The organism is Candidatus Zymogenaceae bacterium (genome assembly GCA_016931225.1).
In the GTDB taxonomy this organism is placed as follows: domain Bacteria; phylum Desulfobacterota; class Zymogenia; order Zymogenales; family Zymogenaceae; genus JAFGFE01.
Map to the genome: position 1 here is coordinate 1 of JAFGFE010000019.1, position 115343 is coordinate 115343.

Genomic DNA, 115343 nt, shown 5'->3' on the forward strand with positions numbered 1-115343 from the left:
CTGCTGACCGCCGCTCATCTCGTTCGGGCGGGCGTCGATGTAGTCCTTCAGCCCCACATCGGTAAGTATGGTCTCCGCCCGCTCGACCCGCTCCCGCTCGTCGACACCCTGGAGCAGCATCACGTATTCCACGTTCTCCCGGGCGGTCAACACCGGAATGAGGTTGTAGGCCTGAAAAATGAAGCCGATCCTGTTGAGCCGAAGCTTCGAAAGCTCCGACTTGCTGAATCCGGACAGGTCTTCACCGGCCACCCGGACGGTGCCGCCGGTGGGATAATCCAGGGCGCCGATGATGTTCAGAAGCGTCGTCTTCCCCGATCCCGAGGGCCCGGAAAGGGCCATGAACTCGCCCTCGTGCACCTCCAGGTCCACCCCCCTCAGCGCGCGCACCGCCACCTTCGAATCTTCGTATGTTTTTTCCAAATTCTTGGTTTCAATGATAGCCTTGGTATCCATAGATATCACCTTTTTTGATTCTCATATATCGCTCAGACGGAACGAAACGCCTCCACCGGGTTGAGACGCATGATCTTCACCGCGGGATAGACCGCGGAAAAGAGCGCCGCACAAAACACCGACGCCGAAGAGCCGATAATATTGTTCCAGTGAAGCACCGGATAGATGATGGGGCTGATGCCCCCCATGTACTTGAGGCTGTCGGCCCAAATGGAGATGTTGATGCCGGTCTTGGAAACGACGGCGAACACCAGCAGCGTGAATACCCATCCGGCGATCAGCCCGGTCAGCCCCAGGAAGAATCCCTCCCACATCACCATGGAAAAGACCCTCCCCGGCCTGGTCCCGATGGCCATCAGGATCCCGATCTCCCGGGTGCGCTCCAGGACGCTCATCAGAATCGTATTCACGATGCCGAAGGCCATGGCCATGATCACCAGGATATACACAATATAATTGAAGGCGTCCCACAGCTCCAACATCTGGTGCATCAGCGGAATGACCATCATCCAGGGGAGCACCTCGAGGCCGCTGACCTCCAGATCCCGCTTCAGAGACGCCGTGACCTCATCAACATGATCGAGGCTCTCGGTCATGACGACGATCTCCGATACCCGTCCGGGCATCGAGAGGAGGTCCTGGGCGTCTGTGAGATTAATATAGATGTTATATTTATCAAACTCCTTGGAGGTGGACTCGAAGATGCCGCTGACGCGAAACGCCGCGGCGCCGATCTCCGTGGCCAGCCCCTGACCCATCAGGACGATCTTGTCTCCCTTCTTCACCTTCAGCTTGTCCGCCAGGGAGCGGCCGATGTAGATCTCGCCCTTCTTTCCGGTCAGAAAATCCCCCTCCACCAGATAATTCTTCACCGCGCTCACACCCGGCTCCGTCTCGTGATCGACCCCCCATATCTCCACGCCGGAGGAGCTCTCCGGCGAGGACACCAGACCCCGCGCCTTGATGCGCTCGGCGTAGGCCGTTACCGAGGGAGTCTCTTCAACGAAGTTGCCGACGTATTTCGGGTCGCGGATGTTGAGCGACACGTTCATGTTGTCGTTGAAGCCCTTTTCGTGTATCTGTATGTGCCCCACGCCGTTTTCGATGGAGGTCTTGAGCATGTCCACGCTCATCCCCTTCATGATGGCGATCATGAACACCATGCCGAAAAGCCCCACCACGATGGCCGTGAGTATCACCGCAGAGCGCCGCCTGTTTCGCCAGATATTTCGCCAGGCAAGCTTGAGGGTCATTATCATCGCACAGTCTCCTCTCCTATATGTATCGCAGCGCCTGTACCGGCCTGAGGCGCGACGCCTTGACGGCGGGATAGACCGCGGCCAGCAGCGTCGATCCCAGAATGATCATGTCGGTGACGTAAAACACCCACGGGTACATCCGGGCGTATATCTTTGGATCGATGCCGAAGCTCCACATCACATCCGAGTACTGGGAAAAATCCCACGGGTGGATGGTGAAGTAGTACGCGACCCCGAATCCCACCATGTCGCCGATGATAATGCCGAGAAAGGCGATGAGGGCCGATTCCATCATGATCAGCCGGATGATCTCGTTTGGCCGGGTGCCCAGGGCCATCATCACACCGAACTCCCGATAGCGCTCCATCACCGCCATCAGGATGGTATTGAGAATGCCGAAGATAACCACCAGCAGGATGACAACGAAAAAGAGATAGCCGAAGGCGTTGTCGAACTCGATGAATTGCACCAGGTCCGGCATCAGCTCCTGCCAGGTCATCACCTCCACCCGCTCGAGATCCACGGCATCTTTCAGATCCCGGGTCGTCTTTTTCACCTTCCGGGAGTCGGACAGCAGGATGGACACCTCGGAGACCTGCTCGTCTATGGAGAGGAGATAGCGCATGGCGTCGAGCGTAATGAAGGCCATGCCCCGGTCCATCTCAGTGGTGTTGGACTTGAATATCCCCACCACCGTATATTCCCCGGCGGAGAGCGCCCCGTAGATGTCCTGGGTCATGATGATGACCGAGTCATTCACCTCAACTTCCAGGTTTTTGGCAAGGATCTCGCCGATGAAAATACCCGACGCATCGCCGTCGGTCAGGTACTCGCCCCGATACACCTTGTCAGGTAACGAGGTGAACGAGCGTTCCCTTTCCGGCTCCACGCCGATGAGCATGATGCCGCCGCTGTTTCCCCCCTGGTCCACGGCGGTGGAGATGAGGGCGTCCACGTTCAGGCGCCTCACCCAGGCCTCCACCCGCTCGTCGGCGTCCACGAACGTGAGAAGCTCATCGGACGGGGTGAAGCCGTTGAAGATGGTCCGGTCGTCCCAGTAGCCGCTCTTGTGAACCTGGATATGTCCGGTGTGTATCTTCAGGGTGTCCCGAATCATCTGTTCGTGCTCACCCAGGGCGAAACACCATGAAAAAATCGCCAGAAACACCGCGAATACCACCGCCGCCGTGGTGATGAGGGTGCGGCGGGTGTTGCGCCAGATGTTTCGCCACGCCAGGGTGAATACGCGGTACTGTCTTCGTGCCATGATCGGTTACTCCGATTTGTCGTTTCCGGTTATCTCTCGCCTATTCGGGAACGATGCCCCGCTTCAGGTCGGAAAGATTGAAGATGTTGTCATCGACGGGAACGTCGAAATTGATCTCGTGCACCGTGATGATGGTCTTCTTCCCCTCCTCCTTGACCGGCTCCATGGTCCAAATCGTCGGATAGGAGCGCCCGGCGATCTTCTTGATCTCCGACATGTACATCACCCGGATCATCTCCCCCTCCTCGTCGTAGTATTCGTACCGGAGGGGGGCGAAGTCCTCCGTGCGGATGTATATATTGATTTTACCCCAGACAACCGGAGCCTCGGGCCTGGCGATCAGCTCAAGGACGTAAGCCTCTCCCTGATCCAGGGTCTCCGTCCCCAAAAGCGCCGGATCGTAGTCGTCCACAATGCTCGATTCCCGCACCAGGTCGTCGTTGGTGAAGTCCGAACCCATCCAAGACTGCATCATCATGGACGGCGGTATCTTGATGACCTTCTCCACCGAGGGGAGATAGTTCCACATGTTGTTGTCCACCTTCAGGGATACCGTACCCGCCTCCTTGGCCGGCGCGGTTATCTTGACCAGGGACCGCTCCTTCCCCTTCTCCCAGTACTTCATGTCGAGGGTCCGCTCCCAGTTCGGGTTGACGATGTGCATGCTCATCACCCCCACGTTGGAGCTGCCCCGCATGATGTCCTCGGCCTTCCTGACGATCTCGTCGGCCGTCATCTCCTGGGAAAAGACCGGAAACGCGATCCCCGCAATCAATGCAAGCAGCGATACCATTATCATGATTCTTCTCATGCTTTTTCCTCCCGTACGCTCGCTTCACACGATATCTGCGCACTCTGAGTCTTGTGTCATCTCATATATTTTAGTATATCTCTTGATCTTCCATATCGGGTGGATTTTTTCTGTTGCTCAATAATAACGTATCGTGTTCAATCCCACCGCAGACCGTGTACACGTCAATCTTCACGAACATCCTCCCCGCGTTTCTTGGAAACGCTCTTCAGAAACTTCTCCAGGGAGCCGACATACGCTTCGAAGGCCCTCCTCCCCTCCCCGGTCACCCGATAGACGGTACGGGGTCTGTTTTTCACAAACTCCTTGACGACCGAGATATAGCCGTTTTTCTCCAGCACCTTCAGGTGGGCGTTCAGGTTGCCGTCGGACAGATTCAATGACTTTTTCAGGGCGGTAAACTCCGCTTCGTCCTCGGCGGAGAGAATCGTCATGATGCCCAGGCGCGCCCGCTCGTGTATTACCCTGTCCAGGGTATCCGTTATTGATATGGCCTTTTCCATGGCATTTGTTTCGCCCTTGTGTGGAATATCAGGATGCGCTCTCGCTCTCCAATGCGATCCGACAGATTATGTCATCAGCATGACGGTCAACACCGCCTGAAGTATGGAAAGAAACAGCGTCCCGAATAAAATGACGCGCGATACCAACGGCGTGAACTCCTCCCGACCCTTTTTAATGAAGTAGGTGTGGATCGAAAAGGCGAATAAGCCCGCCCCCGCTACCACCAGGCTGATAATGAGCCCCGCCCGGGTGAGCTCCTTGACCTGTACGATTCCCCACAGGGCCGGCAGCAGCAGGGGAAAATGAATCAGCAGGAACCCTCCCAAACCGCCGGGGAGTCGAAACAGCTCCCATTCCTTCCAGTAGGCCGAGTCCATCTCGTGAACGATGAGAAACAGCAGGTTCACGGTATATATCCAGAACAACGCCTGTTCCATGATCACCTCCTCATATGATCGATCGATACTCGCATGTACCGTTCACCATCGGCGACGGTTATTTCGTGTCGTCGTCTTCCCCGGTCTTCCAGGCTTGAGCGAACCCGGGATAGTTCCTGAAGAAGAGACGACGGACGTCCTCCGGCACCCGGTTGACCGGGCACGACAGGTTGAAGCATCTGGTGCATTGGGTACGCTGCACCGTCCAGGCCCAGGTGATCGTCGCCCACACGAGGATTGTCAGAAGCAGCCACTGGGCGCCGACGATAAAAAACGGAATCGGATAGAGAAAAAGCACCCCCACGTAGCTGAGCCATAGGATCTTCTCCACACGATTCATGGGGCGGCGATCGATCTTCGGTAGCTTGGGAAGCCCCCAGTTGGCGTGACAGCGAAGCGTAAAGCCCGCTTCCCCATAGTGGGGGCAGTGGCGGCAGAGAATCAGCGCCTCGACGTATCCGAAGAAGACCGCCGCCAATCCCGCCCAGACGACCAGGCCCACCCAGTACCCGCCGATAATCATGCCCGCAAGCATTGGAATCAGCCAGCCGACGAAGAGGACTGCGAAATCCATAAGATCCGCCCCGGTATGCACGCACAGGAGATCCTTTTTTATCTCGCAGCCGTCGCAGTCGGTCCGAATGCATTCGGCCGCGGTGGTCTTTTCTTTTTTCCCTTTATCGTCTTCCGACATGACGGACCCTCACTTTTTATGAACAATCAGGTACCACACTCCCAAGAGAAAGCTGACAGCACCGTAGAAAACCAGGCACCAGATTCCAACATCGGGCAAAAGCATCGCCACCAGGGCGAAGACGAAGGTAATCGCTCCGTAAAGGCTGATCCAGAACGTGATAAAGGTGCCGACGCTGATAATGATGCCTCCAATGGTCAGCATGAATGCTCCCGGGATGTATTCGGGCCTGCCAATCTCGATGAATACCAGGGTCAATACGATGCCCTGCAGCACCATAATGGTATCTGCCGTGAGAATCTTCAAAAGGTATGGGGAAAAAACCTCTTTTCCCGCCTGTAGTGTGAGTTTGTATATAAAATAGGATTCCACTACCGTCGCGGCGGAACCCATGACGATCCAGAGGGCCCACAGGGTTTCAGAGAGACCCCATTGGGGGGGATGAGCGAGGAACCAGTGCGTTAGTATACCCCCGATGACCAATGACAGCCCCCAGGCAATGGCCGACCAGCCTGAGATAAAGAAGTCCCGGTTGTTGTCCACCAGCTCGCGAATGTATCTGATATCGTCCAGGGCCTCGTGAAGTTCCCGGGCTGATTTCTCGTCGAATCGGATGGGTTCGTTCTGTTCCGGCGATGAAGTGATCCCGCCGTCCTCGGATTTCGGTGTACTCATCCCCAGTGATCCTCTCCTTTTTCGTTTTTTCGCCGGTCCCTCACAAGACACGGCGGTATTTTATAGAACATCCTGCGGCTTCATTGCCTGTACCGGACCGCAACAATCACATCGGCATCCGGTTTCAATTTAGCTAACAGAGTACTTTGTATTACAAAGTACTCTGTATCTTAAATACCACTCCCCTCCTCCGGTGTCAAGAAAAATCAAACACACAATGGCATTTTTTTAATCTTATTTCTTTTAGAATAACAGCGAGAAAAAATGTTCGGACCGTCTTTTGTGGAATCGGTTTCAGGAAGGTGTGGATGAAATGGTAGTGCAGTCGGGGATTCGCCCGCCTACTAAAAGTCTATGAGGCGGGAGAGCAGCAGATACCACCCGACGCACATCGCCAGGACGGCCAGGACGATCGACACCCAGCGGAGCAGCGGATGCACGGACTTTTTCGGCGGCGGTTTTCCCGTGGTGTCTCGTCGTGCCAGAATCGTTAAAACCGCCTCGGCACAGTAGAAGAAGAACTTGAGGGTGACGAACGCCAACAATATCGAGGCGATCAGGCGAACACTGACATCCGGATTTCGCCCGATGACGGGCGCCGCGAGGACGGCCACCATGGCGACCCCCGCAACCGCCCCCAGGGTGGCCAACACGATCAACAGTAATCGAATGTCTTCCGGCAGTTTCATGGATAGGGACCCATCCTGACCGACCCCCTGCCTCCCCCCTCCCTTCTTTCCCTTCACCACGATCCCCCATGGGGCGCCGCCTCCCTCCTTGACCGGATCGGGAGAGGGGTCTATACTACATGGATATGAAAACCATCGTACAGACCTACAGCGGCCACAAGGCGGACGAGAGGCCGGTGAGTTTTACCCTCGATAACAGAGTCTACCGGGTCGTGAAGATCGTCGACCGTTACTATAACCCGGACGAAGATATCTTCAAGGTCACCGCCGACGACGGCAACGTCTATATCCTGGGCCACTTCCGGGAGGACGATCACTGGGAGCTGAAAGCCTTTTACCGCCCCTGAGCGATTCACGGTCACCGCCGCCGACGGCGCCTCCGTCCCGGGCCGCATTCGGGAGGACGGTCGATGGGGGCTCTTGCCCCCCCCACAGCCCCCCAAAATAGCATACTCCCGCCCCCCCGTTTCTTCAACGCGGGCGGACAACAGACACCGCCATCCCCGACGTCCCCTCTCCTTTTTACTTCTCCTTCTCCTCGTAGGTCCGCTCGAAATATTCGATCTTGTACTGGGACCGGGGGAGCGTCTGGGGCTCAATCATCGTGATAATCGGACTGAATACGAGCTTCTGCTTGATGGTCTGCTTGATCTCGGATGCCAGCGCCTCCAGGTCCGATTCCTTCACGCCTTCGGCGTACTCCACCTTTATCTCCAGGTTCGTTCCGACGGCCGGCCCGGGTTCGTTGAGAACGATGCGCATCTCTCCGGTGGTACGGGGAATGAACGACGATATCACATCCTTCACCGCGGCGGGGAAGACGTTCACTCCTTTCACCTTGAGCATATCATCCGACCTACCAATGATGTGAAACCGCATGGAGGTACGGCCGCAGCGACATTTCTCGACATAGGCTCGGACCATATCCCGGCAGCGATACCTGATGACCGGAGTCGCCTCACGACGGATGGTGGTATAGACGATCTCACCTTCCACGCCGTCTTCGAGCTCTTTTCGCTCCAGGGTCACCGGATCGATGATTTCCGCCGTGACGGCGCCTGCCCCACACAGGTGCAGGCCCGAAAGCGCGTCGCACTCGCTGGCCAGATCCGCCGCCACGTCCGCCAGCCCGTAGTAATTCCTGGCCGTAATCCCCCAGGTCTCTTCTATCGTGGCCCTGTCCTCTTCGGTCAGGGCCTCACCCGCCATGAATCCCTTGGTGAATCCCATGTCCCGGGGATTCATCTTGAGGGTGTCCTTCACGTACTCGGCGAGAAACACCGTGGCCGACGGTGTGGCGAAGAGCACCGTGGGACGAAACTCAATAATCAAATCAAACAGCTTTTCCAGCCCCGAGCTCCCCAGGGGGGCGGGGATCACACAGAATCCCATCGCCTCGGCGGAGACGCTCTCGGACAGTCCCCCCACAAACAGGGTGAAATTGGCTGGATTGATGAAGGAGTCCCCGGGACGGATGCCGCCGGTGTAGGCGTGCCGGGCGAAGAGCTCGCACCAGAGATCCGCATCGGCTCTGGTCAATCCGATATAGAGGGGCCGTCCCGTGGTGCCGCTGGTGCCCTGGATGCGCACCAGGTCCTCTTTCGCGCAGCATCGGTGCCCCCCCAGGCCTCCCAGCGCCTCCTGGGTTTTTCTCAGGTCGTCCTTTGTGGTGAAGGGAAACTTCCCCAAATCCTCCATTGAAGAAAAGTCTTTCGGACCCACCCCCGCCTCACCCCATTTCTCCCGATAAAAGGGAGAGTGCTCATGGATGTAAAGAAGCTCCTCCTTCAACAGCCCCTCCTCCAGCTTTTGAAGCTTTTTGGGGGGCATTGTCTCCATTTCCTTGTTCCAGTATGTAGAGTCGGCCATGTGCACCTCGAAAGAACCTGTGATAATCGTGTTTCACTATTGGATGTAACGGTTATGTGTTGTTCGATATTCCCCCGGACTTCTTCCTGGCAACGAAGATATAATAGAGAAGTCCCGCCATCGCCAATCCGAAGAAGAGTACCGTTCCCAGCACCTCCTTGTCTTCGATGAGCATGTACACGGCAAACAGCTCCGCCAGGACCGCTCCAAAGATGGCAAGCCCCCCCAGAAGCCGCGCCGCGGGCATCCGATAGGGCCGCTCCATGTCCGGCTCTTTCTTGCGGAGGACGAACAGCGAAATGCACACCAGAATATACGCCACCAAGATCGCCGCCGAGGCGACTTGGAACAATGTTAAGAGGAAGTCAAAGAAGCAGCCAAAAAGGCCCAGTATCGTCAGAACAATGATACCCACCGCCGGTGTGCCGTATTTCGGGTGGATCTTACCGAGGGCCGCGGGCAGCACCCCTTCCCGGGCCATTCCGAGCATCAGCCGGGAGGAGCCGATCATGAAGGCGTTGAGGGTGGTAATCAATCCCATTAACCCCGCAACGATGACGATCGTTGCGCCGACGGTGCCGATGGTTTTCTGCGCGATGGGCAGGATCGGCACTTCTTCGGTGGACGCGGCGATCGTCTCGTAGGGAACGACGCCCGCGGAGACGAAGAAAACGCCCGCGTAAAAAATCAGCACGAATATGACGGACAGGGGAATGAGGAAAACCACCTTCCTGATGGGGGATCGTATCTCCTCGGCGGCCTGGGGCACCACGTCAAATCCCATAAAGGCGAGCATTGCGATGGGCACCATCATGAACATGCCGGCGACGCCCTTTTCAAAAAAATTGCCGCCGTAGTTCGCCATATCCACGTGGGGGATCCCCCCGATGACATAGGCGGCGATGCCGCCGAACAGGACAAGTGTAAAAATAAGCTGGGCGATGGCCGAAATGCGTATGCCGATGTAATTAACGAGACCGAAAAAGACGGCGACCACCACACCGACGATGATCATCGCCAGCGGTGGGAAGGTATAGCTCCCCACGGTGAGTATCCCGGCCTCAAGCCATGCCTCGGGCATCAGAGATCCGGCCACCTTGGAAAAGATGATAACTTCTGCGGGCATCATGGATGAATACGCGATAATAAGAAACCACCCGGTAATGAAGCTGGCGAATTTCCCCAGAGCCCGGCGGGTGTAATGATACTCGCCGCCGGCGAAGGGCATGGCGGCGCAGAGCTCGGCATAACACAGACCGATCAAAACCGAAAAGAGCGCGGCCAATAGCGCCGAAAGCAGAATGGCCGGTCCGGCGTACGCAAACAGGGCGTTGATGATGGTCGCCCACGCCATCCCCACCATGGCGCCGGTAATGAGGGTAAATACGGTTACCAAGGTCAAGCCCCGGACCAGCGTACCTTTCTCCTGGTTCATGTTCTCCTCCTGTCGTGTATAAACATGGTATGAATAATAACGATCTCTCCTATGCGAAACCGAACCCGGCAAGCCATCGTCACGTACCGGCCGCTTTCACGTCTCAATTCGTCACATGCGCATCAATATGATTTTAATATCAAAATTAAACGAAGACGACACACGACTTCACCGTGATACAGGAGACGGGAGATATCGACTCAGTCGATCCCTTTCACATCAACCTTTAGAAGCTTCGCCGTGTTTTTCCAGAACCATTTTTCCTGCACCTCCGGCTTGAGGTTCAGGTTTTTCACGTCACCCACGGCGTCGTGAAACATCACCAGAGGCCAGGCCGTGGAAAAGAGTATCTTGTCCTGAAGCAGCGTGTTTCCGTAGTGAACCAGTGGCGCCCAGCCTGTCTCGACCATCCCCATATATTTCGGACGGATGCCGGAGATATCGGCATAGACGTTGGCATGGCGCCACAAGACCGCCACCATTTCCGTTACCCAGGGCCACCCTGCGTGCCCTGCAACAATCTTCAGGTCCGGAAACATCACCGCAACACGATCGAGGATCAGGGGTCTTCCGAACTCCATGGGGATGACGTGGGAGAAATTGAGGGAGGTATGAACCCAGATGGGGATATCCAGATCGATGCACGCCTCATAGATCGGGTAATATTTTTTGTCGTCCGTAAAGAGGTTATGCTCCCAGGGGGCGATCATCACACCCCTGAGGCCCGCCCGGGCCATCCGGTATATCTCGCGAACGGCCCGCTTCTTCTTGTGGGGATCGGCGCCGATAAATCCGATGAAGCGGTCGGGGTGTTTCTGAACAAGCTCCAGGACGATCTCGTTGGGTATCTTCCGGCCGTAGGTGGATTCCATGTCCTCTCCGTGGATGACGGCCGTGGTTATTCCGGCCATGTCCATCAGACCGAAGAAGTCTTCGATGGAGAGGCTCTTCAGAAACTCCATTTCCTTACTATCACCGCTGTAGAGCCGCTTGTATCCCGCGAGGTGGGGGGGAATGTCTGTGAAGCCGGAAAGGATATCCGGGTGTGGCGGTGTAACACAGAAGTCAATAATCATGGTCATCATTCCTCGAGAGTGAACAGATCCGCACGTTACTGCTACATCGCACTGAGGTTTTTATCCTAATAAAACGACGCCCCGATGTCAAGCAAGGGATGGAGAAAAGAGGGGTTCCGCACGCTTTTTCTTGAAAAACGTCGGTCCGGTCGGATATACGTGTGAGACGGCTCATCGATTGAAAAAGTGAGCATCGGAGCACAAAAACACACACTGCGGCGGGAGCTGATGCCGCCGGTCTGCTACGATGTCTCTTCGTCTTTCGGGGGGTCTTCCGTGCGGCGGTCCCCGCCGCAGGCGTTTGGATTCATTCAGGTGGGCACGCCCATCTTCGGCAGCACGACCGCCTGAAGCACAATCCACACGACGATGAATATGATAAAAATCAAAGCTTCCATGGTGTCGATTTAGATGCGCCGAGCATCAATTCGTTTCACTGTTTCATGCAACAATTTCAACAATCATCTCATCAAAGTACTTGACGTTTCCAATATATATATTTTAAAATGCTCGGTTACGAAACGTATCGGGAGGAATAAAAAGCACATCTCATGAAAATACCATTCAAAAGAGTTAGAAACGGTATGTCACAGCTTATTGTCAGGCCGGTTTTCTTCATCGTCCCCAGGATGCCGCTCACTGCCGTCAGGCTTCTCAGCGACGCAATTTTTTACGCAATCTTCCCGCTGTTTCTCATCCTTCCCGGCATGAAAACGCAGATGTTCGAAAATATCAATATCGCATACGGCGACAGTATGACGAAAAAAGAGAAGCGGCGTATCGTCCGCCTCGCCCTCAGGAACACCTTCCGCCTTCCCGGTGAGTGCATTTACTACGGTTTAAACGAAGATCCCACAAAGCTCATCCGTGATGTCCAGATCGTAGGGATGGAACATTTCACACAAGCGCTGGAGAAGGGGAAGGGGGCGGTGGCCATCGGCTCCCATACCGGGAATTTCGTCAACATGGTCACCCGGATGGCCCGGGAGGACGTCTCGTATGTTATCCTGACGAAAAAAATAAAAAACGACGCCATAAACGACGCATACAACGAGGGCAAAGAGCGCTGCGGTGTTCAGTACATCGACGTGAAAAAACGGAGCGACAACATGAGCGCCATCCGCCGGGCACTCGGTGAAAACCGCATCGTCCACTTCATCGTGGATGAGCGAAAAAAACGGGGCGAAATCATGGTGCCGTTTTTCGGGAAACCGGCCCCGACGGCCGCGGGTCCCGCGATCCTTTCTTTGGATACCGGCGCGCCCCTCATACCGATATTCATCACCCACAGAAACGGTTTCAAGCAGGTGATCGAGATCCTCCCACCCCTCGACGTAGAGCTCACCGGCAACAGAGAGACCGATATTTACAACCTCACCGCCGCAGGAAATCGGGTCATCGAGGATTACATCCGCACCTACCCGGAACAATGGTCCTGGGTGAATCCCCGCTGGAAGACATGACACGCACACACACCCCCCGCATACCGTGCGAGCGTTTTTCCATATTCCCCTCCCCGTTTTCCCTTGACCTCGCCGACGGGCAATGGTATGAATGAGGGTGGACATTGTGTCACACGAGCTAAACGCTGTTCAGCGCCGAACGTTATATTGAGGAAGCATTATGTTTGATTCCGTCGAGCATGTCATCGATGCCTTTCGAGAACACCTCTACATCGTCGATCGGGACGTGGCCACCGTGGTGTTTCTATCCGTTAAAATGCAAAAGCCGATTTTGGTGGAGGGTCCCGCAGGCGTGGGGAAAACCGAGCTTGCCAAGGTCATGGCGGCGTCCCAAGGGCTTGAGCTGATCCGGCTGCAATGTTACGAAGGTCTGGATGAGGCAAAGGCCCTCTATGAATGGGAATACGCCAAGCAGCTTCTCTATACCCAGATTCTCAAGGACAAGATCGGCGAAGTCCTGGCGGGATCCAACTCCCTGGCGGATGCGGTGGACCGCATCGGCACCGCCGAGGACGCCTTCTTCTCCACGAAGTTCATTCTTCCCCGGCCGCTTCTGAAATCCATCACGAGTGAAGACCCCTCGATGCTTCTCATCGACGAGATCGACAAGTCCGACCCGGAGTTCGAGGCGTTCCTTTTGGAAATACTCTCGGACTTCCAGGTGAGCATCCCGGAGCTGGGGACCCTCACCGCCCGGCACATCCCCCAGGTGGTCCTGACCAGCAACGACACCCGGGACATGTCCGACGCCCTCAAGCGCCGTTGCCTCCACCTCTATATGAACTTCCCCGTCAAAGAGAAGGAGGAAGAGATCATACGCCTCAAGGTGCCCGGCGTCTCCGATATCCTTGCCGACCAGGTGGTCAGGACCGTCCGGGCCGTGCGGGAGCTGGATATCAAGAAGCTCCCCTCCATCTCCGAGACCCTGGACTGGGCCAAGGCGCTCATCCTCCTCAACGTAACGAAGCTGGACGCGGACACGGTGCAGAACACCCTCAATTTCATCCTGAAGTACGAGTCGGACATCGCCGCGGCGAAGAAGAACATGAAAAAAATCCTCGAGGCGCCGGGGATCTTGAACTGATACCAATCCGCCTGGATACACAGTGTTTCCGGTAATCCCGCGGCGCCGACACCAGACACGTCATCGGATTATTGTATTCCATCACGGATGATTTGATGCAGACTACAATCTTAGAATTCATCGACGGCCTCAAGTTTCGGGGGGTCAGGGTTTCGCTGAGCGAGACCATGGACGCCCTTTCCGGCGTATCCATGATGGGTCTGGACAATCGGGAGACCTTTAAAACCACCCTCAAGAGCACCCTCATCAAGGACATTCGGGACCTGGACGCCTTCGACGAGCTGTTCGACGCCTACTTCACCCGCCCCCTCCTGATCGATCAGGTGGTTCACACCACCGCCGATGATGTCTCCCGCCTGCTGGAGGAGCTTTCGGGCGAGGTGTCCGATGAGCTTTCGGGCCTTCTTACCAGCGATCCCAAGACGATGATGGAACTCCTCATGGAGGCGGCAAGGCAGGCGAATATCTCGGACATCCGACACGCCATCCAGGTGGGCTATTTCTTCACCCGCATGAGCGGGAGTCTCTCCCAGATGGGCCTCGACCTGCAGATGAACCAGATGATAGACCTCCTTCGTCAGCGGGGCCGACTCGGTGACGGGGAGGAGGGGATCGATGAAGAGGGGCTGCGCCGGATATTCGATGAGCGCACCGATCAGCTCCGGGAGCTCGCCCGGGACATGATCAAGCGGGAGCAGAAGAAACACAAGGGAGACAAGAAGGAACAGGAGGCTCCCTCCGACTTCGAGGGACGCAGCTTCTCCCAGCTTACCGCCCAGGAGATCGAGGAGATGCGGGACGTCATCAGCGCCCTGGTCAAGAAAATCAAGGACTCCCTGTCGCTCCGGGAGCGCCGGGTCCGCCGGGGCCGGTTCGACATCAAAAAGACCCTTCGCATCTCCCAGCAGTACGGCGGCGTGCCCATACAGGTCTTCTTCAAGAAGAGAAAAAAGAACAAGGCCCAGATCGTCACCCTCTGCGATGTCTCCCGTTCGGTCTGGAACGCCTCCCGCTTCATGCTCAACCTTCTCTATTCCCTCCAGGACCAGTTCGACCGGGTCCGCTCCTTCGTGTTCGTCTCGGACATCGGAGAGGTGACCGACGTCTTCAAACGCTACGAGGTGAACGACGCCCTGGGGAGGCTCATGTTCGAGGCGGGCATCAATTTTTACAGCTACACCGACTACGGTGATGTGCTCCTCAAGTTTTACCGGGAATACCTGGACATCATCAACCGCCGAACCACCGTCATCATCATCGGCGACGCCCGGAACAACTACATGGCCCACAACAGCTGGGTCATGGACAAAATCAAGGGCAAGGCCCGAAAGGTCTACTGGCTCAATCCCGAGCCGGAATCCTGGTGGGGCACCGGCGACTCGGAGATGGATGAATACGTCCCCTTCACATCCGAGGCCCGGGAGTGCCGAAACTTCAAGCAGCTTTTGGCCTTTATCCATGACCTGATCGTTTGAATCATACCACCCGCCGGCGCATCGCCGGAGTTTCTTCCCCTTCTCCTTCCATCGCTGAGAAAAATCACTCTTTCTTTGACAAGCGGTGCACATCGTGCTACACATGTATGGTAAGTTTTTTCTACGCACTCCATCAATAACATATTAACACACACAAGCAGCGGCGCAAGACGGCGTCGAGGCACAGGAAAACGGAGGTTGTCATGGCGAAAAAGATCACACTTGCGAAAGAGACCGTCAAATCGAACTTTTCCGGAAAAGACCGGTACGACATGGTCATCATCGGAGCGGGCATCACGGGACTGTCCACGGGACTTTTGTGGCTGAAAAATGTGGATGACTCGAAAACCCTCATCCTGGAAAAGAATCCGTATCCCGGCGGTTTCGTGACGGCCTATGAGCGTTCCGGCTACGTCTTTGAGACCACCCAGCTGACACCGGACATTGTGGCCATCCTGGAATACCTGGATATCGAATTGAAGCTGAAGCAGTACAAGGGAACCTTCATGCGGCGGCTCGTGGTCCACGGTGATGATGTGGACGAATACCGCATTCCCACCGGTCCCGAAAACTTCACCGATTACCTCATCAGCATCTTCCCCGACGACGCCCAGAAGATCAGGAAGCTGATGGACTACTCGGTGGATCTGTTCGCCCAGGTCAGAAAGCTCAAGAGCATCATGACGTTTTCGGACAAGGTGAAGATCCCCTTCGCCGCCCCCAAGGTGGTGGCCAACCTCAACCGCACACACAGCAAATTGCTGGACAAATTCGGCATCACCAACCCGAAGCTCAGGGAAGTGCTGGAAAGCTTCGCGGCCTTCTCCGGCGTGCCGTCGGATTACGCCTCGGCCATTATGACCACCGGCGCCATGCTTTCGTCCATGGTCCGCTGTTTCAGGCCCTACGGCTACTACGACGAACTCCCGGCCACCATGAGCCATCTCTTCCAAAAGCGTGGGGGAGAGCTCCGGCTGGGGGCGGAGGTGGAGAAAATCGTGGTGGAAAACGGCGTGGTGAAGGGGGTACGGATCACCGGGGACGACGGGATGATCGAGGCCGACCGCGTCATCACCACCATCGATCCGACGGTGGCCATGAAGGGCCTCGTGGGGACGGAACACCTCACCGCCTCCTACGCCAAGCAGCTTGACGGCACCCTCATGTCCGTATCGTCCCTCAACGTGGGCCTGGGGCTGGACAATAAGATCGACCTGGAAGGCATGGACCTCGACTATCCCTACAATGTCCTCTCCACCGAGCTGGGCACTACGGAACGGCTCTTCGAGGCGGTCCTGGAGGGGAAAAACGCCTTCTCCGAAACCTGCTATCATACCGCACTGATCTGCCCCTCCCTGACCACCGGCGGCAAGCCCACCGTCACCATTCGCGGCGTGCCCTTTGGCCTGGGAGAATGGAAAAAGTGGCGGGAGACGGACAAAAAACGATACAAGGAAGAGAAGGAGCGCTGGGCGGACTTTTTCATCGACAAGATCGAGCGATATTTCATCCCGAATCTGAAAAAGCATATCGTATACACCGATATCGCCACCCCGGCCACCTACGCGCGTTATTCGGGATCCCCCACCGGCAGCATCTACGACATGGCGACCACCGTCGACCAGTTCGGGCCGAAGCGGCTCCCCATAAAGACCCCCGTCAAGAACCTCTACCAGCCCAAGTTCGCCCACGGCATTTACGGAGGGATGATGAACGGCGTGCAGGTGGTGGACCTGATTTTGGATCGGGCCTTCAACGACGGTAACTCTCTGTTCAACCCCCGGGTGTGAGGATTCCTCCCCCGGGATGGGCATCGAAAAAATAGTCTGACTCCTTCGAGAGAGGAAGATGGGTGCTCGACCGACGCTGAAAAAGGAAGAGATTCGCTCTAATTACACGGGCTCCGACGACTTTGATGTGATCATCGTCGGGGCCGGTGTTTCGGGTCTGTTCTCGGGCCTCTTTTACCTGAAACACGATCCGACCGCCCGGGTGCTTATCGTGGAGAAGAATCCCTATCCGGGCGGCTACGTCACCGCGTACACCCGGGGGGACTACGTCTTCGAGACCAGTCAGCTCTTCCCGGACATCATCGATATTCTCCATTTTTTGGATATCGACGTCCCCCTCAGGCGGTTTTCCGGCACCTACATGCGAAGTCTGGTGGTCCATGGGGACGAGGTTGACGAATACCGCATTCCCGCGGGACCCGATACCTTCGTCGCCTATCTCTCCGACCTCTTTCCCGAAAAGAAACTAAACATCCAGGCCTTCATGAATGAATCCCTCAAAATCATGGAGCAGCTCACCCACCTCAAGGCGACGCCGTCGATCCTGGATATGATTAAAACCCCCTTTGTCGCCCCCACGGTGACCAAAAACCTCAATCGCACATTCGATGTGATGATGGATCGCTTCGGCCTGGACGATCCGAAACTCCGGGAGGCGCTGGAGACCTTCAATGCGTTCTCCGGCATCCCCTCTGATAAGGCCTCGGCGATCATCGCCGTGGGAGGGATGCTGGCCTCGATGACCGCCTCCTTTCGTCTCTATGGTTTCTTCGACTCGTTCCCGGCGAAGCTCTCTGTCTCCTTTCAGGAGCGGGAAGGCGAAATGCTCCTGAAAGGTGAGGTGGAACGAATCGTAGTGGAGGGAGGCGTCGCTGTGGGCGTCATGCTCTCCGGGGAAAATCGGATCATTCGGGCAAAGCACGTCATCACCACCGCGGACACCATGTACTCGATGCTCACCCTGGTGGGGGCGGAGCACCTGCCCGATCGATATCACAGGCGTCTTGTGAAGACGGTCATGTCGCCCTCGGCCTTCAACGTGGCCCTTGGCCTGGACGACCGAATCGACCTTTCTGCTCTGGATCTGGACTATCCGTTCAATGTCATATCCACCGGCGTCGGCACAACCGAACGACTCTTCGAAGGGTTTTTACAGAACGAAAATCTCTACAGTGATGATTGCTTCCATGCCGCGGTCATCTGCCCGTCTCTCACCACCGGAGGGAAGAACACGATCACCATCAACGTGGTGCCCTTCGCCCCCGGGATGTGGCAGCAGTGGCGAGAGGGGGACAAAAAGAAATATCGGGAAGAAAAACAAAGATGGGCGGATTTCTTCATCGACATCGCCGAGAGATATTTCGTCCCGAACCTAAAGGACCATATCGTCGAGACGGACATATCCACCCCGGCCACGTATCGCCGTTATTCCGGCTCTCCATCCTCCAGCATCTTCGACATGGCGACCACCGTCAACCAGTTCGGCCCAAAGCGGCTCCCGATGAAGACCCCGATTAAAAATCTCTACCTCCCGAAGTTCGCCCACGGCATCTACGGCGGGGCCGTCAACGGGATGCAGGTAGTGGACATCATCACGGACGGCGCCGTCAACCGGGGCAAAAGCCTCTTCGCACTCCGAACCGACTAATCCAAAAAAACAGACATACAAAAAGCCGGATGGGGATACCATCCGGCTTTTTATCCGCGGTATGTCTGTATACTCAGGTCAGTCCATACGCCACAGGTTGTGCCTCCTGACGATCTCAAAGAGTTCCTCCGACCGGTTCTCGATGCGTTCAAAGCTCCACTCTCCGCCGTTTTCCACAAGCTTCTTGGTGATGTCAAACTCGCAGTCCCGGTAATGGTGCTCCGTAATCTTCTCGTTGAACATCTTGTTCGAATATTTCAGATACCATTCCCCCTTGATGAGCGTCAGGTTGCCGATGCGGTTGTGGTATTCCCGGTGCAGCATGGCGATCTCGTCGTCGCTCCGACCGGTTCTTTTCAGGTAGTCCCTCCACTGGTTGGTCAGCCGCTTCGGCATGATATGCTCGGTATGGACCGAACGGTAATCAACGCCGTTGGACACCGGTACCGTCGGCGTCGTCAGCCGATGGAGGATGTATTTCGTTTTCGGTTCGTTCGGGTTGAAATGACGGGAGATAAAATCGTTTTCGAATATCTCGTCGGTTACCCGGTTTTCTTCCAGGAGCCTTGTGAGAAATTCCCGGATGAACGCACGGAATCGATCGGGCGCCTCACTCCCCAGGACCACACACAGGTCGTTATACATCTTGTCGAGGTTGCCGGCGAAGCGGTTGCACACCGCCCACCTGATATGAAAGGTCTCGATGTCGCCCAGGATACAGGACACGTCCTCCTCCGAAAGCGCATCCGTTTCCTCAAAGGCCTCCAAAACCAAAAGCAGCAGAGAATGGGCGGCGAACGCCTTGATGAAGTTTAAATTCCTGAGCCTGCGATTGACGTCGGCCGATTTCGTGGTGCCGTCGAGGATTTTTTCGTACAGCAGCGCCTTCTCGGAAAGATCCACGGCGAAATCACGCACATCCTCCACCGACAGGCTCTCGATAATATGCCGGATGCGCTCATAGACCCTCGCCTCGGATACCTTTCCCCGAAAGCGTGAGAGGATGTACCGGCGGAAGAACGTCACCGGATCACGATCCCTCAGCCGGTCGTACATGTCGTTGAGCCGGGAGATCACCAGGTCGAAGGTCTCCCGGTCTTCCGCCACCTTCATCAAAATGAAGTTCTTTATCAGGTCCGCCGACGACAGCTCCAGCCCCCGGTCGTTGAGGGTTTCGAACAGGCGAAAGGCGTTCAGGTGGCTGAACACATTGATGTGCACCACCGAAACGCGATTTAAGAGCTTCGTGTAGAGGTCCTCCAGATCGCCGTAGCGGAGGCTCTCGTCCCTGAAGTAGTGGTAGCATCTGACCAGAAGATTGGTGGGATCGTCCGGGATTTTGCCCCGAAGGATGGAGCTGAACACCTCGTCATCGTAAGTGGAGAGGATCAGTTTCGGCTGGGTGGTGCGCTCGCCGCCCCGCACCTGGTCGATGGAAAAATAATCGGAGATGAAATCGGCCACCTTGTCCTCGCCCCGGCGCTGGAAGATGTCCTTCAAAGCCGCCAGCCAGATCAAAATGGTGGCGAGCCTCTGCTGGCCGTCCACCACCTGGAAGGTATCGATGTTCGTGTCGGTCACATCATCCGGCACCACCACGAACGAGCCGAGGAAGTGAACGTCGGAATCCGTGAGGTTGGTCAGATCATCAAGCAGCTCCTGCCACTGCTCGTCATTCCACACATAGGGACGCTGATACAGAGGCACCCGGTACGCCTTGCTTTGATCCGAAAGGAGCTGAAGGATGGATATTTCATTCGCATCTAAAAATTTCATACATGGACCTCTTTACTACCGTCTCATATGTGATGTGCGCTATAGTATAGCATAATTTATATCATAATTATAATCAAGTCAAGTATATTTATATCTAAATAGCTCAATGGAGTAAAATTGTTTGCGAATATATTGAATATTTTCGCAAAAACTGATATAAGAAAGCAGCCTGACCGCATTACTTAGTACATTATCATGAAAAATATCCTGGAAGACAGCCTGCTGGCCGGCTCGACGGCGCAAGTGACGATACTTGGTCTGCCTTCGGACAAATACTCGTCGTTCCTCCGGGGAGCCGCCGACGGCCCACCAGCCATCCGGGAGGTCCTCTTTTCCCCCGGCGGAAACCTCTGGACGGAGGGAGGGGTCGACCTGGAGGCGGACGGGAACCTATCGGACCTGGGAGACGTAGAGTTCACCGACAATATGGACCATTTCGAGCGCATCGAGGCGTCCGTCAAGCTCCTGACCACCCTGGGCAAACGGCCGATCTTCCTGGGGGGGGATCACTACATCACCTGGCCCATCATCAAGACCTTTTCCCGGAGCCACCCGAACCTGACGATACTCCAATTCGACGCCCACCCGGACCTGTACGACGAGTTTGACGGAAAAAAAGACTCCCACGCCACCCCGTTCGCCCGCATCATGGAAAAACGCCACGTCCGGCGCCTGATACAGGTGGGGCTGCGGGGCATCACCGGCCACCTGCGGGAGCAGGCCCGACGTTTCGGCGTGGACACCTTCGAGATGAGATACCTGTCGGAGAAACCGGACCTGCGCCTTTCCGGCGACGTCTATATCTCCTTCGACCTGGATGTGCTGGACCCCGCCCACGCGCCGGGGGTATCCCACCACGAAGCGGGGGGTATGACCGTGCGTCACGCCCTCTCCATCATCCAGTCCATCGATTCGAAGCGGTCGCCCGTCGTGGGGGCGGACGTGGTGGAACTGAATCCCTCCCGGGACATATCCGGGATCACCGCCGCCGCAGCGGCGAAGATCGTCAAGGAAATCGCGGGAAAGATGCTGGAATCGATAAAAAAATAGACCTGCGGGATTCCCCTTCCGGGACGACCCTCAACCATATCTAATCCGTCCGATTTACCGATACCGTCATGTGCTGAAAAAGTCCTTCTTTTTCCTCATTCCCGCACGCACCCGCACCCCGCGGCGCTGTTTCTTCCATATCATTTCTTTGCCGGACCGTCCTCGATACTCATCCTCATCAACCCCCGTCCAACCCGCATTATCATCGGGTTCGTCAGACCCCAAAAGCCCTCCCAACACCCACGTACGTCCCAATCCCGTTCCGGGCGCGGCCTTCCACCAACCCGCCCATCGAGGCTGCGCTTGACACTCATGATATCGATCGGCTGATGGGAAAACACAATATGGTGACTGCGGAGGAAAGAAACGTATGCGGCGGCACATCTAAAGGAGAGTGTCAGTCGAGCAATTCATTCGTATACACGAGCAGTTTTGATGAGGTGAAGGGCTTTTCCAGGTATTTACATCCCGAAATTTTGAAAAAGTTCTGGGTTTCCCGCCCGAGCACATCGCCCGTAATAAACAACATTTTTTCAACAAGGTCGGGATAATATTTCTGGACATATGTATAGAGATTCTGACCGCCAATGCCCGACATCTTCATATCCGAGATTATCAGGTCAAAATCCCCCTTCTTGATCATTTCAATGGCCTCTTCCCCGCTTTCACAATCCTCTACATTATATCCCTCAGAAATCAGAACGGTAGAGATGAATTTTCTCAAGAGACTCTCATCCTCGACAACAAGGATGGATACCGCGCCCTCCGGACTTTTATATTCGGCGGTATCCGTCTTGAGAGAATCGGCTTCTTTTGTAATGATGGGTATCCTGATGGTGAATTTTGTCCCGTTCCCCTCCTCGCTCTCCACCGATATCTCTCCATCGTGCTCGCTGACAATGCCGTATACGACGCTCAATCCGAGTCCCGTTCCCCTCCCCACTTCCTTGGTGGTGAAAAAGGGATCGAAAATCTTGCTTATGTGTTCATTCAATATACCGGGGCCGTTGTCTTCGCATACGATGCAGATAGCATTCCCCTCCCGACAGGTTGTGATTTTCAGTCTCCCACAGTTTTTTTCCAGCAGGGCGTGATGTGCGTTGTTTATGAGATTAATGAACACCTGCTGAAGCTGATATGGATCCGCACAGGTTTCAGGAAGATCCTCTGAGAGCTCAAATTCGGTATTCACATTGTCGACTCTGAGTTCATACTCTCTGAGTTTATACGCCTCCCTGATGACATCATTGATTTTGATCATCTTTTTTTCGGGGGTGTGCTTGCGAGCGAACGTCAACAGGGATTTGATTATCTTGGAGCTTCTGATCGCTTCCTCGTAAATTATCTTCAGATCTTCTTTCACACCTTCCGGCACATCTTTTTTCATCACCAGCTCGGAAAACCCCACAATGGTGGTAAGGGGATTATTCAACTCGTGGGCGACCCCGGAAATAATTTCGCCCAGGCTTGAAAGTTTTTCGGTCTGTTGAAACTGCTCCTGCATTTTCTTCTTTTCCGTGATATCCCTCAGGACACCGGTGAGACCGACCGGACTTCCATCCAGATACACGAGTCGACTCGATGATTCAATAAAAACAGGTGTTCCATCCTTATCGATCACTCGATACTGGTAGGGCTTAATATCACCCTCAAGGACTCCTTCCAGGCTTACCAGCACATTCTGCAGGTCATCGGGATGAATATATTCCATGAAGTTGCTTCCCACCATCGTATCGACGTCGTAAGAAAAAATCCTTTCAAAGACCGGGCTGATATAGGTGATAGTGCCCGATAAATCAAGGCTGAAAATTACATCGTTGATATCCTCCACCAGGGAGCGGAATCTTTCCTGGTTGTCGATTAATTCATCCTCGATTCTCTTCTGTTCCGTTATATCTGACGCAACGTGTATTATTCTTTCTATCTCACCATCTTTTAGAATCGGGGTGCACGATACAAGAAACGTCCCATTCAGCGTCTCGATTTTCATAACCTTTCTCTGAAAATCCCCCGATTTCAGGATCTCTTTCATCGGGCACCCCTCCGCCGGGGATTCCAGACCATGACAAAACCGGAAACAGTACTGTCCCGTTATTTCTTCGATCCGGGTACCGAACGCTTCCACGGCCGCCCTGTTTGCATCGATGATTTTATGGTCCGTATCAAGAATGAAGGTCGGATCTCCAACCGCCTGAAAGATATTTTCCCAGTCGTCACGGGATCTCTGCAATGCTTCTTCAATTATTCTTCGCTCCGTGACATCCTCTCCCGAGCTCAGGGCGCCGATAAGCTCTCCATCACCATCCTTGAGCACCGTATTGTGCCACCTGATGATGCGCTCTTCCCCGGACTTCGTTAGAATAGGATTTTCATAGAAGCCGAACATCTCCAACTTACCCGTCACAATCTCATGAAAAATGTTTTCAACCTCTTCCCGATTCCTTTCCGGGATGAAGTTGTCAATCCATCTGCTCCCGATTAATTGAGATGTTTCAAACCCAAGGATCTGTGCACCCTTTCGATTGATGTAAGAGATACGTGCGTCACGATCAAGGAGAAGAATCATGACCTCCGCAATATGAAGATACTGTTCAAACATGTCAGGGCTGATGCTCAACTCGTTCTTCCTCTCACGACTCATAGCATTACCCCTGAATATTAATGGACAAAAAACCTTCTATTTTCATTTAATTCTATCAAATAATTTTCGGTATGTATACAAATCTTTACAATATTCCTTCTGTAGGCTATTTTGGGATGTAACGGGAAAAACGGCGACTAATCACGCAGAGGGGTTGGGATGGGGAGCCGATTGTGTTTCGGGAGAATCCTCGGTGGCTTATCTATGAGTATCTTTCAGGGTCTGGAAAGGCGCACTGTTAGACGAGCGGTGAGGTGGTTGTATGTGGTGAGTAAATCCGCAGTGATTATCACGAGGCGTTTTGATGGCGGATGCGACATGTGGTTGGATATTATTTTCGGATGAAAACGTACTGTCATGAAGCGGTATGGCATCGAATAAAAAGTCATTCAAGACCTACGATGTTTTCCATAGCCTGATCACTCCTTTCTCTCCGAAATTCCCGGGCGAATCTGTTACATCCTTTCTTTATATCGGTCCGCTGTGCGCTATCCGTTTTTTCCGCTTCCACACTCACGCCTCATAGATATCGCACCCCGGAAACGTGGCGGCGAACCCGTACCACCGGGCGTAAAGCTGCATGGGCCGGGGCGCGAACAGCGGGGCGCCCTCGGCGTCGAACAGGTCCCCCCCAATAAACTCCGCCCCGGAATCCAGGACGATCTCCGTGCCCTCTCGCCGGGCGATTGTCGCCTCCCGGGCGCCGGGGGCCGTAAGCATGATCGCCCCGGGAACGCTGTTCCGGGAATCCAAACAGATCAACAGCTTCCTCCCGGAGAGCACGTCGATCAGCCCCCTCCCCGATCTTTCCAGTCGCCTGATGGTTTTGATTGGGTAGTACCGGGCCGAAACAGAACCGTCGGCCTCCTCCATCCACACCCCCAGCCCCAGCTCCCAGGAGGGCCGTCTTGTGTCAATGGTCGTGAGGGTCTTTTTGAGAAAGGGAAGGGTGAACCGCCCCACGTACACGCGGTTGAGCTCTATGAAAAACGACATCAGCCTTTGAAATAGGGTTTGTCGGGAATACGCAAGGTGCGCCGCCGGATACCGCTTAAGTGCGCCGGTGACGGTCGTGTGGAGCAGCGGAACCAGCGTCATCCGTTCCCCGGTCAACTCCCCCTTTATGCACACGCCGGTGATGTGGTTCCAGAAGGATCTGGTCTCCCGGTCCCGTATAACGATAAGCCCGTCAGAGAGACCGCCCGTGTAAAACGTCAGTCTCCGTCCGTTCACCTCCGGGATCATGCCCACCCCGGTATTGCACTCCGCTCAGAAGGTCACCGCAAACGGTACCCCCGCCAGTTCCCCCTGGGCGATGTGGTGATAGGTGATCTGGGAGGTCACAAAGGCAAGCGGCGGCCGACCCTCCCCCGGCTCCAGCACCAGTACCTGCTCGTCTTTTCGGACGACACGGGTCTCGAGGGCGTCGGGCAGGGGAAAGGTCCGGGTGACGTCAAAGGGGACGAAGAGCGAGGTGCTCATCCGATCGATTTTCGACGCACCACGTGTCCCGGCCGGCTTTTTGTGTGTCATATGCTTCTCCGCCTCTCTCATGTTCGGGCCATGAACTCCCGGATACGTTCCGCTATCTCCTCTCCCTTCTCCTCCTGGAGGAAGTGGCCCGCGTCCGCAATGGTGACGGCGGGCTGATCTTTCGCCGTCGGGATGAGTTTTCTGAAAAATTCGTCCGCCCCGACGGAGATCGGGTCCTTATCGGAAAACATCACGAGGGCCGGCTTTTTCCACGTCTTGAGCCGTTCTCTCGTGTCCCGGTTGTGCTCCGCTGCCGGCTGATCCTCTTCTACCGGCACCATGAGGGGCCAGGCCCGGGCGCCGGCCTTGGAGGCGGCGTCGAAAAACGGCGCCAGGTAGGCGGCCATGACCTCATCGGTCAAAAGGCTCTTGTCATGCACCCCCATTTGCATCACCAGGTCTATGGGGAGGTCCGGCGTGTTCCTGACAAAGTTCTGCCACTCCAAAAACGCCTTCCCCGGTTTCTTACCGGTGGGGAGGCCGGTGTTCAGTATCACCAGCCGACGGACCACCTCCTCGTGGAGCACCGCAAACCGAAGGCCGATCATCCCTCCCCAGTCATGGACCACCAGGGTCACATCGGAAAGGCCCAGATCTCCGATGAATCCCTCCAATGTGTTCAGGTGCAATAAAAAGGTGTAGTCCGCCTCTCGGGAGAGCTTGTCGGACCTGCCGAACCCGATAAAGTCCGGCGCAATAATCCGATAGGTGTCCGAGAGTCCGGCGATGATCTTCCGATACAGGTAGGACCACGTCGGCTCCCCGTGGAGACACATGATCGTCTCCCCCGCCCCTTCGTCGACATAATGAACGCGAAGCCCTCCGACGTCAATGTAGTTCGGTGTGTAAGGAAAGTCCGAGATATTCTCGAACCGCTCATCAGGCGTCCTGATCACATCCATATCCCCCTCCCGAAAAATATCGACGCGAAACGGCTTTACGGGCCGACCGGTGAAACAAGTATACGTATTTTCGTATGGGAAAGTCAAAGGTTTTACACCGCCCCGTCATCGTCATCGCGGTGCGGTATTGTCCGCGGGATAGCGTCGGTTTCCGATACGACGAGATTTTCCCTTGACTAAACGGACAAAGCGGGCTATTTTACATTTTTACATATTCCATTTATACAAAACTATGGATTTTGATTTTACAGGTAAGGTGGCCCTGGTCACCGGCGGCTCCCGAGGCATCGGGAGGGCGGTCAGCATGGCCCTGGCCGAGCGGGGAGCCTCTGTCATCGTCAACTACGCCGGAAACCGGGAGGCGGCCGAAAAAACCGTCGCCGACATACAGACGGCAGGTGGGGACGCCCGGGCCATCCAGGCGGACGTCGCCGATACCGCCCACGTCGAGAACATGTTCGGCGAAATCAGAAAAAACCCGGGACGCCTCGATATCCTGGTGAACAACGCCGGAGTCCTCAGGGACAAGCTCTTGATGTTCATGAGCGAGGACGACTGGGACCGGGTGATGGACGTCAACATCAAGGGCCTCTATACCTGCTGCAAGTCCGCGGCCCGGCTGATGATCGGCCAGAAATACGGGAAGATCATCAACACCACATCCCCCAGCGCCGTCATCGGACGGGCGGGGCAGACCAATTACGCAGCCTCGAAGGCGGGGGTCATCGGCTTCACCAGGTCCCTGGCCCGGGAGCTGGCGCGGTTTCACGTCTACGTGAACGCCGTCTGCCCGGGAATGATACAGACCGAGATGCTCCATCAACTCCCGGAAAACGCGGCTGAAGAAATGCTGGAGGGCATCGCCATGAAACGATTCGGAACGCCCGAAGAGGTGGCGGGAGCGGTGCTGTTTCTGGCCTCGGAAAAATCGGATTACATCACAGGACAGGTGATCACCGTGGACGGGGGCTTGATCTGACGGGGATATCCCCCGATCATGCCGTCACGGGCGATCATACCACAGGTAATAGAGCTTCGGAACACCAACCAGGAGGTATTCTTGGAAGATAAGAACACACTGATTTCGGAATTAAAGACACTGATCATAGAAAGCCTGCAGCTTGAGGACGTGGCGCCGGAGGACATCGGCGCCGACGACCCGCTGTTCGGCAACGGCCTGGGACTGGATTCCATCGACGCCCTGGAACTGGTCGTGGCCCTGGAGAAAGCCTACGGCATCGTCATCCCGGATGAGGATGTGGGCAAGGAAGCCTTCGCCTCGCTTTCCGCCCTTGCGGATTTCGTCGCCAGGGAGCGAAAAGACGAAGGCGCCGAATAGTTGACCGATGCGTTACGACCCGTCACATATCACCCGGGTCATCCCCCATCGCCCCCCGTTCTTGCTGATCGACGCCGTGTTATCGGCGGAGTTCGGCAGGCGGGGGGTCGGCGTTTTTACCGTCGATCAATCGAGCGAGCTTCTCCGGGAGTATGACACCGGAGAAAAAATATTGCCCCGGAGTCTGTTGATCGAAGCCATGGCCCAGACCGCGGCCTTCATCGCAGCCGGGGGAAGCGTATTCGGGACGGGAGCGCAAAAAGCACCCGCCGCACCGCCCGGGGTCGGGTATCTGGTGAGGATCTCCGATGTCGTTTTTTCCGGAGACGCACAGGCGGGGGATACCGTCTCCTGCACAGTGGAGATGACCCGAAGCTTCGGGGATCTCTATAAATTCAAGGGGAGGGCCGAAGTCGACGGTGTCGAAATAGCCCGGGGCGAGCTGACGTTCTCGGTCCCTCAAAAGACATCAGGTTAATTGAAACCCGCACCGCACGACCCGCCCCATCGCCGTTGGAATCGAAAGAATCATCCGGAAAAACCCGGCGAGGCCGAATGGAAAACGCCCCCCACGAAATGTGAGAGGCGTTTTTCAATACAGGGACATTCTCCCGCGAATGTGACCTTTCGCCGTCCGTCGGGACGACTAATCATACTGATGAAAGGTCTCCATATCGTCCGGTGTGAGCATATGGAGCTCCGGCGGCAGGATTTGACCGTTGAGGTACAGGCTCGTCACGCCGTATTGTTTTTCGACGATAAAGGTGCTGGTGGTGCCGTCGTTCCAGGTCGCATTGATGGTATAGCCGTCGAAGGTATAACTCCCCCAGATCGGCGGGTAACTCACCACCCGTGTCCCATCGGCCACGAAGGTGTTCTCGACGTACTTGGCGGTCATGTCCGGATAAAAGCTGAAGGTGATATTCGGGGCGTCGAAATGCATCGGCCAGTCGCCCAGGATGTCTTCGATGTTCGCCTTGGTTGTGCCTGTGGGAGCCGCCGGTGTGCCGGTCACCTCGTTCTCCCCCGGTATATACACGCCGACATCGGTGCTGATGTATTTCCCGAAGACGTATCCGATTTTTCCCTTGTAGAGGATCTTGTACCAGTAACCGGTAAAGCCGTCGATGCTATCGGTGGACTCGGTGTGGGCCAGGACCTCCACGCGGGTCCCCTTGTTCATGTTGTCAATCACCTTCGCGTCCGTCGTGGGGTACTCCCGAAGCCTCAAACCGTCTCCGGTGATGGTGGCGTTTTCGGCGGCCATCACCGTAATACCGGCGCACGCCACAAGCAACAGAACGATCAGAACAGCAACACGCTTCATCTGTATGTCTCCTATAAACGATCGATACGAAAAATTCCTCACATTCCGCATCTATTATAACGCATCGGCCTCGTTTTGGAAGCATTCTTTTGCTTCGCATCCTCCCGGCGATACAGAGAGCCGTCGCGCGGCCCCCGCCCCTACCCGTTTTCGGGGGCGGCCCTGACAAGATCCAGTAATCGCTCGAAGTTCTCGAGCGACACCTCCGGCGGCACATTATGATCCAGCGACGGGATGTATCCACCCCACCGGAGCATCCAGGGCACCCTCTCCTCGACCTCCGCCCGGATATCCGTCTCATCCCCGAAGAGGGCCATTTTATCAAGCCCCCCCAGGATGACGAGATCGGGATAGGCCTCCCGCACCTTTCTGACATCCATGCCGGCGCTGACCTCGAACGGGAGCATCATGTTGATGCCCGCCTCGATGAAAAGCGGGATAAGCTGCGAGACGTCGCCGTCGGAATCGGCGCAGAACACGGTGATGTCGGTATCGGCCCTGAGGCTTCGCATGAGCCGGGAGTAATAGGGCGTCATGAATCCCTCGAACGCCCTGGGGGAAATCATCGGGCCGTTGCGGTAGGACATATCCTCGAAGAAGAAAACCCAGTCGATGACCGCCTTCTCCCGCACTTTCTTGATGGCGACCTCGTTGAGGTGCACCCAGTGCTCGGCGATGGCGTGCAGTAGCTGCGGGTCTCTTCTCATGGCGATCGACGTCCCCACCAGCCCCATCAGGAGCCGCCAGGTGGCGAACAGGCCGCACTGGTGAGCGCAGGTGTAGGTGTCGTCCCCGTAGGACGCCGCCAGGGCGCACATCGGGTCCAAAAATTCCGTGTATCGTTCGGGGGTTTCCGGGTCCAGACGCCATTTCAGCGCCTCGAAATCCTTCAGGGTCTTGACCGGATGATCCAGGTACTGGGGGATGGTGGAGCGTCCGTCGGCCATGACCTTGACGGTATTGCCCCCCACGTCGGTCTTGATGATATATTTGTCGGTCACTTCAATGACCGTCTCCTCAAAAATGGGCCATAATCCGGGCTCATAATCGGTATTCGGCATGATGGGAAGCCAACTCAGCGTGTCAAAACCGAAGTGATCCGGGGCGGTGAAGGCCGCGTCAATCACCGTTTCCGGCAGCCCTTCATTGTGCCAGCGGTCGATCGTCTCGTCCCAGAATCCCAGCGCCTCGTAGCGGATGGGCCTGTCCGGTCGCTCGAACCTGCACGTCGCGTGAAATCGCTCTCGTGTGTTCATGTCCCGACCTTCAAAATACACATATTGGAAATGTCGTTTTCAGCGTATGTCCGATCGGATCGTGAGGGAATTGTGAAATAGAAACGGCATCGACGCCGATTCGTATTGGGATGTAGCGCGTCACCATCAACTCATGTCAGATGATCTCCACCTGGATGAGATTGGTCGTCTTGGGCACCCCCCCCAGGGGACCGGCGGTCACCACGATGATATCCCCCTCCTTCCCGACGCCCGTCGTCAACACCTCCTGCCGGGCGGTCTTGATATTGTCTTCCAGGCTGTCCTCGAACTTCACCTTCCGGGGCATCACCCCGGAGGATATGGTCAGGCGCCTGAGGGTGTCCTCCCAGGGGGACAGGGCGATGATCGATTGCTTCGGGCGATACCTGGCCACCATGCGGGCGGTGGTGCCGGAGCTGGTCGGGGTGACGATGGCCGCAGCGTTTAGGTCTCTGGCGGTGTGATAGGCGGCGTGACACACGGCATGGGTGATGCTCTCCTCCGTGTATCCCTCCACCTTCCACTCCCGCTCCGGGGTAAAGAGGCCCTGTTCTGCGCTGGCCGCAATGCGGACCATTGTGGCCACTGTTTGGATCGGGAATTGTCCTATCGCCGTTTCCTCGGAAAGCATCACCGCGTCTGTGCCGTCGATCACGGCATTCGCCACGTCGGTCACCTCGGCCCTGGTGGGACGGCGGTTTCTCACCATGCTCTCCAACATCTGCGTGGCGACGATGACCGGCTTCCCCATGCGATTGGCGAGATCGATGAGGCGCTTTTGCACCAGGGGCACTTCCTCCAGGGGCGTCTCCACGCCCAGGTCCCCCCGGGCGATAATCAGGCCGTCCGATTCCTCCAGGATCGCGTCGATGTCCCGGAGTGCCTCCGCCTTTTCGATCTTCGCCAGCACCGGCGTATTCTTCTTCCTGTCGGAGATAATCTGTTTCACCTCGGCCACGTCCCGGGCGTTTCGCACGAACGAGACGGCCACCCAGTCCACATCGATATCGAGGCCGAACAGGAGATCGCTTCTATCCTTATCCGTCATGGAGGGAACCGTCAGGCGGGTATCCGGCAGGTTTACGCCCTTCCTGGGGGTGATCAGTCCGCCGCTGACCACCTGGGCGGACAGTCGCTTGTTGTCCTTATCCACAACGAGAAGCTCCACGTTGCCGTCGTTGATAAACACCCGCTCCCCTGTCCGCACCTCATCGGCAAGGTTCGGATAGTCGACAACGACGGTCACATCGTTTCCTGCGGTCGCCGAGAGGGTGATGGTCTCCCCCCGGGTGATCTCGATCTCGCCGCCTGGGATATCGCCGACCCTGATCTTCGGCCCGGCGAGGTCCATGATAACGCCGATGGGACGTTTCAACTCCCGCTCGACTTTTCTTATCCGCTTGAGCACTTCATGATGCTCTTCCGGACTGCTGTGAGAGAAGTTGAGCCGGGCCGCGTCCATCCCGGACAGGGCAAGCTGATGTATCATGTCCTCCGATTCCGAGGCGGGACCGATGGTGCAAACGACCTTCGAGTGTCTCACGATTTTTTCCCCTTCACGACCGACGGGGCGCTCTCCCCCCGCCGTACACACAGTATCACGATCATGATCGCCCCCGCAAGGATCATCGGGACGGTCAAGAGCTGCCCCAGGGTGAACGGCCCCAGGATCAAACCCAGGTGCGGGTCCGGCTGCCTAAAAAATTCCACGAAGAAGCGAAAGACCCCGTAGAGCAGAATAAAGGTCCACATGGCAACGCCCCGGGTCGCCCCGCGGATGTTCAGGAGAAAGACGATCACAAAGAGTACCAGTCCCTCAAGAAGCGCCTCGTACAGCTGGGACGGATGGCGACACAGCCCTTCCGGGTCCGTGGGAAAGACCATGCACCACGCCGCATCACCGGCCCTGCCGTAGAGCTCGCCGTTGATGAAGTTGCCGATGCGGCCCAGAAACAATCCCACGGGCGTCGCGGCGGCCACGATATCGCCCACGTCATAAAAATGGACCTTCTTTTTCCAACAGTAATAGGCGGTGGCCAGCACGACCCCCAAAAAACCGCCGTGAAACGACATTCCCCCCTCCCAGAGGGCGAAGATCTTCAGCGGGGCGTGGAAGTAATAGACCGGCGCGTAGAAGAGACAGTACCCGAGCCTCCCGCCGATGAGAACCCCCAACATCAGATAAAACAGGTAGTCCCACAGGTCATCACCGGACAATCGCACCTTCTTCTTGACGGCAAGATACCTGATGATGAAAAACGCGGCGATAAAACCGAGCACGTACATCATGCCGTACCAGCGTATCTCGAACCTGCCCAGCTTCACGATAACCGGATCAATATGCGGATAGGGAATCACGAAACAGTCTCCTTATAGGTATGTATCAATGAGGTTTTTCTTTTCGATCCCGCCCTTACCTCTCGGTCGCCAGGAATTCAGCATATCGAACCAGGGCGGATGCGGCGAAAACCGCCCGACCCGGTCCGGGGAAGACCGGTATGCCCTGCCGTTCAAACTCCTCCCGCCACCGGGAATACTGGGACAGCTCCCCGCCCATGAAGCACGCCAGAATCGGCGTGTCCGGGTGTTTTGCTCTGATGGCGGCGAATATATCGGCCGCGTCGAAATCGGACTCCGGGATGAGGGTGAATATGGCGAGAACCATATCCACATCCTTTTCCTTAACCAGGGCGTTTGTGATGACCTCGTAGGCCCGCCGGGGACCCACGTTCTCTATGGCGAACCACATATCCACAGGATTGGCCACCCGGGCCCACTCCGGGAAAACCTCCCGCATCCGGGCGGCCCCATCACTGCTCAGGGGCGGTATCTCAAGCCCGTAGAGATCCGTATAGTCCGCCGTCAGCACGCATCCCACCCCGGTGATGGAGACCACCCCCAGCCGCCTTCCCCGGGGGAGCGGCACGAAGGAAAAGGCCTTGAGACAATCGTAGAAGTGGTCGAAGTCGTCCACCCGAACGGCCCCCGTCGCCCGAAACACCCCGTCATACACCCCGTCCTCCCCGGCCAGGGTACCGGTATGGGATGAGACCGCCCGGGCGCCCTTTTCGGTCCTCCCGGATTTCAGCACCACGACGGGCTTTCTGCAGGAGACCTCCCGGATCGTGTCGAGGAAGTGTCTTCCCCGGGAGACGCCCTCAAAATAGACCCCCACCACCGAGGTTTCCGGGTCATCCCCCAGATAGGCGAGAACGTCCGTCTCATCGATATCGGTCTTGTTGCCCAGACAGGCCACCTTGGAGACGGCGAAATGCTGGGACGAGGTGATCCACCGAAAGAAGCCGCTGGCGAACATGCCGGTTTGCCCGAAAAACGAGACCGCGCCGGCGTGCTTCGGGGGCACGAGCGACGTGATGGAGGTGACGAATCCGTCGGTGGCGTTGATGGTGCCGATGCTGTTTGGCCCCATGATGCGCATGCCGTATCCTGCGGCGATCTCCCGTGTCTCTTGTTCCAGCTTTCGTCCCGCCTCCTCGCCGGAATCGGAAAAACCGGCGGTGGAGATGATTACCCCCTTGACCCCCTTCTCACCGCACTCTCGCACGGCACCGGGAACCCTATCCCGGGGAATGACGATCATGGCCAGCTCAATGTTTCCCGGGACGTCCCCCAGGGAGGGATAGGCCGGAAGATCCGCGATGATCCCCCCCTTCGGATTTATCGGATATATCTTTCCCCGATACCCGAACTCCTGAAGATTCCTGATAACGATATTGCCGCCCTTTTTCGGATTCTCCGACGCCCCGATGACGGCGAAGCTTTCCGGGTTGAAGAAAAAGTCGACATCACTCATTTCCGCTCCTCATCTATTCCACCCGAATCGATGCCCGTTTCCCGATCCGGCATCACAAAACCCGTCACGGCGAGACCTCGCCCAATACCCGGTCGATCTCCTCGACCAGATCCCGGGCGCTGCCGCCGTCCGGGAGGGTCGCGCCGCCGTAGGAAGACGCCAGCATATCCCGGGCGGACACGGCCTCCTTCGTCATCCCCGCACCGGCGTATCCCAGGGCCTGGTAGTAGAGGGCGAGCCCCCGGTACCCATTGATCAAATCGGCATGAACAGCCAATATGGAATCGTCGCCGCACGCCTCGAGATCATCGAGAAACCGCCCCGCCAGCACCGCCAGCTCGGGAAAAAGCCCTTCATCTTTCACCCGGGAGAGGTTGTCCGTCTCCAGAACGCACCATTCCTCCAACTCCCGGACGGTGAATATCCGAGGAAGCGGGCTCTTCCCGGAGCTGAGCGTCAAAAACTGGCCGTACACCCACCCGGTCCCGCTGCGATATGACACATGATACCAGTAGTCACGGTATTCGCCCCGGGTCTCCGTCGTGTCCGAGCGGCCCAGCACCACAACCTCCATCCCCTCGTTGACGTATCCCGCAACCGCCGCATCTCCGTCCGGCACGGTATGCACCGCCACCCGGGAGCCGATGATGACCGCTGTGCGCTCTACGGCCGCGGCCGTCATCGCCCAGACCGGTGCGGCGCACAGCAGGGCACAGAATACGGTCCGACGTATCATTCTCCGCCTCATGATTCCTCCTGTCGATGATTCCCCACCCCCCGGCGCCTGTATCGCGTCGCCCTCTGCCCGGGGGGACGTTTTTTTGTAAATCGATGCCGCCCCTCCCATGTGCATGAGGCGGCGTCGACACCGTGCCCCCTGTGCGGAAGACGACAATACCTTGTCACACATTTGCGCCCCCCTCCCCTCAAGTCGTCCCCCCGCTCAGACGATACACACCAGCCTGATATCCATGACGTTGGTTCTGGTGGGCCCGGTTATAAACAGATCGCCCAGCGCCTGAAAGAATGTATAGGAATCAGAATTTATGATATATGCTTTGGCATCGAGGTTTTTTTGCCGCGCCCGGGAAATCGTATCCCCGGACACGAAGGCCCCGGCGGCGTCCGTGGGGCCGTCGGTGCCGTCGCTTCCGGCAAAGAGCCCCGCCACCCCCTCAACCCCGTCAATTCCTTTCGCAAACTCCAAGGCGAAGTGGGTGTTTCTCCCCCCCCTACCGCTCCCGGTTACGTGCACCGTGGTCTCCCCGCCGGAAATGAGACAGACGGGAGGCGCCGCCGGGCGATTATACCGCTTCACCTCCCGGGCCACCGCGGCGTGAAATCGGGCCAGCTCCCCGGTATCCCCCTCAAACATCGACGACAGCACCAGGGGCGAATAACCAAGATTTGCAGCACATTGTTGGGCGGCACTCAATGCCGTGGACGCGCCGCCCACGATAACGTGAGTCACCCGCCGAAAGACCGGGTCGTCGACCGTGGGGGTCTCCTCCCGCTCGCCTCGGCGTCCCGCTTCCAGGTGATCAAGGACCGACCGGGGCACCTTTTCCTTCAGCCGGTATGTCTCCAGTATTGTGAGCGCATCGGCGAAGGTGGTGGGGTCCGGCGCCGTGGGCCCCGAGGCGATGGTGGAGAGATCGTCCCCCACCACATCGGAGAGCACCAGGGTGAGGACCCTCGCGGGGAAAGCGGCCTTCGCGAGCCTACCCCCCTTGATGCGGGAAAGATGTTTTCTGACCGTGTTGATTTGGTATATATCGGCGCCGGATTCCACCAGAAGCTCGTTGACCCGCCTAATGTCATCCAGTGTTATCCCGTCCACGGGAGCCGTCACCAGCGCCGATCCGCCCCCGGAGACAAGCACCAGCACGAGGTCGCCCTCTCCCGCCGCCCGGCAGAGATCCAGGATTTCCCGGGCGCCCAGGACGCTTTTTTCATTCGGGATGGGGTGGCCCGCCTCTATGATGGAAATCCCCTCGACGTCTCTTCCGTGCCCCCCCTTGGTGACGGCCACCGCCCTCCGAATCCGATCCCCCAACCTCTCCCGCGCGGCCTCCACCATCGGGAGGGCCGCCTTGCCCAGGGCCGCGATATATACCCCGTCCGTCCCGCCGGGAAACAGTGTCGGGTCTTCTAGCACCCGGAGCACCGCCGCCTTCGGTTCAACCGCACTCACCGCAGCCGAGAACATCTCCCGCACGTGATCAAACAAAACAGTATGTGACAAATTTCCGTCTTCCGTCATTGTTTTTTTAAAAAGTCATGCTCGCGCGGGCTTCGGACAAAGCGGCTTGATTTTTTGCAGGTATCTCTTTATAATCAAAGGCAATTCTTGCATAATACTCAATCGAAATCAATACCATAATTATACTTAGGTCATTGATCCCATGAAAGTCACCTGTCCGCACTGCGGCATCTCGGGTAGTGTCGATGAAGAGAGGCTCAGGGCGTCATCCGGCAGGCTGCGCTGCCCCGGCTGCAGGGAGAACTTCACGGTTCCTCTCTCTCAAACGGGCGCAGGTCCGGCGGCCGGCGTTTACGCGGAAGAGGACGTCATTGTCACAGATGATATCCACGCCGCCCACGCCGACGCCATAGAAGCGGCCATGAATCAATCCATCTATGACGTCATGTTGGATGACAGCCCGGACGAGATAGACGAGCTTCTGGCCGATCCGGACGTGAAGGACTTTCTTGATTTACCCACCGACCTCGGACACATCGATGAGGCCCTCGATGAATTCGGCGTTCCCGAACGACCCCGGGATGAGGAGTCCGCCGCGGGCACCTCGGATGAATTCGACGAAACAACACACGGCGGAGAACCGGTCCTCGACGGTGCGCCCGACGACATGGAGACGGCCCCCGACGCCCTCGACGAGGATGAGCCGCTCATCCTGGAGGAAGTGGTTGAATACGACGGGGGGGAGACGGACGCACACGTCATCAAACCGAGGCGAAAGCTCTTCCCCATATCGTCGCTGTCCGCCGCCGTCCGGAATCTCCCGCGGCTCTCTCCCCCCAGGGCCGTGTTGTCTTCGGTTCTGCTTGTACTCATCCTGGCGACGGCAGGCATCCTCGTCGTCACCCGTTTTTACCTCCCCTTCAAGGCGGAAAAGGCGTTTATCGAGGATTCCTTCGCAATGTTCGAGGAATACCGGCGACTGCAGATCTTCCTGGACGTGGGGGTGTCCGATTCGTATTACATCGCCTCCGTCGCCGAAGGCGCCTATCTTTTGACCCTGTACCGGGAGGAGTACGGCACAGAAAGGACTCACCATCCCCTGTACGCCGCCGTAACCGCCACCGGCGATCTCTTCCTGGCTACGGTATCGTTTATCGACCGAATGCTACAGCCCGATATCTATGCGGGAAGCGAGTGGGGGACGGACCTTCCCTACGCCTCCCGGGAGACATATACGACATCATTGTTGGAGGAGATGTCCCGCTGCTTCTTTCAAATCGATGAGAATATGGCATTCCTCCACAAGTATCGCGATACCCTCGACCGGGTGACGTTTGTATCGTTTTTCCTCGATCAACGAACACTCCTTGATCATTCCACCGAGGCGGCGCGACTTGCATCCATCCACGAGGATTTCATCTCGACGCCCTCCGTGTTTCCCTTTTTTACAGAAATCATTGACACCATCGAAAAAGACCTCGCGGGCCTCCGGTAATTTCTACGGATAAAGGAACACCACTATGAGAAAACTATCCCTTGTTATTCTATCGTTTTGTATCATAGCATTCTGCGCCGTACCGATCTTCGCTCAGGACGTATCGGACATGGTATTCATCCCCGGCGGCGCCTTCGTCATGGGAAACATGGCCGGAAGCACCGACGAGCGACCGCCACATGAGGTGAGCGTCGATGGCTTTTTCATCGACAGGTTCGAAGTCACAAACAGCGATTTCGCCGCCTTCCTGAATGAAAAGGGCAATCGGGAAACCGAGGGCATTCCGTGGATACTCACCGAAAGCGAATCATGCCGTATAAAAGAAGTAGGCGGCGGTTTTGAGGTGGAGCCGGGGTATGAAGATCACCCGGTCGTCATGGTCAATTTCTCCGGGGCCGAAGCCTTCGCCCGCTGGGCGGGAAAGAGACTCCCCACCGAGGCCGAGTGGGAGCGGGCGGCCAGGGGCGGCCTTACGGACAGCCCGCACCCCTGGGGAGACGACCTGGACACGACCCGGGCGAACTACGACAGAAAGCGAAACGGCACGACGCCGGTGGGTATCTATCCCCCAAATGGGTATGGTCTTTTCGATATGGCCGGCAACGTGTCGGAGCTGGTCGGCGACTGGTACGATGCATCCTACTACCGAAACGCCCCGTCGAAGAATCCCTCGGGACCGATGGAAGGCACCACCCATACACTCCGCGGCGGCGACTGGGCCAGCGGACCGGACTCCCTGACGGTCTATGGACGAAGCGAGGGGCCGCCTTCCTATCGATCGCTTCCGACCGTCGGCTTTCGTTGCGCACGAGACGCCCGCTGACATCGTGATGAAAACGCGGATCGGCGTTATCGCGGCCCTCCCCCGGGAGGTGAAAGGCTTCCTTGACCGCCTGGGTGTCCTCGACCGGGAAACATCGGGGGGGCTTCCCCTCTACCGCGGCATCCATGAGGAAAAGGAGATTCTCGTCCTCATCAGCGGTGTGGGCATGAAAAAAGCCCGGATCGCCGCCAGGACCCTCATTCACCGCCACCGCCCGGACCTGATATTCTCCGCCGGATTCGCCGGCGGCCTGGACCCCTCCCTTGCCCTGGGAGATACCGTCATTCCCTCTCGGATTGTCGACCAATCGGACGCACGGATCGACGCCCCACAGGAAATACACACAAAGCTCCTCTCGGCCCGTCCCGGGACGGCCGCGGGGAGTCTCCTCTCCACCCCCCGCTTCATACCGGATGCATCGGAAAAGAAAGAATTATTTCGCCGATACGACGCCCTGGCCGTGGATATGGAGAGCGCGGCCACAGCCCTGGAGGCACAGGCCACAGGCGTACCCCACCTCGCGCTCCGGGTCATCTCCGATACCGCCGACCAGACGCTTCCTCCACTGTCGGGCTTCCTTGACGCCCAAGGAGACATCATGCCGATGCGGGCCGTCCTTTTTTTCGCCCGCCATCCCAGGCGGCTCATCCCCGTGCTTCGTTTTTTTAAAGGTATGGGCCGCGCCGCCGATTCCCTTACGGATCTCCTTGTCACCGCCGTTACGGTGCTGCCCTGAAGCCCGATAATCTACTGAAAATCCCGTATTCTGTAAAGGGACCGTTCTTTCACAAAGTGTTTCGTTTCTGCAACACTTCTTCCCCTTTTCGCCGAAATTATGGTATTATAAGACATCATAGTTCACTTTCAGAGAGCACCGAGGAATCATGGACGACACAACATATTCCATCCTGCTCATCGAGGACAATAGACTGCAGGTCGATATCATCTGTCGGATCCTCCAGGAAGCTCCCGGCCGTCACTTGAACCTCCACGTCGCCGAAAGCCTCCAGGAGGGACTGAACCTGATTTCTCACGAGCCGATCAGTGCCGTGCTGTTGGATTTGAACCTCCCTGACAGCGAGGGCGTTGAAACCCTCCTGGCGGTCATGGAGGCTTCACCGGAGCTCCCGGTGGTCGTTTTAACCTCCATGGACGATGAAGAAACGGCGGTCGAGGCGGTAAAACACGGAGCCCAGGACTATCTATACAAAGGGAAAACCGATCGGGACCTGTTGATCCGCTCCATACGATACGCCATAGAACGAAAACAGGCTCATGAGCGAGTCAAAGCCAGCGAACAGAAATACCGAATGCTGGTGGAGAACATCAATGATATTGTTTTCAACCTGGACAGGGAAAATCGCTTTTCCTATGTCAGCCCGATCGTCGAAACACTCCTCGGCATCGCCCCGGAGGAACTCGTTGGGAAGCCGTTCGTGGACCTCGTGGAGCCCGAAGAACGACATACCGTACAGGCCGCTCTCGACGAGGCACCCATCGGATTTCCCGATACCCTGAGGTTTCAGGTTCACACGCGAAACGGTCCGATAAAATACATGCGTGCATCGGGACGGCCCATGAGCACCCCGAAAAACGAAACTGCGGGCTTCACCGGTATACTGGTGGATATCACGGAAAGGGTTCAGACACTGAATGCGCTCAACCGGGCAAAGGAGGAGTTGGAGGAGCGGGTGGCGGAGCGGACGGTGGACCTGGCCCGGGAGCGGGAGCAGCTCCTCTCCATTTTTTCCAGCATCAATGAAATCATCTATGTGTCCGACCCGAACACATACGAAATTCTCTATGTCAATCCCGCCGCGGAGGCCCAATTCGGAGCCTCCCTGATCGGGGATATCTGTTATGAACGACTGATGGGACACACCGATCCGTGTGAATTCTGCACCAACGACGTCATCCTGAAACACCGATATGAGACGTATCAATGGGAGTTACACAATCCGGTGCTGAACCGGGATTTCATGATATCCGACCGCATCATACAGTGGCCCGACGGCAGGGACGTCCGCTTCTCGCTTGACATTGATATCACCGATCGCATCGAGGCGGTGCGACGCATAGCGGAATCGGAACGAAAATGGCGGGAGGTTTTCGAGAACTCCCGGGATGTCATCCTTATCTCGGCGGCAAACGGCCGCGTGGTCGACATCAATCCGGCGGGTCTGGAGCTCTTCGGCCTCGAAGAACACGAGGCGATTGAAACCGTCGTGAACGATTTCTTTGAACATCCCAAAGACAGCCTCCGATTTCAGCGGAAGATGGAGCAGGACGGATTCGTCAACGGTTTCGAGGTCACGCTGAAAAGGAGGGACGGCACCACACTGGACGCCCTGATAACGGCCACCGTCATGACCGATCCAAACGGTGATGTGGTCGGCTATCAGGGAATCATCAAGGACTACACAAAGAGAAAGCGCTTTGTGGATATTACTCTGGACAGCGTGGCGGACGGGGTATTTGTTATAGATACGGAACACATTGTCACGTTCTGCAACGCCGCCGCTCAAAAGCTCTTCGGCAAACCGCGGCACGACATCATCGGCGCCTCGATCGACCACATACTGCCCGCCCTGGACGAGAGGTTCTACCGCATTCTCACAAACGCCCTGAAATCGGGAAGAGAGGTGGGAAACCAGGAGTTGATCATCACGCTGCGAGACGGAAAGAAACTTCCGATTTCCCTCGGGATATCCCCGCTGCGCGACGAGGAAACAGGGGCGCTGTGGGCGGTGGTAACCCTCAGAGACATTCAAACCATCAGCGAACTGAAAAAGGAAATCTCCGGCCGATACACGTTCGAAGACATCGTCAGCAAAAACCGGGAAATCAGGGAGATTTTCGATATCATGCCCCACCTGGCAGAAACCGACACCACGGTGCTCATCGAGGGCAAAAGCGGCACCGGCAAGGAACTCTTCGCCCGGGCAATCCACAATCTCTCCCGCCGCAGGGAGGGGCCGTTTGTGGCGGTCAATTGCGCGGCACTGCCGGAAAACCTGCTGGAATCAGAGATGTTCGGACACGTCAAGGGCGCCTTTACCGACGCGATACGGGACAAACCGGGCCGCTTCACCCGAGCCCAGGGAGGAACGATCCTCCTGGATGAGATTGCGGAGCTTCCCCTGACGCTTCAGGGGAAACTGCTTCGGGTGCTCCAGGAGCGGGAATACGAACCGCTGGGATCCGTCACTCCGATGCGGGCGGATGTGCGTATTATTGCGTCCACAAACAAGGACCTCGTTCATGAGGTGGAAAACGGGCATTTTCGGGAAGACCTCTTCTATCGACTCAACGTCGTCAATATCGTTATTCCACCGCTCAAGGACCGCCGCGAGGACATTCCCCTCCTCGTGGAACACTTCATCGATAAGATTTCCCGAAAGCTCGGCGCGGACCATCTGAACGTGTCGGAAGATTTCATGAACTTCCTGATGAACTATGATTTCCCGGGCAACGTCCGGGAGTTGGAAAATATCATAGAACACGCCTACGTGCTGTGCCGCGGCCCGTCCATCACGATCGATTACCTGCCCCGGGAGCTGAAAAGCAGGGTGATCGGAACCATCGGCGACGGCCGGTCCCTGCGGGAGGAGCAGGAAGATGCGGAGAGAAGGCATATCGAGCAGACACTGATTCAATTCGGCGGCAACAAGACACGAGCCGCCAAGGCATTGAACATGAACCGATCAACCCTGTGGCGAAAGATGAAGCGCTATCAGATGCTTGAAGACGGTCAATAACGAAAAGAAGAGTGTTTCTCTTCGCTTTCGTCGATCCATTATCGACTTTTTTCTGTGGGCAATGAACACCATCGACCGATGTATTGTTGCAAAAGTGTTGCATTTTCTTTCGAAAAGCAACAAATCTGATGCGTTGCTGCAACAATATTTAAACACATCATAACCTCGAAGCATAATCATCACAATAGAAATAACGTCCTCCACACGACTTCCCTTCTTACCTACCCACGGAAGCTCATATTACATCATTCTGTTGTTTCGATTAGCGTAACATATTGAAATATATGGGAAATTAATATAATGTCTTCCTGTTTCCCCATCACCGTCCCCCGAAGACCCGAGTGAGCATGTGATTACCTCTGATTATTCACTCCTTCCATTTTTCTTTCTTGGCATGAAATGTGCATAATTACTATACTATGAATACTGATGACCTATAAAAAACGGATTGATACAGTATGCGTGTGTATATTCGACTATTATTGTGGTATTTTTCTTGTAAATATAGCATAATTTATTTAAAATTAAGATAATTTATATCTATTCTATAAAAACATCGGCCAGCTTATTTCATCCGGGAGAAACATAATGTACGAGAGCTATTGGGGTCTCTTGGAATCTCCGTTCGAAAACGTGCCGGACCCGCAGTTTCTCTACAAATCAGCCCAGCACAAGGAGGCGTTGTATCGTCTGTTATACGGCATCTCACGACGCAAGGGATGTGTGATGCTGACGGGCGAAGTCGGGTGCGGAAAGACGACTCTGTCCCGCAGCCTCATTTCACGGCTTCCCAAGGATAATTACGAGGTCGCCTTGATCGAAAATCCAAAGATATCTCCAACACTGCTCCTGGGCGAAATCATCTATCAATTGACCGGGGAAAACATTAAAAACCGGAAGGTGGATCTGTTGCATCACTTCAACAGGGTGTTGCTCCAAAACATGGAAGAGGAAAAAGACTCCGTCATCATCATCGACGAGGCCCAGCTCATCACCGATCGGCAGTCCTTCGAGGAACTGCGACTGCTGTTGAACTTCCAGTTGAACAACCGGTTTCTCCTGACCCTCATACTGCTGGGCCAGCCGGAACTGAACGACACGCTGAAAAGCATACCCCAGTTCGAACAGCGCATTGCCCTGAAATATCACCTGTCGAGCCTCGAGTACGAAGAAACGGTCAAGTACATCGAGTTTCGACTGAGAAAGGCGGGACTTTCCCGAACCGTCTTCACCTCGGGAGCCCTCGAGCTCATCTATGAATATTCCGAGGGGATACCCCGGAAGATCAACAACCTCTGTGACATGGCCCTCCTCATGGGTTGGAGCATGAAAAGCGAATATGTAAGCGAACATATAGTCAATAATATCCTTAACGAGAAAAGACAGTGGTAAAAATATCCGATATCATTCGAGACGAAGATGAACTTCTCTCGAAAAAGAAAAAATCGAAAGACACGGCACAAAAACCCTCCGATACATCGAAAGGCATGGAATTCAGTACAATGATGAACGAAACCGACATGAGCAGCACGAAAAACGGGGAATCTCGGAACAGGCCGTTTCACAGCGACTCGGAGAACGAGCAGGCGGAAGATATCCTGTCCCGACTGCACACCTCGCTCACCGACATGTACAATCAGGTTCGAAACGGAGATGCCCCCGATTTTTCGTTGATGGAATCGCTGACAGCGGAATTCATCTCGTCCATGGATACCTTCGAAAATTACTACATGCTCCGCGCATATGCCGATTACGACTACACGGACCTCGCTCAAAGCGCCATATGGACCACGCTTTTCACCACAAAAATCGCCACACGGATGGGCATCCCCGAACCCCAAAAAACCAACTGCGCCCTCTGCGGCCTGTTTCACGATATCGGACTCATGCTGATCCCCGATGAAATCGTGCAAAAGACCACGCCGCTATCAAAGAGCGAGCGAGACCTGTTGCGCTCCCATCCGAAGCTGGCCTACGACCTGGTCAACTCCGCTGATAGTCACTATACCTACCTTGCGGAGACAATCTACCAGGAACACGAATTCATCGACGGCACCGGGTACCCCCAGGGACTGACCGGCAAGCAGATCGGTCTCTATGCAAAAATCATCATGGTCGCCGACACCTACGACGCCCTTACCCACACCCGCGCGTATCATGACCGAAAGATCCCGCTGATAGCCATCAAGGAGATCATCGACACCAGAGCGAAAAAATACGATACCCGGGTGCTCAAGGCCTTCCTGGAGGAAATAACCCTCTTCCCGGTGGGATGCTACGTGAAGCTGAACAATCATGAGACGGGCCGGGTCATCGGGAGCATGGGCGGATCTCATTTTCGCCACGTGGTGGAAATCCTCTTCGATAGCAACGGCGATCCCCTCGGGATACCGCGAACCCTGGACCTGATGAAGTCGCCGCTCCTGTATATCGTCGAAGGGATCGACGAGCGAACCCTGGACATCGAACAAGGATAAACGTCCCATGAAACAGAACCACCTGGCATACTGTGTTTTGATCATCCTGTTCCTTCTGGGCACAGGATGCGCAACGGCGCCCACCATTCCCGCATACACCCTTGCTTCGACGCCAAAGGACACACACAACTATCAGCCGACTATCAAACCGGGAGACGAGATCACCATTACCATCTGGGAGCCGGACGAGCCCACCGAACTTGAGCTCATCGTTGATCGGAACGGCGCCATAGATGTGCTGTTTTTGGAAGACATCCCGGTTCTGGGCCTGACGGAAAGAGAGATGGACGATCTCTTGACCGGGATCCTCTCCGAATATTACGTTGATCCCATCGTGATGATCAGCATTCGGGAAATGGTGTATGTTATGGGGCAGGTAAACAAACCGGGGGCCTATGATTTTGAGAACGGCGTCACCCTGGCGTCGATACTGGCCTCCGCCGGAGGAGTTACACGGGATGCAAAACTCAAGCAGGTGCTGGTCATACGTGATTACTACGTCACCCCCAATATTATCATGTCCAACATGTCGGGTTTTCTGAAAAAGGGCTCCCTGAATGAAAATGTCATTCTCAAAAGCGGTGATGTCGTATATGTCCCCGCAACACATATTTCAGATATCGCGTATGTCGCCGATCAGATTGTAACGATACTCAAATCGGCGTTCTATCCCGCAGAGGCCATCGGCCTCACCATCATTCCGTAACAACCAGAGGATCTCCACAATATGGCGCAGTACGAAATACAGATCAAGGACCTCGTCAGGATTTTCAAAAAGAGAAAGGGAATTATCATCTTCTCCGCGGTGTCGCTGACGCTGATCAGCGCCCTGTTCGCCCAGATTAAATCGCCGACGTCGTTCTATGAGGCCACATCCAAGGTTAAGTATGATAAAAGCCAAACCCTCGCGGGTATGCTCGACTCCGTTTTTTACTGGTCTCCCTATGACAATATCACCTCCCAGACGAAAATCATCACCAGCTTCTCCGTGCTGGAAAAGGCGGCAAAAAAGGCGGGGTTGATCGATCCCGAGATAACCTCGGACGAGATTCTCGTTTCAAAAGAATTGATGAGCGTCATCTCCATGTTTGAGGCCCGGATAACCGCCGAGCCGGAGGAGAATACGAACATCATCAACATCACGGTCAAAGCGACCGATCCCGAAGAGGCGGCGGCCCTGGCCAATGCTCTGGCGCAGAGCTATCGGGACTACAACATCGAAGAGACAAACAAACGCACCATCGACACGAAACTGTTTATAGAAAATCAACTTGAGCTGGTGTCGGAGCGGCTTGAGCAGGCGGAAGACAACCTGAAAGAATATCAGAAAGAGCGTGAAATCATCTCGCTGAACAGCCAGGCCATAACCGATCTGGACGTCCTGTCGGACCTCGAGTTTGAATACGACACCCTCAAACGAGAGAACGAGACTCTGAAGTTTTTCAAGGACAATCTGACCGAGGCCGGCGGCAATACCGATTTCTCGGTACACGAATTGGATATCCACAGTAACCTCTACGTCCTGAACAGGGAGATGCAGGATCTGATCGTTGAAAGGGACAAGTACCTGGCCACATATACGTCCCGTCATCCGGTCATCGTTGAACTCACCCGGGAAATCGATGAAATACGGAGACTCATGATCGACGATATCAATTCCCGTATTTCCGTAAACAACAGCAGGATGGAAGCCCTGAAAACGGATATCGACTATTATCGAGACCGCGCCTCCGATTATCCCGATGAAAACCTGACCCTCGAGCGACTCCAGCGGGAGGTGGAACTCCAGAGTGATCTCTATGCGGAGCTCAATTCCCGATACCAGGAGATTCTCATCCAGGAATCGGGAAAAATCGAGGAGGTATCGATCGTCGCTCCCGCCCTCCCGCCGGACAAGCCCATCAATCCCCCCAACACCGGGTCGTCTTTGTTTGTCGGCCTGATTCTCGGTATCATGCTGGGGGCGTTTTTCGCGGTGGTCATGGAAAACTTGGATACCTCCATCGGCACCATTGAAGACGTGGAAAGCTACCTGGAGCTTCCGGTGCTGGGTGTCATTCCGTATATTTCCATGGACAAAGAGTCCGCATCGCCGTCGGATGCCAAGGGAGGGGATGACGAGAAGGAGAAATACCCGATTGTGCTGAACCTTCCTCCGAAGCTCCCGGCGGTGGAGGCCTACAGATCGCTGAGAACCAACATCCTGTTCGCCAATCAGGAAAAGAACGTCAAGACCATTATGATAACCAGTTCGTCTCTGCAGGAGGGGAAAAGCATCAACTGCATCAACACCGCGATCACACTGGCCCTGGGCGGTTACAAGACACTGCTGGTGGAGGCGGACCTCCGCCGGGGCGTCGTGGGCAAGATTTTCGGCGTAGACAAGTCTCCGGGATTGTCTGATGTGATCCTCGGTACGCAGCCGTGGCGTGACGTGAAAAGAGACTTCAATGATATTATCCTGGGCGGCAGTTTCGACATGAATCTTCTCATCAAGTCCCCGGAGCTCGCTCAGCTTCATTTCATCACCTCCGGCGTCTTTCCCGCCAATCCCGCAGAGCTCATCAACTCACAGCAGATGGCCCACTTCCTCGAAGAAGTGAAAACCGAATATGATTTCATCATCATCGACAGTACGCCGGTGATGCCTGTCACCGATGCGGTGCTTTTAAGCCAGAAGGCCGACAGTGTCATACTGCTGTATGAGGTGGGTAAAATCGCCCGGGGCGTCTTGAAGCGTTCCAAGTCCCATCTGGAAAACGTCAAGGCGAACATCATGGGCGTCGTTTTGAACGGCGTGAGACCGGAATACGGGCCGGACTACTACGAATATCATTACCAGTACTATTACTCTGAGCAGGAGATGCCCCAGCCGCAGTCGGAGTGGGAAAAAATCAAGGATCTCTGGGACCGTCGGAGAGAAATCATCACAAAGGAAAACCTCTCCCATCTCATCGGCTCCATAAAAGAGAAGGCGTCCCGTCTCTTTTCCAGGCGACACGATAAATAGCACCTTCAGGAATCAGTGCATCCGAGAAACAATCCATGAGAGCAACCTTTCCGGAAGCAACGACCGCACGGACCGTATCGCTTCTCATTTTGGGAGCGATGGTCATCCTCATCGTCCTTCTGGCCGCGGCGATATCCGGCGGCATGGGCATCAAGACGATAGTCCTGCTCGTGGGCGTCATGGCGGCGGGCATCTGTTTTTTCAACACGGAGATGGCCCTCTATCTCATCCTGTTCGCAATGCTTTTTTCGCCGGAGTTTTCCCTGGGAGGGTCCCTCGCCGAAGGACGGTCCCTCGTCATTCGCGTGGAAGACATCCTCATTTTCATCGTCTTCATGTCTTGGCTGGTGAAAACGGCGATATATAAGGGCATCGGCCTGTTCGCCACAACCCCGCTCAACCAGGGGATCCGGCTCTACATCTTCGCCGCCTTTATCTCCACCCTGCTGGGAGCGATTAGGGGAAATTTGCACCTGCTGTCGGGACTCCTCTACGTCTTCAAATACATCGAGTTCTTCCTGGTCTATTTCATATTCACAAACAACATCACAGAAAAGGACCAGGTTGTGCGGTTTCTCATCGCGGCGATGCTCGTTGCGGTGTTCACAGGTCTGTACGCCTCGGTACAGATCCCCTTCGGCATCAGGGTGAGCGCTCCCTTCGAGGGGGAAGCCGGAGAACCCAACACCCTGGGGGGGTATCTGATCCTGATCATCTCGGTGTGCGGCGGCCTGTGGCATCACCTGAAAAACCCCGCACTTCGAAGGCTTCTGGTGGGGATCATCGCGTTTCTCCTCATCCCGTTTCTCTTCACCATGTCGCGATCCTCCTGGGTTGCGGCGGTGCCCATGTTCGTTGTGTTCTACATCCTGACCGACAAACGGGCCCTGTTGACGATTCTCCTGTTGTTGTCCGTCGTTGCGGCCCCGTTCATACTGCCGGACGCGGTAAAGGACCGCATCACCCAGACGTTCACTCCAGAGACCGGCTTCGAAAATACCGTGACCATCGGGGAAACGGGGCTCGATCCGTCCACGTCGATGCGAATCGACTCCTTCAAATATTCCTTGAACAAGTGGAAGCAGCGCCCGCTGATGGGATGGGGAATCACCGGCGTGGGCATCATCGACAGCACCTATTTCAGGCTGCTTGCCGAAATGGGTCTTGTGGGCGTCGCCGCGTTTGGATTTTTGATGTACGTCATCTTTCGATATCTCTACCGCACCTACTCCAAGAGCGAAGACCCGTTGATTCGGGGGCTTGCCATGGGACTCATTGCGGGAACCGCGGCTCTTTTGGGACACTCCGTGGGCGCCGCATCCTTTATCATTGTCCGCATCATGGAGCCGTACTGGTTCTTCCTGGGGGCGCTGTTCGTCCTGGAGCGGAATGAACACGCCCTCCGAGACGTTTCCGTCCCATCGACCTCCCCGGCGCCGGAAGTGACGGAAACCCCGGGGAGCGGTCCCGGATCGTAAGGCGGATCGACACACACGATGAAGATCGCATACCTCGTAAATACATTTCCCATCCATCCCGCGGTGACGGACCAGATGCTGTCACTGACGGGACGCGGTCATGACATTACGGTCTTCTCCATCTTCCCCCTCTCCCGACCCTTGGAGGAGTGTGATCCCGTCCTCGTCCGGGGCCTCGTCGTTGCGGCGCATATCCGCATTATTCGGACCTTCCTCCTCGGCCTGGTGACGACCCCTCGCTTTCTTCTTCGGCTGATAAAAAAAGGACGCAGATATATCGGCATCAAGGGGTCGATACGGGCGTTTTACCTGGCCGGGATCATCCAAAAAAAGGAGATCGACAGAATTCACTGCGAATTCGTCTCGGTCAACTCGCTGTACGCCCTGATCCTCTCCCGGGAGCTCAGCATACCGGCGTCGCACACGATCCACGGATCGGACCTGTTTCTGAAACCGATCGCACACCTTCGGGACATCATCGACGAGGCCCGTCCGTTTATCACCATATCCGAATACAACAGGACCTACCTGGAACAACGTTACGGGCCCATCTCTCGCCGGGTCGAAGTGGTCAGGTGCGGGGTGGACCCCGACCGGCTCGTCCCGAACGAAAATCTTCGGGGCGGCATCCCCCTTCGCATCGTGGCCGTCTCCTGGTTTCGGCCGGTCAAGTCCCTTGACACCCTGGCCCGGTCTCTGGTGATCCTCAAGAACCGGGGTGTCCCGTTTCGCGCGATCATCATCGGAGGGGGAAGCGAGGGGAAAGACGCCGTCCAGAGCATCATCGACGAGGGGGGCATATCTCAAAACACGGAGCTGACCGGTGCCGTAAGCCGCGACGAGGTGCTCGCTTATCTCGCCCGATCCGACATCTTCGCCCTGCCCAGCATTTCCGAGGGCGTTCCGGTGGCGATGATGGAGGCGATGGCGATGGAGCTGCCGGTGGTGGCGACGAATATCATGGGGCTTTCGGAAATCGTCGACGACGGGGTGAGCGGATTCCTGGTCCCGAAGCAGGAACCGGACGCGATGGCGGACAAGCTGGAACTCCTCCTGCGGGACGATCAACTGCGCCTCTCCATGGGACGTGAAGGGAGGCGACTCATCATCGACGGGTACAACATACACAAAAACGTCGTTCGCATCGAATCGCTGTTTTCCGACGCCGGAAATCGGCATCGAAATTAATAACATCAATCCGGACGGGTGCGTCTTTTCGTCATGACAAAGCGGGTTCTCATAATCGCGTACAACTTCCCGCCCATGGGCGGCGGCGGTGTGCAGCGTACAGCGAAATTCGTCAAATACCTCCCCCGCTTCGGGTGGGAGCCGATCGTCCTGACGGCGGCGGACCCATACTACTGGGCGGTCGACACCTCCCTCAGCTCCGACGTTCCGGGGGGCACCGAGATCGAGAGAATTCCCGCGCGCGGACATATTCCCGTCGCTTCGCTGCTTCCAAGGATCATCGGATCGAAACGCGCACGGACGGTCACGCGCATCCTGTTCTTCCCGGACGAAAAAATCTCCTGGGCCAAAAAAGCCGCCCGACGGGGAGGTCGATTCATCAGAAAGCACCCCATAGACGCGGTCTTCTCCACGTCGCCTTCGCCGTCCGCGCACCTTGCGGCAGAGAGAATCGCCCGGCGAAACAATATCCCCTGGATCGCCGATTTCCGCGACCTCTGGTCGGGGGATTACCGCAACAACGCCGATCCCGCATGGATAAAAAAGAGGCGCCTGAAGGCCGAGGGGCGCATCCTTTGGGCCGCCGATCACGTCGTATGCGCCACCGAGGGCTTTCGTGAGACCTTCATCGAGAGACACCGTCTTGACCCCGCCAGAATAACCGCCGTACACAACGGATTCGATCCCGACGACTTTCCCGCACCCATCCAGAGGTCCGGCGCATCGGGCGACGGCGCCTCCATCGTCATGATTCACTCGGGATCGCTCTACGGGGAGGGGCTGCCCGAGCGATTCCTCTCAGGTCTTGGGCGCATGCTCTCGCGGGATCCGATCCGATCGGGGCGCTTCGTCCTTCGATTCATCGGAGTGATGGACGACGCCATTGCCCGACGGATCGATTCCATCCTGGGGGCGGCCGCACGCATCGACGGCTACCTCGATCACGCCGACGCTGTAGAGGCGGTGCGCAGGGCGGACATCGCACTCTTGGCCGTTCCCCACCGGGAGAACGCGTCACTGGTGGTCCACGGCAAGCTCTTCGAGTACCTGGCGTCCGGCACTCCCATCCTGGCGGCGATTCCCGAGGGCGAGGCCGCCTGCATCGTCAGGGAGACAGGCACCGGCGCCGTCATGACCGAGGACGACCCGGATGCCGTCGCGGACATGCTCCCCGATGTGATAGACTCGCTTGCGGACGGTCGGAACGTTCACCCCGATATGAACAAGATCGAAAAATACAATAGGATTCACCTGACGGGAAAACTGGCCCGCATACTGAACGATATGACGGAATCCGGCCATGCATGAAACCGAGAACATCACCGTGGCGTATATCCTGGAATCGATCAGTCCGGGCTGGCTGTCCTACGAGATCGACGCCCTGAGAGACTCGGGATGCAGAATTGAAATATACCCGACGAATCCGGCCCGCTACCAAGAGTTTCGGGGACTCGAATTTCCGGCCCGTGCATCCACCGCCCGTGATATAACAAATCTCGCCTCCCTCGCAATCCGAAAACCGATGGAGACGCCACGACGGCTGGCGGCTCTCAGGCGGCGCGTCGGGTGGCGCATCGCCGCCTCCACCTTGTCCCTTGCCCGCCGCATCGAACGAACCACACCATTCCGCCCCGGTCTGTTACACGCGCACTTCGCGTCGGGCCCGGCCCTGTCTGCCCTGACCGCATCACATAACACCACGATCCCCTTCGGATTCACCGCCCACGCTTACGATATCTTCAAGGAACCGATAGACTGGGACCTGATGAGGGAAAAGTGCCGGGCGGCGGCCTTCGTCCGGTGCATCTCGGCGTTCAATAAAGCACACCTGATGCAAAAGACCGGCGTGTCGGAGGATCGATTCATCGTCATCCCGTGCGGCGTGGACACCGAGCGGTTCCATCCAAACGAAGGGGAACAAAACAAACCACACGGAAAAAGGACCATCCTGACCGCCGGGGGGCTGGTGGCCCCCAAGGGCATCCCCCGTCTCCTGGAGGCGATGAGTGATGTGCGCCTCAGAAACATGGGATGTCGGCTGGTGATCGCCGGAGACGGCCCCGAAAAAGAAAGGCTGAAACAACTGGCGGCGAAGCTGGATATAGACGCCGAATTTCTCGGCGGTGTCGCCAACGAATCGATGCCCCGGCTCTACCGTGAGGCGGACCTGTTCGTCATCCCCTGTGTCACAGCGGCTGACGGCCATCACGACGGCATCCCGGTGGCGCTGATGGAGGCGATGGCGTCGGGGATTCCGGTCGTCTCCAGCGATATTTCCGGGATACCGGAGCTGATCGAAGACGACGTCAGCGGACTGTTGACGCCGGAGGATGCGATCAAGCCGCTGGTTGAGGCGATATTCCGGGTGCTGACGGACGAGGACCTTTCCGTTCGACTCGCCCGGGCCGGCCGCGAACGGGTGCGCGACCGATTCGATATCCGGGATATCGCCCGGAGGCTCGAAGGCCTCTTCCTGACACACGCCGAAAGGGACGGCCGATGAATACCGCAGCGCTCACAAAAAAGAATCACACAGGCGGTATCTTTTACACCTGCTATGAAGACCTGCGGGCCGAGGCGGCATGGACGGTGCACATCCGGGAGGTGGTCGATGAGTGGATAAAAAAGGGAGAGGACGTGACGCTCTTCATCCCGAAGACATACCCCTTCACCCGCCCCCCCCGGTGCCGGATCGTCTGTGTCCCGACCATAGACATCCGCTTCATCCGGGAGTATCTGTATCTCTTCCTCCTCCCTTTGTACGTGTTGGGTCACGGGATCAAAAGAAGACCACGGGCGGTCTATTCCCGGGAAATGGCCCTCATGTCCGGCGTCGCCCTGGCGTGCGCCCTCCTCGGCATACCGCTCATCATGGAAATCAACGGCTCAATGCTGCTGGAACACGCCATGGGGGGGACGTCCCGGGTGAAAATTATCATACTGCGGGCACTGCAACATTTCAACCTCCGTGTCGTCAAACATCTCGTCTTCGTGAACGCTGAGCTCGTGGATATGTTTCAAAAGACCTATCGGCTGAAAGACAAATCCATTCACGTCGTCACAAACGGCGTCAATACGGAGCTTTTTTCCCCGAAAGACCGAACGACGGCGATCGAAGGGCTGGGACTGAATCCACACACGCAATACATCACCTTCGTGGGCTCATTTTACCCCCATTCCCACACCCCCCTGATCATCCACGCCGCATCCCTGGTCATACAAAGCCATCCAAACGCGGTATTCCTCATGGTGGGAGACGGCGAAGAGAGAAAACTGTGCGAAACGATCGCCGCCTCGCTGTCCATACAGGACCGGGTGGTCTTTTGCGGCATGAGACCCCACGGAGACATCCCCGCCTTCATCAACGCATCCTCCATTCTCGTATACTTGATCGCGGGGTACTCATCCGGGGCAAGCCTGAAAATGCTGGAGTATCTCTCGTCCGGGGGCGTCGTGGTGAGCAACTGCAGTGATATACACGGCAAGGCACTGGTAGATGGAACACATTACTACCGTATTGCAGACGTGTCGCTGGATTCCCTTGCGGAGGCGATTAAAACGTTACTTGTGGATACGGAATCGGCCGAAACGATACGAAGGAACGCCCGGGAATTCATCCTCCGGCATTTCAGCTGGGAAAAAACCGCCGGCCGCCTGATCGACATCATCGATACGACGAACGGCCGAAAACGGAATGGTTCATAACAACACGAAGGACGTTACACTGTTCGCGCCCCCTTTTTTCTCGGGCGCCGGGGTGTGATATGATAGGATAGAATATATTACATTACATATATTACAACACATCGAAGAACAGACGGCGATTCACATGACTAACGAGACCGCACGAATACGTAGGGGCGGCGACTTATGCGCCCCGAGCGGAGTATCACGATGAAGCGGATACCGACAAACTCCTTTTACCAATCCCCACGGGGGCTTATCACGGCGCTGAGGGGATCCGGTCCCGATGACATGGCGCGCTTCGAGGACGCGTTCGCCGCGGCCACGGGCAGCACAAGGGCCTTTTTGGTCGGCTCCGGCACCACGGCGCTCTTCGTGATCCTGAAGGCGCTCTCCCGATTGATTCCGGAGAGATCCACGGTCATCCTGCCGGCATATACCGTGCCCACCCTGACCCTGGCAATACAGCGGGCGGGGCTCACCACAAACTTGTGTGATGTGGACCCCGCCACCTTCAACTTGGACCCGGATCGTCTTGGGGACGTCGCCGGTTCCGATACCCTGGCGGTCATGCCGGTGCACATGTTCGGCTTCCCGATGGATCTACAGCCCATTAAGAAGCTGGCAAAAGAGCTCGGCTTTTTCGTCATCGAGGACGCGGCGCAGGCGCCGGGGGCGTCTATCGGCGGGCGGCCCGTGGGCGGGCTCAGTGAAGCCGGACTCTTTTCCCTGTGCAAGGGGAAGATCATCTCGACCTTTCGGGGAGGGGTGGCGACGGTGTCCGACTCCGCAATCGCCGACGTCGTGGCCGCCGAGGTCGCCGCTGTCCGGCGTCAGACCCTCGCCCAAAACGCGAGGATCTGGGGCACCCTGGCGCTGATGTCGGGGGCCGTCAGGCCGGAGATATACGGCCCGCTGTACCGCCTGATCGCCCCGTTCAAGTCCACCACCCTGCATGACCATTTCGAGCCGACCGGGGGATCGCCCCTGATCGCCCGACTGGGGATGGAGCAGCTCGCGTCTCTGGAGGACCAGGTGGCGGCCCGGAGAAAAAACGGGGATACCCTCCACCGGGAGCTCTCCGGACTTCCGGGGGTGACGCTCCCCCGGATCCAAAAGACCGCCCTTCCCTCGTACAATCATCTCCCCATCGTGGTGGATGAACCGGGGCTGTTGGTTCGGATTCGGAGAACGCTGTTCGACCGGGGCGTCGACACGGCCCGGATGTACCTCAAGCCGATTCATCGGATATACGACCTGGGCTATCCCGAAAAGAGCGACCCCTTTCCTTTCGCAAGCCGTGTCGCCCGCGGCCTGATGGTGCTGCCGACCCACCCGGGGGTCAGGGAGGAAGACCTCGAGACCATGATACAGACCATCCGAAGCATAGCGGGGTGACCGAATGGAACGAAGAAAAAAACGGATACGGCGCACACATAAAAAAACAAACAAGAGACTATACCTCCTGATCGCGCTCGTCATCATCCTCGCCGGCCTCGCCGCTTCCTACATCGCCGATTACCTCCGCACCGCTTCCCGCTGGAACAAGGATTACTACTACCCCCACGACAGGGAGCGGGAGGAATATCTGTTGAACCAGGAGGACGAAACCCGATGATTCCCATGCGAAACCTGAGACGCAACATCAAAAAGGCGCGGGAATTCCCCGCCTACGCCGTCCGGTCCGCCCTGATGCGGGCCCGGGGATCTCTCTCCTACCGCCTGGGGAGGGGATGGAGCGCCCCCCCGGAGACGGTCTCCCTGCTCCTCACCTATGCGTGCAACCTCAGGTGCGCTATGTGCGGCCAGTGGGGGGAGGGAGGATCGTCCGTCTATTACACCCAGGAGATGCTCTCCCGGAGGCTCACGCTTTCCGACATCGAGGCGGTCGCCACGGACCTTTCACACGGAAAGACGCTCCGCCCCGTCGTGACCCTCTTCGGGGGCGAGCCGCTTCTGTATCCCGACATCATCGGCGCCGTCTCCCTGATCAAGCGGGCGGGGCTGAGGGTCAACATCATCACCAACGGGACGCTGCTCTCCCGACACGCGAAGGAGATCGTTTCGGCGGATCTCGACGAGATCATCTTCTCCCTGGACGGGCCCCCTCCCATCCATGACCGGGTGCGGGGGAGGGTCGGCGTATTCGAAGAGGCGCGCAAGGGCTTTCTGCTCCTTGCCGAAGAAAAGAAAAGGGCCGGCAAAAAACATCCCGTCGTCAATGTCAACAGCACCATCTTCGATTTCAACTATCAACACCTGAAAGAGACCTACGAGACGGCCCGGGCCCTCGGCGCCCGGGAGGTCACGTTTCATCACCTCATCTTCATCAGCAAGGAGATGTACGACCGGCACAACCGGATGATGACCGACCACTTCGACACGGAAAGCACCGACTGGGCCGGATTCATCAACGACGGTCTGCCCGACATCGATCCCGCACTTCTCACCGAGAAGATACAGGAGGTAACCGCCCTCGGCGCGTCGGTCTATCCGAACCTGACCCGGGAGGAGATCATCCGCTACTACACCGCATTCCCCTTCGATCCCCGGAGCTACTCGGGACGATGCAAGAGCCCCTGGATGACCGCGTATATCTTTCCGGATAAAAGCGTCAGGCCCTGTCTCTCCATGAACGCATCGATGGGATCGCTGGATACCGATTCCTTTTATACCATATGGAACAACGACCGATACCAACGGTATCGACAGGCGATCAAACGTCACGGGCGGTTTCCGGCCTGTGATCGCTGTACAGAACTCTTTCGATTCTGATGGACACCGTCATGACGACACCCGAGGGGAGACAGACACAGCTGAAGGTTCTTCATATCATCACCCGCATGGAGGAGGGGGGAGCCCCCCGGGTGCTGCTCGCCCTCCTTGACGGACTGGACCCCGAGACCTTCATCCAGGAAGTCGCCACGGGAAAGGCACCACAGGCGTGGGACATCACGGGTGAGCTGAAAAAGCGCGGCGTCCCGTACCATACGGTTTCGTCTATGGTACGCCGTCCGGCCCCCATTCAAGACACCGCCGCACTCTTGTCTCTGTGGTCGCTGATGCGCCGGGGTGCGTATGACATCATCCACACCCATACATCGAAGGGAGGGTTTCTGGGGAGGCTCGCGGCAAAGGCCGCGGGGCACGCGCGTACGATATACGCGCCCCACGGCACGGTATTTACGGGTTACTTCCCGGCCTGGCAGACCCGGATGTTCATCCTGGCGGAAAAATTGGCCGCCGGCTGGTGTGAGCGTATTATCACTCTCTCTCATGCCGAGGTCCGGGAATTCCTGGAGCGGGGCATCGGGGAGGAAGCCCGGTTTCGGGTCGTCCCCAACGGCATCGATATCGAAAAGCTCATCGCGCAACGGGACCGTGAAGGCGTCCGGGCGGCCCTGGGATGGTCCGAGAGGGACCTGGTGATTGTGAGCGTCGGGCGCCTGGAGCCGGTCAAGGGGCATCTCACGCTCCTCACCGCGGCGCCTCGGATCATAGAGAGCGTCTCCGGGTCCCCGGCGGACGCCGTCGTGCGCTTTTTGATCGTGGGCGACGGGACGATGAAGGAGCGTCTCGCCCTGGAGGCGGAGCGATTGGGGATTTCGGATCGCGTCCATTTCACGGGCCACAGATACGACGCGGGCGCACTGCTCTCTGCGGGGGATCTCTTCGCGATGCCGTCTCTGAACGAGGGGATGGGCCTTGCCGTCGTGGAGGCGATGGCATGCGGGCTTCCGGTGGCGGCGAGCCGCGTGGGCGGCATCCCGGAGGTGGTGGAGGACGGGGTCACGGGCGTCCTGGTTCCCCCCAACGACGCCGACGCCCTGGCGGCGGCGTGCTCCGGCCTTTTGCTCGACCCCGCCGCCCGAGAGCGTATGGGAGCAGAGGGGGAACGACGGGCCCGTGCCCGCTATGATATATACACAATGATACAAAACACCGCCGCCGTGTATCGGGAGCTGATGGAGGGGGCTTCATGATCGTCGCGATTCATCAGCCCCAGTACCTGCCCTGGCTCGGATACTTTCACAAGATGCACCAGGCGGACGCTTTCGTCTTCTTGGACACGGTACAGTTCAAGAAAAACGAATACCAGAACCGGAACCGGATAAAGGGACCGCAGGGCCCCCAGTGGCTGACGGTGCCGGTGCTTCAGAGGCTCGGCCAGGACATCAGGGACGTGCGTATCAACACAACGGTCAACTGGCAGAAAAAACATATCGCGGCGCTCGGCTCCTGTTACGGCAGGGCGCCCCATTACGGCGCCTACCGGGACGCCCTCCAAGACCTTCTCGATAGACCATGGGAGCTGCTCTCTCCCTTGAACATCGAGGTGACGAAGCTCATTGCGTCCTCCCTCGGCATCGACACGCAGCTCTACCTGGCGTCGGAGATGGACGGCGTCAGCGACGATCGGGACCGTCGCCTCATCGAGATCACACAGAGGCTGGGCGGCGACATGTATCTCGCCGGTGTCGGGGGGAGGGATTACATGAACCTGGCGACCTGGGAAAAGGCGGGGATAGACGTGCTCTTCCAACAATTCGAGCATCCCGTATATCCCCAAATCTTTGACGGATTTACGTCTCATCTCTCCGCCGTTGATCTCTTGTTCAACACGGGCGGGGAGGCGATGGGATATCTTGACGGCTCTCTGTGAGGGAATCGAGAGATGGACATAGACATTCTGGCGGTCGGGGCGCACCCCGATGACATCGAATTCGGCTGCGGGGCCACGCTGGCCAAATACGCCCGGAAGGGATGCGGTATCTATCTGATGGTCATGACACAGGGTGAAAAGGGCGGAGACCCAAAAGAGCGGCACAACGAACAGAAAGACGCCCAGCGGCTCTTATGGGCGAAGGAAATTTTCTGGGGCGGATTCAAGGATACCGTTCTCCCCTCCCAGAACGAGCTGATTCAATCTGTGGAGGAGGTCATCACAAGGGTCTCGCCCCGGATGATGTTCGTAAACTATTTTGAAGACACTCATCAGGACCACCGAGAGCTTTCCAAGGCGGTCAATTCCGCCGCGCGGCACATCAGTAATCTCCTCTACTACGAGGGTCCCACTACCCAGAATTTCACACCGACGGTATTTGTGGACATCGAAAAGTTTCTGGATACGAAGCTGCAGGCGCTGATGGCACATCGGACCCAGATCATGAAGACCAATATCGAGGGGCTGTCCATCCTTGAGATCGCCCGCTCGCTGGCGAATTACCGCGGTATACAGTCGCGGCTGAAACACGCCGAGGCGTTTATGCCCCAGCGGCTCATCATCAACCTCTAATTCCATCGGGGATGAAAATCATGCAGGATGTGATACCCCATTCACGGCCCACGATAGACACATCGGACATCGATGCTGTGGCCGGTGCCGTCGGGTCGGAAATGCTGGTGGACGGCCCGTATGCAAAAGAATTCTCGGCGGTGCTCGCCAAAAGACTGGGGACCCCGGACGCCGTGCCCGTCTCTTCGGGAACCGCGGCGCTTCACCTCGCCCTGTGCGCCGCGGGAATCTCCCCCGATGATGAGGTGATCCTGCCCGCCTACGTCTGCGTCTCGCCGCTCTTGGCGGTGAGATACACCGGCGCAAGACCTATCCTGTGCGACGTGGACCCCGCATCCTGTCTGATGACGGCGGACCATATCCGCTCCGTCATCACGAAGCGAACAAAAGCCGTCATCGCGGTACACCTGTTCGGCCGCACCGCCCCCATGGACGACATCATGGCCTTGGCGAAAGAGCACAATCTTTTCGTCGTGGAGGACTGCGCCCAGGCCGTCGGCGCCGAGTATCGAGGAAACCCCGCCGGATCTTTCGGTGACGCGGCCGTCTTCTCATTCTACGCCACGAAGGTGATCACGTCCGGCCAGGGCGGCATGCTGACGTCCCCGAAGCCGGAGATCACGGAAACCGCCCGGGACCTGATCCGCTATGATCAACGTGACGACGTGGTGCTCAGGTACAACTACCGGATGAGCGATATCCAGGCCGCCCTGGGTCTCTCCCAGCTTTCCCGGCTCGATCGCTTTCTCGACCGACGTCAAGAGATCGCGGAAATCTACCGGGAGGCGTGCGAGACATCTGGCATTGAGCCGCCCCCCGAGAGACCGGAACGGGAGGACATCCACTACAGGTTCGTCATCCGGACGGGAGGGGTCACACCGAGCGTCGTCATCAATCGTTTCAACGATCTCGGCATACACGCCGAACGCCCCGTATACGCGCCTCTCTTTCACTACACCAAAAGCACACCGCTCCCCGGCGCATTCTACGCGTTTGAACGGTATATTTCCATACCCATATACCCGTCACTTTCGGATGATTCCATTGCGAGAATCACCGGAGCCTTGAATCAGTGCATTGTGGAGGAATCATGAAGCAGCGTTTCATCGGCCCGTTCTGGTACCCCGTGCTCGCTATGATGCTTTTTCTGGCACTGCCCCCCCTGTTCGGCTCGTTTCTCGATGATGAAAAAAGGTGGCTGTGGCTCGTTCTCTTCTCCTTTTCCTGCTCGTTTATACTCATGCCGCCGGTCATGTGGATCGGCCACCGATGGGGAGTTCTGGACTACCCCGGGGGACGGCGGGACCACGAGGATCCAACGCCCCGGCTCGGAGGCGCGGCGGTGGCCGTCTCCTTCTATACGGCCCTTCTGCTCAACGGGATCCTCACGCCGGCTCTGGTCTCGATCATCATCGCCTCGTTTATTATCATCGTCGTGGGTGTTCTCGAAGACGTGTTCGGCGTGAAGGAGTGGATCCGGCTGCTTTCCCAGACGGCGGCATTCGTGGTGGTCGCCCTGGGAGGGGTGGTGCTCCAGCTCTTCCACCCGACGATTATCGGCAATATTTTGAATTACTTCATAACATTTCTCTGGATCGTGGGCATCACCAACGCCATGAATTTTATCGACGGCATGAACGGTCTCGCCTCCGGGATCTCCATTATCATCGGCGTGTTTCTGGCCGTCATCGCGGGGCAAACCGGCCAGGTGGAGCTGGGGCTCCTCTCGATCGCCCTCTTAGGGGCGACCGTTGGCTTCGTCCCCTACAATTTTATTCCGGGCAAAAAGGCCCGAAGCTTTCTGGGAGACGGCGGCAGCTCGTTTCTCGGTTTCGTGCTGGCATCCCTCGCCGTTCTGGGCGAATGGGCCGACAACGATCCACTTGTGTCGTTCTCAACCCCCCTGATAATCTTCGGGGTCCTCATCTATGACATGACCTATACGACGATCGCACGCATCATCAGCGGAAAGGTGAAATCCTTCCGGGAGATGGTCGCATTTGTCGGTCACGATCACATCCACCACCGAATGAACGACATCATCGGAAACAAGACCCTCGCGGTCTTTTTCATCCTGCTGCTCAATATCATTCTCGGCCTGGGAACCCTCGCCCTGAGAGGCGCATATTTCCATATCGCCCTCATAATGGTCATTCAGGCTCTCTTTATTTTTTTGTTGATTACAGTATTGGAAATTGGGGCGAAAATCAGGTACAATACCGTTCACGAGCCGGGAGACCACCACGAAAAAGGAGATGCCGGCGACGGTGAACATGACGAGCCCGAGCACACAGATGGTCCGTGATACTATAAACCGCTATTTCACCCTGGAGCGCTCCGGTATCGGGCCGCTGAAGTTTCTCCTGGAAGCCTACGAGGGCATAGCCGTGATGCGGACACTGCCCGATACCGCATCGACCATAGAGATCATGATCGCCCCCGGCTTCGAGGAGGTCGTCGACGGCATCCTTGCTGAAATTTCCTCGCAATACGATATCTCCGAGATAACCCCTCCCGAATAAAAAAATATACCCTCCGGGGAGAAGACCATGAAACCTTTTCACCTGACCGATTCGGACAAAAAAACGCTGCTTTCCATCGCCCGGTCCTCGATGGAGGAGGCCATTGGATCGACCGGAACGGGCGCCGTCGAACATGACGAGCCCACAAGCGAGACGCTCAAGGTCCGTGCCGGGGCCTTCGTTTCCCTGCACAAGAAGGGAAGGCTCAGGGGATGTATCGGGCGTTTCGAGGCCGAGGGAGCGATTTCCGGCACGGTGGCGGACATGGCCGTCGCCGCGTCACAAAACGACCCCCGGTTTCCCTCGGTCACCCCGGACGAGACCGACGACATCGATATAGAGATATCGGTGCTCAGCCCCCTGCGACGCATTTCCGACGTGTCCGAAATCGAGGTGGGGACTCACGGACTGTATATCATCAGGGATATCAGGCGGGGAACGCTGCTTCCCCAGGTGGCGGCGGAACGGGGATGGGACCGAGAAACGTTTCTCGGGGAGACCTGCATCAAGGCGGGTTTGAAGCGAGACGCCTGGCGGGATGAGGATACCCAGATATACGTCTACGAGGCGATCGTCTTCGGAGAGAAGCCGAAGGAGTAGTTCCGCGACGGAACATCGAAACCCTGTATTCAATAAAGAAACGGGCGACCTTTTCTGAATGACCGCCCGTTTTTCGTCTTTTTTTTGCTATCGATCATGACAGCGCGGCAACCGCCTCCCCGATCCTCCGCACCCCCTCGGTTATCTCCTCCAGCGACGCCGCGTACGACAGTCTCACGCAGCGATCATCCCCGAAAGCGGATCCGGGCACCAGGGCGACCTTCACCTTTGTCAGCAGGTACGAGGCGAAGTCCACCGATCCCTCGATAACCCCGTCCCCCGTGGAGGCGCCAAAGACCCCTGAGACATCGGGGAAGACATAAAACGCCCCCTGGGGCTTCAGGCAGGACACACCCGGAATTTCGTTCAGGCTGTCGACCATAATGGAGCGGCGCCTTTCAAACTCCCGTCGCATCTTCTCCACATCATCCTGGGGGCCGGTCAGCGCGTCGATCGCCGCCCACTGGGATATGCTGGTGGGATTGGACGTGCTCTGGCTCTGGACCTTTCCCATGGCCTTGATGAGGTCCGCGGGGCCGGCGGCATAGCCGATGCGCCAGCCGGTCATGGCGTAGGTCTTGGAGACCCCGTTGAGATATATCGTCATATCCGCCACGTCTTTGCCCAGCGACGCCACCGAGACATGGGTGAACCCGTCGTAGACGAGCTTGTCGTATATCTCGTCGGAAATGATGTAGATATCGTTCTCGAGACAGAACCGGGCGACCCCTTCCAACTCCTTCCCGGTATAGGCGGCGCCGGTGGGATTGGAGGGTGAATTGAGCACCAGGGCCTTGGTTCGTTTCGTTACGGCCCCGGAAAGCGTATCCACCGTTACCTTGAAGCCCTCTTCCTTGGATGCGGGAATGATGACGGGCGCGGCCCCCGCCAGGGACACCATGGGCGGATACGACACCCAGTAGGGCGCCGGCACCAACACCTCGTCCCCGGGTTCGAAAAAGGCGAGCGCCAGGTTGAAAAAGGAGTGCTTGCCGCCGCAGTTTATAATGACGCTCTCGGGCGGATAATCGGCCCCGGTCTCCCTTTGTATCGTCTCGGAGACGACCTTCTTCAGCTCAATAATCCCCGATGCATCGGTGTAACCGGTTTTGCCGTCCAAAATCGCCTGGATGCCCGCCTCCTTGATATGTTCGGGCGTCTGGAAATCCGGCTCGCCGACGCCGAATCCTATCACGTCCTCACCTCTCGCCCTCATCTCCTTCGCCTGGGCGGAAATCGCCAGGGTCGGCGACGGCGCCAGCCCCAATACCCTGTCAGACAGTTTTCTCTTCATCTATTCCTCTCCCGCTCCCTATATGCATCGGGAAATTTTTCCCTGAGTTTCTTTTCCACAAACGGGGTCACCAATCCCTCCACGGAGCCGCCGGCCATGGCGGTGGCCTTGATGATGTTGGAGCTGACGTAGAGATATCGGTATCCGGTCATAAGAAAAAAAGTTTCAATATCCCGATTGAGTTTTCGATTCATCAGCGCCAGCTGAAGCTCGAACTCGAAATCACTCACCGCGCGAAGTCCCCTGATAATTACCTTGGACTTGACCTTGTCCATATAATCCACCAGTAAACCGTCGAACGCGTCGACGATGACATGATCGTTGTATTCCTTCAGAGAATCCTTGATGATTTCAACGCGCTCCTCCACCGAAAAGAGCGTCTGTTTGTAGGGATTGATACCGATGGCGATGATCACCCGATTGAACACCTTCAGCGCCCGCTCAGCAAGATCGATATGCCCCATGGTTATCGGGTCAAATGATCCGGGGAGTACTGCAAGACTGGACATGATTATACCTCACTTTCGCGCGATAGAATGACAGTGCTGTATCTCCATATTTTTTTTCACGTTCCTTATAAAGCGATCCGATCTCTTCATGGGGCGTCGTATCGACGGCGTGCTCCCAGATGAGGAGTCCGGTCGGTGCCAGAATCCCCCCAAGGGAGAGAGACTCGATAATGCGCCTCGTCTTGACAAAATACGAATAGGGTGGATCGAAAAAGATGATATCAAATCGTTCACCCTGCTTTTCCAACAGCTTCATCGCCCGCTTCGCCTCCAGGGCAAGGATCTTTCCCCTGTCTTCAAGGCCGAATTGCGAAAGATTCCGGGACAGCACGTCGATCACGCTCCTATCCCGCTCGACGAATATGCATGACGCGGCCCCCCGGCTGAGGGCCTCGATGCCGACGCTCCCGGATCCGGAAAAGACATCCAGCACACAGGCGTCACATACATCATCGGCGATGATGGAAAACAGCGCCTCTTTCACCTTAGCGCCGGTGGGCCGGACCCGCTTCCCGGTGGGGACCAGAACCTTTCTGCCCTTGAGAGTACCCGCTATAATCTTCATGGAATCTCATCGTCAGCCAGGCAGCCGCACCGGAATCCCCTTATCCCGGAGGTATTCCTTCGCCTCCCGGATGGTGTGTTCCCGGAAGTGAAATATAGACGCGGCAAGAGCCGCGTCGGCGCCGGTAACGCTGAATCCTTCATATATATGATCGAGGTTCCCCACCCCACCCGAGGCGATCACCGGGATCGACACCAGGTCAACAACCCGCTTCGTCAGCGCCAGGTCGTATCCCTCCCGGGTGCCGTCGAAATCCATGGCGGTCAGGAGAATCTCTCCCGCCCCCATCTCTTCCATCGTCACGACCCATTCCATGGCGTCTATCCCGGTGGACTCCCTTCCGCCGTGGGTGACCACCTCCCAGGTAAGGGCGTCGTCACCCTTCTTCCCTGCGATCCTTCGTGTGCTCTTCTTGATGTGAAGACCCCAGTCTTCCCCCCGGCGGCGCTTCGCGTCCACCGCGACCACAATGCACTGGGAGCCAAAGCGGTTCGCCGCCTCGGCGACGAAGTGCGGATCCCTGACCGCCGCGGTATTGATGGAGACCTTGTCGGCCCCCGCCACGAGGAGATTTCTGATATCCTCCAGGGTGCGAACGCCGCCGCCCACTGTCAGGGGCATAAAAACCTGTTCGGCGGTTCGTCGGACCACATCGATGATAATATCCCGCTTGTCCGACGACGCGGTGATGTCAAGAAATGTCAGCTCGTCGGCTCCCTCCCGGTCATAGAACGACGCGTTTTCCACCGGGTCTCCGGCGTCGACGAGGTCGATGAAATTTACCCCCTTTACAACCCGACCGTCCTTTACGTCGAGGCAGGGGATGATTCTCTTGGTGAGCATATTCGTTCCCGTCCTCTGTTCTATCCGCCCGATGCCCGTTCGGCCTGTTCGAGGGCCGCTTCAAACGTCAGCGTTCCCTCATATAAGGCCCTTCCCACGATCACCCCGGCAACACCGTCGGTGAAAAGCGAGGCGACGCGATCGATGTCGCCCGTGGTATGTATCCCCCCCGAGGCGATGACAGGAAACGGGCTCTTCTGCGCCATCGTGAGGGTGCCGTCCAGGTCCACCCCGCCCCCTACGCCGTCCCGGGAGATATCGGTGTATATGATCGCGGCGATCTTTACATCGGCATAGGATCGGGCAAGATCCACCGCGGTCACCTTCGTGGACTCCGTCCACCCGGCGGTTTTTACCATGCCGTCTTGGGCGTCTATGCCCAGGATGACGCGGTCGGGGTATGTGATCGCCGCCTCGTGTACGAAGTCGGGATCGGTCACTGCGGCGGTACCCACGATCACCCACCGAACTCCTGCGTCGAGATAGTCCCTGACCACGTCCAGATTCCGCACGCCGCCCCCGATCTCCACCGGGATATCGAACTCCCGGGCGATGCGGACGACGATGTCCCGGTTCGGGTTGTCTCCGCTCTTTGCCGCATCCAGATCCACCAGGTGCAGCCGGGAGGCCCCGGCGTCCACCCAGCGCCGGGCGGCGGCGAGGGGATCGGCATTGTACACCGTTTCCCGGTTGTAATCCCCCTGGGCCAGCCGGACGGCCTTGCCCCCTCTGATATCCACCGCCGGTATGATTACGAATCCCACGATGTCACCATCTCTCCAAACGATGTGAGTATCCGAAGACCCATCGCCTGACTCTTTTCCGGGTGAAACTGGGTGGCGATGATGTTGTCCCGGCGGACTGCGCTGACGAAATCAATCCCGTAGTCCGTGATCCCCGCGGCGTCTTGCTCGTCGTCCGGCACCACGTAATACGAATGCACGAAATAAAAATAGCTGTTATCCTCAACCGATGACAAGGGAGGCGCATCCTGCACCCACCGCACCCGGTTCCACCCCATGTGCGGGACCTTCAGCTTCCCCTCCCCCTCGAACACCCCACCTTCAAACCGCACCACCGCACCCGGGATCACTCCCAGCCCCTCGTGCCGGCCGAACTCAAAGCTCTCGGTAAACAAGAGCTGCAGCCCCAGGCAGATGCCGAGAAAGGGACGGCCGCTCCCGATGAAATCGAGCACAGGCGACACCAGTCCCGAGCCGTCGAGATTTTTCATGCAGTCGGCGAAGGCCCCTACCCCCGGCAGCACCATGCCGGAAGCGTCTCCGATCACCGCCGGGTCCGAGGTAACAATCGCGACAAGCCCCACATGCTCCAGGGCCTTGCTGACGCTCCTGAGATTCCCCATGCCGTAGTCAACCACCGCGATCGTGTTATTATTTCCCGTAGAACTCACCGATCACCTCAACAATGTAACGCTGCATGTCGTCAGTCAGCTCGGGGTAGATGGGAAGGGCCAGGGTTTCATTCGCCGCCGCTTCCGAGACCGGCAGGTCCCCCGCCCTGTGGCCGAGGTCCGCGTAGCACTCCTGCAGGTGCAGCGGCACCGGGTAGTATATCTCCGTACCGATGTCGTTATCGCCCAGAAAAGTCCGGAGGTCGTCCCGCCTCTCCACCCGGATGACGAACTGGTTGTAGATGTGCCGTCTGTCGGCCAACTCCAGGGGTGTCGTTATCGGGCCGTCCGGTTTCAGAAGACCCGTATCACGAAACAATTTCCGGTAGAGATCGGCGTTCTTCTTTCTCTCTCCGCTCCACTCGTCCAGATATTTCAGCTTCACCCGCAGCACCGCCGCCTGTATGGCGTCCAGCCGGCTGTTCAGGCCCACGTACGCGTGGTAATACTTCGGCTCGCTCCCGTGGTTTCTGAGCATGATGACCTTTTCCCGAATGGCATCGGAAGATGTGGTGATCATCCCTCCGTCCCCGAATGCGCCGAGGTTTTTCGAGGGAAAGAACGAAAAACACCCCACATCCCCCATCGAGCCGGCCCGCCTCCCCTTGTATTCGGCACCGATGGCCTGGGCGGCGTCCTCCACCACGAGAAGATCGTATTTCTCGGCCAGTGCGCATATCGGGTCCATGTCCGCCATTTGTCCGTAGAGGTGCACCGGCATCACCGCCTTCACCCGAAGGCCGTCGGTGGTCACATACCCACTCCCCTTTTTAGTAAGACCTTCGAGAAACTTCTCGAGAAGAGAGGGGTCCATGTTGTACGAATCGGACTTGATATCCACAAAGAGGGGCACGGCGCCGAGACGGGTGATGGATCCGGCGGTGGAAAAGAAGGTGTACGGCGTGGTCACCACGGCGTCACCGGGGCCTATATCCAGGGCCATCAGGGCGAGGAGTATCGCATCACTCCCCGACGCCACACCAACACCCCAATCGGCGCCGGTGTAATCGGCGATTTCCTTTTCCAGCTGGGCCACCTCCGGGCCCAGAATAAAATACTGGGAATCCAGCACGCGATCGACGGCGCTCCGGATCTCCCCTTCAATCTTGACAAACTGGCTCTTCAAATCAAGCAGGGGGACTTTCATGGACACCTAATCCTCTCTTTCTCTCATCCGGGTAACCCGGTCCTTCTCCCTGAAATAACGCCTGGCGCAGGCGACACAGGCGCCCTGTCCCGTGGTCTCGTTGAAGACGATCGCCTCCCCGCATTCGCACCGCCAGCCCATGAGCTTCGCGCGTGTGCCCATCATTAGGGCATAGGGGGGAACATCTCCGGTGACCACCGCCCCGGCGGCGATAAAACACCCCTCCCCCAAGGTTCCGCCGCAGACCACCGTGGCGTTGGCGCCGATGGTGGCGCCTCGTTTCACGAGTGTGGAGACATAGTGGTCCCTTCGGGGAAAGGCGCTCCTGGGTATTTTGATATTGGTAAACACCGCCGACGGCCCCACGAAGACATAATCCTCGATCGTCACGCCCTCATAGACCGAGACGTTGTTTTGTATCTTCACTCCATTCCCGATGACCACGCCGGGGGCGATATAGACGTTCTGGCCGATATTGCAGTTTTCACCTATTGAGACCCGCTCCCTGATGTGCGTAAAATGCCAGATGCTGGTTCCGTCGCCTATATCGGCGTCGTCATGAACATAAGCGGACTCGTGCACGAAGTACGGTCTTTTTTCGCTCATGAGGCCGGGAACTCCTTGTTTCTCTGGATGCAAACGGCGATCAGTTTTTCCTTCCCCGGAAAATCGCGGGAACACCCAGAGCGATCCAGAACCCGATGATCAAATACCGGATGGCATCGAAGAGGTCCGTCTCCGGAAAGAGCTTCTTGAGCCCTATCCTGAGGGCGAATACCACCGCCAGGCCGACCAGCACTTTCAGTATCTGGTACCACCAGACCGATCGGGGATCAAAATTGACGAGTTTCTCCTCCAGGAGATACCCAATCGTCATACCGACGAACACCCCAACGATCTGTCCGGCGGGGTGTATGAGAAACAGGCCAACCCCCACGACGATCACCAGAACGATCAGGCCCCACATATTCAAAAACGACCGGGAGTGATCCACCTTGGCGTCGTAGAGGAAATAGACCCCCAAAATCACCGCGCCGATGAGCCAGCCCCCCACCACGTCGATGGGCCAGTGCACACCGAGGTAGAGGCGTGAAATACCCACCGCGACCATGAGGAACAGGGCGAGGACCCAGAACCAGGTCTTTTTCAGCTCCCAGGCGACAACACCCCAAAAGGTGGTACTCCCCTGAGCATGGCCGCTGGGAAATGAGTACCCGCCGCCGGACTTGCCGTAGAGCACCCTGACCTGTGATGGGTCCGGCCGCTCGGTGGCGAATATATCCTTGAGAAGACTATTGAGGTACACCGAGGCAAGAAACACAATGGCCAGCCGAATGCCGAATTTTTTGTCGACGCACCAGTAGATGATCGGCAACACGGCGATATAGAAATCCTCGTTCCCTAAAAACGTCACCGCAATAAAAAACCAGTCCAGTACCGGATTGGCGATGGTCTGGATGGCACGGATGATATCCGGACTCGAGAGATATTCCAGCATGGTTCTCCCCCCCAATACAATAAAATGACAATTATATACTAAATTTTTGTTCGTGGTGCAATATAATTCGTGAGGAGCCGCTATCGGATGCCGAAAAGCGATGAAACATACTCGAAGCTTGCGGTAATCCTCAAGCGCCTGACGCCGATCGATTCGGGGATGGGATTGAAGGGTGACGCAAATTTGATGGCCTTGATGGCGGCCTCGTCGAGGATTTCGTAGCCCGAGGAATGTATCAGAATGATGTCGGACACGCTTCCGTCCTCCTCAATCACGAACATAAGGCTCAGCCTCCCCTCCCATTGGTTTTTCTGGGCCTCCAGGGGATAGTTCCAGGCCATCTCGATGTGTCTCTTTATGTGGGAAAAATACGTATAATACTTGAATTCCTGGGTGTTCAGGGAGACGGTCTCCTCCTCCTTGACGTCGGGGGAAGCCGTTCCGTAGGGAACATCCAGACGGGCCACGTCGTTTCCGTCGGGCAGGAGATCCTCCACGGCAAGGCGCTCGTGACTTTCCGGAGAGGGAGGCGACGGCGTTTTCTCGGCCCGCTCCTTTGGAGATTCAGGCGCGGGTTCCGTCCGTCCGGCCAGGATATCGTCGATCAACTCCGATTCCTCGACGGTGATCTCGGGCCGGGGTGTCTCTGTCTCTTCCGTTTCTTTCTCCGACGGCGCGATCTCCGGTGCGGGAGGCTGGGGCGGCGGGCTTGCCGGGGGGGAATAGCCTCCCCCCAGGGGGGACCCCTTTACGATGCTCTCCTCCTCCACCTTTCGGTTCTTGTCCGAAAGCCGGTCGGATTCCACCTCCTCGTCGGTCTCGTTCTCCTGGGGAAAGTCGTTGAATTCCTTGTGATCATCGTCGGGCTCCTCGAACTTCACCACCAGGGGCGCGTCATTTTTCTCAAGGCTTTCGAGAGTGATAAAGGAAAAGAGGATCAGAAGGAGGATGTGAAAGACGATGGAGCCGATGAGAAAATACTCCACACGCCGCCGCTCGGACTGCTCCCGCCGACGATCCTGCACCATCAGCGAAACGGATGTTCTGGTTTCTTTCCCGTTCATCTAAAAAAAGGCACCGTGCGGTTACTCCGCCTCGGAAAAAGTTGTATGGCGATATGCAGACTCCCCCGTATATTGTACGGTCAACGGTCGGAGGTGTCAAACGTAAAAAAGGCCGGAACAGATATCCCTCAGCGGTTTTCTTGACAACGGGCGGCTCTTTTCGTACAATCTCAAAAAAAACACGAATACACAAACCCCACTCACAAGGCATTCTCCCATGCTCGAACAGATACGCCGGGCGGCGGCGTTGATATCATTTTCCAGGCGGACGGCGGCGCTCACCGGCGCCGGGGTGTCCACCGAGAGCGGCATCCCCGATTTCCGAAGCCCCAAGAGCCTCTTGTGGGAGCGCATCCACGCATACGAGTTCATGCCCATCGAGGCGTACACCGACGGCGACTTTCACTATATAGACATCTTCTATCGCTATTGGTTTCCGCTGTTGTTTCCCATGATTCAATCCGAGCCGAACGTCACCCACCGATTCCTGGCGCACCTGGAAGCTGCGGGGCTGCTTTCCGGCATCGTCACCCAGAATACCGACGGTCTTCATCAAAAGGCCGGAAGCGAACTGGTGCATGAAATCCACGGGAATCTGGCCGGGGCGCACTGCTGGAAATGCAACAAAAAACACACCATCAACTACATCCTCGAACAGATAGAAAAGCCGGTCATACCTCCACCCTGCACCGAGTGCGGCGGCATCGTCGGGCCGGATATCGTATTCGCCTTCGAGCGCACCCCCGCCTACGACGAATCCCTGCACCTCGCCGAAGGGGCCGACCTCCTGCTCGCCCTGGGGTCGTCGCTTCTGGTGGAACACGTCAAGGAGATCGTCAATACAACCCTGGAAGGCGGGGGGCGGCTCATCGTCATCAACGCCCAGCCCACGCCGTTTGACGACGTGGCGGACGTGGTCATTCACGAACGGCTGTCAACGATTTCCTCCCTCATCTGGGAGCACCTGGGAGACTACTATTGATTTTTCCGGAAAGCGGGACAACGGACAGGGAGAAGAGGAAGGTCATTTCGCACTACCTCTTCACGAAGGACTGCCTGAAGCACGATCTGAGGGAGATCCTGCGCTGGCCCCTGAGATTCCTTCTCAACCACATCATCTTCCCCCGCCGCTCGTGGTACGCGGCGGCGCTTCGGGGCACTCTCATCAACCTCATCAACGGCAGATTCACCGTGGCGTTCGTCTACAAGGACGTCTTCGTGGAGTCATACCGGATGTTGAACCTGGGGAAGGACTCGATGATCGAGGAAGGCACGCACATCATCGGGGAGCTGACCCTGGGAGAGCTGACGGTGATCGGCCCCCGGGTCTGGATCGAGGGGCCGGTCTCCCTGGGGTACGGCGCCTCGATCCGGGAGGGATGCATCGCCATCAGTCATACGACCATAGAGGAATGGGTGGGCGTTTCCTCCAACGTCCATTTCATCACCTTCGACCATGACATCGGGGACGTCACACGCCGGGTGGGCAAGATCAAGTTCAAGCCGATCCTGATAAAATCCGGCGCCTGGATCGGCACCAACACCACGGTGATGCCGGGGGTGACCATCGGGGTCGGCGCTATCGTGGGCAGCAGGGCCCTGGTGACGAAGGACATCCCGGACAATTCTCTCGCCATCGGCGCGCCGGCGAAGGTCATCAGGAAGCTCGGCCCCGACGTGGGGGGCGGCCTGCCGAAGGAGATGATGAAGAAGTATTTCTACGAGAAGTGGTAGGGGCGTCCGGCCGGTGCGGCTCTCTCTCCATGTATACTCCACGATAGCCGCAAAAAGTATCGAAAGCACGTTTTAATGCAGGATGAGTTTATTTAGTAATTCGATTTTTTATCCGCCGTTGTTTTACAGACGCTAAAAACTGAAACAACATCAGGTCATTTTGATGAGTCTAACAATGTAAAGGAAATGTGAGTCTCGATTGTATTGGGGAATAATAATGAAAAACATGAAGATATTTTTATTCAAGATTGTTTTGCTTGGGATGTTTCTCCTTCCCATTTCACTCATTTCATGTACCGAGACAAAAACCATCAACGGTGAAGAACTTTTTAGGTACAAGACACGTGATGATGTACAATCGTCTCCCTATGTTGCTAACGGTGTGGTCTATTTCGGCAGCAATGATGATCATCTCTACGCCCTAGACGCGAAAACGGGGGATATAAAATGGTATATAAATCCGGAAGATTGGGTAGACTCCTCCCCCTATGTGGTGGATGGTATCGTATATTTCGGGTGTAGAGATTGGAATCTTTACGCCGTGGACGTAAAAACAGGACAGAAAAAGTGGCGGTTTTTTACAAATGGTTTAGTACACACTTCACCTTTTGTTTCGGATGGTCTGGTCTATATTGGGAGCAGTGATAATTATCTCTATGCCCTGAAGGCTAGAACAGGGAAAGAGAAGTGGCGATTTAAGACGCGTTCTGATGTGGGTTCCTCTCCATGTGTGGAGGGTGGTGTGGTTTTCTTCGGAAGCGATGATGATCATCTCTACGCCGTTGACGCGAAAACGGGAGATGAGAAGTGGCGGTTCGAGACAGGTGCAAATGTATGTTCCTCTCCCTGTGTGGTGGACGGGGTAGTTTATGTCGGAAGCCGTGATGATTATCTCTACGCCTTAAAAACAAAGAATGGAGACGCGAGGTGGCGGTTCAAGACGGGTGATGATATATACTCCTCCCCCTGCATGGTTGATGGTGTGGTTTATTTCGGTAGCAATGATGATTATTTTTACGCCGTCGACGCTAAAACGGGAAATGAGAGATGGAGATTCAAGACAGGCGATGATGTACGCTCCTCCCCCTGTGTGGTAGACGGAGTCGTCTATGTCGGGAGCAATGATGATCATCTATACGCCGTCGACGCTAAAACGGGAAAAGAGAAATGGAGATTCAAAACGGGCGATGATGTACGTTCATCTCCCTGTGTGGTAGACGGGGTTATCTATGTGGGGAGCAATGATGGGTATTTGTATGCGATTTGGTAGTATAAAAGGTAAAATGACCTTACTCAACAACAATCATATGTATGAAAGAGGATAAAGGAGAAGAATATGAACGAAAAGGAAAAAAGGGGAAGTGCATATAAGATATTCCCAATCATGGTAATGCTCATCTCCCTCGGCTTCATTTTCGGGTGTGCCCAGAATATCAAAACGGAAATCGCAATTGATGGTTGTATGCGCATTAGCGGAATTCCGGGTCCTGAAGATTTTGCGTATCTTGAAAAAGAAGAAATTCTTATTGTTTCAAGTCACGACAGGAGAAATCGTGAAAGCGATGGGGAACTCTTCTGGATCGACCTCACTCTCCCACCGGAAGAACAGGTCGGAAACCCCATTGCCATTGAATATCCGGAGGACTTCAGGCCACATGGTATCAGCTACCTCCCCACACCGGATGGTGGCATCCTCTATGTTATTTCACACCCCATGTCCGAAGAGGTACAACACACGATTGAGATTTTTGGACTGACCGAAGAATCTGGATCCATGCAATGGGAACACCTCGAAACAATTACGAGCGATCTTCTCACAAGCCCAAACGACCTTGTTGTTCTCCCCGACAATACCCTTTTGATTTCCAATGACAGCGGCCCGGGAGGAGATACCATCAAGAAGATTCGCGGGCTGTTTCATATAAAAAGCGGGTCAGTGGTGTATTATAACGGCAGCACGTTCATTGATCTCGGAGTCCCCGAATCTTACGGTAATGGAATCAACTACATCATAGAAAACGGCGAGATGTATATATATCGAGCAGCCTTGATGAACAGGTCAATTAAGAAGTTTCAAATAGATCGAGTCGATGGGGAGATAGCAGCATTAACCTATATTTCCAAGATAAAGCTCGATTCCATGCCCGACAATTTGGAAGTTGATGGAGAGGGGAATATGTATACTGCCGCGCACTTCAACTCATTTCTCTTTTTGGCCCACGCAAAGGACCGCTCTCATATTTCGCCCACACAGGTATACAAAATTACTCCACAGGGAGAGGTTACAGAGCTCTACGCCAACAGGGGAGAGGGAATCTCCGCCGGAAGTGTCGCCCGTGTCATCAACGGCAGGCTCTATATTGGACAGGTATTTGAAGATTTCATCTTGTCCTGTCCATGCTCAGAGGAGGAATAAGACAGGGGAAAATGAGTTACGTGTTGATATCTGAAAAAAACCGGCTCCCACTCGGAGCCGGTTTTTTCGTGTTTTATTTATCTTCTCAATAAAATACGCTATCGCTTCTTCATCACCGCCATCACCTCCATCGGCACCTTCGCGGCGCATGTCATCTCCGCAAACGAGAAAGGGACGATCTTCTGGACCGTCATGCCCGCGGCGTGTGCGATTTTTTCGATCCGCATGTCGGAGAAAAACTCGATGTGCAAGAGAAACGGGAAGGTGTAGCCCTCTTCCTCTTCGCGAACCCGCTGGGCGATGCCGTTGGCGTCGGTGGGGACGGTGACGAGGAGCTGTGCCCCCGGCCTTAACAGCGACGATACGTTTTTCACCACCGCCTCGGGGTCCGTGGTGTGCTCCAGCACGTCGGTGATGATGGCCCCGTCGAATGGGCCGAGGTTCCCGGGCGGCCGGGAGAGGTCCGCGGAAATGCAAGCGAGATCCCCGTTCTTCGACCCGGCAAGCTGTGGCACCAGCGTCCGATCCATAGACAATCCGAAGGCGCCGGATTCGAGATCTATCAGGTCGAGCACCCGCTCCAGGAAATCGGCGTCGTCGTGAATCCTCTGGGCCAGCGCCCGGGCCCGCCCGGCCCGAAGCGGCGAGAAATCCACGTAGGTCACCGGGCCCCGGGTCGAGAGCACGAGCCCCGCGAACCCGGACCCGCCCCCGGCGTCCAGGAGGTGCCCTCCCCATTCCGCGATTTCCGGGAATATCCGCGCCACAAAAGACACCTCGCCGCCGGACGAAAAGCCGGTCAGATAGACCAGGGAATAGAGAAACGAGAACATCGGCCCCGAGAGGCCCGCATCCCGTACGTCGGCCTCGAAGGCGGCGCGAAACGCGTTTCTGATCACGATATCCGTCCGCATCCGATCCGCCAGGGCGGCGACATCCTCCGCGCCGGCGGATTCAAGAAGACGCGCCCTGTTCTCTTCCGAGAAACAGGTATGGATAACCTCCACTACGTGGGGGTAGATGATCGAGGCCGGGTCGTTGTAGGAGAGGGCGAACCCCGGTTTCTTGCCCAAATGAAATAGGGCCCGGTAGTACTCGAACGAGCGCTCCAAGCCCCGATCGGTCTCGTCGGTCAGAATTTCGGTCCACCGGTCCGCCAGGGTGTGTGCATCGGGGGCGCCGGGGCGGTTGTCTTCGCCGGACCGGAAGGCGCGAAGCTCGCGCTCGGGCAGCAGGGAAAAATAGACGGACAGGATGTCTCGAACGCCGAATTGATGGGTCATGGGGCTACTTCTTCACGAAAATGACGGCCTGAAAATAGAGGGTCTCCGGAACCAGGTGTTTGAGCACTCCCTGGTCCAGGCGAAAGAGCAGCCTGACCAGAAGGTCTGTCGCCCAGCGAATCGGCCGGATATTGCGAAAGGCGTGGGCGAAAAACTTCGTAAAATTGCTCAAAAAGCCGTATGTGGTCACCCTCGCCTCGGAAAAGGGGATATCGCCGACGATATCCCGGAGCTCCTTGGGATAAAACGTGGTGACGTCCACCGGCGAGTCCAGGGTGTTGACATATTCCTCCTCCACCACCCAGATCGGCTTCTTCCCCTTGATGCGCTCCCTGATCGTGTAGGGAACGCCCCAGGTATATCTCATGACCGTGAAGACCAGCTCGGTGCCGTGCCGGGTGGGTTCGAACATCAGCGCCCGCCCCCCCGGCTTCAGGAGCCGATGGACCTCCCGGACGACCTGTTCAGGGTGAGGAACATGGTGGAGTATGGCGTGGCAGGTGATAAAATCGAAGCTCTCGTCCCGGTATGGGAGGGACTCGGCATTCGACTGGGTCAGGATAACGTGCGTGTGCGCCCCTTTTGCGTTCTTGTGACACGCCCTGAGCATCCCGATGGAGATATCCGATCCGTGGGCCTCCTCGATACGGTCGGTCAGCGACAGATTGACCACCGCCGTTCCGGTTCCGCACCCGATGTCGAGATACCGCCCGACCCGTCCCAGCTCCTCCCCCATGTAGACGCAGTATTCTCCAAGCATCCTCTCCATCTCTTCGCTGCCGTACTTCTTCCCCCATTTCCAGTCATAAATCTCGGCGTCGAACTCGTCGTGAAATACAATGTTTGAATCGGTGATTTCCTTGTCGGTGTAGGGTAATTTTTCGCTCATTGATCACATTCTACTCTCTGCTATTCGTTATACAGCTTGGGATATTTCCTGGCTCCGGGGCAACTCCACCACGAAGGTGGCCCCGCCGCCGGGGCGATTGATGATGTCTATGTTTCCGCCGTGGTTGGAGATGATCTTGTGGGCGATTGCCAGGCCCAGCCCCGTTCCGGAGCTCTTCGTGGTAAAAAACGGCTTGAAGATGTCTCCCAGGAGTTCAGACGGTATTCCCTGGCCGGTATCGCTGACCTCGGTCTTGATATAGGTCTTTTCACCGATCATCTCCGTGGCGGTGGCGACCTCCAGCGTGCCGCCGGTATCCATCACCTGGATGGCGTTGATGAAAAGATTGGTAAAGACCTGCCTGAGCTGCATCGCATCCGCCTCCAGAATCGGGAGGTCGTCGTCCAGGTTCATGACAAGCCTGATGTTTTTTTCATTGATATCGTCGGTGACCAGGTCCATGGCATCCCGGATAACACCGTTCAGGTTGACATCCGCAAACTTCGGCGGGATGCTTCGGGAAAGCGACAGGACATTGTTCAGGGTCGCCTCCAGCTTGATCACCTCTGAAAGGACAATATCGGCATACTGCTTGAGTTTCGGATTCTCCTCGATGTTCTCGGAAATTTTCCGGGCGAAACCTCCGATGGAGACCAGGGGATTTCTGATCTCGTGGGCGACCTCGGCGGCCATCTCTCCAAGACCCACCAGCTTCGCCTGTTGCAGGAGCTTCGCCTGAGCCTCCCGGAGTTTTCGGTTGATGCGTTCCTGGTGGCTGTAGAGAATCGAATTTTCGATGGCAAGGCCCGCCTGGTTGGCGAACACCATTAAAAGCTCCACGTCCTCGGTTGTAATCGGCTTTTTGTTGAAGACATTGTCCACAAGGATCACCCCCAGGGGGTTCTCCTGGGCCAGTATGGGCACCACGGCGAATTCGTCCCCTCCCATGAGGAGCGCGAGCATGTGTGGATCCATATGAGGGTTTGACCCGGCGTCCGCGATGATCAGCGGCTTCTTTTCCCTCATGGCCTGTACCACAACATCGTCATGGTTGTCCAGAGAAATACAAACTTTTTTGACCGCTCGATTCGGAACGGCCTCCGCAGCTCCCTGAACGTCGAACGCGCGATCAACCAGCTCCATCAGAGAATGTTCTTTTCGCCCCAGCTCAGCCCAGATGCGTCCGGCCTCCTCGGCGTCGACGGGCCCCACCCCCATCTCTCCCTGGATGACGCCCTCCTCCCACGAAACCAGAAGAATCGCCGCCCGGTTGAATCCGAAGCTCTCTCCCATCGTCAGCGAGGTCAATACGATATAGAGGAGCTTGTCCAGCCTGATGGTGGTCATCAGGGCGTGGGAGATGCTCATCAAGAGCGAGAGTTCCTCGACCTTCTCCTCCTTTTCCCTGGCCAGTGCGTCGGCCTTTTCAAACACCAGGGAATGCTCCAGGGCCACGCCGATAATGCTTCCCATGGAAGTGAGGAGCTTCAAATCCTCCGAGATGGATGTTCGGGGCTGAAACCCGCCCACCGAAATGGTCCCCAGGGCCTTGAACTTCGAGCGAAGGGGCACAATGGTCGCGTGAGCCAGCCCCTCCTGCATAATGACAATCCTTTTCGACTCCGCCTCGTTTTCCCTGGTGACGAAATAGGGCACCCCGGTCTTGAGCACCTGGCCCGATACGCTGTCTTCCACCTTCAGTCGTGCATAGTTCTTTACGTAATCGGGTGATGTTCCCTTGTATGCCTTCAGCACCAGCTCGTCGGTGGCATCGTCCAGCACCCGCACCACCCCCACATCCATATCCATCACCTCCAGCACCTTTTCCAGGCTGATGGTTATCAGCTCATCCATCTCCAGGTATTCAGTAAGGGTGCTGGATATGGCGTAGAGGGTGGAAAGCTCCTGGTTGGTGTGATCGAGCCTCAGGCGCATATCCTCCTGCTCGGTGACGTCCTTCAGTATGCCGAGGATTGCACCGGTTTTCCCGTCCCGACCCACGAGGGGTCTGGTAAAAAGGAGCACGTCGAACCGGGCGCCGTTTTTATTCACCACCGGAAGCTCGCCCTCCCATCCCCCCGCCAGGGTGCGGTGAAATACTTCCCTGAACCACTCGTTGCGTATGTCCGGAGGATGCAGCATGGAGATGTTTTTTCCCTCGAGCTCGTCTGTGCTGTATCCGCTCATAGCCGATACGGCGTGATTGGCGAAGATGATGCGCCCCGCGGTGGTGATGATAATCACCCCCTCGGAGATATGACCGACGGCCGCCTCCAAATATTTTCTGGTCGGGTCCTCTCCCTCGATTCGGGATTCGTCCCTGACAAGAAAAAGACGCCGCCGGGAAGGACCGTCGTCGTCCAAAACGGAGCAGGAGATCAGGGCGCCCCGCTCCCGCTCATTCTTCATCAGAAGCCGCATCCTGAGAATCGCTCCCCGCCGGTCGCCGTCCGCCTCCACGCAGAGCTTCTTCAGGCAGGGTATCTCCCGCTTCGGAACAAGACGAAAGATCGGCACACCCAGAAGCTCGCTCATACGATAGCCGGTCATCTTCTCCAGGGCGGGGTTGATATACTGTATCAGACCCTCAGTGTCGGTAATCAACAGCGGTTCGGAAATCCGGGCGAACAGTCGTTCTTCCCGTTGATATCCGGATATATCTGCTTCGCCGTTTTTCGACATAACCCGAAAAAACCTCCGACACCCCCTGAAGGGGTCGTTCCCCCACCGGCGCAAAAAATCAATGCCGGGGATCGTCGATCCGTCAGGCCCCCTCGTCCACCCGCTTCTTCAGGGCGCGGTGATAAAGATTCTCATACTTCTTCGCCGACGCCCGCCAGGAAAAATCGGCGCTCATGCCGTTTCTGATGATTCTGTTCCAGTGATCGGGTTTTCCAAACAGATCCACCGCCTTCTTCACGGCACCGAAGAGCTCTTCCGGGGTATACGGACCGAATGATATGCCGGTGCCGGTCTCCTTCTTCTCCGAATACCCGATGACCGTATCCTTCAGTCCGCCGGTGGCCCGCACCACCGGCACGGTGCCGTATCGCATGCTCATCATCTGGTTCAGGCCGCAGGGTTCATACCGGGAAGGCATCAGAAACATATCCGCCCCCGCCTCGATGAGATGCGCCAGGCGGTTGTCATACGCGAGCTTCACCCCCATTTTCATCGGATAACGCTTTCCCATATCGGTCATGAGGTCATGATACCGTCGGTCGCCGGTGCCCAGAATCACCATCATGACGTTAAGCTCCATGATTTGCTCCAGGGCGTCGGCCAAGATGTCAAATCCCTTCTGGTCCGCCAGACGGGAGATGATCCCGATGAGGGGAACGTCCATATTCTCAGGCAGGTAAAATTCCGAAAGCAGCGCCCTTTTATTCTCACTCTTTCCCGAAAGGTCGTCCGCCGAGTAATTCTTCGGGATGTAGGTGTCGGTCTCGGGATTCCACTCATTCACGTCAATGCCGTTGAGGATGCCGAAGAGATCACGCGTGCGGGAGCGAAGGATCCCGTCCATGCCGAATCCCTGCTCGGGGGTCTGTATCTCCTCGGCGTACGTCTCGCTGACGGTGTTGATCACGTCGGCTGTGACCATCCCGGCCTTGAGAAAGCTGATCTTGCCGTAAAACTCAATTCCCTCCGGGGTGAAGTAGTCCCATCCCACCCCCACAAGCGGCATGTCCAAATGCCAGAACAGGCCCTGGTATCCCAGGTTGTGGATGGTCAGCACCGAGGACGTCCTGCGGTAGTGCGGATCGAGGTCGTATACCGATTTCAGGTACAGGGGGATGAGCCCCGACTGCCAGTCGTTGACGTGGATAATATCCGGGATGAAATCGACAGCCTTGAGGGCCTCGAGGACGGCCCTCGAAAAGAAGACAAACCTGGAGGCGTTGTCGGGAAAATCCTCGCCCTTTATCCCGTACAACCCCTCCCGGTCGAAGAATTCAGAGTTCCCAATGAAGATCGTCGTGAATCGCCCATCCGGATTCGGGCTTTCCATTACATGGATGGAGCCTTCAACCGTTCTCTCTCCCACGAGAATCCGGACGGTTTTGTCAATCGCGGGCGGGGCGAATCCCCGATCCCGCACCATGCGGTACAGCGGCATAACCAGGCGCACTTCATGCCCCAGTTCGGCAAGCTCACCGGGAAGGGCGCCGGCCACGTCGGCCAGCCCGCCGGTTTTTGCAAACGGCACCGCTTCGGGACTGACGATGACGATTCTCATAGCTCCACCTCCCGTAAAAAACTCGCCGCCTGCTCCGGGGGCGTGGGATTGATGTAAAAGCCCGACCCCCACTCGAAGCCGGCCACCTTGGTCAGTCGCGGTATCACCTCGATATGCCAGTGATAGAAATGCCCAACATCCTCCCGCCGGGGATCGTTAAAAGGGGCGGTATGGATGATATAATTATAGGGCGGATTCCTCAGGGCGCTGTTGAGCCGCCGCAAAAGTTCCCCCAGAATCTGCGCCAGAGACTCATACGTCTCCTCGGGGCTTTCCTCATACCGGGGAAGATGCCCCCGTGGGATGATCCACGTCTCGAAGGGAAAGCGGGGCGCATAGGGAGCGACCGCAATAAACAGAGGATTTTCACACACCAGCCTCTCTCTGGCCCTCAGCTCCTCGGTAACGATATCGCAGAAGACGCATCGCTCCTTGTACGAGAAGTATCTCTGGGAGCCGTTGAGTTCCCGGATGACGGCGACGGGCACCTCCGGCAGGGCGATCAGCTGGCTGTGGGAGTGCTCCAGGGAGGCCCCGGCGATGCTGCCCTGATTCTTGAAGACCATCACGAATCGAAACCGCACGTCCTTTCTCAGATCGGCGATTCGATGGCGATAGGCCCGCATGACATCGGTGATTTTATCAAGCGAAAGGTCCGTCAGGGTCTTGTCGTGATCGGGCGTTTCGATGATCACTTCATGCGCCCCCACGCCGTTCATCTTGTCGTACATCCCCTCCCCCTGGCGTTCGAGATCTCCCTCCACCACCAGCGCCGGGAACTTGTTGGACACCACCCTGAGGGACCAGCCGGGGGTGTTCGGCTTGGTGCCCTGATCCCGAATGGCCGTGATTTCCGGAGGAGTCTTGTCCTCGTTTCCGGAACAGAAGGGGCAGAATCCGCCCTTTTTCTCCTCCTGCTTCTCCTCGAAGTCTATGGGACGCTTTCCCCGTTCCGTCGATATAATGACCCACCGATCGATGATGGGATCCTTTCTCAGTTCCGGCATCTCTTTTTCTCCTTCGCCGTCATGCGCGCCAGAGTGATACGTCAAGGTCCCCAAAGGCAATATCCCGCTTTTCCATATCGCCCACAAACTCCCAATCCCCGGTATGGGGCGTCCCTCCCTCTATGATGGTTCGCGCGATGCCGTACAGACGGTTGAAGTCTTCGCTGTGCCGTGAAAAACGCATCTCCGCGTAATCCCGGGCCGCCCAGGTGGAGATGAGAAACTGCCAGTCGGAGCTCTCCATCAAGAGGAGCTCCCGCCCCATCTGGCGCAGCACCCGGGAAAGCCCCGGATCGTCGGTGCCCCCATGATCCCCGGCGAGTGTCACCATCCGCTCCTCAGCCTCATAGATGTGCTTCCAGGTCCATTTCGTCCAGTCGTTGAACCATATCCAGTGAAAACCGCCTTCGCCCCAGGATCCCTCGGGGAGCGATACCACGGTCCGGGGGGGATATTTTTCGGAATAGGTCGAGAGGGTCGTTAACGATACGTTCGGGCTGTCGTGTATTTCTTTCAGCACCCGATAGAGGAACATCGGCCCCTCGAACCACCAGTGGCCGAACAGCTCCGAGTCGTACGGCGCCGTCACGATCCCATATCTGCCGGTCTGATCGCGGTACTCGGACAACGTCTTGGACACCAGCCCGACGAAATGGGAGGCGTTCTCGTTGATGCGGCCCTGGACGAACTCGGGCCGATAGACCTCCTTGTCCCCCATGTCCACCTTGGGGCCGGTCACCCGCCAGTAGCGATTGCCTCCGGGAAAATGCTTCTTGTGAAAGTCGAGGTAATTCCCGTCGCCGGGATAGCCGTGCTCCCCGCTCCAGACCACCAGGGCGGTCTTCGGGTCCCGGGTGAAGACCGAGGCCGTCTTCATCGACCCGCCGGACGAGACGAGGTACGAATCGTAGGGCCGCCGCGGTGTATCGACCGTCGTCCCGGGGACCTCCGCCAGGAAGCGGTCCCACATGGCTTTCAGCTCCCCAGAATGTTCCAGGTAGGCGCCGACGGCTTTGCCCCCCTCCAACAGGTGCGAGTCGATGATGAAGTAATTGATCCCGTTTTCGAAGAGCACCTCCTCAACGCCCGACCGATCGTACGCCGCGCCCGCCCCCTCGACGGGGAACTCCCAGTGGTACGCGGGACGATAGGCGCATTCGGGCAGCCAGATCCCCCTTGGATCGACGCCGAAGTGGCGCCGGTAGGTGGCGACACCCTGCCGAACCTGGGCCCGCACCGCCTCGTCGTATCCCAACAACGGCAGGTAGCCGTGGGTGGCGGCGCAGGTGATGATCTCGATGACATTCTCGTCCTGGAGCTTTCGAAAGGCGCCGATGATGTCCCGGTTGTATCTCTCCGTAAAGCTTCTGAGTATCCCCTGGAAATAGTCCCGCCACATCCGGGCGAGGTCCTCCATCGTACGCTCACCCCGGCGGGAGAAATCGGTCATGTCGTTTTCCGACGCCTCGATCTTCTGAGTCAGGTAGTCGATGAATCCATCGGCGAAGATGGAGGTGACGAGTTGTTCGGCGAGGATCGGGGTGATCCCCAGAGTGATGCCCCCGTGTATGCCCTCGTCAGCGAGCCGATAGCAGACGTCCAAAAGCGGGATATAGGTCTCCGCCGCCGCCTCGAAGAGCCAGTCGGTGCCGTGGGGCCAACTGCCGTGGGACAACACGTAGGGGAGATGCGAATGCAGTACGAACGAAAATTCCCCTGTATGCGTCATGCCGGTTACGCCTCCTTTCCAGTCAAAATCGAGAGGTCTCGAACCTTCATTTCTACCGTACAGTGTACGACGTTTGCGAGTGAAAAATCAACGGTGAAAATCGGCAGGAGGGCGCTGCCCTGATAGGTCCTCTCCAGCCCCTCCTCGTTGCGCGACGCCGTCTCCACCCCGTAAGCCAGGATCGTTACGGGTGACGAGGTCTGTACATCGGCCGCAAATCCGTCGAATTCATTGACCAGGGAGAATCCACTCACATCCTTAGCCTCAGTCCGTTGGGAAAGCCGCGTCCTTGCACCACCGGGAAACAGCAGGTACCTCTGCGGATCGTCGCCCCCCAAAAGCGTGAGGTTCATCTCCGGGGCAAAAAACAGCGTCCCTGCATCCTTCACCGATTCCAGGGAATAGGAGACCGCGATCTCGGGCTTCTTCGTGTGGACGGCATATGTCTTGGTGATCGTCACGGGATGCTCCCCCCGGCCGGAGGAGATGACCCCCCCGCCCCGCACCGAAACGGTGATGCGGCCGTCCTCTATCCGGTGATCGGTGAGAACGTACATCGACCGGGAAAATCCCCCGATATCGACGGCGCGGTTCTCCACGAGCCCGTCCAGGGACGGCACCCTCTCGAATAGACGGTCGAGGAACGAGTATCGGGGAACGTCGTCGTAACAGAAGAGGTCGAACAATTCCTCATCGACGGTCATGGCGTCGTGGATCGACTCCGGGGCGGCCCCGTCGGATGTCCGGTGTTTCTCCACGGCCCGTCTCGCCTCCTCGTGGTAGGCCTCGAATACGCGGGACTTGGTGTTGGATAGATTGAAGTGATACACCTTCAGATTCAGAAACGACATCGATCCCCCGACCGCCGGTGCGATCACCACAGAGATGTCGGGGGTCTCTATCATCACCTCATCGTTCCCGTCCAGATCGAAATCGGAGACGGACAGGGACGGCCCGGCCTTCCCCTCGGCCAGGACCTGGGCCCGGGAGAGGCAGCGATAGACCGCGTCTCTCAGATAATTCAGGTAGAGCCCCCCGAACAGGCCGTGCCAGTAGGCGCAGTTGCACTGGGCGGCCAAGAGGTGCCGCTGGGCCTCTTCCTTCTTTTTCCCCTTCATCTCTGAAACCATACGGCCGACATACAGCATCCGCTTGTGCATGGCGTTTGATTCCGGATACTTGGCCAGGAAATTGCTGAAGCCGCCGCCCCGCACGAAGGGGGCCGCCTCATCACCGAAGTCGGTCCGCTTGAGCCGCTCCTTCACGTCCAGGAGACTGAGGACGGTGCGGGCGGGCAGCGCCCACTCCATCATCTCCACATAGCTGTCGGCGGGAAGATAGACCCGTCCCGTGGGCGGTGTGGACAGAACGTAATCCGACAGCGTCCTGAGCCGGATCCAGTCGCTGTTTTCCATCAGGGCGTCGAAGAAGCGCCGAAGCCACCCCTCCTCGAAGGTCCATTCGTAGGTCCCGGGCCAGACGCCGAACTTTTCTCCGTCATCACCGTACGTCACCCCGGCGCCGGGCCGGGTTTTGGCGATGTGCCGGAGCCGCTCGATGGTCTCCTCCGGCTCGCGAAAGGGGATGGTATAGCGCAGCGTCTTGTCTATGGGAAAAATCCTGAGAGCACACCCCGCGTACTCGGTGATGTAATAGCCGAAGAGATCATCGTCACCCAGGCCCGAGGCGCGGAAGTGATTGTCGTCGAGCAGGGTGTAGAGCACCCCCTCGGGGGCGGTGATCCGGGGCAGGCCCGGCTCCCACACCCGTTCCGCCATCCACATCCCGAGAGGCCGCGTGCCGAAGCGCTTTTCAATATAATCGCTCATCATGCGAATCTGGGATCGGGCATTCTCTTCCGGAATGATGGAGATGATCGGCTCGAAGTACGCGCCCCCCATCACCTCCACCTGTCCTCTCTCGACCAGCCGCCTGACGGCGTCGAGATATTCCGGTCGGTTCTCCTCCATCCAGTCAAGCAGAGGGCCCGTGTTGTGCAGGGTGATCGTGATGTCGGGGTAGTCCTCGAGGACCTCCAGGAAGGGGCCATAGGACCGATCGAAGGCCTCCTCGAACACCCAGCCGAAATTGCCCACCGGCTGGTGGTTGTGTATACACAGCATCAGGTCTACGCTCATCGGACGATCCCTCACACACTCCAATTCAAACGCTCAAAATCCTCCCCGGGCGCCTCCGTCTGCAAAAACCCCCTTCGGGGACAGCGACAGATGGTCACCCCGTCGGTCCTGACCTCAACGGAGAAGGTGAATCGATCCCCGGATTCCAGGTCCATGGATCGAAAGGGGATCTCCATCTCCACCACCCGGTCGATACTCACGCCCCTTCTGACCTCGATGTCGCGGGAGGTCGAGGCGGTGTCATAAACCGACAGGGTGTATTCATCCGCGCCCCGAACGAGCGGAAAGACCGCCCGGTAAGTCCGCTTTCCCCGGATGATCACATAGGCCCTCAGGGAACCGTCGAACACGTCATCGTTCACCGGGTCCATCCTGAAATAGAAGTTTTCCAGGGAGAAACCGAAATAGAGGCCGCCGACCACCTCTGCGCCGCCGTACATGGAGCCCGAGCCGAATCCCACCTCGTAAAAACCCGCGTTGACCCACTCGTAATAGTCATTCACCCTCCCGTTTATATCGGGGTGGATAAATCCCAGGGGCTGGCTGATCTCCAGGGGGCGGGACGTCCGCTTGATGGGAATGCTCAAAAGAACCGGCGGATCTTCCCCGAAGGCCTCGAACACCCCGGCCAGGTATCCGCGGAAGAGGGCGTCGAACTCCTCCTCGGTGTCGGAATGAAAATCGTCACCGAACCACCAGAACCAGTCGCTCCCCTCGGCGGCCAAAAGCCGCTCCCATGCGACATCCAGGGCGTCTTTCGGGGCGCCCTCCCGTTCCTTGTCTTTCAGATACGTGCGGACCAGCGACACCAGGTCCCACGCCCGGTTCTCCTCCGGATGGCCGATCCAAATACCGAAGCTGTGATTGATCCACGACCCGGAAAAGAGCGGAGCGATCCGAGAATGGGGCGAATATGACGAAACGTACTCCCCGATGGTAATCGAGCCGGCAGAGGAATGATTCCCATCGGAAAGCCGCCCGTATACGGTGCGAAGAAACGCCTCTCCCCCGTCCATGTAGCCCTCCCATGGATTTTCCCCATCTAAAACCACCGCCACCAGGGAGGGATGTTTTCTCTTTTCCCGGGCGATGTTTTCAACCCTGCGCAAAAAGTCCTCCGCCGCGGCCTCGGGGGGACTCTGTGCGTAGGAAAAACCAACGAGATCGGAAAGATTCCGATCGCGAAACACCACACCGATCTCCCGGCCGTCGTGGGCCGCCCGGTGGGCCAGATAGATGTCCTTTTCGTTCCCCGTCCCCTGGCACTCGGAATGAAACAGGATGTCCTGGTCCGTGGCCATCCATGCAAATCCGTTGTCCACAGCCAGGGGTATCACCTCCGGCGATACCGACCCCTCCGGCGGCCACATGCCCCGGGGCGAAAAGCCGAAGGTCTCTTCAAACAGCGCCCGTCCCCTCCTGATCTGAAGGTCCGCATCCTCGGGGTGGGCGAATCTCCCGGGAAGCTCCACCCCGGGGATCGCCCGTCGGGCGGACTCCGTATCCACCAGAAGCGGCAGGATGGGATGATACTGCGGACTGGTAGAGAGCTCCACACGACCATCGTCCGCGGCGCTTTTATAGAGGCCCAAAAGCCGCTCCATGATGCACTGGTGGACGTCGATCACCGCACTCTTGTCGTCTGTGGTGAAGTCCTTCCCCTTCTCCAAGAGCCTCGTGATCTCGGGATAGTCCGCACGAGCGAAATACCCGCACCAGCTCAGATTGAACCAGGTCTGCAGGTCTAAGATGTCGCGATCCGAAAAACGGGAGACAACCGTTTGCGGGTCCTCCCGCATCGGATTGTTCCCCCGGAGCACCAGGAGCTCCCGGTATCTCGGGTGGGGCCTGACATGGGTCTCCCACCTGTTCATGAAGAAGTTCCTGATGATGAAGTAGCGTTGGGTCTCGGACAGATCCCCCGGATCGATCAGGCTCAGATCACCGTAGAGATCCCGGGCCGACGAGCGGGCGTACTGGTTGATCTGCTCGATGAGGGAAGGAACCAGATTGACGGTCACCCGCATCCGGGGATATTCCTCGGCCAGTCTGATGATGTCATAGTAGCCCTTGACGCCGTGAAGCCTGACAAACGGCAGCACGAAATCCCCTGTGTGCGGATCGCGGTAATTCGGCTGGTGCATGTGCCAGAGAAAGGCCACATATGCAGGCGGTGTGTCTCTCACACCGATTCCTCACCATAGCGAATAAGCGGGAAGCTCCCTTCCTTGAGATCGTCATCGGGCTGAATCTCGACGATCTCCCGGGTGAGGGTCACCTCAAATCGGATTGTTTTTCCCGGCCCGAGCTTCAAAAACGGGGATATCTTCGCCCCGGACTGGTGATAGCCGAGCCTGGAATGATCGTCGAAAACATATCCCTTGTAAAAATGGTGGACCGCCGGCGCGATCTCGATATCATCGATCAGCTTCGACGTGTTCTCAGTCATTCGGTAGGTGTGGATATCATAAAAGGAGCCGTAATACGGCGTTTTGACCCCCAGGACGTACTGAAACGACAGGGGGGCGAAAATGGTCTCGGTATATTCCTTCTGGTAGAAGCTGACGCCGTCGGGGGGAAATATGGTGACATGATAGGTCAGCGCGATCTTTTGATCCCGGCCGTTGGTGTTGAGCTTGACGAAGGAGTCCAGCCGCCCGTCGATGTCGTCGGCGGGGGTGACGGAATTGACCAGCTCCGGCACGAAGCGAACCTGTTGCCACACCGGATCGTCGGGATCGGTTTCCTTCGTGATCTCAAAGGTGACCGAGAAGCTGTCCTCGGTGACGCTGAACGTTTTGGCGAGGGTCGCCTCAAGTATCCTCCCGTCGGGCATCGTCAAAGGCTGCCTGGCCGACAGCGTCACCTGCATGGTATCGTCATCCACCCGGTAGTCATCCAGGTCGAAAATCACATAGTCAAACGAGCCGATGACCGAAACGACGCCGTCATCATCCCGGGCGGTGAAATTGGCCCGATACGCGTCCCGGCAGTATTCGACCCGGGAATCCTCTTCCAGGGTAACGCACAGGTCGCTGTCCGGCTCGGTATGGAGCAGACACTGGCTGTAAAAACCGGTGGCCGGAAACATGGGCATCTCGGTAACGAGGGTCTCGGCGACGGCCAGTATCTTTTCAAAATCCATGCCCTTGAAATAGGGGGAGTGCATCTGGTGATGAATGACGGTTCCCGCCATCTTGGAAATCACCAGGGACTGCTGGTCGTTATTGATGATCACTTCGTCGTTTCCGTCGTAATCCCAGTCCACTATCTCCATTGCCGTTTTCGGAAACGATCCCCACGTTTCGGAGAGCTCGGCGAAGAGGTAATCGGCAAGGCGGTCCGCCACGGCGATGTAGGCCAGGCCCGTCAGATCGTAGTAGGTGCAGGAGCCGAAGTTGGGATGGCGGGACGCCCACCTCGGGTCCTCCTGATAGGTGAGATTTCGTATGGTGTGTATCAGGTCGTAGGCCTTGAGCACCTTTTCCGGATAGAACTGGGCCATGAAGATACGAATAAGGTCGTAGCGTTTTCTCGACGCCAGAACCCGGGGGGTGATCTCGTCCATGATAATGGTCGGGATCATCCCCTCCACCTCTCGGTTGACCCGATCGAGCACCACCTGTTCCACCCGCTCCTGGGATTTCTCCAGGTCCCTCAGGCACGAGATGACCCTTCTCAACTTCGGGTCCGCAAAGGTCACGCCGCGGATCCCCCGTTTCATCGTCCAGTTTTCAAACTCCTGATAGCTGGTGCTGCTCTTGATGGGATAGGTATCAACATATCCATACCGCTCGTAATACTCCCGAAGCGTGGTAAACGACGCCTCGGAGTCGCTCATCACGAGCGTGAAAAACTCCTCCATCCAGGCCCGGTCTCCCACGGGATCGTTGCTCCACTGGCCGAAGAGCTCGGCGTCGTTGAAGATGAACATCAACGGCGGAAATTCGCGATTGGCCTTCTTCGTGATCAGCTCGCCGGCGGCGTGGGCCTTGTTTCTGATCATCTCCAGATACTGCTTCGGCGTGCAGATGGGATCGGGACCGAATATCGGCTTTCGTTTCAGGAGAAAATAACGCAGCTCGCTGTGTATGGGCGCCACGAAGAAGGGCTTGCCGATAATCTCGTCGCGATAGACCGCGTGCATCGCCTCGGCGGGGAAATAGGGAAGCGTGGAGTTCTGGGCCGGATCGACCACACCGAAATGCTTGAGGCTCAGGTTTTCGTCGGCGGCGGCGGTGGAATAGGAGGTATAGAACGTCTCCACATCCAGGTAATAGATGGGCACCGTCCCCAGGTCCTCCATCGCCATGCCCATCTGGTAGAGCAGCACCTCCCCCAGCTCCCGCTCGACGATATGAAACCCGTCCCAGTCCTGGGGTTGCACGCCGAAGGCCTGCTGGGTGGCGATGCCGTAGCGTACCATCTGAAAATACGTATCGTCTATGCGGGAGGAAAGCTGGGGAAATGACTCATCGATGAGTCCGCCCACGATCTTAACCACCCCCCGCTCGACCTGTCCCTTCATGCGGTCCAGAAACGACCGCTCGTTGCGAAACGAATAGTTTATCAGGGGCCCGGACACGTGAAAGTTCAGTTTCAGATCGCCCTTGGGATCGTCGACGCCCTCGAGCATTTCCATCATCGGGTAGTAGCAGTTGGCGAAGACCTGATCGCGAACGGTCCTGAGCTGGAAGTGGGGTTGGTGAAAGTGGAGACACAGCGCTATGTGAAACTCAGGGGACATACCTATACCTCGTTCCGTGCCGTCGCAAAAGAAGGACATCACTGGTGCGACGGAATTGTTGTACAGTGCATGAGCTGGAAACAGTCAGAAGGCGGGTGTCGTCTTCGGCGGGAACTCTCTTGGAGGTTTCTGCCTTCACATCGATGCGTGATCAATTAAAATTTTCAATTCGAAGCCGAACAATCGAATCGGTCCGAACAATCAGGCATTGTCAAACGTGAGAATCGATTTACCCTCCTCCCGGCAGAGCATAAAACACACCTTATGTGAATCAGAAGAAGAAAACCTTACGGGTTATTTGGACAGGAACGCTATTCCATCGCCCTTCCCAAAGTCAGAGGATTATACAGCATTCATCGGCTCATGTCAAGTGAAAGGGGCAACTCACCTTATGAACGTTTTTATGCCCGTGCGCACGTCATTTCTTTTGTATCACCCGGGATGGGGCGGTATTCGTCCCCGTCCGTTACCGTATGAATGGAACGTCCCTGTTTTCGTAATTGACTTTCATTACCCTTCTCTTTACAATAAATGGCGCGCGGCGTATGGGTATATTCCCGCCACGTCCTGCTCGACCGGATATCGGATCTTCACCCGAGGCTGAGCGAGGCTTGCAGACGAGCACCCCGGGGCCCTCATCGTTCAACGATTCCGACACGCCGCCGGATGCATGCAGAAAGTCCTTCTCACACAATATCATACCTTCATATCATTTCAAGGAGACATACCCATGAAAGCTTTTAAAACAATCGCCTGGGTCCTGGTCGCGGTGATCATTGTCGCCTGTCTCGGCGTATGTGGATATCTGAAATCAACCCTTCCCAAATACGACGGCGAGCTTTCCGCCCCGGGCCTCTCGGACACGGTGGAAATCGTCAGGGATTCCTACGGCATGCCCCATATTTACGCCCAAACCGATTACGACGCGTATTTCGCTATGGGATACGCCATCGCCCAGGATCGGCTCTTTCAGATGGATATCATCCGGCGGGCCATCCGCGGTCGGCTGTCGGAAATTCTGGGGGAGGGGGCCCTGGGGGCGGATAAGCTCTTTCTGACCATCACCGCCGAAACCCCCATCGACGAAATGTACGAGCAGTATCCCCCGGAAATCGCCGAAGCGATGGAAGCCTTCGCCGACGGGGTCAACTTCTACCTGGAAAACCGAAACGGCCCCCTGCCGGTGGAATTCACCCTCCTCGGATACGAACCGGAGCCCTGGCAGCCGGCGGACTGCGCCGCAGCGTATTATCTGATGGCGTGGGATTTGAACAGCTCATTCAATACAGAGCTTCTGTTTTACGCCATCATCAACGCGGTGGGAGAGGAGGCCGCCCGAGAGATCATCGTCGAGTATCCCGACGACGCCCCCTTCATCATGACGGGCCTTCCCTTCGCCGGGGCCGACACCTCCCTGAACCTCCTGAATGTATTCGCCGACGCCCGCACGTTGACCGGCACCGAGGGGGGCGGCGTCAGCAACAACTGGGTCATCTCCGGCGAAAAGTCGGATACCGGCATGCCGATACTGGCAAACGACATGCACCTGGGCCATGGGGCGCCGGGGATATGGTACGAGGCGCACATAACGACGCCGGACATGAACGTCTCCGGCGTGATGCCGCCGGGGATACCGGTTATTACCGTGGGCGCCACGGAGCATGTGGCCTGGGGATTCACCAACGTCATGGCCGACGACTCGGATTATTACATGGAGATCATCGACCCGAACGATCCGAACCGGTATTACTACGAGGGTGAGTGGGAGGAAATGGAACTCGTCGAGCACACCATACCGGTGAAAGACGGCGACCCGGTGACCTACACCGTTAGAATCACCCGGCACGGTCCCATTGTCAACGACGTGAACGTACAGGACGAGCCGGAGGGCTACGCCCTGGCCATGCGCTGGACGGCGACTGAGCTTTTCGGCGTGGCGACGGCGCTCTATCACTTCAATCGGGCCGAGAGCGTCGAAGACTTCGAGAAGGGCATCGAATACTTCAAGTGTCCCGCCCAGAATATCGTCTATGCCGACGATGAGGGAAACATCGGCTACTGGGCGTCGGTGGGCATTCCGATCCGCGGCGGCGCCGAATACGGCACCCCGCTTTTCTACCCCGTTCCCGAGGGAGGCGAGCCGCCGATCCTCGAGTACAGCGGAAACTGGAATCCGGGCATCCTGCCTCTCCCCGGATGGGACGACCGCTACGAGTGGCGGGGGTACGTTCCCACCGATAGACAGCCTCACACGAAAAATCCCCCGAGAGGGTGGATCGCCACCGCGAACAACAAACATACAGGCGACGACTACCCCTATCTGATATCCAACTATTACGCCATGCCGGACCGGTTTTCACGTATTTCAGAGATGATGGAAGAAAAAGAGACGCTGGGGATCGTGGATATGCAGAGGATGCACGCCGACGTCCTGGTGCTTTTGGCCCGGGAGTGGGTGCCGGTGATGGAGGCGGCTCTTTCGGATGCGGAGCTTACCGACACCGAGGCACGGGCCTTGGAGCTTTTGGCCTCCTGGGATTATGAAGCCACGGTGGAAAGCGCTGCATGCAGTATCTTCCACGCAACCGTCAACTCCATGATGGAAAACACCTTCAAAAACCGGCTGGGGGACGAGCTCTATCTTCACTATATAGATAACTATTACATCGCCTTCAACGCCCTCAGGGACATGATCGATCGGGGGGAGTCGATCTGGTTCGACGACCCCGCCACCGATGAAATCGAAGACATGAACGATATGATCAGGATGAGCTTTTTGAACGCCGTAGCCCTCCTGGAATCCGAGATGGGAGGCGATCCGGACAAATGGGAGTGGGGAGAGCTGCATACCCTGACACTGTATCACGCCTTCGGGGTCGAGTCGAAACTGCTGGGCATGTGTATGAACATCGGACCCTATCCCCTGTGGGGGAGCTGGGCGACGGTCAACCCCGCCCCGTATCACATCACCGATCCCTGGGGGGTCTATCACGGCGCGTCGGAGCGCTATATCTTCGACCTGGGAGATATCAACAACTCACTCAGGGTGATCCCGGCGGGGATATCCGGCAATTTCATGAGTCCCCACTACGACGATCAGGCCCTTTTGTGGCGCACGGTCTCGTATCGGCCCTTTGTCCTGGATAAAGATCGAGTGATGGATGACGCGGCGTACATCCTGATCATCTCCCCGGAAGCCGAAGCCGAATAGTAACAGCAAACGGGGCCGCGCGTGATTTGCGCGCGGCCCCGTTTTTGAATTCATCGGGAATCACATGAACCTCTTTCGTTTTGCCATATGAAAAAACGCACGAAACGCCTTCTCGTTGTCATCCTTATACTCGTCTGCCTCGCGGGAGCGACGGCGATTATATACACGGCCTTTTTCCGCCCGCCGCCGGTGGTCATGGAGGTGGAGGGTTTTATCCCCGAAGGCCCCGACATTCTCATCGTAACCCGGGACATGGCGGGCGTGTGGGAGGAGATGGGGGAGGACGCCGTCACCCGCGGCTCCCGCTTTTTGTCACTCATAAATGCGACGACGGCGGACCTTGGCCCCGTCCGGGGGGCCATCACCGATACGTTTGACCTGGAGGAGATCTCCCCGGAGCTCTTGTTCTATCTCCTCGGGTACGAGTCGGCACTGGCGGTCTATCCATCGAACGACGATCCGGCGGTTCTCTTCGTCTCCCGGGTGCACCCGACGGTGGTGTTTCTGGAGCAGTTTATCATTTTCATCGATGAACAGATGCACATCGACCGGATCCCCTTTCGGGACATGACCGTTCGGGAGATCTCCATTGAATCCGATGAAGCGCCGACGCTCTTTTACACCTTCGACAATGACCTCCTCGTCTTCTCCAGCGACCGGCATTTGTTTGAGTCCGCCCTTGACCTTCTGACCGGGGAAGAGACCGCATCGACGGCGGATGAGCCGATCCGGCAAAAGCTGGAGCGATTCCGAGCGGAAAAAGCCTGCGTCTGGGGATTCTCCCGGGAGGGGCTGGGGGGACTCGTAAAAGACGATGCAGCCGACCCTATACTCCTCCACCTGCTCGGCGGAGGGGGGGCCGCAAAACCGTCTCCGGTGTTTTTCTGTGCGACATGGGAGGGGGAATCCCTCGTGCTGAACGCCGCTCGTGACACGGACGGCGACGCCCCCCGGACCCCGCCCGCCGCCCCCGAGTTCCGATATATCAATGAGGAACTCCTCTCGCTGATTATCGGCGAAGGACTCCTGACGGCGGGGGAGGAAAATGCGGGGCTTTTTCCACGTCTCTTCCCACACGGCTGCTCGGCAATCCTCCTGGCCGGCGAAACTCCCGGCGTCCTGCATCCGGCGATAGGGGGGGCGGCCGGGCCGGACGCCGATTCGCTTCTAAAAAACACCCTGGAAGCCTCCGGTGCGCCGACCTCCCTGAGTCTCGTGGACGACGTGACCATGACAACCGGCGTGTTACACGGCGAGGGTATCGTGTTCACCGCCGACGACGGTCTTCTCATCATCGGCCGGGATGCGGGGGACATCCTCGCCCATCGCCGCTTCATCCAAAACAACACCGTCGATCCACACCCAACCCCCGGGATCATTCTCTCCCTTCATCTCAGGCCCGCGGCCCTGATCGAGGCTCCCGCAGGGGTGGATGTTTTCACCTCCCTGCTTTCGGAATGTGGTTTTTCGGGAAGCGTCGTTGAAGAGGACGATGCCCTGTCGTACCGGGAGCTGGCCCAATACCTCTCCGCCTGGGAGACGGCGGACGCAATCACGTGGACCGACGACGGGCAGACAAACCTGACTATTATCCTGTCGCGAAAGGGGGATCAGCCGTGAAACGCATCTTTCTTCTTATGATGCTCTGCGCGGTGTGTCTGTGTCTTTTCGGCCGCGGCGCGGCGCAGGAACCCGATCCCGCCGCCCCTGAGACGATACCGTTCGAGACGATCCTTACGGGATGGCATGCGAACGGCATCGTCGAGCGAACGGCACTGATCATCAACGACGACGACGGCTTTCTCTCCGTGTGGGAGATGATCGTCCGGGGCGACTTTCCGACTCCCACAGCACCCTCCATCGATTTTGAGACGACAACCGTCATCTTCGTCTCTTCGGGGGTGATGCCGTCGGGGGGGTATGACGTGGCGATCGAGCGGATCGTCGCCGTCGACGGCGGTCTGGAGGTTCACGTGCTCATGCTCGAGCCGCCGGAAGACGCCGCCGTGACGGCGGCTCTCACCCAGCCGTATCACGGGGTTATCCTGAGCAAAACGGACCTCCCCGTTGAGTTTCGGTGGGAAACCAGAGAATCATGGTAAATTATCCGTTGTAATCGGAGACTCGAGAGGATACAATCGAAACATGACTAAAAATGTTCCCGTGAAAAAGGGCGGCTCATCGCGAAAGGACCCCACCGCCCAGTATATCATCATCCTGGGCGGCGTCGTGGTCGCCCTGGGCTTCGTGTCCCTGGTGCTGGATCTCTTCGGGCGATGGTTTTTCACGTCGGTCATCCTCACGGTCCTGGCGCTGGGGGGCATCATCTGGGGGAACCGCCTCTACGACGACGGCAAGGGCCCGTCGCCGGTGTTCGGCGGTGTGGTCATCTTCATCGCGGCGGTTCTGTTGGGATTGGATATCGTCAGCATCAACAAGATGTTCGGCGAGCCTCTGCCCGCGGCGTCCTACATCCTCTTCATCGCCACCGCGATCTACTTCGTCTTGGCCTATTTTTTCGCCAACCACCTGGTCCTGATTCTGGCAATCATCTCCCTGTTCAGTTACCTGGCGTACATCGGGGGCGGCTTCTGGGGGTGGCTCCCCTTCGTCAAGGGCGGCGTCAACAGCCACACCTACATCGCCCTGGCAAGCCCCCTGGTCATCCTCGCCGGATTCATTCAGGAGAAGTTCATCGACGCCGTCAGACGGGGATTCGACTATTTCGATCGGGTCTACTACTTCATGGGATTTCTGTTCCTCAATACGTCGCTCTGGATGCTCTCCCTGTTCGGTCGTGATCTTGAGCTGTTCGGCTCCCGGGACACCATGGAGCTTATCCTCTTCACCGGTCTCTTTTTCCTCGCCAATATCGCCACCATCGTCTTCGGCGGGATAAAAAAAGACCGCTCCTTCGTCACCTTCGGGGCGATCTTCCTCACCCTCAATATCCTCACCCGCTTTACCGACCTCTTCTTCGAGGAGGTGGGCCGCTCGGCCCTTTTTATCTTCGCGGGCGCCCTGATGATCGTGGTGGGCCTGGTGCTGGAACGCCTGTTGAGAAACCGATGACATCACATCCAAATATCAGATAAAAGGAGCCGGCACCCGAATTTGCGGATGCCGGCTTTTTATTGATTCGATTTTTTTCTCAATGCACCGAAAAAATCCCGGTGCGCATTCCCTTCCCATCCCTTCCCCTAGACCTCCGGAATCAGGAGAGAAATTTACTCAGCTCATGCACCAGGAGATATTCGGGGGGCTCATCCTCCTGGATATCCGAAAACCTCGGAAGGTCGGTATAAAAAAAATTGTCCGTCACATCGTCGTTGACCCGGGAGACCTCCCCGGCCAGCACGTCCTCACCCTCGGCCCAGAAGCTGTGATAGAGAAACGGCGGGATGGTCAGGCTTTCCCCCGGCCCAAGCCTTATCACTCCCCCCGCCTCGCACGTGACCGTCCGGCCGTCCCCCTCGATACTGATCTCCAAATCCGAGTAGGACCGGCCGTCCGCTCCCGCCCAATACAGGCGAAAGAGAAGCTCCCCACCGCCCCGGTTGATGATGTCTTCCATCTTCGATGTGTGATAATGGGAGGGGCACTCCTGGCCCTCCCTCAGGTGGATGATCTTTTCGCAGTAGGTTTTCGCCTGGTCGTTTTGCGCCTTTGGAACGCCGTTCCTCAGGGTAAAGAGCAACAACCCCGTCTCGGAAAATCTCCCCAGGCCGAAATCGGTCACGTCCCAGCCCAGGCCCGCCCCAATCGCGGATTCATACTCCTTTGCCATCGCCTTCCACTCGTCCGGCTTGATCCAGGCGAAGGGGGGAAGAAAGAAACGGTGCCGTCTGAAAAAGGCGATGCTCTCGGTGATAATGGTGTTGATTTCCGATCGTTTCACGCCGCTCTCTTATTCTCACACACCCCGGTGTCTGTGGGGATTAGAAACCCATCACTCAACAAAAGGGCCTATTCAAACCCGCTCTCCAGGGAAAAGGCAATGGGGACCGTATCCAGGTCCTCGGGTGTAAACGGGGTCTCCATGCCCATCCGGGCGAGTGCCGCGACGAAGTAATTGATGGATGAAAAATAATCCTCGCCGCCGTTCTCGGACATCGCGATAACCTCCTCGTACATGGTGACGGCGTTCTCCCGTTTTCCGGCCATATCATAGGCCTGTCCCAGCAGCAGGTACGTCTGGGCTCGCTCATTGGGGGACTGGAGAAACTCAAGGGATCGAGACAGCACCCCCAGCGCCTCCCGGTACTTCCCCTGGTGGATGAGAATCCTCCCCGCCATCCGGTAATAGATCGGCTCCGTCGGATCGATTGTTATCGCCTCGGCGAGGTAGGAAAGCACCGTCTCCTTGTTTGCGGGATCATCCGTGTAGGCCAGATACGCCTCCATATACGCCGTGAGGGCCTCCCGGCGATAATCCGCCTCCCACTCGTATCCGGCGAGTATCTCCGGATCCACGGGGGTGAACTCCCCCGAGAACCCGGCCTCGAAGTCAAACCCCACATATGGATTGGTGCACGCCGGCTCCTCTCCTGTGGCCACCCAGAAGCGGCCGTCACCCGGGGAGAACACCGCCGAGGTGACGTTGTTGTCCGAACAGACCGTGATGCCGGTGCCTCGCTCCCGACCCATGATGATATCGTGATGATCGCTCATGAAGCGCGCCGCCAGCTCCGGCGTGACCTTCCCGTGATGCTCGAGCAGAAGCTCTTTCAGGCGGAGATGCCTGCCGGCGAGGTTTCGCATCACCAGGTTATAGCGGATCATCAGGTCCCGCGGCTCAAGGTCATCGGTGGTGGCGTAATTCGTCAGGGCAATGATATCGTCTTCCATCTCCCGCACCCCCAGCACCTCCGGCGAAGATTCCGCCACCACCCCGCGGCCATCCTTTCCGTCGGCGATCATCAGGGCGAAGCACCCTCCCCGGGGCGTGTCTTCCAGTATCTTCAGGGCGTCGTCGATGGTGTGCGCCTTTCGCATGATCTCGTTTTCAAAGACGGTAAACGAGACCCCGTCGGGCCGCGCCCCGTCAAAAGCCATGAAGTGTCCCCCCACGATGATCCCCGCCTCGTTCATGGCGGAGTTGCACTTGATGAGGCCGGCGGTGGAAATCTTCACATAACGAAGACCGTCCGCCGGTTCGTAGAAGAAGATGGTCTGATACCGCCCCCATCGACCCTGGCCGGAATAATCGGTGTTGCGGCCGAAGACGAGCGAGCCGTCCAGAGTGGCGGTGCCTGCGGCAATAAAGCTGGAGCATTCCGCCACGTTTTCCGCGGCAAGACCCAGATCAAGCGCCTTTTCGGCAATCACCCCCGGCACCATGGCCATGGAGAGGTCCGAAAGAAAATTCGCCACAAACACGTCACGGTAGGAAAGACCCGCGCCGTCGGCGATGCCGGCGATCTCTTCCAGGTATTCGGGGGGCGTGTTCTTTTCTATGGGGCGATAAACGGTTATTTCCAGATACATGGTGATCAGCTTTATCAGGACGGCGGGTTTGTCCGCGAAGGAGGGATTGTGCCCGATGGGGTCAGAAAATATCGGTAAGACGCCGGCGGCGATCTCGTCGGCCATGAGAATCCCGTGCTGATACCCCATCTCGTAGGGGGTGCCCGAAAGGTGAAGCACGTAATTATCCCGCTCCACCCGGAGCCAGCCGTCGCCGAAGGTACGTTCGTCGCCCGTGTCGATCAGCTCGGTGTTCTTCAATCCCGTGACGACTTCTTCTCCGGGCCGATAGGCGCTTCCATCGGAGACGGTCAGTATTTGAACCACAACACATCCGATCACAAGAAGCAGGATCACCGCAACTATCGGCACCACGATCGCCTTTTTCATCATGTATCCTTTCTCAAACGGTTTCTGCCGCTGTACGCTCTCTTGCACGCACCGGTGTAATTGGAACCGCTTCGTGTCCCGCGTTCGACTCGCCTATCGTTCGCTCAGTGCCCGGATTATTTTTTCAGACCATCCAACGAGCGCCTCGATCTGTTCGACCTTTTTTATCATCGGCTCGATGTGTATCGCCAGCCCGCCGGGAGTTACGGCCATGTTGATGATCGTCTTCCCCTGAAGCTCCAGGAGAAGAGAGGTGATCTCCTCATTCAACAGGACCCCCCGTGCACCGTCTTCATCCTCGGAAAACACGGTGACTTTTTTTGAGAATTCCGGGAATTCTCTCTCGGTTTCGACGAACGAGACGTCCCGTACCCCGAAGAGGTGTGACAGCAGCATCTCGATCATCTTCCTGCCCACCGAACCTCCCAAAGGAAACTTCGGCGTCAGGAACGTTCGTCCGGAAAGCGGAAGAGGGGAAAAAACGACCAGGGAATGACGCGGGGTGCCTTCACTGGTGCTGTCGCTGTCGGTAACGTCCGGGCTCTGGGTAAAGAAATACCCCTCCCCCTGGGGAAGGGGAACCTTCATGATGTCCTCGATATCGCCGTGTACCGGCAGGTTCATCTGCTCGACAAACCTCCGGGCGAGGGAGCCGTCCGTGTCCTCGGGCTGTATACTCAATCCCCGAGAGTCGGCGAACGCATAAAGCGCTTTTTTATGTCTCGGCGTAAAAAAGGTGGGGCGGAAAGACCGGGCGGCGTTAGAGTCTGGGGAAATGATTCTCGACCGTCGGGAGAGAAGGAAGTAGAGAAGAAGAGGCACCCCGATCGCAAGGGCGGCGTACAGAATAACTGCATTCAAAGAGTGCGCGTCCCACTGCATATCACTCGATCCTGTTGTGTGATTATCTATAAACTATATATACATTACCCCGAATATAAAATCAACCGGGAAACACACGACCACATCGATTTCGAACGATACCGTCGGTTATTTCCGCATCTTTGGAACGCCGTGAATTGGCAGCCGAATCGTATCCGGATTCGACCGGCCCCTAAGTGATGGGGGCACGGCGATTCGCCGGACTATTTTTATGCCGTTATTGTTCCGCCACCTCGGCCCACGCGTCCCGGATGACCACGTCTCCTCGATCCACCCGGGCCTCGAGATCGATGATCAGTCTCCCGTCCTTTCTTTCCCGGAGCCAGCCGGTGGTGGTCACCGTGTCTCCGGGCAGCACGTTCCGGGAAAACCGCACCTTCAGCTTCTTGAGACGGGTGGGGTCTTTACTGCATGCGTTATCCACCACCGCTTTCTGGACGAACGCCATGGTGCACAGTCCCTGCAGGATGATGCCCCCAAGTCCCACCTTGACTGCGAAATCGGGATCCACGTGAATCGGGTTGTGATCGCCCGAGGGTTCCGCGTATATGTATGTCTGTCCCTTTTTCACCGGCATATCCTGGGTAAAGAGGACCTCGCCCCGCTTCGGCTCCTCGATTTTGTCCTTCTTTTTTTTCGGGGCGTTCGGATTTCTCTCGAAAAAGCCGATGACCTGGCTGACCACCAGCTCATCCTCCTCGGTAAAGCTGTCGACCTTTATCTCCAGAAGCTCCCCTGTGCCCTTGTCGATAATATCCTTGAGCGTCGCCCAGGATTTCATCTTCGCTCCCGGAATAAGCGGGCGCTCCCACTCGAAATACTGCTCTCCGTGAACCACATAGGCCCAGTTGAGCCCCAGGTCCGGCTCCTTGATCACCTCCAGCACCCCCAGGGCGCCCAGGTCCTTGCTAACTGCATACAGCGGCGGTGCGACGGTCCCGCCGGGCCGGGAGCCGTCGATATACGCCTCGTTGTCATCATTGGTGGCAAGGGCGTAGTACATCGCCTCCCGGGGCACCACTTCTCCGTCGATGGGTCCGTAGGTTGCGCCTATCAGGGATCTGTTCATGGCCATATGTCGTACTCCTTAAAAGAGGCCGATTATTTTTATATACGTGATGTATCAAATCACGACACCCCTGTCAAGACGAAGAGGGTATTCAATTGACACCGATAGAGGAGCATGGTAGCGTATCGGTGTACCTCATATGCGAGGGGAACAATGAGCATTCCGTTACATCATCGGCTCCGCATCCCGGCCGTCCTTCTCCTGGTCGCTTCCATCATGCTCTCTGTAGTCTCGTGCCGAAAGAGTCTCTCGGACGAGGATCTGATTCGGGGAATAATCGAGAGCGCCGCCCGGGCCGCCGTTGAAAAGGACATCAAGGGCGTCACCGAGCACGTATCGGACTCATACAAAGATGAGTACGGCAACGACCGGGACGCCCTGAAGGGATTGTTATTCGTCTATTTCAGACAGTACGACCGCATCAATGTGTACATCCGGGATACCGAGATCACCGTGGAGGGGGATCGGGCCGAGGCGGCCGTGAAGGTGGTATTTACCGGCGGGGAGACTCTGGAGGAAATCGGCGATGTGGTGCCCAGCTCCGGCGGCGGATATCTGCTGGAGATAAAACTGGAGAGGGAAGACGGCGAATGGAAGGCGGTGCGCAGCCGCTGGACGGATATCGGCTTCATGGAAGCCCTCTGAGGAGTGGCATAATCAGTACAAAAGACGGGGTCCGGGGTCGACATCGGCGTGATCTTTCGCTTCCCGAAGAACGACTCCCGGATGTTCGAAGGCACTCATCATACGCGGCGTGACCCGCTTCTTTTGCATATCCCCCTATGCTCCTCCCCTGAGCTTTCTCACATCCCCCACCCGCATGGTCACCTTCTGGCTGTCGAAATACTCCAACAAGGGGATGGTATACTTCCGGGTGGAGCCGGTCATCTCCTTGAATTCCTGGGTGGTCAGATCGCCCTTTTCCTTCAAAAAAGCCACAAGGCGATCTTTCAGGTCATCCATCCGATCGACGTCGAAATAGAGGGTGTCCTTTACCCTCACGATGCTTCCATCATGGGAGACGGCCGCAAGCAGTTTTTTTATATCCTGTTCGGGACTCCCCAGGGCTCCCGCCAATTCCTGGGTGCTCGGGGGCGACAGGCCCCCGGCACGAATCAGCTCCACCGCCCGTGAGGCGATGTGTGTCTCGTCATCCTTCATGGATACCTTGTGACCGGCAAGAGCCACAATATCACCGGAAAGCGTAATCCGCCTCTTTTCCGTGAGATCACTCAAAAGCCGTGCCATGAGCTTCGCGTCCACGCCCCAGGGCATTTTAGAGAGCAGCTCCTCCTTGGATATGCCCGGCAGGGTTGGCTGCGCCTTATGATGGACCTCGAGTCGGCCGAGAAGGAGATCCGAGAGACGCTTCGCCTCTTCCCGTGCGATATACCGAAACCTGTCGGCGTCCACGACCACTGCGGCGCCGGCGTCCGCCAGGTTCCGCAGAAATTCCCGGGACTGCTCTTCCGGAATGCCCACCCACGCCGCCATCGCCTTCGCCGTCGCCCCGGGGGCGCCCGCGTCTTTCAAAAATATTTCGATTCGCTCGGCATATCCGCCGCCCACCAGCCGCTCAATATTTTTCAGCACGTCTTCTGAAAACCGCTTGTGCTTTTTCGGGTGTGCATTGAGCACCTCGCCGCCGCCGACGGTCGTCACTGGCGAAAGCGACCTGAGGACGAATCGATCCCCCGGAATCAAAACCGCCGGCTCCGTCAGCCGCACCTGGACCGGGGCTTCGTCCCCCGGTTCCAGAACATCCCGATCAAGCAGGACGACATGCGCCATGATTTCGCTGGTGCCGGCGTGAAAGCGCGCCCTCGTCCGGTTTTTCAGGGGCGGCGCGCCCGCCAGGTTCATGAGCATCACATCCGCCATGTAGGTCGGCTCGATCGTGCCGGGGGAGATCAGCACATCTCCCCGCTCCAGTTGATCCCGACTCACCCCGGAGAGATTCAGAGCCGTTCGGGAGCCTGCCACCGCCTCCGGTTTCTGCTCGCCGTGAATCTGTATGCCCCGAACCTTGGCGTGGACGCCCTTGGGCATGACGGCGACCTCCTCCCCCGCCTTGACGCCGCCGGAAAGCAGCGTGCCGGTAATCACCGTGCCGAATCCCTTCATGGTAAATACTCGGTCCACCGGCAGCCGAAACGTCCCCGACGTCCGCCTCGCCTTCACACGCCCCGCCAGCTCATCCAGAACGGACACGAGGCGGTCCATCCCCGTCCTTTCGGTTGAAGACACCCGTACCATCGGGGCTCCCTCCAGAAATGTCCCGGAGACGAATTCGACCAGTTCCTCCTCGACGAGACCTGTGAAATCGTCGTCCGCGAGGTCCGTTTTGGTGATGACCACAAGCCCGGTGTTGACATCCAGGAGCTTGAGGATATTGAGATGCTCGACGGTCTGGGGCATTACCCCTTCATCCGCCGCCACCACCAAGGCCACCACATCGATGCCCCCGGCCCCTGCGACCATGTTTTTCACGAATCTCTCGTGCCCCGGAACATCCACGATCCCCAGGCGAATGCCCGAGGGGAGATCCAGGTGGGCGAAGCCGAGCTCGATGGTAATGCCCCGCTCTTTTTCTTCCTTAAGCCTGTCGGTATCGATGCCGGTGAGGGCGTAAATCAAAGACGTCTTCCCGTGATCGATATGTCCCGCCGTACCCAGTATGAGTTGTTTCATCCTCAATAATCCGAAAACGATAGTGCGATTATTTTTAGATTATAGCAAATGACGCCCCGAAAGACCACAAAAGAGGCATATGAGAAGAGGCGCATATCGGCCGACGGCGACGAACACGCCATACGGACATACTCTTCACCACATAACCACATATTATATATGCCCCGTATGGACGAAGACGCTCAACATCCGGTCGTTTCCCACACGACCGATGCACGAACACATCAGAGCCCATAGGACAATCCTTAAAAACCCTTTTTGGCGCCCATTTCGATCCTTCTCAAACCTTTTTCTTCATAAAAAAAGAGTATTTTACAGGAAAACAAAGGGTATTATTCTCATAAATACACATTTTTTTCCCATAGAAATACTGTGTTCACCCTATTTACCTGGACAGGTATTGTTTGTATGCTGTATGTGCAAAGAAATAAAAACGGGTCGTCAAAAAAAAAATTCTTAATTTTGTTACCTTCGTCACATATCGGATGTCTAATACAGGGTATAAAAAACGTACAAAGATGATAAAAACGCATAGATACCATTGACTTCGAAAAAACAGTAATTATGTTAGATGCGATTACAATAAAGAACGAAAGATCCCTTTTGATACCCTCTCAACAGCATTACGGCATAGGGGTAAGGAGGAAAAAATGAAATCAATAGAATACCTCCAAAGCGAACACGACATCCTGTATGTACTTCTTGATCTGCTGGAACAATCAACCTTAAAAATGGAAAACGGTCGTGACGTTCCCCCGTGGATGCTCCGGGAAAACATGGAGCTCATCAGGCTGTACGCAAACGGAACTCACCAGGATCGAGAGGAAGCGGTTTTCTCCCGGGTCAATCTCTCGCCCACCGAGAGGGACGGGATCACAAACGATCACAGGAAATACAAAAAAATGATTCGGTTTTTGCTTCGTGTGATCGAGGCCTACGACCTGGGATACCAGGGCGCCCGGGGTGTGTACGTCCACTATTCGAAGAGCTTCATCGAGATGATCCGTGAACACATGAAAAACGAAGAAGCGCTCTGGGCCCGCATGGCTTCCAAGCTGAAAAAGGCCGACAGCAAACTGGTTGAAGAATTTACCCGGATTGACAGCCCCGTGAAACGACTCAGGGAAAAGGGCCTTACCCGCATGGAAACCTTGAAGAGGGAATACCGCAAGGTTGCCGCGTAATTTCAAAAACCATTATACATCTCAAAAACCTGTCCCGCATCTTTTTATATCGTTCGGTGCGGGACTTAATTTTATCCGCCGGACTCCTCCATTGAGACCCTGCGGGGGAGTTCCTCCCTCAATACGGCGATCGCCCCGGTCACGATATCGCTGAGCACCTCTTTGGCGGTCCTCACACCAGAGATCATCCCGGCCACCTGCCCTCCGGGACCGGAGATATAGTCGATCTTCCTCTCGGCGATGATGCCCTCGGTCAGCTCCGCCATGAGAAACGTCTGCAGCGGCATGGGAAGCGTCTGGAGACCGGCATCCTCCCATCGTCGTATCAGTTCGTTCTGTATCCCCCGCATGGTCTTGCCGGTAAAAACTTTCGTCACCCTGGTTCCCTCTTCGTCCGCATCTATCAGCTTCTGCTTGTTGAAGTCGTATTCATCGGCCTCCTCGGTGGCGATAAAGGCCGTTCCCACCCACACGCCGTCGGCCCCCAGGGACAGGGCGGCCGCCAGGCCCCGGCCGTCGCCGATCCCCCCCGCCCCGAGTACCGGTACCGGGGAGACGGCGTCTACAACCTGGGGAATCAGGGCCAGCGTTCCCACCCTGCCGGTATGGCCGCCGGCCTCCGTCCCCTGGGCGATGACCACATCGACGCCGGATTCAACGATCCGCTTGGCGTTTTTGACGTTTCCCACAAGACCCATAACCACCATGCCCTGGGCATGGGCATCACTGATCATGAAGGAGGGATTCCCCAGCCCCGCCACGAAAACCGGCACCCGCTCCTCCAGGCAGATATCCACCGCATCCTTGGGCCGAAAGGTGGTGAGATCCTGCTTGAGAACCACCGGATGATCGCCGATGCCCAGCTCTTTTTTCAATGCAGCGAGAAACTCAAGCTGGTCTGTCGGCATCATCTCCTTGATGGCGTCAAAGGTAATGTCCGACAGCGCCTGGATATCCCTGGCGTGCTGATCAATATTGGCCGGCAGGATCAGGTCCACGCCGAAGGGCTTGTCGGTCGCTTTCCTCACGTCCCTGATGGCCTGTCGCATTTCGTCCAGGGTCATCATCCCCGCCCCCAACACACCCATACCCCCGGCCTCGCTGACGGCGGCCGCAAGGCGGGCGCCTGTCACCGCCGGCAGTGGAAAGAAAAAACTCCCCATTCCCGCGCAGAGCACCGGGTATTCTATGTTCAAAAGATCACATATCCGCGTTTTCATAACCGGTCTGTTTGCAGAATTGCTCATTGAAATACTCCATACATGCACTCAGGGATTATCAAAAAAACCCGCCTCCCCGGAAAACAGCATGTCCTCCGCCGAGGCCGGATCGCAGGGAACGAATACAAACAACCCCAGCGGCGTTTCCATGGAAAAAAATACCGGGATCCCCAAATCATCCACCAGCATCTCTCCCGTGCTCTTCGGCCCGTCGAAACCGACCCGAGAGCACACCATTTTTTTCTCCGACACTAAAAAGTCAGTAACGCCCAGAAACTCATAAGAGATATCCTTCACCTTTTCATCAGTGATGGACAGGATGCGAAACGTCGTTTCCCCGTCCGGATCGTCAAGAGTGTGGAGAAATCGATCGAGTTCCGTATGATCATACTCATCCTTGGCGAAAAAATATTCTTTTTCTTTTTTATCGGTTTCCTTGATGACTGATATGCCGTCTGAGGTTCTGAGTACATGCGTTATTGTGATGTTGCCGCCGACGGCGGTCCTGGCATCAAGCTCAAGCACGTATCCCCGATCATCCCACACCGCCCGGGTCTGTTCGATGATTCGAAGGGAAACGGGCCCGATCTCGAAGTCGAACGAGCGATACCCGTTGGCCGTGAGTCTCTGTTCGTCACCGTCGGTGATGAAACAAAACCGGGAGAGCGAATACCCAATCTGTTTCTCCCGGAACTGTACTTCCCATGCGTAATCGAAGCGGTCCGCGGCCGGGCCCTGTGGCTCCTGGGCACGGGCCGATATGGAAGCGAATCCGGCAAGGATACACAGTACGAGGGATATGCCGGCCGTGAAGATCAAACGACGGCGCATACCCCGGGCCGCCGTCGTATTAGAGTCCGTGTTTTGAGAGAAAGCCATCAACAAGGTCCGTGAACTCATCAGGCCGCTCAGCAAAGGGGATGTGGCCCACATCCGGGAGAATCTCCAGCGTCATGTTCGGGCCGTACGATTTTCTTGCTACATCCGCCCCCTCGGGGGGCAGAACCTCGTCCTTATCCCCCCAGACAATGAGCGTCGGGACGGAAATCGAACCCGCCTTGCGGCGAAAATCGACGGAGAGGACCTCCCGGGCCATGAAAAGGAGCGTTTCGATCCATACCGGATAGTCCTCCCGCTCCCGCATGGCGTCATACTGTCGATGGACATCTTTCAGAAAAACGCTCTCCTTGTCATACACGAAGGTGGAGACCCGATCATAGAGGCGCCTGGTCATCGCATCGATCAGCTTCTGTTTCGATAGCAGCGCCCTCTGGAGCGAAAGAAGGGAGGCCAACAGGCGACTTCTGCCCGAAAAACCGGCGGGGGCCGCCAGCACCAGGGCGGAAACGGCGTCGGGCGCAATGAGCGCCGCCTCCTGGGCCACCGCCCCCCCCATCGAGCTTCCCAAAAGCACGGCCCGATCGAGACCCAGCTTTTCGATCATCTCGGCCACGGCACCCGCCATGAACGGGATATCGTACGGTACGCCCGCTTTCTTCTCCGACAGGTAATACCCCGGATAATCGAGGCCGATGACCCGCCGCTTGTCAACCAGTGCGGGATAAATCGGGGCGAAACTGGCCAGGTTGACGGAAAAGCCGTGGAGGAAGATAATCGGCGTTCCCACGCCCTCATCGATATAGGCGCACTCGTGTCCGGCAAGCGTCACCCGCTTGACCGGATATGGATACAATGCTTCCAGTGACATGACATCATCCCGAAATCATTATAACGACAACTCGGGGGGACGCACCGCCCCCCCGATCTGTTTTTCTGTACCACCTACGAGGTGTGATATTCGGCGATTTTTTTCTGAACCTCTTCGTAGTCACCAATGACATGGCGCATCGCCAAAAGCCCCATAACAATCACCGCCAGATACGCCGTCGGCAGCACCAGAAGCCCCAACATCAATGAGCCGGTCAGGTCGCTGATCCATCCCACCACCGTGGGCCCCAGGGAAAAGCCGATGCCGGTTTGAAACAGGAGCAGAAGCGCCATCGCCACACCACGATCCTGGGGCTCGGTAAGGTCCACGATAATGGCCGAGAGAATCGGGAACATAGCGATGGAGAGAATGATGGCCATGAGGATGCCCGGAATCAGGACCGCGTTGTTGGTGCTGAAAAGCGCGATGAACACGAAGGGGATCGCCAGAAGCGCCGCCAGGCTCTGGACCTTGATGCGGCCCTTCTTGTCCCGGCGAAACCATCGATCTGCGAGGATGGCCCCGCCCAGGGCGCCAACGAACCCGCCGACGAGAAAGCCGACCCCGGTAATGGTGCCGGCGAACTCCTCGGTGAACCCCCGCTCACGAATCAGGTAGGTGGGCAGCCACATCGAGAAGCCCTGGGACGCAAACTGGATGAGCGCCGTGGCGATGTAGTGATAGATGAGGGTTTTCTTCGAGAGAATTTTCCCTACCTTAATCCAGAACCCCTCCGAGATGATATTCTCGCTGTCCTTTTCCGTCAGCCCCTCGGACGCTCCCCGCACCGGCTCCCTTATCATCAGGATAAGGGGGATCAAGATAACGCCCGGTGCGGCGTAGATGAAAAAGGTGTGACGCCAGCCGAACCGCTCCACCAGGATGCCGCCCAGGATCAATCCAAGGCCCGCGCCGATGGGAACCCCCATCTGGAAAATTGCTATGGCGGTCGCGCGGAATTTCTGGCTGAAATAGTCACCCAGCATCGATACGCCCGAGGGATGGGCCGAAGACTCCCCCGCACCGGTCAGCGCCCGGACGGCGAACAGGCTGATGAATCGGCCCATCAATCCCGAGGCGAAGGTGGCGAAGCTCCATACGAGAATTCCCGCCGCCAGAACGTATTTGCGGACGAAACGATCCACCGCCATCCCGATCGGAAGGGCCATCAGGGCATAAAAGAGGGCAAAGGCCAGGCCCGTTAGGAGTCCCGCCTGGGTATCGGTCAGCGAGAGATCCTCGGTAATGCCCGGGAGCAGGATGCTGACGACATAACGGTCCATGTAATTGATGGAATTAATGAGAACCAGGATGATGAGGGCGTAGGTCGAATGACGTTTCGCGATCTCTGAAGGCTGATTGTTCATGGTGTTTTCCTCATTCATAAAAAAAAGAGTGGTTATCGGTAATCGAGGGTGATTATATATGTTTTTGATATATTATGTCAACGACAAGCCTCGCGTGAAAGCATTCCTTGTGTAATATAATATTTGATCACGCCCAGCGAATCTCTTCAGGCAGTTGATCGCTTCCCGGAGGTCCTCCCCCGTACCCGGGCCCCAGCGTTTTGACGATCCTGGCCGGATTTCCCACCGCCACGCAGTTATCCGGCACGTCCCGATTCACCACGGACCCCGCACCCACCACGGCACCCCGACCGATGGTCACATCTCCCAGGATAATAGCCCCGCCGCCGATCCACGCCCCCCGGCCCACCCGTATCGGGCGATAATGGAGATTCCCCGCACGAAACGCCTCACTGCCGATCTCGTGGGTCTTGCTTAAAAACTTCACCCCCGGCCCGATTGTCACATCATCCTCGATAATCGTCTCTCCGTTGATCTCGCACCGGTTGTTGACAAACACCGACGACCCGATGGTAACCGGACCGTTGATAATCGTCTCCCGCTCCACGTACGCCTTTTTCCCCAAGTGAAGCGCCCCCCGGACGGACACACCCTCTTGAAGGTGTGCATCGGTATCGAGAAACACCCGGGAGAGGGAATCGAATGTCACCCCCTTCATCACGAACCGTACCCTGAGGGGCCCCTTCATGAAAAGAGAGAGAAAAAATCCCCTGAGGGCGGCGGCGTACATGCTCCTTCTGGGAAATATCAACACATCAACCAACACGCGAAGCAGTGCATACAAAAACAGCTTCAGCTCGCGGATCAGGGTAAACCGGGAAAAAAGATATATGGTTTCCATGACATCATCCCGAAAGTGAATAAGAATATACGGTTTTCGGGCATTATAGCACAGAATCGATGTTTTCCCTCGAGAACCAAACCGTATCTCTTATATGACCACATGAATCAAGAAATATCTGTTTTTTTACTATTCAAATAGGTTGACATGATGTATAATTTTGGCGGTAAAATGTGTAAAAAAACCCGGTAACTTTGCAGAAAGGAGCAACGCATGGGTACCGAAACCGTAACCAGAACCTGGGGCGGAAAAATCGCTGACTCTATTAAAGGTGTCATCATCGGCCTCATTCTCTTTCTTGCGTCCTTCGTGGTTCTGTGGGTAAACGAGGGGGCGATCGACGTCTCCAAGGCGGCGGAAAAGGCCGTCAATATCAGCGGCGAGGCGGTGGATACCGCGAACGAGGGGAACCTCGTGTCTGTATACGCATATCTTTCAAGCACCGAGACCCTGGGTGATCCAGGCCTTCTCTATCCGAGCAACTACCTGACCCTCGATCGATACGCGGAGATGTATGCCTGGGTGGAAAAGACCGAGTCTCAGACCGAGAAAAAAGCGGGAGGCAGCGAGACCACCACAACCACGTATTATTACGAGCAGGAGTGGACCTCGATGCCCTCGGATACCTCCAACTTCAAGTATCCCGAGGGACATCAAAACCCGCCGATGGCCTATGATTCGGCGTCGTTTCGGGTCGGCACCGGCACGATGGGCGTCTATCCTGTGGATATGGCAAGCATCGACCTCCCCGCCGGCGAGTCGGTTTCCCTGATCTCGACCGATATCGACTACTCATCCGGCGGTCGGATCGACAACGGCTACCTGTATATCGGCAGGGGCACCATTTCCTATCCCCAGGTGGGGGATATCCGTATCAGCTATACCGCCATCCCGAATCCGCCGTCCAGCCCGATGACCCTGTTCGGCACCCTTTCCGGCGGCACCATCGTATCGTACATGTACAAGGATAAAAAGCTCTACCACGCCCGGTACGGTCCCCCGGAAGAAGCGGTGGCGAAGCTTCACAAAGAATATGTGACCACCCGCTGGATCATCCGGCTCATCGGATTTTTAATGATGTGGATCGGCCTCGCGCTCTGTTTCGGACCCATCAACGCCGTTATGGATGTGCTTCCGTTCTTGGGCAACGTTAGCCGGACGCTTATTGCCATTGCAATGTTCGTGGTGGCTTTTGTGCTCTCGGCGGTGACGATTATCGTCTCGATGATCGCACACAGTATCATCGCCCTGATTATCGTGCTGGTAGTTCTTATTGGAGGTGTCTTCCTCATCGCCAAGATGCGCAAAGGGAAAAAGGGCGCCGCTGCACCGGGTGGAGCACCGACGTCTCCTCCGGAGCCGCCGGAAAAATAGGAAGTACACCATGAGTCTGCTGCCGGCGTGATCGTTCACGCATCAGTGTTGTTCACATACGGGGCGGGAACATGCTTCCCGCCCCTTTTTCATAGCTTCCCCCTTTGGTTTTCTCTTCCGATCATTTTTCATAATCATCTTGACTTTCACGGCGGATCATTATTATTATGAGGATATAATTCATATATCAATTATTGGATGGAGAGTGCGTACACCGCTTTTTCGATATGTAGAAAACCATGAGCTCACAAACAATATCCTGCCCTTCCTGCGGACATCAGAATCCCGATACCAGTAATTACTGCACAGCCTGCGGTGGCAAGCTGGAAAAGAAGACCGATCCATTGATCGGCAGGACGGTCAACAACAGGTTCCGTGTGGAAAAACGGATCGCATCGGGAGTCCTGTCCATTCACTACCTCGCCACGCATCTGAAATCGGGCAAACAGGTGCTTCTGAAAGTATTCAAACAGCAGGTAGTCAAAAACACGTCACTCTTTACGACCCTGAAGGAAAACAGCGCCCGCCTCAAGGCGTTGTCCCACGCAAACATCGCCCGTATCTACGACATCGGACCGGTGGGCAACAGCTGCTACATCGCCCGGCAATACGTATCCGGTGTTACCCTCGAAGACCTGATCGCCAAAAAGGGCACCCTCTCCCACAAGGCCGCCTGCACCATCGCCGCGCAAATGGCCTCGGGGCTCGAAGCCGCACACAACGCCGGCATCATCCACGGCGCCATGAAACCCGCAAATATCATTATCGACAAGGACGGACGCGTGTTCCTGACCGACCTGGGATGTGCGGGAATCGAGGCCGAGGCGGACATCCCCGGAAGGACGGCGGAATATCTGAGTCCCGAACAAGCCGCGGGCGAAACGTACGACGGCCGGGCGGATATCTACTCGGTGGGCATTATCCTGTACGAACTGCTCACCGGCCACTCTCCGTTTCGGAGCAATTCCTGGGATACGACCGTCTCCTACATTCTCAATCGCAAGCCGACGCCCATAGAACAAATCAGGCCGGACCTGCCCGCCGCGGTCGTCTCCTTCATTCGACGGGCCACGTCCCGGGACCGCCTCCAGCGGTTCCGCTCCATGCAGGATATGGTAACCGCCCTGAATGACGCGGCCAAGGCCCCCATTCGCAAAGTCGGCCCGTCACGGACCGCGGCGGCCTCTGAGTCGGCGACCGCGCCGATGACAGCCACCGACACCATCATCCCGTCAACCACCGTGATGTCGTCTCCCGCCGATACCGTCCCGGCGTCGACCGTTATCACCCCATCCAATTCCGGCTCATACAGCACCGGCACCCCGACGCCGGCGCTGATATCAAAAATTCCCGCCTGGCTGATCCTCTCGATAACAGTCTTCATCATTTTTCTGCTCGGATACGGATCAACAAAGATGTGCAGCGGTCCCGCCGTCCCCCTGGACGCGCCGGGCCCCTTGAAGGAAGAGGGGACCCTCTCCGGCACCGGAGATTCCTCTGAGTTCACCATCGACGCAGGTTTTGACGAATACGTCGAGGTTTACTTCACCTGGCCGCGGGGTCTTGCGGACATCTGGGTCGAGGTGGTGGGTGAGGACGGCTATACGGTCCTGGGAGATTTCGACCTGGACGACGGCGAGATCATCCAGCTGATGGGAGGCGGGGTTTTTTACCTGACCGTCTATTCAAAGGACGGCGCGGCCACCTGGTCGGCGGAGTACTCCCTTGGGGATGACCCGTATTATGATCCCTTCTCCGGGTATGAATCCCCCTTTGATGACTATGGAGATTATGGAACCACACCTCCCGCCGATTCGGGCCTTCATACCGAAGGCGGCTACCTGACCGGCACCGGTGATTCTTTTGATTTCGTCGTCAACGCCGGTTTTGACGAATACGTCGAGGTCTATTTTACCTGGCCACGGGGCTCGGCGGACATCTGGGTTAAAGTGGTGGGTGAGGACGGCCACACGGTCCTGGGAGATTTCGACCTGGACAGCGGTGAGATCATCCAGTTGATGGGAGGCGGCACCTTTTACGTGACGGTATATTCAAAAAGTAATGACGCCACCTGGTCGGCGGAGTACTCTATTGGGGATGATTCATCTTATGATCCCTACTCCGAGTATGAAACCCCCTTCGATGTCTATGGAGGTCCCGACATCATGACGCCCACCGAGCCGGTTACCTACACCGAGAGCGGCACCTTGATCGGCAGCGGCGAATCATACGGCTTTACCGTCAACGCAGGCACGGATGATTTCGTCGAGGTCTATTTTACCTGGCCGCGGGGTCAATCGGATTTCTGGGTCGAGGTGGTGGGCGAGGACGGTTATACGGTTCTGGGAAACTTCGACCTGGACGACGGCGAGATCATCCAGTTGATGGGAGGCAGAACCTTTTACCTGACGATATATTCAAAAATGGGCGGAGGCGCATGGTCGGCCGAGTATGTAATCGATGAATAAATGTTCGCCCCCCCTTCCGGAGCAGTCCATCCCCGGGGGCGCTCCCCGGCTCCATGCCCTCCTCTAAACCGCTTTACTCCCCCACTATCGCGGTACATACTCATGAGTATAGGAAAAAAATTCCAGCAGGAGACGAAATACATCCGGGATC

Annotated in this window: 100 protein-coding genes (1 of these 100 running past the window's edge); 47 read left to right on the plus strand and 53 right to left on the minus strand. The window is 56.9% G+C overall.

The features are described 5' to 3' along the window. The 9 genes from JW885_08330 to JW885_08370 form a co-directional block, all read right to left on the minus strand. The coding region (locus tag JW885_08330; protein ID MBN1882162.1) for an ATP-binding cassette domain-containing protein at positions 1 to 456 on the minus strand (456 nt) is incomplete at its 3' end. Between the two features lie 32 nt (positions 457 to 488). Then, positions 489 to 1715 (minus strand): ABC transporter permease, encoded by a 1227-nt coding sequence (locus JW885_08335; protein MBN1882163.1) that lies wholly within the window; start codon positions 1713 to 1715, stop codon positions 489 to 491. 16 nt (positions 1716 to 1731) lie between these two features. Then, positions 1732 to 2982 carry an ABC transporter permease gene (locus tag JW885_08340; GenBank protein MBN1882164.1) on the minus strand — a complete coding sequence of 417 codons (1251 nt, stop codon included), beginning with the start codon at positions 2980 to 2982 and terminating at the stop codon, positions 1732 to 1734. A 40-nt stretch (positions 2983 to 3022) separates the two neighbouring features. Next, positions 3023 to 3793 (minus strand): outer membrane lipoprotein-sorting protein, encoded by a 771-nt coding sequence (locus JW885_08345; protein ID MBN1882165.1) that lies wholly within the window; start codon positions 3791 to 3793, stop codon positions 3023 to 3025. A 164-nt stretch (positions 3794 to 3957) separates the two neighbouring features. After that, complete coding sequence (locus JW885_08350; protein MBN1882166.1) at positions 3958 to 4296, minus strand: transcriptional regulator; 339 nt, start codon at positions 4294 to 4296, stop codon at positions 3958 to 3960. A gap of 66 nt (positions 4297 to 4362) precedes the next feature. Continuing rightward, positions 4363 to 4734 carry a hypothetical protein gene (locus JW885_08355; GenBank protein ID MBN1882167.1) on the minus strand — a complete coding sequence of 124 codons (372 nt, stop codon included), beginning with the start codon at positions 4732 to 4734 and terminating at the stop codon, positions 4363 to 4365. Positions 4735 to 4792: 58 nt separating this feature from the next. After that, positions 4793 to 5428 carry a hypothetical protein gene (locus tag JW885_08360; GenBank protein ID MBN1882168.1) on the minus strand — a complete coding sequence of 212 codons (636 nt, stop codon included), beginning with the start codon at positions 5426 to 5428 and terminating at the stop codon, positions 4793 to 4795. 9 nt (positions 5429 to 5437) lie between these two features. Continuing rightward, complete coding sequence (locus tag JW885_08365) at positions 5438 to 6103, minus strand: hypothetical protein (GenBank protein ID MBN1882169.1); 666 nt, start codon at positions 6101 to 6103, stop codon at positions 5438 to 5440. Between the two features lie 344 nt (positions 6104 to 6447). Next, positions 6448 to 6792, minus strand: a complete 345-nt coding sequence (locus JW885_08370; GenBank protein ID MBN1882170.1) for a hypothetical protein — start codon at positions 6790 to 6792, stop codon at positions 6448 to 6450. A gap of 119 nt (positions 6793 to 6911) precedes the next feature. Between JW885_08370 and JW885_08375 the strand changes: the two genes are divergently transcribed. Then, positions 6912 to 7139 carry a hypothetical protein gene (locus JW885_08375; GenBank protein MBN1882171.1) on the plus strand — a complete coding sequence of 76 codons (228 nt, stop codon included), beginning with the start codon at positions 6912 to 6914 and terminating at the stop codon, positions 7137 to 7139. 175 nt (positions 7140 to 7314) lie between these two features. On the opposite strand, the gene JW885_08380 is transcribed toward JW885_08375, so the two are convergent. The 3 genes from JW885_08380 to JW885_08390 all read right to left on the minus strand — a co-directional run bounded on the left by JW885_08380 (position 7315) and on the right by JW885_08390 (position 11172). Then, positions 7315 to 8661, minus strand: a complete 1347-nt coding sequence (locus tag JW885_08380; protein ID MBN1882172.1) for an AMP-binding protein — start codon at positions 8659 to 8661, stop codon at positions 7315 to 7317. 52 nt (positions 8662 to 8713) lie between these two features. Continuing rightward, complete coding sequence (locus JW885_08385; protein MBN1882173.1) at positions 8714 to 10096, minus strand: amino acid permease; 1383 nt, start codon at positions 10094 to 10096, stop codon at positions 8714 to 8716. A gap of 200 nt (positions 10097 to 10296) precedes the next feature. Next, complete coding sequence (locus JW885_08390) at positions 10297 to 11172, minus strand: amidohydrolase (GenBank protein ID MBN1882174.1); 876 nt, start codon at positions 11170 to 11172, stop codon at positions 10297 to 10299. A gap of 186 nt (positions 11173 to 11358) precedes the next feature. Here JW885_08390 and JW885_08395 point away from each other — a divergent pair, with 186 nt between their 5' ends. From JW885_08395 to JW885_08420, 6 genes are all read left to right on the plus strand, one after another. Beyond that, on the plus strand, positions 11359 to 11523 hold the full coding sequence (locus tag JW885_08395) for a hypothetical protein (GenBank protein ID MBN1882175.1): 165 nt from the start codon (positions 11359 to 11361) through the stop codon (positions 11521 to 11523). 233 nt (positions 11524 to 11756) lie between these two features. After that, entirely contained in the window at positions 11757 to 12635 is an 879-nt protein-coding gene (locus JW885_08400; protein ID MBN1882176.1) for a lysophospholipid acyltransferase family protein, read from the plus strand. A 160-nt stretch (positions 12636 to 12795) separates the two neighbouring features. Next, entirely contained in the window at positions 12796 to 13719 is a 924-nt protein-coding gene (locus JW885_08405; protein ID MBN1882177.1) for a MoxR family ATPase, read from the plus strand. 95 nt (positions 13720 to 13814) lie between these two features. Beyond that, positions 13815 to 15194 carry a VWA domain-containing protein gene (locus tag JW885_08410; GenBank protein ID MBN1882178.1) on the plus strand — a complete coding sequence of 460 codons (1380 nt, stop codon included), beginning with the start codon at positions 13815 to 13817 and terminating at the stop codon, positions 15192 to 15194. Positions 15195 to 15397: 203 nt separating this feature from the next. Then, the gene (locus JW885_08415) at positions 15398 to 16984 is read left to right on the plus strand and encodes an NAD(P)/FAD-dependent oxidoreductase (protein ID MBN1882179.1); all 1587 of its coding nucleotides are present in this window, start codon (positions 15398 to 15400) and stop codon (positions 16982 to 16984) included. A 58-nt stretch (positions 16985 to 17042) separates the two neighbouring features. Next, a complete protein-coding gene (locus JW885_08420) occupies positions 17043 to 18632 on the plus strand; it encodes an NAD(P)/FAD-dependent oxidoreductase (GenBank protein MBN1882180.1) in 1590 nt (529 codons plus the stop codon). Between the two features lie 78 nt (positions 18633 to 18710). Here the strand turns inward: JW885_08420 and JW885_08425 are convergent, their stop codons facing one another. Further along, positions 18711 to 20408 carry a DUF262 domain-containing protein gene (locus tag JW885_08425; protein ID MBN1882181.1) on the minus strand — a complete coding sequence of 566 codons (1698 nt, stop codon included), beginning with the start codon at positions 20406 to 20408 and terminating at the stop codon, positions 18711 to 18713. A 195-nt stretch (positions 20409 to 20603) separates the two neighbouring features. On the opposite strand from JW885_08425, the gene speB reads away from it, so the two are divergent. Continuing rightward, positions 20604 to 21458, plus strand: coding sequence for an agmatinase (gene speB / locus JW885_08430; GenBank protein ID MBN1882182.1), 855 nt, complete (start codon positions 20604 to 20606; stop codon positions 21456 to 21458). 397 nt (positions 21459 to 21855) lie between these two features. Here the strand turns inward: speB and JW885_08435 are convergent, their stop codons facing one another. From JW885_08435 to JW885_08450, 4 genes are all read right to left on the minus strand, one after another. Next, positions 21856 to 24099, minus strand: coding sequence for a PAS domain S-box protein (locus JW885_08435; GenBank protein ID MBN1882183.1), 2244 nt, complete (start codon positions 24097 to 24099; stop codon positions 21856 to 21858). A gap of 513 nt (positions 24100 to 24612) precedes the next feature. Further along, a complete protein-coding gene (locus tag JW885_08440; protein MBN1882184.1) occupies positions 24613 to 25332 on the minus strand; it encodes a DUF3179 domain-containing protein in 720 nt (239 codons plus the stop codon). Positions 25333 to 25368: 36 nt separating this feature from the next. Continuing rightward, positions 25369 to 25632, minus strand: a complete 264-nt coding sequence (locus JW885_08445; GenBank protein ID MBN1882185.1) for a hypothetical protein — start codon at positions 25630 to 25632, stop codon at positions 25369 to 25371. Between the two features lie 17 nt (positions 25633 to 25649). After that, on the minus strand, positions 25650 to 26534 hold the full coding sequence (locus tag JW885_08450) for an alpha/beta fold hydrolase (GenBank protein MBN1882186.1): 885 nt from the start codon (positions 26532 to 26534) through the stop codon (positions 25650 to 25652). Positions 26535 to 26766: 232 nt separating this feature from the next. On the opposite strand from JW885_08450, the gene fabG reads away from it, so the two are divergent. The 3 genes from fabG to JW885_08465 are packed head-to-tail and all read left to right on the plus strand — an operon-like array spanning position 26767 to position 28351. Beyond that, a complete protein-coding gene (fabG, locus tag JW885_08455; GenBank protein ID MBN1882187.1) occupies positions 26767 to 27513 on the plus strand; it encodes a 3-oxoacyl-[acyl-carrier-protein] reductase in 747 nt (248 codons plus the stop codon). Between the two features lie 18 nt (positions 27514 to 27531). Further along, positions 27532 to 27873: an acyl carrier protein gene (locus JW885_08460; protein ID MBN1882188.1), complete on the plus strand. Its 342-nt coding sequence runs from the start codon at positions 27532 to 27534 to the stop codon at positions 27871 to 27873. Positions 27874 to 27880: 7 nt separating this feature from the next. Next, positions 27881 to 28351 (plus strand): hypothetical protein, encoded by a 471-nt coding sequence (locus JW885_08465; GenBank protein MBN1882189.1) that lies wholly within the window; start codon positions 27881 to 27883, stop codon positions 28349 to 28351. A gap of 168 nt (positions 28352 to 28519) precedes the next feature. Here JW885_08465 and JW885_08470 read toward each other — a convergent pair whose 3' ends face one another. The 7 genes from JW885_08470 to JW885_08500 form a co-directional block, all read right to left on the minus strand. Next, positions 28520 to 29200: an SH3 domain-containing protein gene (locus tag JW885_08470; GenBank protein ID MBN1882190.1), complete on the minus strand. Its 681-nt coding sequence runs from the start codon at positions 29198 to 29200 to the stop codon at positions 28520 to 28522. A 140-nt stretch (positions 29201 to 29340) separates the two neighbouring features. Continuing rightward, positions 29341 to 30456 (minus strand): hypothetical protein, encoded by a 1116-nt coding sequence (locus tag JW885_08475; GenBank protein MBN1882191.1) that lies wholly within the window; start codon positions 30454 to 30456, stop codon positions 29341 to 29343. A 136-nt stretch (positions 30457 to 30592) separates the two neighbouring features. Next, positions 30593 to 31999 (minus strand): pyruvate kinase, encoded by a 1407-nt coding sequence (gene pyk / locus JW885_08480; GenBank protein MBN1882192.1) that lies wholly within the window; start codon positions 31997 to 31999, stop codon positions 30593 to 30595. Continuing rightward, entirely contained in the window at positions 31996 to 32811 is an 816-nt protein-coding gene (locus tag JW885_08485) for a prolipoprotein diacylglyceryl transferase (protein MBN1882193.1), read from the minus strand. Before JW885_08485 ends, pyk begins: the two co-directional genes overlap by 4 nt. A 58-nt stretch (positions 32812 to 32869) precedes the next feature. Next, positions 32870 to 34270, minus strand: coding sequence for a CoA-binding protein (locus JW885_08490; protein MBN1882194.1), 1401 nt, complete (start codon positions 34268 to 34270; stop codon positions 32870 to 32872). A gap of 64 nt (positions 34271 to 34334) precedes the next feature. After that, positions 34335 to 35006 carry an SH3 domain-containing protein gene (locus JW885_08495; protein ID MBN1882195.1) on the minus strand — a complete coding sequence of 224 codons (672 nt, stop codon included), beginning with the start codon at positions 35004 to 35006 and terminating at the stop codon, positions 34335 to 34337. A 207-nt stretch (positions 35007 to 35213) separates the two neighbouring features. Further along, positions 35214 to 36515 (minus strand): glycerate kinase, encoded by a 1302-nt coding sequence (locus tag JW885_08500; protein ID MBN1882196.1) that lies wholly within the window; start codon positions 36513 to 36515, stop codon positions 35214 to 35216. A gap of 160 nt (positions 36516 to 36675) precedes the next feature. Between JW885_08500 and JW885_08505 the strand changes: the two genes are divergently transcribed. The 23 genes from JW885_08505 to amrA all read left to right on the plus strand — a co-directional run bounded on the left by JW885_08505 (position 36676) and on the right by amrA (position 62804). Beyond that, positions 36676 to 37968: a zinc-ribbon domain-containing protein gene (locus JW885_08505; protein MBN1882197.1), complete on the plus strand. Its 1293-nt coding sequence runs from the start codon at positions 36676 to 36678 to the stop codon at positions 37966 to 37968. Positions 37969 to 37993: 25 nt separating this feature from the next. Next, a complete protein-coding gene (locus JW885_08510) occupies positions 37994 to 38791 on the plus strand; it encodes a formylglycine-generating enzyme family protein (protein ID MBN1882198.1) in 798 nt (265 codons plus the stop codon). 7 nt (positions 38792 to 38798) lie between these two features. Further along, positions 38799 to 39527 (plus strand): hypothetical protein, encoded by a 729-nt coding sequence (locus JW885_08515; protein ID MBN1882199.1) that lies wholly within the window; start codon positions 38799 to 38801, stop codon positions 39525 to 39527. A 148-nt stretch (positions 39528 to 39675) separates the two neighbouring features. Continuing rightward, positions 39676 to 42549 carry a sigma 54-interacting transcriptional regulator gene (locus JW885_08520; GenBank protein MBN1882200.1) on the plus strand — a complete coding sequence of 958 codons (2874 nt, stop codon included), beginning with the start codon at positions 39676 to 39678 and terminating at the stop codon, positions 42547 to 42549. A gap of 588 nt (positions 42550 to 43137) precedes the next feature. Continuing rightward, positions 43138 to 43941 (plus strand): AAA family ATPase, encoded by an 804-nt coding sequence (locus JW885_08525; GenBank protein ID MBN1882201.1) that lies wholly within the window; start codon positions 43138 to 43140, stop codon positions 43939 to 43941. Further along, a complete protein-coding gene (locus tag JW885_08530) occupies positions 43935 to 45026 on the plus strand; it encodes an HD domain-containing protein (protein ID MBN1882202.1) in 1092 nt (363 codons plus the stop codon). The genes JW885_08525 and JW885_08530 overlap by 7 nt, the downstream gene beginning before the upstream one ends. A gap of 7 nt (positions 45027 to 45033) precedes the next feature. Then, a complete protein-coding gene (locus JW885_08535) occupies positions 45034 to 45732 on the plus strand; it encodes a polysaccharide export protein (protein MBN1882203.1) in 699 nt (232 codons plus the stop codon). A gap of 21 nt (positions 45733 to 45753) precedes the next feature. Then, the gene (locus tag JW885_08540) at positions 45754 to 48036 is read left to right on the plus strand and encodes a polysaccharide biosynthesis tyrosine autokinase (protein MBN1882204.1); all 2283 of its coding nucleotides are present in this window, start codon (positions 45754 to 45756) and stop codon (positions 48034 to 48036) included. A gap of 35 nt (positions 48037 to 48071) precedes the next feature. Next, a complete protein-coding gene (locus tag JW885_08545) occupies positions 48072 to 49514 on the plus strand; it encodes an O-antigen ligase family protein (protein MBN1882205.1) in 1443 nt (480 codons plus the stop codon). Positions 49515 to 49532: 18 nt separating this feature from the next. Further along, positions 49533 to 50702 carry a glycosyltransferase family 4 protein gene (locus JW885_08550; GenBank protein ID MBN1882206.1) on the plus strand — a complete coding sequence of 390 codons (1170 nt, stop codon included), beginning with the start codon at positions 49533 to 49535 and terminating at the stop codon, positions 50700 to 50702. 33 nt (positions 50703 to 50735) lie between these two features. Further along, on the plus strand, positions 50736 to 52010 hold the full coding sequence (locus JW885_08555; protein ID MBN1882207.1) for a glycosyltransferase family 4 protein: 1275 nt from the start codon (positions 50736 to 50738) through the stop codon (positions 52008 to 52010). After that, positions 52003 to 53205: a glycosyltransferase family 4 protein gene (locus tag JW885_08560; GenBank protein MBN1882208.1), complete on the plus strand. Its 1203-nt coding sequence runs from the start codon at positions 52003 to 52005 to the stop codon at positions 53203 to 53205. Before JW885_08555 ends, JW885_08560 begins: the two co-directional genes overlap by 8 nt. Next, a complete protein-coding gene (locus tag JW885_08565; GenBank protein ID MBN1882209.1) occupies positions 53202 to 54407 on the plus strand; it encodes a glycosyltransferase family 4 protein in 1206 nt (401 codons plus the stop codon). Before JW885_08560 ends, JW885_08565 begins: the two co-directional genes overlap by 4 nt. A 189-nt stretch (positions 54408 to 54596) precedes the next feature. After that, the gene (locus tag JW885_08570; protein MBN1882210.1) at positions 54597 to 55784 is read left to right on the plus strand and encodes a DegT/DnrJ/EryC1/StrS family aminotransferase; all 1188 of its coding nucleotides are present in this window, start codon (positions 54597 to 54599) and stop codon (positions 55782 to 55784) included. A gap of 4 nt (positions 55785 to 55788) precedes the next feature. Continuing rightward, a complete protein-coding gene (locus tag JW885_08575; GenBank protein MBN1882211.1) occupies positions 55789 to 56004 on the plus strand; it encodes a hypothetical protein in 216 nt (71 codons plus the stop codon). Beyond that, positions 56001 to 57161 (plus strand): radical SAM protein, encoded by a 1161-nt coding sequence (locus tag JW885_08580; protein ID MBN1882212.1) that lies wholly within the window; start codon positions 56001 to 56003, stop codon positions 57159 to 57161. The genes JW885_08575 and JW885_08580 overlap by 4 nt, the downstream gene beginning before the upstream one ends. Positions 57162 to 57172: 11 nt before the next feature. Beyond that, positions 57173 to 58369 (plus strand): glycosyltransferase family 4 protein, encoded by a 1197-nt coding sequence (locus tag JW885_08585; GenBank protein ID MBN1882213.1) that lies wholly within the window; start codon positions 57173 to 57175, stop codon positions 58367 to 58369. Beyond that, complete coding sequence (locus JW885_08590; GenBank protein MBN1882214.1) at positions 58366 to 59049, plus strand: WbqC family protein; 684 nt, start codon at positions 58366 to 58368, stop codon at positions 59047 to 59049. The genes JW885_08585 and JW885_08590 overlap by 4 nt, the downstream gene beginning before the upstream one ends. A 12-nt stretch (positions 59050 to 59061) precedes the next feature. Beyond that, positions 59062 to 59682, plus strand: coding sequence for a PIG-L family deacetylase (locus tag JW885_08595; protein MBN1882215.1), 621 nt, complete (start codon positions 59062 to 59064; stop codon positions 59680 to 59682). A 20-nt stretch (positions 59683 to 59702) separates the two neighbouring features. Then, positions 59703 to 60776 (plus strand): DegT/DnrJ/EryC1/StrS family aminotransferase, encoded by a 1074-nt coding sequence (locus tag JW885_08600; GenBank protein ID MBN1882216.1) that lies wholly within the window; start codon positions 59703 to 59705, stop codon positions 60774 to 60776. After that, positions 60773 to 61987, plus strand: coding sequence for an undecaprenyl/decaprenyl-phosphate alpha-N-acetylglucosaminyl 1-phosphate transferase (locus JW885_08605; protein ID MBN1882217.1), 1215 nt, complete (start codon positions 60773 to 60775; stop codon positions 61985 to 61987). The genes JW885_08600 and JW885_08605 overlap by 4 nt, the downstream gene beginning before the upstream one ends. Further along, entirely contained in the window at positions 61977 to 62204 is a 228-nt protein-coding gene (locus tag JW885_08610) for a DUF4911 domain-containing protein (GenBank protein ID MBN1882218.1), read from the plus strand. Before JW885_08605 ends, JW885_08610 begins: the two co-directional genes overlap by 11 nt. Positions 62205 to 62231: 27 nt before the next feature. Then, on the plus strand, positions 62232 to 62804 hold the full coding sequence (amrA, locus tag JW885_08615; GenBank protein MBN1882219.1) for an AmmeMemoRadiSam system protein A: 573 nt from the start codon (positions 62232 to 62234) through the stop codon (positions 62802 to 62804). Positions 62805 to 62898: 94 nt separating this feature from the next. On the opposite strand, the gene JW885_08620 is transcribed toward amrA, so the two are convergent. The 10 genes from JW885_08620 to JW885_08665 form a co-directional block, all read right to left on the minus strand. Beyond that, positions 62899 to 64098: a pyridoxal phosphate-dependent aminotransferase gene (locus JW885_08620; GenBank protein ID MBN1882220.1), complete on the minus strand. Its 1200-nt coding sequence runs from the start codon at positions 64096 to 64098 to the stop codon at positions 62899 to 62901. Next, entirely contained in the window at positions 64095 to 64607 is a 513-nt protein-coding gene (gene coaD, locus JW885_08625) for a pantetheine-phosphate adenylyltransferase (GenBank protein ID MBN1882221.1), read from the minus strand. The genes JW885_08620 and coaD overlap by 4 nt, the downstream gene beginning before the upstream one ends. Continuing rightward, on the minus strand, positions 64573 to 65172 hold the full coding sequence (gene rsmD / locus JW885_08630; protein MBN1882222.1) for a 16S rRNA (guanine(966)-N(2))-methyltransferase RsmD: 600 nt from the start codon (positions 65170 to 65172) through the stop codon (positions 64573 to 64575). Before rsmD ends, coaD begins: the two co-directional genes overlap by 35 nt. A 12-nt stretch (positions 65173 to 65184) precedes the next feature. Beyond that, positions 65185 to 66015, minus strand: coding sequence for an imidazole glycerol phosphate synthase subunit HisF (gene hisF, locus JW885_08635; GenBank protein ID MBN1882223.1), 831 nt, complete (start codon positions 66013 to 66015; stop codon positions 65185 to 65187). Positions 66016 to 66035: 20 nt separating this feature from the next. Continuing rightward, on the minus strand, positions 66036 to 66779 hold the full coding sequence (gene hisA, locus JW885_08640; protein ID MBN1882224.1) for a 1-(5-phosphoribosyl)-5-[(5-phosphoribosylamino)methylideneamino]imidazole-4-carboxamide isomerase: 744 nt from the start codon (positions 66777 to 66779) through the stop codon (positions 66036 to 66038). Beyond that, on the minus strand, positions 66767 to 67381 hold the full coding sequence (hisH, locus tag JW885_08645) for an imidazole glycerol phosphate synthase subunit HisH (GenBank protein MBN1882225.1): 615 nt from the start codon (positions 67379 to 67381) through the stop codon (positions 66767 to 66769). Before hisH ends, hisA begins: the two co-directional genes overlap by 13 nt. Before the next feature lie 28 nt (positions 67382 to 67409). Beyond that, positions 67410 to 68576, minus strand: coding sequence for a DegT/DnrJ/EryC1/StrS family aminotransferase (locus JW885_08650; protein MBN1882226.1), 1167 nt, complete (start codon positions 68574 to 68576; stop codon positions 67410 to 67412). Between the two features lie 6 nt (positions 68577 to 68582). Further along, positions 68583 to 69182 carry an N-acetyltransferase gene (locus JW885_08655; GenBank protein ID MBN1882227.1) on the minus strand — a complete coding sequence of 200 codons (600 nt, stop codon included), beginning with the start codon at positions 69180 to 69182 and terminating at the stop codon, positions 68583 to 68585. Positions 69183 to 69222: 40 nt separating this feature from the next. Continuing rightward, positions 69223 to 70074 (minus strand): phosphatase PAP2 family protein, encoded by an 852-nt coding sequence (locus JW885_08660; GenBank protein MBN1882228.1) that lies wholly within the window; start codon positions 70072 to 70074, stop codon positions 69223 to 69225. 80 nt (positions 70075 to 70154) lie between these two features. Next, a complete protein-coding gene (locus JW885_08665; protein MBN1882229.1) occupies positions 70155 to 71138 on the minus strand; it encodes an energy transducer TonB in 984 nt (327 codons plus the stop codon). 217 nt (positions 71139 to 71355) lie between these two features. On the opposite strand from JW885_08665, the gene JW885_08670 reads away from it, so the two are divergent. From JW885_08670 to JW885_08685, 4 genes are all read left to right on the plus strand, one after another. Continuing rightward, positions 71356 to 72120, plus strand: a complete 765-nt coding sequence (locus JW885_08670; GenBank protein ID MBN1882230.1) for an NAD-dependent deacetylase — start codon at positions 71356 to 71358, stop codon at positions 72118 to 72120. A gap of 251 nt (positions 72121 to 72371) precedes the next feature. Next, positions 72372 to 72872 carry an acyltransferase gene (locus JW885_08675; GenBank protein MBN1882231.1) on the plus strand — a complete coding sequence of 167 codons (501 nt, stop codon included), beginning with the start codon at positions 72372 to 72374 and terminating at the stop codon, positions 72870 to 72872. A 217-nt stretch (positions 72873 to 73089) separates the two neighbouring features. Further along, a complete protein-coding gene (locus JW885_08680) occupies positions 73090 to 74142 on the plus strand; it encodes a PQQ-binding-like beta-propeller repeat protein (GenBank protein ID MBN1882232.1) in 1053 nt (350 codons plus the stop codon). Between the two features lie 66 nt (positions 74143 to 74208). After that, positions 74209 to 75288: an SMP-30/gluconolactonase/LRE family protein gene (locus JW885_08685; protein ID MBN1882233.1), complete on the plus strand. Its 1080-nt coding sequence runs from the start codon at positions 74209 to 74211 to the stop codon at positions 75286 to 75288. A gap of 98 nt (positions 75289 to 75386) precedes the next feature. Here JW885_08685 and JW885_08690 read toward each other — a convergent pair whose 3' ends face one another. From JW885_08690 to JW885_08730, 9 genes are all read right to left on the minus strand, one after another. Beyond that, positions 75387 to 76571 carry a methyltransferase domain-containing protein gene (locus tag JW885_08690; protein ID MBN1882234.1) on the minus strand — a complete coding sequence of 395 codons (1185 nt, stop codon included), beginning with the start codon at positions 76569 to 76571 and terminating at the stop codon, positions 75387 to 75389. A 4-nt stretch (positions 76572 to 76575) separates the two neighbouring features. After that, the gene (locus tag JW885_08695) at positions 76576 to 77460 is read right to left on the minus strand and encodes a class I SAM-dependent methyltransferase (protein ID MBN1882235.1); all 885 of its coding nucleotides are present in this window, start codon (positions 77458 to 77460) and stop codon (positions 76576 to 76578) included. Between the two features lie 27 nt (positions 77461 to 77487). After that, positions 77488 to 80142 (minus strand): PAS domain S-box protein, encoded by a 2655-nt coding sequence (locus JW885_08700; GenBank protein ID MBN1882236.1) that lies wholly within the window; start codon positions 80140 to 80142, stop codon positions 77488 to 77490. A gap of 82 nt (positions 80143 to 80224) precedes the next feature. Then, positions 80225 to 81700: a glycogen synthase GlgA gene (glgA, locus tag JW885_08705; protein MBN1882237.1), complete on the minus strand. Its 1476-nt coding sequence runs from the start codon at positions 81698 to 81700 to the stop codon at positions 80225 to 80227. Beyond that, a complete protein-coding gene (galT, locus tag JW885_08710) occupies positions 81697 to 82707 on the minus strand; it encodes a galactose-1-phosphate uridylyltransferase (GenBank protein MBN1882238.1) in 1011 nt (336 codons plus the stop codon). Before galT ends, glgA begins: the two co-directional genes overlap by 4 nt. Before the next feature lie 19 nt (positions 82708 to 82726). Further along, positions 82727 to 84436: a DUF1957 domain-containing protein gene (locus JW885_08715; protein ID MBN1882239.1), complete on the minus strand. Its 1710-nt coding sequence runs from the start codon at positions 84434 to 84436 to the stop codon at positions 82727 to 82729. Positions 84437 to 84441: 5 nt separating this feature from the next. After that, entirely contained in the window at positions 84442 to 86574 is a 2133-nt protein-coding gene (locus JW885_08720; protein ID MBN1882240.1) for a DUF1926 domain-containing protein, read from the minus strand. Between the two features lie 11 nt (positions 86575 to 86585). Continuing rightward, a complete protein-coding gene (locus JW885_08725) occupies positions 86586 to 88760 on the minus strand; it encodes a hypothetical protein (GenBank protein ID MBN1882241.1) in 2175 nt (724 codons plus the stop codon). Then, positions 88757 to 91321, minus strand: a complete 2565-nt coding sequence (locus tag JW885_08730) for a hypothetical protein (GenBank protein ID MBN1882242.1) — start codon at positions 91319 to 91321, stop codon at positions 88757 to 88759. Before JW885_08730 ends, JW885_08725 begins: the two co-directional genes overlap by 4 nt. Positions 91322 to 92051: 730 nt before the next feature. Here JW885_08730 and JW885_08735 point away from each other — a divergent pair. The 4 genes from JW885_08735 (at position 92052) to JW885_08750 (ending at position 97604) form a co-directional block, all read left to right on the plus strand. Further along, positions 92052 to 94532, plus strand: a complete 2481-nt coding sequence (locus JW885_08735) for a penicillin acylase family protein (protein ID MBN1882243.1) — start codon at positions 92052 to 92054, stop codon at positions 94530 to 94532. Positions 94533 to 94619: 87 nt separating this feature from the next. Next, entirely contained in the window at positions 94620 to 96152 is a 1533-nt protein-coding gene (locus tag JW885_08740; GenBank protein MBN1882244.1) for a hypothetical protein, read from the plus strand. Further along, positions 96149 to 96634, plus strand: coding sequence for a protease complex subunit PrcB family protein (locus tag JW885_08745; protein ID MBN1882245.1), 486 nt, complete (start codon positions 96149 to 96151; stop codon positions 96632 to 96634). Before JW885_08740 ends, JW885_08745 begins: the two co-directional genes overlap by 4 nt. Before the next feature lie 43 nt (positions 96635 to 96677). Then, positions 96678 to 97604, plus strand: coding sequence for a hypothetical protein (locus tag JW885_08750; GenBank protein MBN1882246.1), 927 nt, complete (start codon positions 96678 to 96680; stop codon positions 97602 to 97604). Between the two features lie 142 nt (positions 97605 to 97746). Here the strand turns inward: JW885_08750 and JW885_08755 are convergent, their stop codons facing one another. The 4 genes from JW885_08755 to JW885_08770 all read right to left on the minus strand — a co-directional run bounded on the left by JW885_08755 (position 97747) and on the right by JW885_08770 (position 102345). Further along, entirely contained in the window at positions 97747 to 98430 is a 684-nt protein-coding gene (locus JW885_08755; GenBank protein ID MBN1882247.1) for a D-lyxose/D-mannose family sugar isomerase, read from the minus strand. 68 nt (positions 98431 to 98498) lie between these two features. Further along, positions 98499 to 100388, minus strand: a complete 1890-nt coding sequence (locus JW885_08760; GenBank protein MBN1882248.1) for a tetratricopeptide repeat protein — start codon at positions 100386 to 100388, stop codon at positions 98499 to 98501. Positions 100389 to 100481: 93 nt separating this feature from the next. Continuing rightward, on the minus strand, positions 100482 to 101270 hold the full coding sequence (locus JW885_08765; protein MBN1882249.1) for a hypothetical protein: 789 nt from the start codon (positions 101268 to 101270) through the stop codon (positions 100482 to 100484). A 217-nt stretch (positions 101271 to 101487) separates the two neighbouring features. Next, a complete protein-coding gene (locus tag JW885_08770; protein MBN1882250.1) occupies positions 101488 to 102345 on the minus strand; it encodes a MaoC family dehydratase N-terminal domain-containing protein in 858 nt (285 codons plus the stop codon). Positions 102346 to 102492: 147 nt separating this feature from the next. Here JW885_08770 and JW885_08775 point away from each other — a divergent pair, with 147 nt between their 5' ends. Beyond that, complete coding sequence (locus tag JW885_08775) at positions 102493 to 102984, plus strand: nuclear transport factor 2 family protein (protein ID MBN1882251.1); 492 nt, start codon at positions 102493 to 102495, stop codon at positions 102982 to 102984. A 135-nt stretch (positions 102985 to 103119) separates the two neighbouring features. Here JW885_08775 and selB read toward each other — a convergent pair whose 3' ends face one another. After that, the gene (selB, locus tag JW885_08780; GenBank protein ID MBN1882252.1) at positions 103120 to 105030 is read right to left on the minus strand and encodes a selenocysteine-specific translation elongation factor; all 1911 of its coding nucleotides are present in this window, start codon (positions 105028 to 105030) and stop codon (positions 103120 to 103122) included. 650 nt (positions 105031 to 105680) lie between these two features. Here selB and JW885_08785 point away from each other — a divergent pair. Further along, on the plus strand, positions 105681 to 106214 hold the full coding sequence (locus tag JW885_08785) for a hypothetical protein (GenBank protein MBN1882253.1): 534 nt from the start codon (positions 105681 to 105683) through the stop codon (positions 106212 to 106214). A gap of 71 nt (positions 106215 to 106285) precedes the next feature. On the opposite strand, the gene JW885_08790 is transcribed toward JW885_08785, so the two are convergent. The 5 genes from JW885_08790 to JW885_08810 form a co-directional block, all read right to left on the minus strand. Next, positions 106286 to 107461 (minus strand): nitronate monooxygenase, encoded by a 1176-nt coding sequence (locus tag JW885_08790; protein MBN1882254.1) that lies wholly within the window; start codon positions 107459 to 107461, stop codon positions 106286 to 106288. A 21-nt stretch (positions 107462 to 107482) separates the two neighbouring features. Beyond that, entirely contained in the window at positions 107483 to 108334 is an 852-nt protein-coding gene (locus JW885_08795; GenBank protein ID MBN1882255.1) for a hypothetical protein, read from the minus strand. Further along, positions 108285 to 109142 carry an alpha/beta fold hydrolase gene (locus JW885_08800; protein ID MBN1882256.1) on the minus strand — a complete coding sequence of 286 codons (858 nt, stop codon included), beginning with the start codon at positions 109140 to 109142 and terminating at the stop codon, positions 108285 to 108287. The genes JW885_08795 and JW885_08800 overlap by 50 nt, the downstream gene beginning before the upstream one ends. Before the next feature lie 74 nt (positions 109143 to 109216). Then, the gene (locus JW885_08805; protein ID MBN1882257.1) at positions 109217 to 110509 is read right to left on the minus strand and encodes an MFS transporter; all 1293 of its coding nucleotides are present in this window, start codon (positions 110507 to 110509) and stop codon (positions 109217 to 109219) included. 127 nt (positions 110510 to 110636) lie between these two features. After that, complete coding sequence (locus JW885_08810; GenBank protein MBN1882258.1) at positions 110637 to 111041, minus strand: hypothetical protein; 405 nt, start codon at positions 111039 to 111041, stop codon at positions 110637 to 110639. 522 nt (positions 111042 to 111563) lie between these two features. Between JW885_08810 and JW885_08815 the strand changes: the two genes are divergently transcribed. From JW885_08815 to JW885_08825, 3 genes are all read left to right on the plus strand, one after another. After that, positions 111564 to 112724 carry a TMEM43 family protein gene (locus JW885_08815; protein ID MBN1882259.1) on the plus strand — a complete coding sequence of 387 codons (1161 nt, stop codon included), beginning with the start codon at positions 111564 to 111566 and terminating at the stop codon, positions 112722 to 112724. Positions 112725 to 112963: 239 nt separating this feature from the next. Next, the gene (locus JW885_08820) at positions 112964 to 115192 is read left to right on the plus strand and encodes a protein kinase (GenBank protein MBN1882260.1); all 2229 of its coding nucleotides are present in this window, start codon (positions 112964 to 112966) and stop codon (positions 115190 to 115192) included. Positions 115193 to 115294: 102 nt separating this feature from the next. Continuing rightward, on the plus strand, positions 115295 to 115343 hold the beginning of the coding sequence (locus tag JW885_08825) for a SagB/ThcOx family dehydrogenase (GenBank protein MBN1882261.1). It continues 668 nt past the right edge of the window; 49 of the gene's 717 nt are visible here — the first part of the coding sequence; its start codon is at positions 115295 to 115297; its stop codon lies off the right edge, out of view.

What these genes read in the sequence shown, in the direction of transcription:
- JW885_08335 (MBN1882163.1), bottom strand. Translation starts at nt 1,715, where the DNA reads ATGATAATGACCCTCAAGCTTGCCTGGCGAAATATCTGGCGAAACAGG.
- JW885_08340 (MBN1882164.1), bottom strand. Translation starts at nt 2,982, where the DNA reads ATGGCACGAAGACAGTACCGCGTATTCACCCTGGCGTGGCGAAACATC.
- JW885_08345 (MBN1882165.1), bottom strand. Translation starts at nt 3,793, where the DNA reads ATGAGAAGAATCATGATAATGGTATCGCTGCTTGCATTGATTGCGGGG.
- JW885_08350 (MBN1882166.1), bottom strand. Translation starts at nt 4,296, where the DNA reads ATGGAAAAGGCCATATCAATAACGGATACCCTGGACAGGGTAATACAC.
- JW885_08355 (MBN1882167.1), bottom strand. Translation starts at nt 4,734, where the DNA reads ATGGAACAGGCGTTGTTCTGGATATATACCGTGAACCTGCTGTTTCTC.
- JW885_08360 (MBN1882168.1), bottom strand. Translation starts at nt 5,428, where the DNA reads ATGTCGGAAGACGATAAAGGGAAAAAAGAAAAGACCACCGCGGCCGAA.
- JW885_08365 (MBN1882169.1), bottom strand. Translation starts at nt 6,103, where the DNA reads ATGAGTACACCGAAATCCGAGGACGGCGGGATCACTTCATCGCCGGAA.
- JW885_08370 (MBN1882170.1), bottom strand. Translation starts at nt 6,792, where the DNA reads ATGAAACTGCCGGAAGACATTCGATTACTGTTGATCGTGTTGGCCACC.
- JW885_08375 (MBN1882171.1), top strand. Translation starts at nt 6,912, where the DNA reads ATGGATATGAAAACCATCGTACAGACCTACAGCGGCCACAAGGCGGAC.
- JW885_08380 (MBN1882172.1), bottom strand. Translation starts at nt 8,661, where the DNA reads ATGGCCGACTCTACATACTGGAACAAGGAAATGGAGACAATGCCCCCC.
- JW885_08385 (MBN1882173.1), bottom strand. Translation starts at nt 10,096, where the DNA reads ATGAACCAGGAGAAAGGTACGCTGGTCCGGGGCTTGACCTTGGTAACC.
- JW885_08390 (MBN1882174.1), bottom strand. Translation starts at nt 11,172, where the DNA reads ATGATTATTGACTTCTGTGTTACACCGCCACACCCGGATATCCTTTCC.
- JW885_08400 (MBN1882176.1), top strand. Translation starts at nt 11,757, where the DNA reads ATGTCACAGCTTATTGTCAGGCCGGTTTTCTTCATCGTCCCCAGGATG.
- JW885_08405 (MBN1882177.1), top strand. Translation starts at nt 12,796, where the DNA reads ATGTTTGATTCCGTCGAGCATGTCATCGATGCCTTTCGAGAACACCTC.
- JW885_08410 (MBN1882178.1), top strand. Translation starts at nt 13,815, where the DNA reads ATGCAGACTACAATCTTAGAATTCATCGACGGCCTCAAGTTTCGGGGG.
- JW885_08415 (MBN1882179.1), top strand. Translation starts at nt 15,398, where the DNA reads ATGGCGAAAAAGATCACACTTGCGAAAGAGACCGTCAAATCGAACTTT.
- JW885_08420 (MBN1882180.1), top strand. Translation starts at nt 17,043, where the DNA reads ATGGGTGCTCGACCGACGCTGAAAAAGGAAGAGATTCGCTCTAATTAC.
- JW885_08425 (MBN1882181.1), bottom strand. Translation starts at nt 20,408, where the DNA reads ATGAAATTTTTAGATGCGAATGAAATATCCATCCTTCAGCTCCTTTCG.
- speB (MBN1882182.1), top strand. Translation starts at nt 20,604, where the DNA reads ATGAAAAATATCCTGGAAGACAGCCTGCTGGCCGGCTCGACGGCGCAA.
- JW885_08435 (MBN1882183.1), bottom strand. Translation starts at nt 24,099, where the DNA reads ATGAGTCGTGAGAGGAAGAACGAGTTGAGCATCAGCCCTGACATGTTT.
- JW885_08445 (MBN1882185.1), bottom strand. Translation starts at nt 25,632, where the DNA reads ATGACACACAAAAAGCCGGCCGGGACACGTGGTGCGTCGAAAATCGAT.
- JW885_08450 (MBN1882186.1), bottom strand. Translation starts at nt 26,534, where the DNA reads ATGGATGTGATCAGGACGCCTGATGAGCGGTTCGAGAATATCTCGGAC.
- fabG (MBN1882187.1), top strand. Translation starts at nt 26,767, where the DNA reads ATGGATTTTGATTTTACAGGTAAGGTGGCCCTGGTCACCGGCGGCTCC.
- JW885_08460 (MBN1882188.1), top strand. Translation starts at nt 27,532, where the DNA reads ATGCCGTCACGGGCGATCATACCACAGGTAATAGAGCTTCGGAACACC.
- JW885_08465 (MBN1882189.1), top strand. Translation starts at nt 27,881, where the DNA reads ATGCGTTACGACCCGTCACATATCACCCGGGTCATCCCCCATCGCCCC.
- JW885_08470 (MBN1882190.1), bottom strand. Translation starts at nt 29,200, where the DNA reads ATGAAGCGTGTTGCTGTTCTGATCGTTCTGTTGCTTGTGGCGTGCGCC.
- JW885_08475 (MBN1882191.1), bottom strand. Translation starts at nt 30,456, where the DNA reads ATGAACACACGAGAGCGATTTCACGCGACGTGCAGGTTCGAGCGACCG.
- JW885_08490 (MBN1882194.1), bottom strand. Translation starts at nt 34,270, where the DNA reads ATGAGTGATGTCGACTTTTTCTTCAACCCGGAAAGCTTCGCCGTCATC.
- JW885_08495 (MBN1882195.1), bottom strand. Translation starts at nt 35,006, where the DNA reads ATGATACGTCGGACCGTATTCTGTGCCCTGCTGTGCGCCGCACCGGTC.
- JW885_08505 (MBN1882197.1), top strand. Translation starts at nt 36,676, where the DNA reads ATGAAAGTCACCTGTCCGCACTGCGGCATCTCGGGTAGTGTCGATGAA.
- JW885_08510 (MBN1882198.1), top strand. Translation starts at nt 37,994, where the DNA reads ATGAGAAAACTATCCCTTGTTATTCTATCGTTTTGTATCATAGCATTC.
- JW885_08515 (MBN1882199.1), top strand. Translation starts at nt 38,799, where the DNA reads ATGAAAACGCGGATCGGCGTTATCGCGGCCCTCCCCCGGGAGGTGAAA.
- JW885_08520 (MBN1882200.1), top strand. Translation starts at nt 39,676, where the DNA reads ATGGACGACACAACATATTCCATCCTGCTCATCGAGGACAATAGACTG.
- JW885_08525 (MBN1882201.1), top strand. Translation starts at nt 43,138, where the DNA reads ATGTACGAGAGCTATTGGGGTCTCTTGGAATCTCCGTTCGAAAACGTG.
- JW885_08535 (MBN1882203.1), top strand. Translation starts at nt 45,034, where the DNA reads ATGAAACAGAACCACCTGGCATACTGTGTTTTGATCATCCTGTTCCTT.
- JW885_08540 (MBN1882204.1), top strand. Translation starts at nt 45,754, where the DNA reads ATGGCGCAGTACGAAATACAGATCAAGGACCTCGTCAGGATTTTCAAA.
- JW885_08545 (MBN1882205.1), top strand. Translation starts at nt 48,072, where the DNA reads ATGAGAGCAACCTTTCCGGAAGCAACGACCGCACGGACCGTATCGCTT.
- JW885_08550 (MBN1882206.1), top strand. Translation starts at nt 49,533, where the DNA reads ATGAAGATCGCATACCTCGTAAATACATTTCCCATCCATCCCGCGGTG.
- JW885_08555 (MBN1882207.1), top strand. Translation starts at nt 50,736, where the DNA reads ATGACAAAGCGGGTTCTCATAATCGCGTACAACTTCCCGCCCATGGGC.
- JW885_08560 (MBN1882208.1), top strand. Translation starts at nt 52,003, where the DNA reads ATGCATGAAACCGAGAACATCACCGTGGCGTATATCCTGGAATCGATC.
- JW885_08565 (MBN1882209.1), top strand. Translation starts at nt 53,202, where the DNA reads ATGAATACCGCAGCGCTCACAAAAAAGAATCACACAGGCGGTATCTTT.
- JW885_08570 (MBN1882210.1), top strand. Translation starts at nt 54,597, where the DNA reads ATGAAGCGGATACCGACAAACTCCTTTTACCAATCCCCACGGGGGCTT.
- JW885_08575 (MBN1882211.1), top strand. Translation starts at nt 55,789, where the DNA reads ATGGAACGAAGAAAAAAACGGATACGGCGCACACATAAAAAAACAAAC.
- JW885_08580 (MBN1882212.1), top strand. Translation starts at nt 56,001, where the DNA reads ATGATTCCCATGCGAAACCTGAGACGCAACATCAAAAAGGCGCGGGAA.
- JW885_08585 (MBN1882213.1), top strand. Translation starts at nt 57,173, where the DNA reads ATGACGACACCCGAGGGGAGACAGACACAGCTGAAGGTTCTTCATATC.
- JW885_08590 (MBN1882214.1), top strand. Translation starts at nt 58,366, where the DNA reads ATGATCGTCGCGATTCATCAGCCCCAGTACCTGCCCTGGCTCGGATAC.
- JW885_08595 (MBN1882215.1), top strand. Translation starts at nt 59,062, where the DNA reads ATGGACATAGACATTCTGGCGGTCGGGGCGCACCCCGATGACATCGAA.
- JW885_08600 (MBN1882216.1), top strand. Translation starts at nt 59,703, where the DNA reads ATGCAGGATGTGATACCCCATTCACGGCCCACGATAGACACATCGGAC.
- JW885_08605 (MBN1882217.1), top strand. Translation starts at nt 60,773, where the DNA reads ATGAAGCAGCGTTTCATCGGCCCGTTCTGGTACCCCGTGCTCGCTATG.
- JW885_08610 (MBN1882218.1), top strand. Translation starts at nt 61,977, where the DNA reads ATGGTCCGTGATACTATAAACCGCTATTTCACCCTGGAGCGCTCCGGT.
- amrA (MBN1882219.1), top strand. Translation starts at nt 62,232, where the DNA reads ATGAAACCTTTTCACCTGACCGATTCGGACAAAAAAACGCTGCTTTCC.
- JW885_08620 (MBN1882220.1), bottom strand. Translation starts at nt 64,098, where the DNA reads ATGAAGAGAAAACTGTCTGACAGGGTATTGGGGCTGGCGCCGTCGCCG.
- coaD (MBN1882221.1), bottom strand. Translation starts at nt 64,607, where the DNA reads ATGTCCAGTCTTGCAGTACTCCCCGGATCATTTGACCCGATAACCATG.
- rsmD (MBN1882222.1), bottom strand. Translation starts at nt 65,172, where the DNA reads ATGAAGATTATAGCGGGTACTCTCAAGGGCAGAAAGGTTCTGGTCCCC.
- hisF (MBN1882223.1), bottom strand. Translation starts at nt 66,015, where the DNA reads ATGCTCACCAAGAGAATCATCCCCTGCCTCGACGTAAAGGACGGTCGG.
- hisH (MBN1882225.1), bottom strand. Translation starts at nt 67,381, where the DNA reads ATGGGGAATCTCAGGAGCGTCAGCAAGGCCCTGGAGCATGTGGGGCTT.
- JW885_08650 (MBN1882226.1), bottom strand. Translation starts at nt 68,576, where the DNA reads ATGAAAGTCCCCCTGCTTGATTTGAAGAGCCAGTTTGTCAAGATTGAA.
- JW885_08655 (MBN1882227.1), bottom strand. Translation starts at nt 69,182, where the DNA reads ATGAGCGAAAAAAGACCGTACTTCGTGCACGAGTCCGCTTATGTTCAT.
- JW885_08660 (MBN1882228.1), bottom strand. Translation starts at nt 70,074, where the DNA reads ATGCTGGAATATCTCTCGAGTCCGGATATCATCCGTGCCATCCAGACC.
- JW885_08665 (MBN1882229.1), bottom strand. Translation starts at nt 71,138, where the DNA reads ATGAACGGGAAAGAAACCAGAACATCCGTTTCGCTGATGGTGCAGGAT.
- JW885_08670 (MBN1882230.1), top strand. Translation starts at nt 71,356, where the DNA reads ATGCTCGAACAGATACGCCGGGCGGCGGCGTTGATATCATTTTCCAGG.
- JW885_08675 (MBN1882231.1), top strand. Translation starts at nt 72,372, where the DNA reads ATGTTGAACCTGGGGAAGGACTCGATGATCGAGGAAGGCACGCACATC.
- JW885_08680 (MBN1882232.1), top strand. Translation starts at nt 73,090, where the DNA reads ATGAAAAACATGAAGATATTTTTATTCAAGATTGTTTTGCTTGGGATG.
- JW885_08685 (MBN1882233.1), top strand. Translation starts at nt 74,209, where the DNA reads ATGAACGAAAAGGAAAAAAGGGGAAGTGCATATAAGATATTCCCAATC.
- JW885_08690 (MBN1882234.1), bottom strand. Translation starts at nt 76,571, where the DNA reads ATGACCCATCAATTCGGCGTTCGAGACATCCTGTCCGTCTATTTTTCC.
- JW885_08695 (MBN1882235.1), bottom strand. Translation starts at nt 77,460, where the DNA reads ATGAGCGAAAAATTACCCTACACCGACAAGGAAATCACCGATTCAAAC.
- JW885_08700 (MBN1882236.1), bottom strand. Translation starts at nt 80,142, where the DNA reads ATGTCGAAAAACGGCGAAGCAGATATATCCGGATATCAACGGGAAGAA.
- glgA (MBN1882237.1), bottom strand. Translation starts at nt 81,700, where the DNA reads ATGAGAATCGTCATCGTCAGTCCCGAAGCGGTGCCGTTTGCAAAAACC.
- galT (MBN1882238.1), bottom strand. Translation starts at nt 82,707, where the DNA reads ATGCCGGAACTGAGAAAGGATCCCATCATCGATCGGTGGGTCATTATA.
- JW885_08715 (MBN1882239.1), bottom strand. Translation starts at nt 84,436, where the DNA reads ATGACGCATACAGGGGAATTTTCGTTCGTACTGCATTCGCATCTCCCC.
- JW885_08720 (MBN1882240.1), bottom strand. Translation starts at nt 86,574, where the DNA reads ATGAGCGTAGACCTGATGCTGTGTATACACAACCACCAGCCGGTGGGC.
- JW885_08730 (MBN1882242.1), bottom strand. Translation starts at nt 91,321, where the DNA reads ATGTCCCCTGAGTTTCACATAGCGCTGTGTCTCCACTTTCACCAACCC.
- JW885_08735 (MBN1882243.1), top strand. Translation starts at nt 92,052, where the DNA reads ATGAAAGCTTTTAAAACAATCGCCTGGGTCCTGGTCGCGGTGATCATT.
- JW885_08740 (MBN1882244.1), top strand. Translation starts at nt 94,620, where the DNA reads ATGAAAAAACGCACGAAACGCCTTCTCGTTGTCATCCTTATACTCGTC.
- JW885_08750 (MBN1882246.1), top strand. Translation starts at nt 96,678, where the DNA reads ATGACTAAAAATGTTCCCGTGAAAAAGGGCGGCTCATCGCGAAAGGAC.
- JW885_08760 (MBN1882248.1), bottom strand. Translation starts at nt 100,388, where the DNA reads ATGAAAAAGGCGATCGTGGTGCCGATAGTTGCGGTGATCCTGCTTCTT.
- JW885_08765 (MBN1882249.1), bottom strand. Translation starts at nt 101,270, where the DNA reads ATGCAGTGGGACGCGCACTCTTTGAATGCAGTTATTCTGTACGCCGCC.
- JW885_08770 (MBN1882250.1), bottom strand. Translation starts at nt 102,345, where the DNA reads ATGGCCATGAACAGATCCCTGATAGGCGCAACCTACGGACCCATCGAC.
- JW885_08775 (MBN1882251.1), top strand. Translation starts at nt 102,493, where the DNA reads ATGAGCATTCCGTTACATCATCGGCTCCGCATCCCGGCCGTCCTTCTC.
- selB (MBN1882252.1), bottom strand. Translation starts at nt 105,030, where the DNA reads ATGAAACAACTCATACTGGGTACGGCGGGACATATCGATCACGGGAAG.
- JW885_08785 (MBN1882253.1), top strand. Translation starts at nt 105,681, where the DNA reads ATGAAATCAATAGAATACCTCCAAAGCGAACACGACATCCTGTATGTA.
- JW885_08790 (MBN1882254.1), bottom strand. Translation starts at nt 107,461, where the DNA reads ATGAGCAATTCTGCAAACAGACCGGTTATGAAAACGCGGATATGTGAT.
- JW885_08795 (MBN1882255.1), bottom strand. Translation starts at nt 108,334, where the DNA reads ATGAGTTCACGGACCTTGTTGATGGCTTTCTCTCAAAACACGGACTCT.
- JW885_08800 (MBN1882256.1), bottom strand. Translation starts at nt 109,142, where the DNA reads ATGTCACTGGAAGCATTGTATCCATATCCGGTCAAGCGGGTGACGCTT.
- JW885_08805 (MBN1882257.1), bottom strand. Translation starts at nt 110,509, where the DNA reads ATGAACAATCAGCCTTCAGAGATCGCGAAACGTCATTCGACCTACGCC.
- JW885_08815 (MBN1882259.1), top strand. Translation starts at nt 111,564, where the DNA reads ATGGGTACCGAAACCGTAACCAGAACCTGGGGCGGAAAAATCGCTGAC.
- JW885_08820 (MBN1882260.1), top strand. Translation starts at nt 112,964, where the DNA reads ATGAGCTCACAAACAATATCCTGCCCTTCCTGCGGACATCAGAATCCC.